We start from the raw sequence: 113,339 nt of genomic DNA on the forward strand, positions 1-113,339 counted from the left end.
TGCGGGGTCGTTGCTGCCGTCCTCGACGTATCCGGGCCAGGCGAGGATCGAGACCGATCCCTCCATCTCGCCGAGCTCGTCGGCCGCGTCCCCGCCGCCGGAGTCGCCGCCCGAACTGGTGCCGCAGGCGGTCAGCGCGACGAGTGCGCCGATCGCCAGCACGGCAACGCCTGCGGAGCGTGCTCCGCGTGTGATGTGCCTCATTGTTCTTCCTCTCGTGCCGTGTACCGGGGCATTCGCCCGCGGCTGTTGTTCCCGGGTCAGGTTCCCGGGGGTATGAGGGCGACGACGTCCTCGTCGTGCCAGCTCACGTGTACGCGGTCCCCGCGATCCTGGTCCGCCGCGCGGGAACGGTCGTTGCGTTCGACCACGGTCACGCGCACGCCTGCGTCGAGATCGACGACCCGGCGGATCGCGCTGCCCACGTAGATGGATTCGACGACCGTGCCGGGAGCGGAGCGCACGCCCTCGCCCGAGCCGGGCTCGACCGACAGGGTGAGCTTCTCGGGGCGGATCGTGTGCTCGCCCTCGCGTCCGATCAGCTGGTTCGAGCGATCGGGATCGAACAGATTGGACGTGCCGACGAAGTCGGCGACGAATCGGGATGCCGGCTGCTCGTAGAGTTCGCGCGGTGTGCCGAGCTGCTCGATCCGTCCGGCGTTGAACACGGCGATCCGGTCGGACAGCGTCAGCGCCTCCTCCTGGTCGTGCGTGACGAAGATGAACGTGATGCCGAGATCGCGCTGGATCTGCTTGAGTTCGACCTGCATCTGCTCGCGGAGCTTGAGGTCCAGCGCGCCCAGCGGCTCGTCCAGCAGCAGCACTTTCGGCTCGACCACGGTGGCGCGCGCCAGGGCCACCCGCTGGCGCTGCCCGCCGGAGAGCTGCGAAGGCTTGCGATCGGCGAGATTCTCGAGGCGGACCGCGGCGAGCGCCTTCCCGGCCCGATCTCGGCGCTCCTTGCGCCCCATTCCGCGAACCCTCAGGCCGTAGGCGACGTTGTCGAGCACGCTCATGTGCGGGAACAGCGCGTAGTCCTGGAAGACCGTGTTCACGTCCCGGTCGAAGGGGGCCCGGGAGGTGACGTCCTGCCCGAAGAGCTCGATCGTGCCGCCGGTGGGGCGTTCGAAGCCCGCGATCAGCCGCAGCACCGTCGTCTTGCCCGACCCCGACGGACCCAGCATGGAGAAGAACTCGCCGGCCGCGATCTCGAGGTCGACGTGGTCGACAGCGGTCACGGTGCCGAACTCCTTGGTGAGTCCGGACAGTCGGATGGCTGGCTGCTCAGTCATGACGATCCCCTTCGACGTCGGTGCTACTAAATCATATGGAACCATATGTCTAACAGTGGGTCTGCGTGTTACGGTCTTGTCACGGATACGCAGGCCACCGGTAGACGCGAGGGAGCGCCGACACATGCCGAACGCGACGGGCCACCAGGATGCCGCCCGTTCCGTGGTGTTCGCACCCCTCGACGGCACGGGTCGAGCCGAGCTCGTCGAGCAGCGGCTGACTGACGCGATCGTGAGCGGCGTGCTGCGCGACGGCGAGCGCCTGCCCAGCGAATCCGAGCTCTCGCGCAGCCTCGGCGTGGCACTCGTGACGGCGCGCGAGGCGCTGGAGGGCATGCGCGACCGCGGGCTCGTTCGCACGCGACGCGGGCGGGACGGCGGCAGCTTCGTCACGTACGACCGCGACTCCGCCGCCCGGCTGCTCGAGTCGCGGGTGCGCGGGCACTCGCGGATCGAGCTGCGGGATCTCGCCCTGCACGTCTCGGCGATCGCCGGCACCGCCGCCGAGATCGCCGCCGACCGGGCGAGCCACGACGACCTGGAGACGCTGCTCGCGATCCACGAGAGCGCCGACCTGTCGACCGCCGGTGGGGCACGCCGCGCGCTGGGCCGCTTCCAGCTCGAGGTCGCCGCGATCAGCCAGTCGCCGCGGCTCGTCCGCGAGGAGGTCAGGCTGCAGAGCGAGGCGGGACCCCTGCTCTGGCTGTGCCTGCGGGAACAGGAGTACCGTGACCACAGCGCCGCATCCCGAACCCGTGTGATCGACGCGATCCGCGACGTCGACCCCGTCGCGGCGCGCGCCGCGACGATCGCGCAGGCGACGGCCGCACTGGACTGGCTGGTGGACGAGAAGCTGCGGCTCGAGGCATCGGCCGAGCTGACCGGGCAAGGAGTGCGATGAACCCCACGGCAACGCTCTCGCCGCCCGAGGTCGCCGAGCGGGTGGCGACGACGATCGACGGCCTGTTCGCGACGATCGACGGGTGGCGCGACCGCCTTCAGGCGCATCTCGAATCGGATGCCGCTCCCACGGCTGCCAGCCTCGACCCGGTCGTGGAGGCCAGCGCCGTGCCCGCGCTCGCCGCCGACGGGCTCATCACGGGCAGCGGGTTCGTCGCGTCCCCCGGGCTGCTGTCGGACGCGCACTGGCACCTCGCATGGTGGCTGGGCGGAGCCGCCGGCATCCGTCGCCTGGCCACGATCGACGATCCGTCGAACGACCAGTTCCGCGACTACACGACCCTCGAGTGGTGGCGGTTCCCGGCCCGGACGGGCGCGCGCCATCTCACCGGCCCGTACGTCGACTACGTGTGCACCGACGACTACACCGTGACGATCACCACTCCCGTGCTGGTGAGAGGAGCGCTGCTCGGCGTGGTGGGCATGGATGTGCTCGTGGATCGGCTCGAGCGCGAACTGCTGCCCCTGTTGCGGGCGAGCGGCGTGCCCATCGCGGTCGTCAACGCCTCGGGGCGCATCGTCACGGCCACGGACTCCCGACGCGAACCGGGCTCGATGCTCCGCCTCGACGGGCTCGCCGAGGCGCTCGCGCCGCTGCGCGAAGCGGAGCCCCCGCGCGTCGAGGCGCGGCTGCCGGGCGGCGCCGAGGTGCTCGCCTGCGGCGACACGTCGCTCGCGCTCGTCGTCGGGCTCTAGAGCGCCTCAGGTCAGCGCACGAAGTCGACGCGGATGCCGGTGACCGCGTCCTGCCCGGCACGGCGCACCGCGAGCGTGAGGAGCGTTCGGCCCACCCACCCGTACTTGCGACCCATCGCCTCCTGCACGCGCAGGGTGCCGGACGTGTCGAGGATCTTCGCGATCGCGTCGACGGCCGCACCGGTCGGTCGTCCCCGCATCGTGCACGGCGCCACCGTCACCCGCCCGGAGCGGCGGATGCGCTTCACCTTCCCGGTGTCCCGCGGCGTCCAGATCAGCAGGCCGGCCTCGTCGCCGACCGCCCAGACCGGCGTGGCGACCGCCGACCCGTCGCGCTTGAACGTCGTGAGCAGCACGTAGCTCGCGCGGATGACCGCGGCGACGGCGTCGTCGGTCATGTGATCGGCGTCACGCCGTCAGCGGCCTTCGGCACCGGCATCCGTCGTGCCCACGTCGGTGCGGTGGAAGTTCTGGAACGACCGGGATGCCGTCGGTCCGCGTTGACCCTGGTACCGGTTGCCGTACGGTCCCGAGCCGTACGGGTTCTCGGTCGGCGACGACAGCCGGAAGAAGCAGAGCTGACCGATCTTCATACCCGGCCACAGCTTGATCGGGAGTGTCGCGACGTTCGAGAGCTCGAGGGTTACGTGGCCAGAGAACCCCGGGTCGATGAAGCCGGCGGTCGAGTGGGTCAGCAGCCCGAGTCGTCCGAGCGAGGACTTGCCCTCGAGGCGCGCGGCGATGTCATCGGGCAGGGTGATGAGCTCGAACGTGCTGCCGAGGACGAACTCCCCCGGATGCAGGATGAAGGGCTCGTTCGGGGCTGTCTCGATCAGGTGGGTCAGCTCGGGCTGATCCTCAGCGGGATCGATGAACGGGTACTTGTGGTTGTCGAACAGGCGGAAGTAGCGATCGAGGCGCACGTCGACGCTCGAGGGCTGCACCATCTCGGGTTCCCACGGTTCGAGGCCGATGCGGCGGGCGTCGAGTTCGGCCTTGATGTCGCGATCGGAGAGCAGCACGCGGCAAGCCTAGCGAGCGCGGTCGTCGCGACGCCGTTTGTTATGCTGGGCGGACGCCGCAAGGCCACCGGGGATGTAGTTCAATGGCAGAACTTCAGCTTCCCAAGCTGATAGCGCGGGTTCGATTCCCGTCATCCCCTCCAATGCCCAGACGTGCCGCCTCCGGCGGTGCGGCTGGGCATTCGTGGTGATGCCGTCCGAACCGATCCCGCTTGCGGGCGGGCCCCCCGCCCCGAGGCTCCGCACGCCGCGCAGCGGCGAGCGGAGGGGGCGAGGGACGATTCCCGTCATCCCCTCTCCAAGAAACTGATCGGCTCGATGAGGAAGGCTCATCGCCGAGCACTCCAACGGGCGGTCACGGCTTTGCGGCAGTGAGCTCCGCACGAACGATGTCTGCGCCCGCGCTGAGTGCGCTCAGCTTTCCGAGTGCAGCGTCGCGGGACAGCGGTGCCATGCCGCAGTTCGTGCTCGGGATGAGCTTGTCCGCGTCGACGAAGGCGAGCGCCTTCCGGAGGGTGTCGGCGACTTCATCGGGCGCCTCGATCGTCTCGCTCGCCACGTCGATGGCCCCGAGCATGACCTTCTTGCCGCGGATGAGCTCGATGAGCTCCATCGGGACATGGGAGTGCTGGCACTCCAGCGAGACGATGTCGATGGCGGATTGCTGAAGGAGCGGAAACGTCTGCTCGTACTGCCGCCACTCCGGTCCGAGCGTCGCCTTCCAGTCGGTGTTCGCCTTGATCCCGTAGCCGTAGCAGATGTGCACGGCCGTCTCCGCGCGCAGCCCTTCGGCCGCGCGCTCCAGCGCCGCGATCCCCCAGTCCTGAACCTCATCGAAGAAGACATTGAATGCGGGTTCGTCGAACTGGATGATGTCGACCCCTGCCGACTCCAGTTCTCTCGCTTCCTGATTGAGGATCGTCGCGAACTCCCAGGCCAGCTTCTCGCGGCTCTTGTAGAGGCGGTCGGAGAGGGTGTCGATCATCGTCATCGGGCCGGGGAGTGCCCATTTGATCGGCTGGTCGGTCTGCCGGCGGAGGAATTTCGCATCTTCGACGAACACTGGCTTCTCGCGGCTCACGGCACCGACGACGGTCGGCACGCTCGCGTCATACCGATCGCGGATGCGCACCGTCTCTCGCTGCTCGAAGTCGACGCCGCTGAGGTGCTCGATGAAGGTCGTGACGAAGTGCTGGCGGGTCTGCTCCCCGTCGCTGATGATGTCGATGCCGCGCTGGCGCTGCTCCTGGACTGCGCTGCGCAGCGCATCCTGTTTGCCCTCGACCAACACGTCGCCCTCGAGCTTCCACGGAGACCAGAGGGTTTCCGGTTCGGCGAGCCAGGAAGGCTTCGGCAGGCTGCCGACGACGGAGGTGGGCAACAGCGTGTGCACGGTTGACGATTCTCCGCGAGTCATCCGACGAGGGCGGGGTAGTTGGTTGCCCACTGCTCCAGTACTTCGCCGTGCGGCTTCACGAAATGCTCCTCCGTGTACTTCCCCTGCTTCGCCGCGAGCTGATTGCGCTCGACACGGTCGTAGGCGATCTGGGTCCGTGAGAAGTCCTGCTGCTCAAGGCTCGGTCGGTAGATGCTGGCGGCGGTCGAATTCGCGTTGTAGATCTCGGGGCGATAGATCTTCTGGAACGTCTCCATCGTGCTGATCGTGCCGATGAGCTGCAGGTTGGTGTAGTCACTGAGCAGATCGCCGCGGAAGTAGAAGGCGAACGGCGCGACGCTGCGGGGCGGCATGAAGTATCTGACCTGCAGCCCCATCTTCCCGAAGTACTCGTCGGTCAGGGAGTAGTCGTCCTGCTGGTACTCGACGCCGAGGATCGGGTGGTGGTTCGCCGTGCGACGGTACTCCTTGCTCGTCGACACGCTGATGCAGATCACGGGTGACGTCGTGAATCGCTCCCGGTACGCGGCGGAGTCGAGGAAGTGCTGGAACAGCTTGCCGTGCAGACTGCCGAAATCATCGGGCACGGTGAACTTCCCGGCGGCCTCGGTGGCTGCCGGCAGCAGCACGCTGAAGTCGAAATCGCGGACATAGGACGAGAAGTTGTTCCCCACGATCCCCTGGTGACGCTGCTCGGTGCGTCGGTCGACGATCTGGATGTCGAGGACCTCGAGCAGCGGGAATTCCTGATCCTCGCCTCCCGCAGCGAACTGCAGCTCGACGGTGACGATCTCGAGCTCGACGGTGTAGCGGTCGCGGTTCGGGTTGTCCCAGTGGGCGAGGTCGTTGAAGCGCCGATCGATCATCGTCAGGGCGTTACGCAGATTCTGCTGGCGGTGCTCGCCTCGAGCCAGATTTGCGAAGTTCGTCGTGATCCGCGAACTGTCCGACGGCGAGTAGTCCTCGTCGAAGCGGGTGGTGGTGATGCTGAACGTGAACTCGTTCGCCATGAGAGGCCAATCCGGGCTGATCGGCCGGGCTCGGCCTTGCGGAAGTCAGTACAGCCATCGTGCAGGGAAATCACGCCCATCAACAAACTCGTCGTGGCTATGCATCCTTATAGTCTTTACCTATGGTTCGCGCGTCAGGCAGTTTCACGCTTCAGCAGCTCCACTACTTCATCGAGGTCGCGGCGGAGGGGTCGATCAGTGCCGCAGCCGACCTGCTCTATGTCTCCCAGCCGACCATGTCTGCGGCGATGAAGGAACTCGAGGCGCGGGTGGGCCGCGCCCTCCTCGTCCGCTCCGCCCGCGGGGTGACACTGACCGCCGATGGCGCGGAGTTCCTCGGGTATGCCAGACAGGTCATCGAGCAGGTCGGCCTCCTCGAGCAGCGCTACCTCGGTCGACCGCCGTCGCGGCGCCTCCTGGGGGTGTCGGCGCAGCACTACTCGTTCGTGGTCGACGCGTTCGTCCGGATGGTGAAGGCCAGCGACGCGCCCGAATACGAGTTCTCCCTGCGTGAGACTCGCACCTGGGACATCATCGAGGACGTCCGGACGCTCCGCAGCGAGATCGGCATCCTCTACCGCAACGACTTCAACCGGAACGTCATCGACAAACTGCTCCGGGACTCCGGGCTCGCGTTCCATCCGCTCTTCCTCGCCGAGCCGCACATCTTCATCTCCCGGAAGAACCCCCTCGCCTCTCGAGATCGCGTCACACTCTCCGATCTCGCCGACTCGCCGCGGCTCACCTTCGACCAGGGGGCGAACAACTCGTTCTACTTCGCCGAGGAGATCCTCTCCACCTTGTCGAGCAAGCAGGAGATCCGTGTCTCCGACCGCGCCACCATCTTCAACCTCATGATCGGTCTCGACGGCTACACGATCTCCACGGGTATCATCAGCGACGACCTCGACCCGGAGATCGTCGCCATCCCACTCGACGTCGACGAACGCATCGAGATCGGCTGGATCGGCCACTCGGCGATCCCGCTCACGCAGCAGGCGCAGCGCTACCTCGCTGAACTGCGGATGGTCGTAGCAGGCTTCGGCATCGCGCTGCTCGGCTAGCCTCGAACGCGTGAAGTGATCCATAGGCGGAGACTATAGGAACCGATAGCCAGCGCTAGTTTGTCGATGGACACTTTGTCCTGGACGATGACTGTATCGAGTTCCGCAAGCCGAGTCCGGCCGATCGGCCGATCATGGCGACCAAATCGACGTTCAGAATCCCGAAGGCATGACAAGAACTGCAACTGCAACCAGATCGGCCGGCGCGAGACCCGGCTTCGACTCCTCGTTGTCGCCGGAAGAGTTCAAGGCCGCCTTCCGCGGGCACCCCTCCGGGGTGGCAATCATCACCGCTGACGCGGACGGACGGCCGGTCGCGCTGACCGCGACTTCGGTGTCCTCCGTAAGCGCCGACCCGCCATTGCTCATCTTCTCGATTTCCGCCCAGTCGTCTACCGCTGCCGTGTTCGCCCGCGCGGAGACTGTGGTGGTTCATCTTCTCGACGCCGACGACCTCGAGGTCGCGAAACTCTGCGCCACCAGCGGGGTCGACCGCTTCGCCGAAACGGACCGCTACTCTCGTCTGGTCACCGGCGAGCCGGTGTACAACGGCGTGCGTGCGTGGCTCCGTTGCGCGGTCATCGGCCGCATGGATGCCGGCGGCTCCACGGTTATCGCGGCGCACGCACTGCAATCGCAGATCGACCGCGACCTCGGCGTCGGACAGCACGGGGACGCCCTCGTGTACCACAACCGGTCTTGGCACAGGCTCGGCGAACACTCTCATCTCGCTTGAACGGAGGGACGATTCCCGTCATCCCCTCCGATGCCCAGACCCGGCGTCAGCCGACGGACCCCCGGGCCAGCACCCCTCGCACCCACTCCTCATGCTCGTCGAGGTCGAACTGGGCAAGCGTCAGGCTGTCGTCGATCCACTCCTCCGAGACGGTCGCGGTCTTCTCCTGCGAGGCCGTGAGGTCGGGCTGGCTCACGGTCGTGACCCCCAGCCACACGGGCAGCGCCTGCGTGTCCAGGATGATGCTGAGCAGCTTGAGCTCGACGTCGAGCGCCTTGCGAGCATCGGATGGCAGCTCGTCCCATTTCAGCCCGCCCGCGGCGGCGGCGACGAACGGCGGCGACTCCGCATACCGGGCGTGGATGGTCCGACCGATCAGTTCGGCTCGCTGGACGACGGCCTGCTGGGCCTCGTTCCATCGCTCGGCCCGGGGCAGCGCATCCTGCATGTCCTCGAGCGCCTGCTGCGCGGCATCCAGCTTCTCCGCCTCTGCCTCGGCTTCCTTGCGGAGCTTGCGGCCCTTCCAGACGAGGACGCCCCCGACGGCCAGGAGCGCGGGAAGCGCGACGATGCCGGTCAGGGCGGCTGCGCCGGCGACTCCCATGCGGCCGGCGACGAGCGACCCGCCTCCCAGCCAGGCGAGGGTTGAGCTGGACGCGGCCGCGCCGGATTGGGAGGCGATCGCAGACCCCGTCGACACGGACCCCGCGACCGAGACGGCGACGAAGATCCCGGCCGCGGTGCCGGGACTCATCCCGGTCCCGCCGATCGCGCCGCTCTCGGACACCGTTCTCAGGACGCTGATCCCGGTCTGTCCGCGCAGCCCTCGGATGCCGCCTTCGAGGGATCCCGGTCCGGCGTCGCCCGCCGAGACCTCTTGGGCCTCCAGCAGTGGTCGCCAGTCGACTTTCGCGGCGGTCTCGAGGAACGGCATCACGAAGTCGATCCGCGCGCGCTCGATCGTCCGCTCCGAGTTGCGGATCTGGAACGTGACCCGCTCGGTGAGCAGGTTCGAGGCGGCGATGATCTGCGCTCGCCTGGCATCGTTCTCGAGGTGCACCTGCCCGACCATCGCACGGGCGAACACACCGGGGCGCGACTGCGCGGCGAGCGCCCGATCCGTCTCCTCCTCGAGCTCCGCCTCCGTGTGGCCGAGCGCGTCCAGGAGACGCTGCCGGTATCGTCCGGTCGGGTCGGTCTTGCCCGACTCGATCCGCGAGATCGCCACGGCTGCGCTCTTCGGGCTCGTGTCGCTGCCGTACCCGGCGACTCGGCCGAGATCCTGCTGACCCTTGCCGTTGGCACGCCGCCACTCATGACCCCAGGCCTTCAGAACTGAGGCCTGCGCCGCCAGACGCGGGTTCGGGACAGCGCGCTCAGTGGCCATGGTTGACAAACATCCTCACGTCATGCCTATACTCGGGCTAACACGGGGCTAACTTAGCCTCCGTGACCCCACTCTATAGGGAGAAATCATGAGCATGAGCGCATTGCCGACATGGTCGGCCAGGCCCGAACAGGAAACGCCGTCATTCGAGACCGCCCCGGGCGATGCCCAGCGCGACCGAGCGAACACCGCCAGCCCATGGCTCATGCTGCTCCCCCTCGGGGCCGCGGCGATCTCGGCGGCCGTGCTGCTGCGCAAGCCCGCCGTTCGCAAGGCGGCCACCGAGGTCGTACGGGACCCCGAAGTGCGGGAGGTGTGCAAGGACGCCGGCGAGCGCGCGTACCGTGTGATCGGCGCATCCTGGCGTCGGCACGGCGGTCCTGCGGGCCTGGCCGAGACGTTCCTGCGCTGACCCCGGGCGCATCGGCTCCGGCTCACTCGGCGCTGATCGGCGACTTCAGTTCTTCTGCAGCTCCTCGGCGAGCATCACGAGGATGCCGCTGGGTCCCCGTAGATACGTGAGCTTGTACTGGTCCTGGTAGGTCGCCACTGCGCGAAGCGGTCGGCACCCGTGCCTCGCTGCGATCTCCAGGGCCGCGTCGATGTCGTCGACGGAGAAGGCGACGCGGTGCATGCCGATCTCGTTGGGACGTGTGGGCTCCGTCTCGATCGCATCGGGGTGGATGTACTCGAAGAGCTCGAGGCGGCCGTGGCCGTCCGGCGTCTGCAGCATCGCGATGCGGGCGTGGTTGCCGTCGAGGCCGACGGCGGTGTCGGTCCACTCACCGCTGACCGTGTCACGGCCGATGACCGTGAGACCGAGGTCCGTGAAGAAGGAGATCGCTTCTTCGAGGTCGCGCACCGCGATGCCGACGTTCTCCAGCTTGATCGCCATGCCCTGCACGCTACCGCGCGATCCAGTCCGACGGAGTGAGAGCTTTCGTCGCGCCCGGTGCGATCGTCGCAGCGGTCAGGTGGATGCACGCGAGAGACGGAGGGTGGATGCCGCGGCCTCGGCCGTGACCATCGATCGGGCCGCCATCGCTCCGTATTTGGTTTGGTAGGCGGCGTCGACCGCGTCGGCACCCCCGTCTCCCACGAACGCGACGGTCACATCGACGGAGCGTCCCGCCACACGGATCCACGCGCGCTCCGCGTGGAGCGACCTGCCGTACCAGCCGGTGTCGCGCCGCCGCCAGGTGCGGACGAAGACGTCGTCGTCAACGACGACGACCCAGATCGGCGTCCACCGCCCTCGTCCACAGTCATCCCGCGGCGCGGCGATCTCGAGCTCGAGCGCCCCATCGAGGTGGCGGAGGTCCTCCGGCGTCCAGTGTTCGACGGATGCGTGCTCAGTCATGCTGTGCGCCCCACCGAAGCGACTCGACTGCGATCAGAATCGTCACGAGCGCGAGGACACCGGCGAGGGCCCACAGGCCCGGGAGCGCGGACCACAGCGGAATCGCAGCCGCGATCACGACGGCGCTGATGAATCGCACCGCGAGGATGCGACGCGACATCCGCAGCCAGAACGCGGCGGTCGCGGCGAGGAACAGCGCGACACCTGCACCCAGCGCTGCAGCCCCGAACCAGTCGAGGTGATCCTCGCCCAGGTGTCCCATCACCTCCTCGATGCCCAAGGCGGTCAGGATCACGCCGAGGATGATCGGCAGATGCAGGTAGGTGTACCCGTCGGACGCGAGCTTCGCGCGTGCGACGCCGTCGGCACGCTCGAGCAGATGCTCGGCATCCTCGGCGATCCGCTGGAAATACGCCCACCACAGTGCCACCGACAGGCCGATGGCCAGGAGCGAGCCGATCACGATGGAAGCCGTGATGGCATCGAGGGAGACGCCGACGCCGATCGCGACGATCGACTCTCCCAGTGCGAGGATCACGACCAGGCGGTGGCGTTCGGTGAAGTGCGCGACGGACTGGACGCGCCACGAGCCGCCGATGCTCGAGGTCACGTAGATGGCGAGCAGATCGACGACGATCGCAGCGGTCCAAACGATGAGCCGCCACTGCTCATCCAGCAGAGCGCCGACGATCAGCAGAACGATCGACGGCACCGCCGAGGCGCTGAGGCTCAGCAGCACCTGCCGCCGCAGGGCGGCATCCTTTCCCGCTGCGATGAGATACGTCGAGAGGTGCACCAGCCTGATCACCGCGTAGCAGCACGCGAACACGAGTGGCGCGTAGAGTCCGCCCTCGAGATCGTGGAAGGCCTCGGGGATGGTCAACGACAGGACGAAGACGGCGGCCGCGATGATCAGCGCCGTGCGCACCAGGCCCTCGTTCGCGTGCGCTTGATTGCCGAGCCACGCGAAGGACGACCACGACCACCACAGCAGGCCGAGCACCACGACCCCCTGCGCAACCGACGCGGGCGGCTCGCCATGGGCCATCAGGAACGTCACCTGGGTGAACGCGAAGACGAAGACCAGATCGAAGAACAGCTCGAGCGTGGTGACCGAGTCACCCTCGCTCGCCGTGCGAACGCCGAGCACGCGCGAGAGGCGCCCTCGCCCGTCACCCTGCCCCGACATGGCTAGAACATTAGCGCCAGCTCCACCGGTGGGGACTCGGTCGTCTGAGCGGCAGAAGGGGTCGGCACAGCGTCCGCCGTGCCGTTGCTGACCAGCAGCGCGAGCGCGGCGCCGAGGATCACCGGTACGACGATCGCGCCGATCGTGATCCATAGCCAGGCGCGCTTCCTCCTCCGTGGCGGGGGCAGTGCCGGATCACCTGCGGGTTCGGAATCGTCGACGATCGGTTCAGACACGGTCGGTCCCTTCGATGAGCCCGGGGCGTTACCGAACGGCGGCGCGGACTCCCCCAGAGTCCGCGCCGCCAGGCTGAGTCGGCTGGAAACCGTGATTCCGGCCACACCCCAGTTGTGTGAGGCATCCGATGCCTCGATCCGCCGAGCCACGACACTGTGGCTCGTTGGAGAGAAGTCCACCCCACACTCCCCCGCAGGGAGTACGTAGTCCGCTACCTGTTTCCGTGGCTTCGTGTGCGCGACCTACTGCGGCATCGGCGACGTGCGCGCTGACGCGGTGTCCAGCGCAACGTTGGCGAGCGCCCCTCGATTGGGAAGACCGGACTTCGCGAGGGCGCGCAGAATGTGACCCTCGACTGTGCGGACCGAGATGCCGAGCAGGTCTGCGATCGCGCGATTCGACAGGCCGTCCGCGGCGAGGCGTGCGATCTCGTACTCGCGTTTGGACAGCGACGGCGCGTGCTCCAGTCGCCGCAGCGCGAAGGTCCGCGCACCCTGCGCGCGGGCGGCCAGCGTCGATGCCCGATGGTTCGCGCGGAGCGCCTCCCGCGTGCGTGCCGCAGCGTGCAGCTGGAACGCGCCCTGCGCGGCGGCATCCGCAGCGGCGACGAGGTCTCCCATCTCCTCGTACGCGCTGCTGACATGCTCGAGCGCCGAGGCGTCGGAGCGCTGCAGCGCTTCGGCATGCCGGAGCGCGATCCGCACCCGCGGGCCATGGACCCGCTCGGAGAGCTCACGCAATCGGCGCACACCGGCGTGGTCGCCGAGTTGGGCGCCGAAAGCGAGCGCGAGCGACTCGTACCCCTCCGCGCCGGAGTTGCGCGCGCGCTCCGCCGAGGCGCGCGCAGCGGCGACCGCAGCGTCGATCCGCCCCTCTGCGGCGAGCACCAGGGACTCGGCGATGTCGACCTCGGGGAACAGGTAGGCGTATCCCGGATGCATGTCCTCGAGGGCCGCCTCGAATGCCGCCCGGGCCGGACCCGCATGTCCGCGCAGCGCGTGGGCTTGGGCAAGATCCAGGTGGGAGCTGAACAGCAGCCCGTTCGGCGCGAGCGGGGCCAGATCGTCGCGGAGATCGTCGAAGATGTCCACTGCATCCTGGAGACGCGATTCGATGAGCGCCGCTCGTCCGCGCAGGCGTCGCTCGAGCGTGGCGCCGATTCCATCGCTCCACGAAGCCTCGGCGACGAAGCGACGCGTGATGTCGACGGCGCTGAAGGACCGGCCGTCGATCCGGACGCCGGTGAGATGCATCTCCGCGACGCCGAACCGGAGATTCGCGGGCACGCGGCCGCCACCCTCGTAGCCGGTCACCGCGGCGCCTGCCGCATCCTCGCTCCGGCCCTGCACGGCGAACGCGGTCGTCCGCGTCCAGGCCAGCACCATCGTCCCGAAGGCGTCGGCCTCGGCCCCGATCGTGGAGGCGATCCGCAGGCCGCGCGCCGCGTCGCCGAGCAGGACGGCGAAGAGTGCGCGCATCGCGCGCAGACTCGCGATGGCGACCGAATCGGCGGCTGAGTCCGCGGCGGATTCGACGAAGGCGACGGCGTCCTCAGGTCGGCGGAGCGGCCAGAAGAGGGTGCCGCCGTGAACCATCGCGACGTCGTGATCGCCGGCCGCCGCGATCTGCGCGTAGCGCTCGAGCACCGTCTTCGCCTCGGCACCGCGTGCCTGTCCGGTCAGCGCCATCCCCAGGGCGAGCAGGGCCTCTGGATGCTCGGCACCGGCCAGCGCGGCACGCGACAACCGCTCCGCCAGCTCGAGGTCGGTGACACTCAAGGCGAGCGTGGCCTCGGCGGCGAGACGATCCGGTGGCGCCACGAGTTCGGAGTCCAGACGAAGCCGCGCCGCTCTCAGGACGTCGTGAACGGAGGCTGTCCGCCCTTCCGCGATGTCGGCCGCCACCCACTCCGTCGCGAGTCGCCCGCTGAGCCGCATCCGTCGGTGAACGCCCATGCGCATCCGGGCCGTCTCCACATAGAGCGGATGCGATGCCTCCAGTTCGACGCCGCCCTGCGACCGGGAGCTGCGGATGAGCCCTTCGAGCTCGGCATGCTCGATGACGGTGGAGCCGACGACACGCTCGTACACCGAGCTCCTGAGGGGCGACGCGACGGCGAGCAGGTCGACGAGGTCCCTGAGCCCGGGGTCGAGCGAGTCGAGCAGGCTCCCGATCACATCGGTCAGGCCCTCGGGAAGGGCGGTGTCTCGGTGCCAGGTCCATTCGTCGCCATCGCTCGTGAAACGGGACGCGTCGATCTCACCTCGCACCAGTTCACGCAGATACAGGAAGTTCCCCCGGGTGAGTGCGTGGATCTGGTCTATGCTGCTCGGGCGGATCCTCCGCGCGAGGACTGCCGTGAGCACGTCGGCGACGCCGGCGCGGTCGAGTTCCTCCACGCGGATGACGACGGTCGGTTCGCTTTCGATGAGGATCCGGATCGCCTCGGGCACTCTCATCCCGTCGCGAACCGTCAGCACGATGGACGCGCTCGCGCTCTGGGCGACCTCCGCAACCACTGCGGCCGAGCGGTCGTCCAGGTGCTGGGCATCGTCGCAGATGAGCACCGGCATCAGCTGCTCATGAGGCCGGCGACCGACTCGCTCGCTGAGGCCGCGAAGGATCGTGACCGGCTCCGCCGTCGAGTCGCCGATGCCGACGAATGCACCCCACGGGATGGTCTGCAGCGAGCCGTTGGCACCGATCCATGTCACGCGACGCCCCCGACGGCGGTGCCACGCCGCAGCCTCGCGGGCGATCCGGGTCTTGCCGGCACCCGCGGTGCCTCGCAGCACGATCGTCATCGGTCCGTGCGAGACGAGGGGTTCCCGCAGGTGCGCGAAGATCTCGTCGCGCACCCGGAACGGCCAGTCCGTCCGTCTCGGTGCGGCATCACCCGTCATGAGCGCACCGCCGCACGGGTCCTGTCACTCGCGCCGAGGTCGGCAGGGTCGGGCGCGCGCTGAGCATGCCTGGCCTGCCTTCCTGGGGGGTGCTGCTCGAATGAGCCGGATGGTTCGCTGCGTCAGCGGTGAGGTGATGCCGACGGGAAGCTGGTCTGATTCTATTTGCGCTGTATGGGAACTCTATGTGAGCGCTATAGCGCCACCATTTGAGGCTACTGATACCGTCGGGGCATGCCGCGACCGTATGGAGATCCCGTCGAGATCGTCACCGCCCCGATCCCGGCGCAGTCTCCGTTCATCCCGCTCGATGCGAAGATCGTGGTCGGGGCGGTCGCTCCGGCCTCGCCCGATCCGATCCCGATCGTCCTGCTCCCAGGCTTCGAGTACCGGATGCGGGAATGGCGCCATCCCACGACCCATGAGATCCACTGGCGGCTCGAGCGGCGGAAGTCGTCTCAGCCCGGGGAGCCCGACGAGTAGGTCAGAAGGATGCCGCGCCTCGTGTCAGCAGGCCACTGTCGGCACGAGCTGATCAAGCCTGCGGATCGACCTCTCGCGGCGGGTTGTGCATGAACTCGATGCGGATGCCGTTGTCGTCCTCGACGAACGACGCGTAGTACCTGTCGTTGAACCGCGGGTACAGCTTCGGCTCGCGAACGACGGACCATCCGGCACCGACGGCGACGCTGTGGAGCCGATCGACATCGGCGCGCGAATCGACCGCGAAGGCGAGATGCTGCCATCCCACGCGTCCATGCCGGTGCGGACCCGTGCCCGGCTCGCGGGCGGGGAGGAGGATCAGCTCCGTCTCCCCTTCCGCGTGCCACGAGACGCCGTTGTCGGCGTCGTAGCGGGTCAGCCCGAGCGCGGTCATCACGGGGTCGAACTGGCCGATCGCGGACGGAAGGTCGTCGACGCTGACGCCGATGTGGTCGAAGACGGGCACCCAGGCAGTATTCCGCACTTCGAGGCGCTCCGGCGAGCGCGGGCGAAGGCCGGAGGATGATGGATCCATGCCTGCCGCTCATCGTCCTGGACTGAGGATCGACTCGGGGATCACGATCCCCGAGTCCGAGCTGTCCTGGCGATTCTCGCGCTCGTCCGGACCAGGCGGCCAGGGCGTGAACACCGCGGACTCGCGGGCGGAGCTCGTGTGGGATGCGGCCGGCTCCGCTGTTCTCTCACCGCTTCAGCGCGAGCGCCTCCTCTCCCGCCTGAGCGGGCGGCTTGTCGGCGGCGTGCTGACGATCACGGCGTCCGAGCATCGCGCGCAACTGCGGAACAGGGATGCCGCGCGCGCTCGACTCGCGGCGGTGGTGGCCGACGCCCTGCGGCCACCGGCGCCCCCGCGCAGACCGACCGCTCCGAGCCGAGGGTCGAAGGAGCGGCGACTCGCGGCGAAACAGCGGCGCACCGACATCAAGCGGCTGCGTCGGCCGCCCATCGACTGACCTCTCACGCTCCCGAGCGATGGACAGCGATCGTGCGGGGCCCGACAATGGCACCATGGCGGGTCGATGCGACGGCATCCTGGTGACGCCGACGAGTTCGCCGTGATGGCACGCGCCGGCGGCTCGGCGATCCGCACCCCTGACCAGCGACTCCGGATCTTCGTCAGCTCGACCCTGAAGGAACTCGGGCCCGAGCGTCAAGCTGCACGCGCGGCGATCGAGCGACTGAGGCTCGCCCCGGTCATGTTCGAGCTCGGAGCGAGGCCGCATCCGCCGCGACAGCTCTATCGCGCGTACCTCGAGCAGAGCGACGTGTTCGTCGGGGTGTACTGGCAGGAGTACGGATGGATCGCACCGGGCGAGGAGATCTCCGGACTCGAGGACGAGTACCGCCTCGCGCCGACGGAGATGCCGAAGCTGATCTATGTGAAGCAGCCGGCCGACCGCGACCCGCGCCTCGAGGAGCTCATGGCGAGGGTGCGCGCTGACGACACCGCCTCGTACACGCCGTTCTCGACCGCTGACGAGCTCGCCGAGCTCATCGCCGCCGACCTGGCGACGCTGCTCGCCGAACGGTTCGACGCATCGCGCGCGCCCTCGGGATCCTCAGTCGAGGCGAGTTCGGCGGGTCGCGTCCCCGCCCCATTCTCGGCCGCACTGGGTCGCGAGCGCGACCTCGCGACCCTCCTCGCGTGGTTGCGTGAGGACTCCCGACGGCTCGTCACCCTGGTCGGCCCGGGCGGGATCGGCAAGAGCCGCCTCGCGATCGAGGTCGCGCGCAACACGGGCGACCACTTCGACCGTGTGACGTTCGTGTCCCTGGAGCAGGTGCGCGACCCCGGCGACGTGCTGCCTGCGATCGCGCGTGAGCTCGGTGTGCGCGACACCGGCGCTGCCCCGCTCAGCGAACAGTTGGGGGTCGCGCGGGCGGGCCGTCGAGACCTCATCGTGCTCGACAACTTCGAGCAGGTCGTCGAGGCCGCCGCGGACATCGTCTCGCTTCTGACCGACGTGCCCGGCGCGACCTTCCTGGTGACCAGCCGTACCCGGCTCCGGGTGCGAGCCGAGCACGTCTACGACGTCGAGCCGCTCGGGTTGCCGCCGGAGCCCTTCCAGGCGTCGATGCAGGCGATCCTGGATGCCCCGGCGGTGCAGCTGTTCCGCGACCGCGCGCGGTCGGCGGACCCCCGGTTCGACATCACCGAGGAGAACGCCGAGGACGTCGCCGGCATCTGCCGGGCGCTCGAAGGCGTCCCGCTCGCGATCGAGCTCGCCGCCGCACGCATCCGCGCGCTCTCCCCCGCGTCCATCCTCGCTCGACTCGATCGGATGCTGCCCCTGCTCGTCACCGCCGCGAGGGATGTTCCGGAGCGGCAGCGGACGATCCAGGCGACGGTCGAGTGGAGCATCGATCTGCTCGGCGCCGACGCGCGCGCGCTGTTCGGGCGGCTCGGGGTGTTCGCCGGCGCATTCAGTCTCGACGCGGTCGAGGCGGTCACCTCGGGAGAGCCGTGGGCCGCCGATCTGCTCGACACCCTCCTCGAACTCGTCGACGCCAGCCTTGTGCGGCAGCGTGAGGAACAGGCCCTGTCGCTCTTCTCGATGCTGGTCCCGGTGCGCGAGATCGCGACGGAACGCTTCGAGGCCGACCCGGATGCGGCGGCGGTGCGCCGCGCGCATGCGGACCACTACGTCGGTCTCGCGACCGGGACCGCACTGCTGCTGAGAGGGGCGACGCAGTCCGCCGCCCTCGACCGGCTCGAGGCCGAGCGCGACGACCTGCGCGCAGGCTGCCGCCATCTGATCGCGATCGGGGAGATCGACGTCGTGGCCGACGTGGTCTGGCGCCTGTTCCTCTACTGGTGGATCCGCAACCTGCTGCCGGAGGTGAAGTCCTGGATGGATGCCGTTCTCGAATCCGGCCCTCGGCTCTCGCCCCGCGCCCGCGCGATCGCGCTCGCCTTCTCGTCGTGGGTCGCGCTGTGGCAGCCCGCCTCCGAGATCAGCACCGAGCGGATGGAGGAGGCGGTCGCGCTGTTCCGCGCGGTCGACGACGAGTTCAGCGTCGCGCTGGCCCTCACGATCGCATCGCTGTCGTACATGTCGGCGACGCCCCCCGACCTCGGCCTCGCCGAGGACCGGCAGCGCGCGGCGCTCGCATCGGATGCCGCGCGTGCGGACCCGACGTTCCATTCGCTGTTCGAGAGCGTGCTCGGGCGGATCCTGCACTTCCGTGGAGACGACGCCGGAGCCGTACGGTGCTTCGAGCGCGCACGGGAGCTGGCCGAGCACGCCGGCGACGAGTATGCCGAACGCATCGCGCTGAACCAGATCGGATGGTCGCGCATCGCGGTCGGCGAGCCGCAGCCCGAACTGTTCACGCGCGCGCTGGAGCTCTCGCTTCGGCTGCGGAATGAGGACGGCGATGCCTATGCGCTCGAAGGGCTCGCCGGATCGGCCGCGGTGGTCGGCGACGTCGAGCGGGCCGGCATCCTGCTGGGCGCCGCCGAGACGCTGCGCGCGCGCACCGGGCTCCACGAGCAGCGCCAGTACGTGACCTACCAGGCCATCGTCGATGCCGTCCTGGCCACCGATCGCGCGGCCGAATTCGAGGCGGCGCGAGAGATCGGTCGCCGGATGCCGCGACGAGCCATGCTGGAGTACGCGCTCGACTCTGAGACGGACCCGGGCTCGGAGGATCAGCCGCTCAGGGCGCCTCCAGGAGTGCGGTGAGGTCGGCCAGGTACCGCGTAGAGTTCGCGCGGACGGCCTTCCCCATGAACGGCGCGACGAATCTCAGCAGACCGCGGGCTCGCACCCAGACGCCGAAGGTGATCTCGGCTCCAGCCGGGGTGTCACGGATCCGATAGCGCCCGCCGAACGCGACCGGGCTGCGATCCACGGTGGAGAACGCCGCGACGCGAGCCGATCGATCCAGGTCATCGAGCGCGATCAGGTACGGATCGTCACGGCCGGGAGTCGTGCCCTTCTGCCGATAGACGGACTTCGGCTCTCCCGCGACTCCGCTGACCAGTTCGCTGACCGCCAGATCATGTCGCCATCTCACGTCGTTGGAGAGATCGGCGACGAACGCCAGCAGCTCATCCGGGTCGACCGCGATCACGGCGGCGACGGTGTGCTCTTTCATCAGAGCTCCCTTCTGACGAAGCGGTCCGCGGGCGGGCTCAGGGAGCGTCCCCTGGGTTCGGGCCGGCGGTCTCGGCCGGGGGGCCGTAGATCTGCTCGATGAGGTCCTTCGCGATCGTCGCTGCGGGGGGCGCGCCGTTCGCGGCCGTCGAGAGGTTCGTCCAGACGACGACCGTCACCTCGTTGAGCGGGTCATATCCGGAGTAGGTGTTGTAGCCGTTGATCAGCCCCCCGTGCTCGTAGAAGCCGGAGGGAGCGCGGATGATGCCCCAGCCGTAGGCGCTCGGGGAGCCGGGCTCGGGAGGGACGACGTTCTGGAGGCGCTGCTCCTGCAGGTCCGAGTCCAGCAGACCGCCGCCGACGATGGCCTCGATCAGGACGGCGAGGTCGCCGATGGTCGAGATCCCCGCGCCCGCGGCCCACGCCCAGGAAGGATTCGCATCCGTCTGGTCGTTGGGCAGGAGCGTGCCCGCCTCGGCTTGGGCGAGCAGGTCGGCCGGGAGCCTGAAGGTCGTGATCGTCCGCACGTTGTCCGTATACATGTAGCCGCTCGCATACGGCGTGGGAAGGGAGGCGTCGTCGATTGCAGGAAACGACGTTTCCGTCAGGCCGAGCGGAGCGATGAGCCTTTCCTGGAAGATCTCCCGCAGCGGCTTTCGCTCGAGCTGCTCCGCGATGAGACCGAGCAGCACGTAGTTCGTGTTCGAGTAGTGGAAGCCGGCGCCCGGCTCGAAGTACGGCGGCAGCCCTGCTCCGAGCGCCAGCAGCTGTTCCGGGTCCCAGACCGATTGCGGATCGACATCCATGTCATGCAGCAGCTGGTACGTCTCGGTGTAGCTGAACAGTCCGCTGCGCATGTTCAGCAGCTGCTCGATGGTGATGTCGTCGCCGTTCGGGACATCGGGCCGGTACTTCGACACCGGATCGTCGAGGGCGATCCTGCCCTCCTGGACAAGCTGCAGAATGACGGTCGCCGTCCACGTCTTCGTGGTCGATCCGACGCGGATGTGGTCTTCGAGCGACACCGGAACGGAACCGCCGAGCGCGGTCGTGCCGTAGGCGGCGGAGATATCGCCGTCGGGCGTGCGGATCAGCATCGCCGCTCCGGGGACCATCATGGTCTTCGCGAGTCGGTCGAACGACGCGATCAAGGCGGCACCGTCGAGCGGAAGCCGGGGCGCCCGGCTGCCGGCGGTCGGCGACTCGATCGGGCCTGGCTCGGCACCCGCGGTGCACGCCGTCATGGTGATCGCGAGCGCCAATGCCGCGGCCGCGAAGATGCGCGGTTTCAGAGTTTCACGCAACGGTGGTCGCACACCCATGTCAGCTATCTCGCAAATCCTCAGCGCGTCAGGGCACGAACGGCGCGACGTGCTCGCATCGCCGCCCCTCGGCGGTACGAACGTACACCCGGGGCTTGCAACGGACGGCGGTCCACCGTGCGCGACCAGCGCGGTCAGCCGCCGGCGGCGAACCCGACGATCCGGATCGAGTCGGTCGAACGGATCCAGTCGCCGAGGCCGTTGCCGGTGTGCAGCTTCGCAGGTGCCGCGCCGGGCGTGACGATCATCCGATAGACGGTGACCTCACCGATCCTGCCCTCGAGCGAGCGAACCTCCGCATCCATGCCCCGGTACGTCGACGCGCCGGTGACCGCGCCCGGCGGCAGCGTCTCGATCATTTCGTCGACGAGCGCCTCCAACCGGTCAGCGGTCGTCGCCAGCGTGATGGTCGCGGCAGGTGGCTGGTCATCCCAGAGCGCCATCGTGCCGACCTCGGTGATCTCGATCCAGCCGGCTTCCGGTCCGTCCACGGCCCCAGTCTGTCGTGTCTTCCCCGAGCGTCACATGACCTCCCGTGTTTTTGAGCCCGGTACAGGAATGGGCGATACTCATGAGGCAGTCGCACGCCCCGATCGCGCGCTGCGCACCTATGACCTCCATGCCGCAGTCTCCGCATCGCGCTGTCGCGACCGCCGCCGTCGTCGGCCGCGGTCGTCTCGGGCGCCCGCTCGCCCGAGCGCTTCGCTCTGCCGGATTCGAGGTGCACGGTCCCATCGGCCGCGGCGAAACCGTGCCGCCGGCCGATGTCGTCCTGCTCTGCGTGCCGGATGCCGAGATCGGCCGGGTCGCCGCGTCGCTGCACGGATCGGCGGGCCTGGTCGGCCACACATCCGGTGCGACACCGATCAGCGAGGTCGACTTCGGCATCCACCCGCTCCAGACCTTCGTCGGGGACGAGGGCGCCGAGGCGTTCCACGGCATCGGGTGCGCGGTCGGCGGCCGATCCGCCGAGGGGCTCGCCGCGGCATACGAGGTCGCGGCGCGCCTCGGTGCCCGCCCGTTCCCCATCGAGGACGCGCAGCGCGCCGGGTACCACGCCGCGGCATCCGTCGCATCGAACTTCGTCGTCGCACTGCTCGCCGCGGCCGAGCAGCTCGCGACCGCGTCGGGCGTCGCGGCCGCCGATGCGCGCTCGCTGCTGGCGCCGCTCGTGCGAACATCGGTCGAGAACTGGGCCGCTCTCGGTCCGCAGGCCGCGCTCACCGGCCCCGTCGCGCGGGGCGATGCGCGGACGGTGCAGCGTCAGCGAGAGGCGATCGCGAGGGACGCACCCGATCTGCTCGAGCTCTTCGACGCACTGTGCGAGACCACGCGTACGCTGGCTGCGAAAGGCATCGCATGAGGATTCTCCGCACGAAGGCCGAGGTCCGCGCGGCCGTCCACGAGGCGCGGTCCGGCGGTGAGGCGACCGGCCTCGTGCCCACGATGGGCGCCCTGCACGAAGGGCATCTCTCGCTGATCCGTCGAGCACGAGCCGACAATGACCTCGTCGTTGTGTCGCTGTTCGTGAACCCCACGCAGTTCGGCGCGAACGAGGACCTCGGCGCGTACCCGCGCGACGAGCACCGCGACGCCGCGTTGGCTGAGGCGGCGGGCGCCGACATCCTCTTCGCCCCGCCCGTCGCCGAGATCTACCCCGACGGCTTCGCGACCAGCATCCACGTCTCGGGCATCACCGAGGTGCTCTGCGGCGCCCATCGCGGGCCCGCGCACTTCGACGGCGTGGCGACGGTCGTCGCCAAGCTGTTCCAGATCGTCGCTCCCGATGCCGCCTACTTCGGCCAGAAGGATGCGCAGCAGGTGCTCGTGATCCGCCGGCTCGTGCGCGACCTCGACATTCCGGTGCGAGTCGTGGCATGCCCGATCGTGCGGGAGCCGGACGGGCTCGCGATGAGCTCGCGTAATGCGTACCTGAACCCCGCCGCCCGGCAGCAGGCGACCGCGCTCAATCGCGCGCTGGATGCCGCCGAATCCGCCGTGGCACGCGGCGAGACGCGGGCGGACGCGATCCTCGAGCGCGCGCGCGCCGTGCTGGCCACCGCCGAGATCGACCCCGAGTACCTCGAGCTGCGCGATCCCGAGGATCTCAGGGAGCTCGACGCGGTCGAGACCACAGCCCTGCTCGCCGTCGCCGCACAGGTCGGCAAGGCCCGACTGATCGACAACCGCATCCTGAGCGCGTCACGCTGACGCGACGCGCCGCCGAACCGAGAGGTCACCCGCGAACATGAGCACCCGACCGAACCCCGCAGTCGCACCCCACGGGCGGCCTCGCACGACGTTCGCGAGCCTCGCCGCGCAGAAGGCCAAGGGCGAGCCGATCGCGATGGTCACGGCGTACGACTATCCGAGCGCCCAGATCGCCGAGGCGGCAGGCGTGGACATCGTGCTCGTCGGCGACTCCGCGGCGATGACCGTGCTCGGCTACGACAGCACCGTGCCGGTCACCGTCGATGAGATGCTCATGCTCACCGCAGCGGTCCGCCGAGGGCTCACCGCTCCACTGCTCGTCGCGGACCTGCCGTTCGGGTCGTATGAGCGCTCCGACGAGCAGGCCGTCGACACCGCGCAGCGCTTCATCAAGGCGACCGGAGCCGACGCCGTGAAGATCGAGCGCGGCGGGTCATCGGTCGAGCGGGCCCGAGCCCTCGTTGGGGCCGGCATCCCCGTGATGGGCCACGTCGGGCTCACGCCGCAGACCGCATCGTCGATCGGGGGGTACCGGTCGCAGGGTCGCACCGCCGAGGAGGCCGTGGCCGTCTACGAGAGCGCGCTCGCCCTCCAGGCCGCGGGCTGCTTCGCCCTCGTCTTCGAGGCGATCCCGACCGCCGCGACTGACGCGATGATGCCTCGGCTCGATGTGCCGGTGATCGGCATCGGCGCCGGTCCGAGCACCGACGGACAGGTGCTCGTGTTCCATGACCTGCTCGGCATATACGACGGGGGGGCGGCCAAGTTCGTGAAGCGGTACGCCGAGCTGCGCGAGCCGATGATCGCAGCAGTGGCGGCATACGCCGACGACGTGCGTGCGCACCGCTACCCCGAGGCCCAGCACGGCTACGGCATGCCCGCCGCCGAGGCTGCGCGGCTCGAGAGCCTGCTCGCAGATCATGATCGCCACCAGCGGCGCGGGATCTCGGCATCCGCCGCTCGGCGATCCGGCACGATCGCCCGCCTGCAGAATCCCTGATCAGAGGCGTGAACCCGATCCGTCAGGCCATGAACGGCTGGTGGCGGTAGCCGTCCGGATCGAGGATCACGGCGGTGGCCTCGGGCACCTCGACGAACGTGCCGGGCAGGTCGTTGAGCGGCTCGGAGACCACCACGTGCGCATCGTCGCCGAACAGACTCAGCCGCTCGGCATCGGGGTACAGCTGACGGAGCGTCGGAATGTCGACGGAGTGGAACAGCGTTCGCGATCGCCCCGCGGTCGAATAGCGGAACGCCCAGAGCGTCTCCCCGTCGGACACCGCCATCGTGCCCTGCATCGGGAACCGGATGCCATGCTCGCGCCCGGTCGACTCCACGAGGCGAACGGTCTGGGTCATCGCCTCGATCGGATCATCGCGCAGGCCGAAGGTGAGCGCGAGGTGGAACAGCACCTCCGAGTCGGTCGTGCCCTGCACATGAGGGTAGAGCGACGGATCGATCGCGAACGTCAGATCGCGCTTGACGTCGGTGAAGTCGGCGAGGAATCCGTTGTGCATGAAGAGCCAGTTCTCATAGCGGAACGGGTGGCAGTTCGTCTGCTGGATGGGCGGACCGCCGGCCGCGCGCACATGGCTGAAGAACACGGGGCTTCGCACGGCGCGGGTGATCTCGCGCAGATTCTGGTCGTGCCACGCCGGTTCGATGCTGTGGAACACGGCCGGGATGCCGCCGGCATCGGCATCCGTGGGATACCAGCCGAAGCCGAACCCGTCGCCGTTGACCGTCTCCGCACCCAGCGGGGAGTTCAGGGACTGGGCCACGAGCGAATGCTGGGCGTCGAGGATGAGGATCGACGGCTGAAGGGCTTCTCCCCGGTATGCGAGCCAACGGCACATGCGCATCTCCCTCCGAGAGCGGCGGCCCGAGGAGCCGGGAGCGCCGCTGCTTCCGTGGTTCAGGCTACGACGTGGGCCCGGGCGTTGTCGGAGGGATCGCGAACTGCCACGATCGTCGTGGACCCGAATCCGCTGAAAGGCCACCGTGATCACCGCTGCCGAGTTGACGGCCATTCCGCTGTTCGCCGATCTCACCGACGACCAGCTCGCGTTCGTCGCACGGTCGGTGGAGGACATCCGCCTGCTCCCCGGCGAGTTCGCGGCGCGTGAGGGCGACGAGCGCGCCCTGTTCCTCGTGGTCGAAGGGGTCATGGAGCTCACGAAGGACATCAACGGCGTCGAGCGCAGGGTGGGCAAGCGCCGACCGGGCGAGATGTACGGCGAGGTGCCGATGATGCTGAGCACCAACCTGCCGGCCAGCTACGGCGCGATCGACGCGTCGCGCGTGCTCAAGCTCGATTTCGGCAGCTTCTTCATGCTCGCCGCGATGGCACCGCAGGTCGCGACCACGGTCGGGGCGTCGGCGCAGGGCCGCATCGAGAGCCTCAAGGAGCTCGCGGCAGAGACCGCCACACCCGACATGGTCGTCATCGGCCCGTCGATCGATCCGCGCGTGCACGAGGTGCGCACGTTCCTCAACCGCAACCGCATCTCGTACGACACGATCGACATGAGCGATCCGCAGCAGGCGGAGCAGGCGGCAGGGCACAGCTCGTTCCCTGTCGTCGTGCTCGCCGACGGCACCCGGCTCGTGCAGCCGACGGTGCGTGAGATCGCGCTGGCCGGCAGGCTGCCGGTCGCGCCCGAGCACGACCGGTACGACGTGATCATCATCGGCGGCGGGCCGACCGGCCTGACAGCCGCGGTCAACGGCGCCGCCGAGGGCCTGCGCACGCTCGTGGTCGAGCGGTTCGCCCCCGGCGGTCAGGCGGGCACGTCGACCCGGATCGAGAATTACACCGGGTTTCCGTTCGGCGTCTCCGGCGACGAGCTGGCCGCCAAGGCGATGCGGCAGGCGCGACGGCTCGGCGCCGAGATCATCGTGACGCGCGCGATCGAGCACATCGACCCCGACGCGCACACCGTGACCCTCGACGGCGGCACGGTGCTGCACACCAGGGTGGTGATCCTCACGTCGGGCGTGGAGTGGCGGCACGTCGCGATCCCCGACATCGAGCGCTTCATCGGCAACGGCGTCTACTACGGTGCCGCGCGCAGCGACTCCGGCATCGCCCACGGCAAGGACATCTTCATCATCGGCGCAGGCAACTCTGCGGGCCAGGCGGCGATCTTCTTCTCACGCCGGTCGAAGTCGGTGACCCTGATCGTGCGGGGCGAATCACTCGGTGCGAGCATGTCGCAGTATCTGATCGAGCAGCTCGGGTCGAACCCGAACGTCACGATCCAGACCCGCTCCGAAGTGGTCGCGCTGCACGGCACCGAGAAGCTGGAGTCGATCGACGTGATCGACAAGCGCACGCAGACGGTGACGAACCGCGCCGCCGAGGTACTCTTCGTGATGATCGGGGCGGATGCCGAGACCTCGTGGCTGCCCGATGAGGTGGCACGCGACGGCAACGGCTACGTGCTCACCGGCCCGCATGCGGGGACGGGCGGCGAGTGGACGCTCGAGCGGGATCCGTTCGCGCTGGAGACGACGGCGCCCGGCATCTTCGCGGCAGGCGACGTGCGCTCCGGCTCCGTCAAACGTGTCGCAGCGGGCGTCGGAGAGGGCGGAATGGCGATCGCGTTCGTGCATCAGTACCTGGCGCTCGCACCGGCGGAGCCGGTCGCCTAGCTCAGGCGGGTGACGCCGGCGGAGCCGGTCGCCCGAGCGCGTCAGCGCGTCACGCCACGGGCTCGGCGAACGGCTCGTCCGGCTCGCGCGGTGGCGTGCCGTCGCCTTCGTCGACCGGCGCGGATGCCGCGGCATCCCGCGCCGCCCTCCCGGCCGAGCGGACCGCTCCGATGCTCGCGACGATCACCAGGGCGATGCCGAGGATCTCGAGCCATGCGAGCTCCTGGCCCAGCAGCACCCATCCGGCGATCGCGGCGGTGGCGGGGGCGAGGCTCATCAGGATCGCGAACGCCGCTGCCGGAAGCCTGCGCAGGGCGATGAGCTCGAGGGCATACGGGATGGTCGACGAGAGCACCGCGACCGCGGCGCCGAGCGCGAGCAGGTCTGGTCGCAGCAGCGCGGCACCCGCCGAGATGATCCCGAACGGAAGCGCGATCACGGCGCCGGCGGTCATCGCGAGGGCCAGTCCGTCGAGTTTGGGGAACTCGCGCCCGACCCGCGCCGACGCGAGGATGTAGAACGCCCAGCTCGCTGCCGCGCCGAGGGCGAAGAGCACGCCGAGCGGATCGAGGCGATCCCACCCACCACCGCCCAGGGCGACGACTCCGACGAGGGCGAGGAGCGCCCACAGCCATGCCGACAGGCGCCTGCTCGCCACGATCGACAGCACGAGCGGGCCGAGCACCTCGATCGTCACGGTGACGCCGAGCGGCAGGCGCTCCAGGGCGAGGTAGAACAGGCCGTTCATCACCGCCAGCACGACGCCGAAGCCGAGCACGGCCAGCCATCCTTCGCGGGTGTGGCCGCGCAGCCCAGGCCGCGCGATGAGCAGCAGGATGATGGCGGAGAACACCAGCCGCAGCATGACCATGCCGAGCGGCCCGACCTGAGGGAACAGGAGCACCGCGAGCGACGCGCCCACCTCCTGGCACGCGAGACCGACGATGACCAGGAGGACGGCCGGCGTCGTGCCCGAACGCGAGGTCACCACCGCGACGTCACCGCGCCGCCACCACCGCGCTGCCACGACGCCGCGTCACGCGGGTGGTGCGGTGCAGATCGCCGAGGAGGCGATCAGGTCGTGGTACTGCTGAGCGGTCCACGGCAGGCCCGCCTCGGGCGCCGTCGCGCCTGCGGTCGCCGGCGCCTTGGAGGCGATCGCGGCGAGCTCCCACGCGAGATACTCGGCGAGCGCCGCACCGCCGCCGGAGTTGTTCAGCACGACCGCGACCGTGAGACCGGACTGCGGGTCCGAGAACGCGGCCGTCGAGTATCCGGGAACCGAGCCGTACTGCCCGATCAACGAGCCCGCCTGGATCGCACCGCCGCTCGTCGTGTACCAGGCCGGGGCGCCGGCGTAGACGGCGATCGGCTCATCGAAGCGGTCGACGCCGTCCGGCAGGATCGCGCCAGCCGCCAGCGCCTGCGCGTAGCGACCCAGATCGGTGATGTCCGAGACCACGCCCGAGTCGGTGTACCCGATGCTCGCCGACATCGAAGTGACATCGAGCGGCTCGGTGCAGTTCATCACGCCGGCCGCGTCCCGCAGTGAGTGGTGGCCGTTCAGTACGGGACCCGATTCGGATGCCGCGGCCGGGGCGCCCGACGGCAGCTGGGTGGCGGTCAGGTCGAGCGGGTCGAACACGTAGTCCTCGAGCAGCTGGGCCGCGCTTCGCCCGGTCGCGCGCTCGAGCGCCGTGCCGAGCAGCACGTAGCCGGCGTCGGAGTCGCGGTACGCCGTTCCCGGTTCGCCCTCGCGCGGCTGGCCGAGTCCGTAGCTCGCGAGCTCGCGCGGGTTCCAAACGCGCGCCGGGTTGGACAGGAACAGGCTCGACAGCTGGGCGCTGTAGGACCCGATGCCGGAGGTGCTGTCGCACAGCTCGCCGAGGGTCACGCCGCCGAGGTCGGGGACTCCCGCGACCCACTTCGTCACGGGATCGTTGATCCTCACCGTGCCTTCGGCGGCGACCGCGTACAGCACATCGCACGTCATCGCGCGGGTGACCTGGGCGATGCGGAACTCCATGTCTGCAGTGACGGCCTTGCCGCCGACCGACTCGACGCCGAGCCCCTTGACCAGGGTTCCGCTCCACGGGGCCCACACCCCGACGATCGCTCCGGAGGCACCGGAGGCGGTCATCGCCTGGGTGACGGCATCCTGCAGCTGCTGCGCCGTCGTCTCGGGGAATGGCGTGTCGACCGCAGCGGGAACGTCGATGTCGACGTGCTCGTCCGGCGCGCAGCCGGTGACGATCAGGGATGCCGCGACGACGGAGGCGAGTGCGATCGCAGCACGCCATCGTGTGGGTCGAACCCGCATTTTCACCCCCCGGTGTCTGGAATGAATTCAAACACACTGTGGACCTGGACCGTTCACGGCCGTGCGTAGTGTAGGAAGATGGTCCACCGATTCGACGAACCGGTCGTCACCGCCGTTCTCGCGCACATGAACGGCGATCACGACGACGACAATCGCCTGATCGCACGCGCGTTCGGCCCGGACCGGGACGTGGTCGGCGCCACGATGACCGGCTTCGACGGAGACGGTGGGCAGTGGCGTGCACAGCTCGCCGGCGGCGACGAGATCGATGTGCGGGTGCCCTGGCCGGGCGGACCGATCACCGAGCGCCCGCAGGTGCGCCGCGAGATCGTCGCCCTGTACGACGAGTCGTGCCGGAGGCTCGGAATCGAGCCGCGGGCACACGCGTAGCGATCCCAAGTTAGGGGAGCCTTAGTTCCCCTACACTGTGGACTATGAGCGACCCGATCCCGTTCTCCACCGCCCTCCGCGAGCGTTCCGGCGCCGCCCATTCCGGCAGCGAGAGTGCGGGCTTCATGGCGGACCTGATGAGTGGCGAGGGCACCCGCGAGGACTACATCGCGCTCGTCGTGCAGCACTGGTACATGTACGACGCGCTCGAGCGTGCCGCCGGGCGGATGCGCCGCGACCCGGTCGCGTCGGTCTTCATCTCGGACCGCCTGACCCGGCTGCCGGCGCTGGAGGCCGACCTCGAGTTCCTGATCGGCCCCGACTGGCGCGACCAGATCTCGCCGCTGCCGACGACGAAGCGCTATGTCGATCGCATCGATCTGGTGGGTACGACCTGGGCGGGCGGGTTCGTTGCGCACCACTACACGCGCTACCTCGGCGACCTGTCCGGCGGTCAGTTCATCGGCAGGGTCATGGCCCGCCGCTTCGGCTTCGAGACGAACGGCATCGGGTTCTACGTCTTCGACGACATCGCCGACCCCAAGGCGTTCAAGGAGGTGTACCGCGACCAGCTGGATGCCGCACCGTGGGACGCCGAGGAGCAGGAGCGCGTCATCGCCGAGGTGCTGCTGGCGTACCGGATGAACACCGAGGTGTTCGAAGACCTCGCCGCCGCGAAGGCGCAGTCGCAGGTCGCCTGACCCCCGGCATCCCGGACCATCTTCGGCGAAACCACCTCTTCTCGCCGAGTCCATGCCGGTTCGCGCGACCATTGAGGGTGGTTTCGTCGAGAAGGGGTGGTTTCGCGCGGAAGGAGTGAGGTCGCCGGGGATCAGGATGCCGCGGCGCGGACGCCCGCCATGAACCGCTGCACATCGGGGTCGACCCGGATGTCGCCGGGCCGGAGCGGCCGGGACAGGTACAGACCGTCGAGCGACGTGAGCCGGCTCAGCGCGACATAGGTCTGGCCCGGAGCGAACGCGCCGGAGCCGAGATCGATGACCGCGCGCTCGTACGTCTTGCCCTGGCTCTTGTGGATCGTCACCGCCCAGGCGAGCCGCAGCGGGAACTGCGTGAACTCGGCGACGATCTCGCGGGTGAGCGACTTCGATCCGGCGTCGTAGGCGTAGCGGAACCTCTCCCACACGGCGGGCTCGACCTCGAACTCCTGGCCCTCCACCTCGACCCGGACGGTGCCGCCCGCGATCCGGGTCACGGTGCCGATCGTGCCGTTCACCCAGCGCGGCGGCTCGCCGTACGATCCGGTGTCGTTGCGGAGGAACATGACCTGCGCACCGACTTTGAGCTTCAGGTCCACATCGGCCGGGTACGAGGCCTCCCCGCGCCCGAAGTCTCCGGTGATCTCCGCGGTCGCGGTCTGCTCGCGACCGATGAGCTCGGTGAGGTGCCGGCGGTTGATGCTGTTGACGATGTCGTTGCGCGTCGCGAGCGTGATGATCGGATGCTCGCCGTCGGCAGGATCCGGCGGTGTGCGCGCGCCGGTGTCGTTGAGCACTTCCGCGATGTCTGCGGTGACGTGCCCGTGGCGCACCGCGTTCAGCATCGCCTTGAACGCGGGGTCGGCCTGCCGGTGGATGTCGACGAGTTCGCGGATGTGGAGGTCGGCACCGTATGCGCCGATGTCCATGATCCCGTCACCGCCGACGCTGCCGACCCACACCTTGGCGTCGAAGAACCAGAACGAGCGGTAGTGATCGCGGATGTAGTGCGCCTCGTCTCCGCGGGGCGGCACGGGTGCCAGCTGGTACGGATCCCCGAACATGACGACCTGCACGCCGCCGAACGGCTCGGCGCGTCGGCCCCGCGCCTGGCGCAGCGACCGGTCGATCGCGTCCATCAGGTCGGCGTTGACCATTGAGATCTCGTCGATCACGAGCGTGTCGATCGCGTTGAGGATCTTGCGCGTGGCGTCGGACTGGTCGATCTGGCTGCCGGCGATCAGCCCGATCGGCAGGCGGAACAGCGAATGGATCGTCTGGCCCTCGACGTTCAGTGCGGCCACGCCGGTCGGTGCGCACACCGCGATCTGCTTGGACGTGTTCCACGCCAGGTGCTGCAGGAGCGTCGACTTCCCGGTGCCCGCCCGGCCGGTGACGAACACGTGCTCGCGTGTGTCCTCGATCAGACGGAACAGCGCCTCCTGCTCGGGCGAGAGCGGAGGTGTGGTCACCGATTCATGGTAACCAGCCCTGCGTTGCCGCGACGGTCGCCTGTGCACGACGAATTCGCCCACGACGGCGGATGACGACACCCGGATTCTCACAGGCGCATGTTCCTACACTGGATGCAGAGCCCGAGGGGGATCGACGGGGCGATGGACATGTCTGGCATGGACACGGTTGCGAAGGACGCGGGGGCGGAGCGCACGAATGCGACTCCGCACGCGACAGCGCCTGAAACCCAGCCCGCGGCATCCCCCCGTCGTCGCCGGCTGGCCCTCGACCTCACCCTCCTCGCGATCGTCGGCCTGGTGCTGATCGCAGCCGTCGGCGCCGGCACGGCCGCGATCTTCCGCGAGTTCTACAGTCCGAGCGCATTCGTGGAGCGCTATCTCGGGATGCTCGCACAGGGCCGCGCCGCCGATGCGCTCGCCGTCGCCGGGGTGGCGGTGGACTCCGCCGAGCTCGAAGCGGCGGGACTGCCCGCCACCGCCTCGGACGCGCTCCTGCGCCACGACGCCCTGGCGACGCTGACCGACATCGAGATCGTCTCAGAAGAGGAGACCGCTCAGGGCACCACGCTCGTGACCGCGCGGTACCACGCGGGCGCCTTCCCCGGCACGACCACCTTCGAGGTGGAGCGCGCCGGCTGGGTGGGCCTCGCGCCGACGTGGCAGTTCGCAACGAGTCCCCTGGCGGTCATGGACCTCGCGGTGAAGGGTTCGATGTCGTTCGACGTGAACGGATTCGTGGTCGACAAGCGCCAGGTCTCGCCGGACGGCGTGGATGCCGACCCCACGGCTCCCCTGTCGCTGCTGGTCTTCTCCCCCGGCATCTACTCCGTCTCGGTCGACACCCCGATCTCGTCGACCCGCGGTGCGGCCGTCCTCTCGGACAGCCCGTTCGTGAACGTTCCGGTGGACATCCAGGCCTTCGCGACCCCGCAGTTCGTCGAGGTCGTCCAGGAGCGGGTGGAGCAGTTCCTTACGGAGTGCGCGACGCAGGAAGTGCTCCAGCCGACGGCGTGCCCGTTCGGCTTCGTCGTGCAGGATCGCATCGTGTCACCGCCGACGTGGTCGATCGCGGCCCAGCCCACCGTCTCGGTGGTTCCCGAGGGCGCGGGCTGGCGCATCCCGCCGGCGGACGCGGTCGCCCATATCGAGGTCGCGATCCGCTCGCTCTTCGACGGCTCGGTGCGCGACGTGGCCGATGACGTGCCGTTCATCGTGACGGGAACGATCGCGATCCTGCCGGACGGCACCGCCTCGATCAGTGTGAGCGGACCCGACCCGCAGTGACGGATGCCGCGGCGGTGATGCTCCGCCGCCGCTGAGCGGCGGACCCCTCTCCACGCGGCACCCTGGATCCGCGATGATGTGGAGCGAGGAGGCGCGATGAGGCGCAAAGGGATCGGCCGCTGGCTGCCCGGCGCCGCCACGCTGCGGGACTACCGCCGTGCCTGGCTGTGGCCGGATGTGCGCGCGGGCATCGTCGTGACGGCGCTGCTGATTCCTGCCGGAATGGGGTATGCGGTCGCCGCTGGACTTCCACCCGAGACCGGCCTGTACGCCACGATCGTGCCGCTGCTCGCGTACGCCGTGTTCGGACCGTCGCGAATCCTCGTCCTCGGGCCGGACTCGGCGCTCGCGCCGATCATCGCCGCATCCATCCTCCCGCTGGCGCTCGGGGATGAGCGCCGCGCGGTGGCGCTGGCCGGCCTGCTCGCGATCATGGTCGGGGTCCTGCTGCTTCTGGGCGGAATCCTGCGCCTCGGATTCGTCACGGATCTGCTGTCCAAACCGATCAGGGTCGGCTACCTGAACGCCGTCGCGCTGCTGGTGATCCTCTCGCAGATTCCGAAGCTGCTCGGCTTCTCGATCGAAGCGATCGCCCCGCTCCCCGACATCGTGGCGATCTTCGAAGGCATCATCGGCGGCGAAGTGCAGCTGGACGCAGCGGCATTCGGCCTCGGCTCGCTCGCCATCATCTTCATCCTGCGGTGGCTGCGCTCCCCCGTGCCGGGCGTGCTCGTCGTGGTCGTCCTCGCGACCGTCATCACCGCGGTCTTCGCCCTGTCGAGTTCGCTGCCGGTTGTCGGGGCACTGCCCTTCGGCCTGCCGGCCCCCGCTCTCGGCGGCCTCCAGTGGGCCGATGTCTGGTCGCTCGCCCTGCCCGCCGCAGGCATCGCGCTGGTCGCGTTCACCGACAGCGCCGTCCTGTCCCGGTCCCTCGCTGCGCGGCGCGGTGAGAGCGTCTCCGGCAGCCAGGAGATGTCGGGCATCGGCATCGCGAACATCGCCGGCGGGCTGCTCGGCGGCTTCCCGGTGTCGGCATCCTCGTCCCGCACACCGGTCGCCGAGCAGGCAGGCTCGCGCACCCAGCTCACCGGCGTCGTCGGCGCGGCGCTGCTCATCGCGTTCATCCTGATCGCACCGGGCGTCACCGCCTACCTCCCCTCGGCGACCCTCGCTGCCGTGGTCATCGGCGCGGCCGTCAGCCTGATCGACGTGCGGGGCGTCCTTCGCCTCATCCGCATGGACAAGGTCGATGCCGCGCTTTCGCTTGCCGCCTTCGTCGGAGTGATCGTCTTCGGCGTGCTCGCCGGCATCCTCGTGACGATCGGCCTGTCGCTGCTCGCATTCGTCCAGCAGTCGTGGCGGCCGTACAAGGCCGAGCTGGGTCGTGTCACGGGACTGCGGGGCTACCACGATCTGTCCAGATACCCCGAGGGTGAGCGGATTCCGGGCGTGGTCATCGTGCGGTTCGATGCCCCCTTGTTCTTCGCGAACGGCGCGATGTTCGACGACTGGGTCCGCTCGCGCGTCGACGCCGTCGACGACGTGAAGACGGTCATCCTGGCGGCCGAACCGATCACCGATATCGACACCACCGCGATGGACGAACTGGTCGAGCTGGACGACTACCTCGCCTCGCAGGGGATCCGGCTTGTGCTGGCGGAGATGAAGGACCCGGTCATCGACGTACTGCGCCGCTACGGCCTGACCGAGCGCTTCACGCCCGACCGATTCGCGGCGACCGTCGGCGCAGCTGTCGACGAGCTGACCGGCGGGCTTCGCCGCGACCTCGAGGGCACCAAGTGGGAGGGAGAGTCCGACGAGCCGCCGACGCGGTGAGGAGCACGGTCAGCCGTTCCGGGCGTCGCGCTCGGCGAGCGCCGCGAGCTTGGCGTTGTAGGCCTCCAGCTCGGCATCCCCGGTGCGGTCGGCGTGACGATCCGCGCGCTTCTGGGCGCGCTCGTCGCTGCGGCTCCACTGGATCGCCACGATGATCGCAAGGATCAGGGTCGGCAGCTCGCCGATCGACCAGGCGACTCCGCCGCCGATGTACTGGTCTTCGAGTGGGGTGGCCCCCCACGTGCGGCCCATGCCGCCGAACCATTCCGACACCATGAGGCCCGACTGCATCATGATCGCGATGCCGAAGAAGGCGTGGATGGCCATCACGGCGATGAGCATGACGAGCCGCCCGGCGTACGGGAGCCGGTACGCCACCGGGTCGATGCCGATCAGGGTCAGCACGAAGAGGTACCCGGTGATCAGGAAGTGGGCGATCATCCACTCGTGCCCGAGATGGTCGTACAGCGACCAGCGGAAGAGATCCGTGAAGTAGAAGACCCACAGCGACCCGACGAACAGCCCGGCCGCGACGAACGGATTCGTGAGCACACGCGCGACAGGCGAGTGCACCGCCCAGAGGATCCACTCCCTGCCGCCGCGGGTGCCGTCGTCGCGCTTTCGGATCGCCCGCGCCGCGAGGGTGACCGGAGCGCCGACCACGAGCAGCAGCGGGATCGCCATCGTCAGCAGCATGTGGCCCACCATGTGCACGCTGAAGAGGTAATCCTGGTACGCGTTGACCGGCCCGGACGTCACCCAGAACAGCAGGGCGAGACCCGCGATCCACAGCACCGTGCGGTACAGCGGCCAGCGGTCGCCGCGGCGGCGCAGGCGGAGCACTCCGGCGACGTACAGGAAGATCCCGAAGCCTGCGGCGAATGCCCACAGCAGGTCGAGGTTCCAGGAGGTGAACCAGCGGTCGATCGTGAGCTCGGGCGGGAGGGCGGCGCCGGTGAGGTACTCGGCGGGGGATCGCACGGGCGGCAGATCGGCCGTCGTCGGCGGTGCGGTCCGCGCGAGCGCGACCGCCGCTCCACTGGCGAGGCCCATGAACGCGAGTTCGAGCACCACCAGGCCCCAGAAACGGCGTGAGGACGCATCCTCGCCCAGACGGCCGATCAGCGTTCTGCGGTAGAGCGCGCCGAGCACGCCGAGCGCGATGAGCGCTGCGACCTTCACCAGCAGGATCGCGCCGTACGGGGATGCGAGGTTCTCCCAGGCACCCACTCCGATCGAGGCCCGCACCGTGCCCGAGACGGCGACGACCACGAACGCGGCCAGCGCCATGCTGGAGTACCGCCCCATCGCCGTCGCCAGCGCCGGACGTGAAAGCAGCGGGCGCACCGCGACCATCAGCAGCAGGCCGCCGAGCCAGATCGCCGCGGAGATGATGTGCAGGATCAGCGCCATCACCGCTTCGTGGTGGTACGCCTCCTCGCCGGAGTGCCCCTGGGTCCCCATCGGCACCAGCGCCGCGATCGCCAGGATCGCGACCAACAGCGTGGGAGTCCACGAGCGCACCGCGAACGCGAGCACGGTGATCGCCGCGCCGGCGACCGCGGTGATGAGCCACGTGCGCCCGCCCTCGGTCTCGACCAGGAAGCGACCGAGCTGCGAGCCGAACTCCGGGCCGAGCCCGACGGCGGGGTTGAAGCTGTTGACGAACGTGAAGAAGCCCGTGACCGCTGCGGCGACGGTGAAGATCGCTGCCGAGATCGATGCCATATCGAGCGCTGCGTCGAACTCGCGCTCGCCCGCCTTCAACGTGAACAGGGCCGTCACGAGTGCGCCGACCATGCCCGCGGCCGCGAGGTTGACGACGAGCGTGGCAGTCGGCAGCCCCCACCGCACCAGGGGCCCCGGGTCGCCGATCGCGAACGGCGCTGCACCGCCGCCGACGATGAGCCCCCAGATCAGTGTCGCGACGGCGACGACGACGAGGATCCCGGGCCCGGCGGCACGGAGGGCACGCGCCGACGTCACGCCTCCCGACGCTTCACGCGGCGCATCGGCGCCAGGCGGAGCGGAGGTCGGGATCACGGTCCAACCCTACGTGCGCCCGGCTGTGCGCCCTCTGCGGGCGGAGCCGAGCAGAAGGGGGATGCCGCGGGTGCGGCATCCCCCTTCTGTGAGGTTCTTGGTCGTTTCAGGTCTCGATGCGCCGCCTTCGGCGGTGCAGACCTGGAGCAGCGGCCGGCTCTACTTGACGGCGGCCTTCAGCTTCGAGCCCGCGGTGACCTTGACCCGCTGGCCGGCCGGGATCTTGATCTCGGCACCGGTCTGCGGGTTGCGGCCCGTGCGAGCCGACGTCTGGACACGCTCGAACGAGATCCAGCCCGGGATCGAGACCTTGCTGCCCTTGGCGACGGCCTCGGACACGGTGGAGAAGAGGGAGTCGAGCACACCAGAGACGGCGGCCTGGCTCTGGCCCGTGGCGCTCGCGATGCTCGCGACGAGTTCGGTCTTGGTGATGGACTTGTCAGCCATTGTGGTTGTCCTCCAAGGCGGCGCGGAGGCCGCCTTTCATTGCTCGGACCGGACGGCAGCGCCCCCCGGCTGGTCGGATCGACCGCCCCCGAATATACCTACTTTCCCCGGATTTCCGCGGATTTCCGGGGCCCTTGACGGAATCCGTCGGCGTGTCGTTGGTGCCGAAGTGGCCCCTGTGGCTCATGTGGCGGACGCGGTGACCCAAGATGCTTTTGCGCCGGCGGCATGCGCTGCCGGCCGGCGCCCCGACATCGACTCAGAAGGCGTGCAGGCCGCGAAGAGCGGACACCACATCGGAGTGCCAGCGACGGGCCGCGGGCAGCACGCCGGTGAAGATCGCGGTGTCGTGGGTCACGCCCAGGTACTGCACGGCGCTGGCGTCGACTCCGGCCCTTCGCAGAGCGGCGACGTAGGCGACCCCGTCTCCGCGGAGCGGGTCGTACTCGGCCGTCATGATCACGGCGGGTGGAAGGCGTTCGTGCGAATCCGCGCGCAACGGGGACGCGTACGGCTCTCGAGCGAGCCGCCGGTCCGGGAGGTAGGTGCGCGCGACCGATCGCAGCTCGCGCACGGCGATGAACGTCGGGATCCGCATCGCACGGGTGGCGCGCAGATCGAGCCGGCGACCGGTCAGGTCGGTCACCGGAACCTCGAGCAGCTGGAGTCGGACTGGAAGCCGCGTGCGGTCGCGGTTCACGAGCGCCAGGGCGGCGCAGATGCATGCGCCCGCGGAGGTGCCTCCGATGCCGATCCGCCCGGGGTCGATCCCCAGGCGTTTGGCGGTCTCGAACAGCCACACGAGTGCGGCATGCGCCTGCTCGACCTGGGTGGGGTAGCGATGCTCCGGCGCCAGCGCGTAGTCGACGGCGACCATCGCCACGCCGGCGTCGACTGCGCGGCGCCGGTTCGCAGCATCCGTCGTCGGATAGTCGATTCCGCCGATGCGGAACGCGCCGCCGAAGAAGGTCAGGCAGGCCGGCACAAGCGCGTCAGGGTTTTCTGCCGGGTAGTAGATCCGCACGCGCACGTCGGGGTGGCCGGGGACCGGGACCGTGTGCTCCGTCGTGCGCACTTCGGGACCGGCCGTGCCGACCGTCTCCAGCTCGGTGCGATCCCACGCGAGTGCGGCGCGCCGGTGCTTCGCGCGGAGCCGAGCGGGCGAGGGCCTGGCGGGCGCGCCCGATGCTGATGCCGCAGTGCCGGGTGCGCGAGGCCGCCGCGCGGCCGAGGTGGGTGCTTCATGCTCGAACGGCCAGAGCGCGATCAGTCGGGCGCGCGCAGACTTCACCGCACGCCCCAGAAGGTACCGGCGGTGCACTCGGAGCCGCTCGGCGAAGAACGGGTCGAGCGGCACGCTCACCCCCGCCCGGGGCTGTGGGCGGCGATGACTCCACGGGCAGTGCGCGCGAATGCCGGAGCCACCCGATCCTCGCCGTCGAGATAGCCGCCGACGAGGGCCGCGTCACGCAGCAGCACGAGCGAGGCGGCGACATCGTCCGGATCCGTCAGGCACGCCGCATCCGCCAATTGCCGCAGCGTCGAGCGGAACCACTCGCGGTGATCGGCGATGAGGTCGCGGACCGGACCCTCGTCCGGGTACTCCGCCGCCGCGTTGATGAACGGGCAGCCGCGCGTGTGGCGATTGCGGATGTCCTCCTCGATGCCGGCGATCGTCAGGTCCAGCAGGACGAGCGGGTCGGAGGACACCCCTGCCGCCTGGGTGAACAGATCGCGCAGCTGCCTGTCCTCCCCCGCCAGGTACGCCAGCACGAGGCCTTCCTTGCCGTCGAACTGCTTGTACATCGTCGCGCGGGTGACACCCGCGGCCTCGATGATGCGGTCGACGCCGACCGAATGGATGCCCTCACCGTAGAAGAGCTCGCCGGCGGCATCGAGCAGCCGCTGACGCGCCGCTGACGTGCGCACGGCCGGGCGGGATGCCGCATCCGAGGCGATCGAGGTAATGCTCATGGTCTTTCCCCCTGCGCTCCATCGTGCCACCGGACCGAAATCGATGGGGCGGTGGACTGATTTCAGCATTTCTCGGAATACTCTTGTATAGATAGAACGTTCGGTCTACTATCAAGCTACACCAGCCGGGTGGATCCGGCTCCAGAAACCGAGAATCACCCATCGCGTCACCCCGAGGAGAACGAAATGAACACCACACCCAAGGCCCCCATCGTCCTGATCCACGGTCTGTGGATGACCCCGACCAGCTGGAACACCTGGGCCGAGCGCTTCCGCGCACTGGGCCACGAGGTCATCGTCCCGGGCTGGCCCGGAATCGACGACCGCAGCGTCGCCGACATCCGCCGTAACCCGGAGCCGCTGAAGGGGATCGGCCTCAAGCAGATCGCTGACCAATACGAGGGCATCATCCGCGCGCTGCCGCAGAAGCCGATCATCATGGGCCACTCGTTCGGCGGCGTCATCACCCAGATGCTGGCCGACCGCGGACTGGGCGTCGCCTACGTGGGCGTCACGCCGGGCCAGACCGCCGGCGTCACGACGCTCCCGCTGTCGACCCTGTGGACGGGCACGCCGATCCTCTCCAACCCGTTCGGCCGCAACGGCGCCAAGCCGCTGTCCAAGCGCCACTTCCACTTCACGTTCGGCAACGACCTGACCCGCGCCGAGTCCGACAAGCTCTGGGAGGAGTTCGCCGTCAACTCGTACAACCGGGTGTTCTTCGAGGGCGTCGCGTCGGCCTTCAACGAGAAGAACGGCGTCACCCACGTCGACTACGACCGCGCCGACCGCGCCCCGCTGCTGGTGATCACAGGCGAGATCGACCATGTCGTGCCGCCCGCGATCGGCAGGGCCGTCGTGAAGAAGTACACCTCGACCGGCAGCCCCGCGATCGTCGACTACAAGGAGTTCGCCGGGCGCACCCACCGGATCGTGAGCCAGAACGGCTGGGAAGAGGTCGCCGACTACGCCCTCGAGTGGGCGACCTCGCACGCCGCCGTCACGGCGTAGCCGCGCCGCCCCTTGACCGCGAGAGCTCTCGCCGGGAGAGAGAGCGGATGCAGAAGGCCCGGAGTTCCGAGGAACTCCGGGCCTTCGCTGTACTGGTGACTACCAGGACGACTTGGTCACACCGGGCAGCTCGCCGCGGTGGGCCATGTCGCGGAAGCGCACACGGGAGATGCCGAACTTCGTCAGCACACCGCGCGGGCGGCCGTCGATGACGTCGCGCGAGCGCACGCGCACGGGCGAAGCGTTCTTGGGCAGCTTCTGGAGGCCGATGCGAGCGGCTTCGCGCTGCTCGTCGGTGCTCGTCGGGTCGACGAGGGCCTTCTTCAGTTCGGCGCGCTTCGCGGCGTAGCGGTCGACGACCACCTTGCGCTGCTCGTTGCGCGCGATCTTGCTCTTCTTGGCCATGGGATCAGCGCTCCTCTCGGAAGTCGACGTGCTTGCGGATGACCGGGTCGTACTTCTTCAGCACGATGCGGTCGGGGTTGTTGCGGCGGTTCTTGCGCGTCACGTAGGTGTACCCCGTGCCTGCGGTCGAACGCAGCTTGATGATCGGACGGACGTCCTGAGCCTTCTTGGCCATCAGAGCTTCACACCCCTTGCCTGGATGTCACGGACGACGGCCTCGATGCCACGGGCATCGATCACCTTGATGCCCTTGGCCGACACGTTGAGCTTGATGTTGCGGCCCAGCGACGGCACGTAATAGGTCTTCTTCTGCACGTTCGGGTCGAAGCGGCGCTTCGTCCGGCGGTGCGAGTGCGAGATGCTGTGACCGAAGCCGGGAACCGCTCCGGTCACCTGGCACACTGCTGCCATGGTTTACTCCTCCTGAATACCGTGGAACCGGACGGTTCCACCCAAGATCCCTTGTCTGCACCCACCGCGGAACAAGCCGTTTCCGGCCGGAATCCGCAGGGAGGGTACGAACTGCGTGCTGGAGTGCGCGCAGACAAAGAGTCAGTTTAGCACGGTGGATGCTGCGACTCGAACCGCCGCCGGGGCCGCCGGGCACGGCATCCACAGGTGTGCGCAACTCGCCACGGTCCACATCTCGCGCGAATATGCCTCCCCGCGCATCCTGATGGTGGGACGATGTTCTCCTCGCACCCGCAGGGGGAAACTATGGCAGATTCACCTGACTAGGGCGGGGCGTGGCCTTCCTCGCCCGAAGCCCTCGCCGACGTCCATGTGTGCCCTGGGTGCTTCACCCAGATCACGCTTCCGGAATGTCCGGTCTGCGGGTTCGTCCTGACCGACCCGCGAGCCCTCGAGGTGCTTCAGCTCGGCCGCGCGATCGTGGTCGCCGAAGCCGACCGGCAGCGCCTCATCGAAGCAGTGCGGCTCGACTACCGGCGCGCTCCGGCGCCGTCGTTCGCTCCCGTGCCCGAGCCCGTGCCGTCGCCTGCCGCCGAAGCTCCGCCGAGTCCGGTTCCCACGACGGTGGGGTTCGCGGAGCCGATTCCGCCCGGGCCGCTGCTCTGGCAGCTGCCGACGGCGGTGGGCGCTGCGAGCACGACGCATGTCGCCGAGCCGCTGCCCGCCGCAGAGCCTGCGCTGGTCGGCGCCACAGCGCTCGCGGCGCCGCCGCTTGCCTCGTCCGTGCCGGCACAGTCGCCGCCACCCGTCGGGCCGGCGCAGCCGCCGGCATCCGTCGCGCCTCCGCAGCCCGCGCCTGAGCCGCGCGCTCCGCGTCGACGCCTCAGCGTGCCGGTGCTCCTGCTGATCGTCGGAGTGTCGCTGGTCGGCGTCGCCGCCGTGTTCTTCCTGGTCTACGCGTGGTTCACGTGGGGCATCGGCGTGCGTGCGCTGATCATCGGTGCGATCACCGTCGCGACCATCGGCATCGCCTCGCTCCTGCGTCGCCGCTCGCTCACCGCGACCGCGGAGGGCATCGCGGTGCTCGGCGTGCTCCTGCTCGCGCTCGACGCGTGGGCCGTTCGCGCGAACGACTTCTTCGGAACCGCAGCGATCGAGCCGGCGCTGTACTACGGCGTCAGCGTCATCGTGGTGGGGCTGCTCTGCCGGGTGTGGGCGAAGCTGTCCGCGCTGCGAAGCCCGGACCTGGCCGCCGTCCTCGCCCTCCCGGTGGGCCTCGGACTCGTCATCGGCGGCGCGACGTCGCTCCCGACGGGCGAGGCCATCGTGGCGGGTCTCCTCGGCGCAGCGGCCGGCGGGCTCGCCCACAGACTGCCCGCGCCATGGTCTTCGGCTCGCGCGCGTACGGATTCGGTCCCCGAGCAGGTCACGCTCGCCGTCATCGGCGTGGCGGCACTCGTCGCCGCAGCGGTCCTTGCGGCATTCGTGTCTCCCGACAGCGTCGCCTTCGCGCTCTGGAGCGGTGCTGCGATCGTCGCCCTCGGGGCGCTGCACGCCGTGCTGCTGCGCCCGCATGGAGGCGCTGAGCCGCTCCCGGCCGCGCCGCTCATCGCCGGTGTCGCCTCCTCCGTCGCGGCTGCGGTCGCCGCGATCCTGGGGTGGCAGCTCGCCTATCGCGCCGACTTCCCCGCATACTCGCTGCTGGTCGGTCCGCTGATCGCCGTGGCCGTGCCAGTGGTGCTCGATCGATTCCACCGACGTCTCGGCGACGTCCGGCCGGCCCGGGTGACGGCGGCGGTGCTCGGTGGTCTCAGCCTCGTGGCCACGCTCGGCTGGTGGGCCGTTCTCGCGGGCCTGAGCATCTCCCTGGACTGGGTGACGTGGCGGACGGATGCCGTCGCAGCACCCCTCCACCAGGCGGAGGGCGCCTGGTTCGCGGCCATCGCCGGTGTGCTGATCGCGGTCCTGCTGTTCGCCGCTCCCACGCTGAGCCGACCGGGCCTGCGCAACCTCAGGATCGTGATCGCGGCCGTCGTCCTGCTGATGGGAGTCGCCGTGGCGGCCATCCCCGCGCTGATCGTCGGCGCGGCGGTGCTCGTCGCCGCCGGTGCGATCCTCGCGCTGACACGACCGCCCCTCCGGATAGGCGGAGCAATCGCCGCCGCCATCGCCGCAGGGACGGCGTTCCTGGTCGGCACCACGGCGCCGTGGCTGTGGCTCATCGCCGTCCTCTTCGCAGTGGCCGTCCCGATCGCCGCCCAGCTCGTGGTCCGTCCGGCAGGTCCCGCCGCAGCATGGCTGACCTTCGCTCCCGTCGGTGTCGCGACGGTTGCAGCCTTCCTCGCGCCGTCGGCGCTGGCCGAGGTCACCGGCGCGACCACCGACACGATGACGGCCTTCGTCCTGGTGCAGTGGATCGCGCTCGCGGCGCTCCTGTGCGCCGTGGTCATCCGTCTGGGTCAGGAAGGTCGATCCACGCTCGCCGTATCCGCCTACGCACTGTTCGGCCTGTCGCTGCTTCCCTACGGCATCGCTGCCACCGGTGGCCTGGGGGCCTTCAAATCCGCCGATGCCGCATCGGGCTCGGGTGGCGCGCTCGGCGAGCCCGCGCTGGCGGTTGCGCGGTCGATCGCACTGCTCGCGCTGCTCGCACTGGTGGCGCTCCGGCGCACCCGCGTCGCCGCGGCACCCGCACTGGGAGGCGCGGCACTCGTGCCTGCCGGGGCGGCGTACGCGACGTTCGCGGTGCTGCAGACATTCGGCCTCGAGGAGCACGGCGCCCGCGCGATCGCCACGGTGGGCGCAGCCGTCACCGTGGTGTGCCTGGCGGCCGTCTGGTCGATGCTGCGTCCGTCGGTGGCATCAGTGACCGTGACGCCGGGGGGACCGTCCGAAGCGGTCGAGCCGACAACCGCGGCCGGCGCGGCCGGCGCGACGACGCGCGCGATGGTCGATCTCGGTGCACTTGCGGTGGTCACAGCACTCGCCTGGGATGTGCCGGAGGATCTCCGGTGGGCAATGCTCGCCGTGGTCTCCCTCGGCTTCATCGGCGCCTCTCTTTCGCGGGGCTGGGCCGCGCCGGCAAGCGCGAGCACCGCTGGCATCCCCTCGACCCGCGCATCCGGGGTGCTCACCGGCGCCGCGCCACGACGGCTGCTCGCGTGGCCTGCGTTCGCTCTGGCGACCGCAGCGCTCTGGGCGGGTCTGTGGTCCTCGCCCGGCGCGTCGTCGTTGACGGTGGAGGCCTTCGTCCTCGCACCCGCGATCGCACTTCTCGCCTTCAGCGCCCTCCTCGTGTGGCTGCGACGTCTTCCCGAATCCGCCGTCGCCGTGACCGCCTCGCTCCTGCTGGGGCTCGCGGTGCCAGCGCTCGCCGGCTGGACTGGATCGCTGGTGCGCGGCACGGTCGTCGCGCTCGTGTCGGCCGCGATCGCGCTGCTGCTGACCTGCGCGCCCGCCCTGCGGGCGCGCATCCCCGCGCTCTCAGGTGCGACGACGGCGCTGTTCGCCCTCGCGCTCGTCACTGTGCAGCGCGCCGTCGACGGCGCGTTCGATGACATCGCCGTCCAGTCCGCATGGCTGCTTCTGCTGGTCGTCATCGCCTATGCGGCGGCGCTGGGCGCTGCGCGACCGCTCCGCGGAACCGGGCGTCAGGGATCGTACTCCGCGATCGTTCCGCCGCTGACGCTGGCCGTGGCGACCGTTGCCGGCCTCCTCGCAGCGGATGACGTCGCAGTGCTCATCGTCGCGCTGGTCGCCCTCGCGGCTCTGCATGTTGCCGCATCCGCCGTCGGTCGCAATCCGCTCGGCGCGCCGACGCGATGGACCGCTCTCGCATCGGCCGCGGCCTTCGCCGTCACGGGATTCATGGCCGGTGCCTTCACGATCGACGCGACGCCGATCATCGAGCTCGCGAGCCTTCCGGTCGCGCTGACGGTGCTGGCCGGATCGGCGTCCGCCCAGTGGCGGCGGCGGCAGGAGGCTCCCGGTGCGACCGATGGCGAGCGCATCGTCTGGCTCGCGGGCCTGACGCTCGCCGTCGCGCCGAGCATCATCGCTCCGATCGAGCCACTCCGCGTCTGGCTCGTCGTCATCGTGCCGCTCGCCGCCGCGCTGGTGGCCGTCCTCCTGCCGATCGGCGCGGTGTTCGGCCTGCGGATCTGGTCGGCTCTCGTGCTGACCGCCGGATCCGTGCTCATGGGTGGCCGCACACTGGCGATCGCCGGCTTCGAGTCCGCCGAATCCGCGGTGCTCGTCTCCGGCGCCGGCGCGATCCTGGTGGCGGCTGCCCTCACGTTCGCGGCCGGCCGGCGATCCGATTCGGAGCGCACCGCGGCAGGGCTCGCCGTCGCGATCGCCCTCGCGGGGGCTGCGCTGCTGCTCGCCGCTGTCGTCGTGCTGAGCGACGGTCAGCTCGCACGCACCACCGTGACCGCGACGGTCGCCGCAGTGGTCGCGGTCGGGGGTGCCGCGCTGCTCGGAAGCGAGCGCTGGCGGAGTCTCGGTGCGGTGCTCGCAGTGGGCGGCTTCGTCGCCTCCCTCGTCGCGATCGGTGCGCGCCTCATCATCGTCTTCGACACCGCCGGTGCGACGGTCGAGCCGGACCTGTGGGCCGTGATCGCGCTCGGCATCACCGCCGCCATCGGGATCATGGCGCTGCGGTCCACGGCGGCGACGCTGCTCGCCGCGCGCGTCGCCGCCGTCGTGGGTGTCGGGTTCGCGATCGCGCTCGCGTTCTTCGCGGCCGCCGAAGGGGTGCTCCTCGGGGCCACGGCGGGCGACGAACTGCGAACGCTGTTCACCATGACCGCGCTGACGGTCGCCGGGTTCGGCGGGGTGCTGCTGCGAGATCGTCTGGGTCTCGCGCTGCCGATCGTGGCCGCGGCGGCTGCGGGCGTGTTCGGCCTGGTCGCCCTGACCGTCTTCTCGGTCAGCCCGGTCGAACTGGTCACGGTGGTGCCCGCCCTCGGACTCCTCGCCCTCGGTGCACGCGCGCTGCGGCGCAAGCCGCAGGCGCGCACGTGGCCGACCCTCGGCCCCGGCCTCGCGCTGCTGACCCTGCCTCCGCTCCTGTACGACTTCTTCGGAGAGACTGAGCTGTGGCGCGCGGTGGGTCTGGGCGTGGTGGCGATCGCACTCGTCGTCGTCGGTGCCGTGTGGAGACTGCAGGCTCCCCTCGTGCTCGGTTCGGTCGTGCTGCTCACGCATGGGATCGCACAGCTGTGGCCGTGGATCTCATCGGCCTATGTGTATGTGCCGTGGTGGCTGTGGCTCGGCGTGGGCGGTGCATTGCTGATCTATCTCGCAGCGCGCTACGAGAAGAACATGCGGGCGCTGCGCACGTCGTTCACCGCGGTGGCGTCACTGCGCTGAGCGTCCGGACTCCCTCGGCTGTCTCATTCCACGTCGGGAATGTGCCGCGGTCCGGCCCCTCGACCCCAGCGGAACGCTGAGACCGTCGGGTCGCCGTCGATCCAGAACCGCCAGGGGAATGCATCCGTCCCGGCGAGACCCGCGACTCCGACTCGTGGACCGCTGGCGACGCGCTGAAGAGGTTCAGAGCGCAGCTCCAGCCGTGCGGTCGCGCCGGCGAGCTCGACGCCGGCGATCGCATCGATGCCGTCGTGGATCGGATGCCGCAGCCCCACCGCATCGCCGAAGCGTCCGGGCCCGCGCGCGAGGTCGCGGTCCGAGCGGACGACACCCCGGCGCGCCAGCCGGCGCCGCGCAGCGGCATCCCGACCCGCGACGACTTCCCCCGCGCGCAGCAGGATCCCGCCCGCGAGCCCCTCGGGTCCGCTGACCACATTCACGCACGAATGGATGCCGTGGCTGAGGTAGACGTAGAGGTGACCCGGTTCACCCCACATCGTGGCGTTGCGCCGAGTTCGGCCCATCCGGGCGTGCGATCCCGGATCGGCGACCTCGCCGGTGCCGGCGCCGTGGTACGCCTCGACCTCGGTCAGGCGCACCGTCACCGTCTCACTGTTTACCATCGTGGTCAGCAGCCCGCCGAGCAGACGCGGGGCGACCTCGACGGGAAGCCCGCTCAGGTCCGCGCGGGTGGCGGGGCGCACGCTCGTCATCGCGGCGGCACCTGGCACCAGGAGAGGTCGAATCCGTGCAGTGAGACGACCTCCGTGCCGGTGGCGATCTCGACCACGCGCGACTCGACCTGCCCCGGAAGCGGCAGCTGGTACCCGTCGTATGGATTGGCGACGGCATCCGGCGCGACCAGCACCGCCACGTAGCGGCCGCTGGGTGAGACGCAGGTCTGCAGCGCGACGTCCGAAGCCGGCAACTCCATCAGGACGTCGGTGCCTCCGTCGTCGGCGACGGCGGCCACGGTCGTGCCGACCGGGATTCCGGACTCGTCCGTCGGGGCCCCGATCCGCACCGTTCCGCTGCCCGGCATCGGGGTGATGTCGCCCTGGAGGCCGAGGTCGACATCCGGCGTGACGAGCGGCGACTCGCTCGCGTCCGCGAGATCGATGACCGACATTCCGTCCACCCGCTTGACGATCGCCTGCGAGGAACCGCGGGCGATCCCCTCGATCGCGACGGCCGAGCCGAGGGCGGTCGCGTCCTGCCCGGACGAACCGGTCAGCAGCAGCGAGCCATCGAACGCGAGCAGCAGGATGCTGTCGGTGTCGGGGACGAAGCGCCACTCCGCGACCCTCGGCTCGGCGCCGGTCACCGCGACCTGGGTCGGCTCCGCATCCGCTTCACTCTCCTTCAGGGACGCCGTGAACAGGACGCTCTCGAGTCCGCCGGTCTCGTCGAGGTCGGCATCCGAGAAGGTGTATCCGATCAGCTCGCCCCGATCCGCGCTCTGCAGGTTCGTCACATACCCGTCGCCGGGGAGCACGAGTTCGCGCTGCCCGCGGCCGTCCAGGTCGGTGACGGTGAGCTTCGCCTGGTCGTCCGCGCGCACCGACACCACGAGGTGACTCGAGGTCGCACGGAAGTCCTCGATGTGCTCGTCGCTGAACACCGGCACCGCCTCGGCGCCGGTGAGGTCGGTGCGGTAGATCGTGTCGCCGCTCGTCGTGCGCTGCAGGATGAAGAGCTCGGCCGCCGGTGTGCGGAAGGTCTCGGTGAACGTCGACGACGGTCCGCCCCCGACACCCTGCACGTCTGCGAACGTGACCGAGTACTCCGTGTCGTCGAAGAGCGGCAGCGTGAAGCGCACGCCGACATTGCGCCCTGACGTGTCGACCGTGAACGGCGCGGCGGGCGACACCGTGACCTGGCTCGGATCCACCTCGGCGAGTGCCTGCGAGGTGGTGACGATGACCCGGGACCCGGATGCCGAAGCCGCCGCGTCAGGGTCGACCTGCACCGCCGTCACCCGCGGCCCCTGAGCCACGCCGGCCGCGGCCCCCGCCAGGCCGACGACCGCAAGCGCGGCGACGACGACGGCGAACGCCCCGAGGAAGGCCCGGCCGCGCCGCTTGCGCGAGCGACTCGCGCGCGTGGGCTGGTCAGTACTCATACGGGTCCTCGGGCTCGTCGATCGGCTCGACCGAGGTCGCGTCGATCTCGAGTCGGCCGTCGGCCGTGGAGCTGACCGTGCCGGTGATCGTGACCCATTGCCCGGTGTCGAACGATCCAGCGGATGCCGATATCGGAATACTAGCCGGCTGCGCGTCGATCACGCAGTGCGTGATCACGAGCCGGGTGAGATCGAAGCCGCCGCTCCCGTCGGACGGAGTCACGAAGCCGGTGAGCTCGATGGCGTCTCCGTCGAACGCGTCGGGGTTCGTGGCGGTCGCGAAGACAGTCGCCCACTCGCCGACCCCGAAGCTGGCCGTGTCGCCGGTGGCTGCCAGCGTCACGGCATCCGACCCCGCGAACAGGGGCGGTGCGCCGACATCGCGCGACATCGCGAGCTCGGCCGACAGCGATGCCGGGGGGAGCACCAGGGTGAGCAGGACGATTCCGGATGCAGCGATCCCGCCGACGACGGTCGCGGTGAGCGCCACGGGGTGGGCAACCGGTCCGTGAGCGTGATCGTCGTGATCGTCACCGTCGTGTTCGTCGTGGTCGCCGTGGTCGTGCCCGTGGTCCGCCTCGGCGCCGAGCGGGAGCGTGAAGCTGAGGGCCGCGCCGATGAGCAGGACCACCGACATCCCGACGGCGAACCACGACGACTCCGGATTGATGTACAGCCCGAGCCTGCCGGTGAACGCCAGGCCGAGCGTGACGACGGCGAGCACGGAGGCGAGCCCGACGCCGAGCCATCGGGTCGCGATCCATCGGGCGGTCATCCGGCCGGTCGGGGTGGTGTCCGCGCTAGGCAAGGAGATTCACCACCGTCCCGATCGCGAAGGCCGACAGGATCACGACCACCACGATCCCCGCCAGGGTGCGGGTCGTGAAGGTGGTGCGCATGAGGGCGAGCATCTTGATGTCCACGAGCGGGCCGACCAGGAGGAACGCCACGATCGAGCCGGGCGTGAAGGTCGACGCGAACGACAGGGCGAAGAAGGCATCCACGTTCGAGCAGATCGAGACCACCATCGCGAGCGCGACCATCGCCACGATCGAGAGCGCGGGATTCGACCCGATCGCCAGGAGCGCGTCGCGTGGGATGAGCACCTGTACGGCTCCGGCCAGCGCCGAACCGATCACGAGGGCGGGCATCACCGCGCGCAGCTCGACCACGAACTGGGCGATGCTCCGTCGTCCACGATTCCCCGGCTCGTGGACGACGAGGTCGCAGGTCTCGCGGAACCGGTCGGTAAGCAGCGCGTCGGGGTCGGGATGCCGGCTGTACAGCCAGCCGATGAGATTCGCGATCGCGTAGCCGCCGAGCAGGCGGGCGATCAGGATGCCGTCGCTGAAGCCGAACGCCTGATGCGTGGTGATGATCACGATCGGATTGACGATCGGCGCAGCGATCAGGAATGTGAGCGTCTCGGGCACCGTGAAGCCGCGCATCAGCAGACCGCGGGCGAACGGAACGTTGCCGCATTCGCAGACGGGAACGACCATCCCGAGAAGCGACAGCACCATGCGCCGAGCCCATGCCCGGCGCGGCATCCATCGTTCTATCACGCCGGGAGGCACCCACACCTGCACGGCGATCGAGAGCACGACTCCGAGCACGACGAACGGGAGCGACTCGATCAGGACGCTGATCGCGAGTGTCAGGCCGTCCTGTGCGCGCGTGGAGAGCGAGGCAGGGAAGACCGTCGGCGCGAAGGCGTCGATCAGGAACAGCGCAGCGATGACTGCGACGCCGATGCCCACCGCGACTGCTGCCGCAGCTCCCGAGACTCCCCGCCCGCCGGCAGCCGACCGGCCACCACGGGGACGTGAGTCGACGGGCGCCCTACTCGACGACACGCTCGCTCGCTCGGGCCCGCGCACAATCCGCACAGAGCCCGAAGATGTCGACGACGTGCTCGGCCTCGCTGAACCCGTGCTGTGCGGCGGTCTTGCGAGCCCACTGCTCGACATCCGTCGCTTCGATCTCCACGGTCAGCCCGCAGGAGCGGCAGATCAGGTGATGATGGTGGCCGGGAGACGTGCACGCGCGGTACAGGCTCTCGCCCTCGGGACTCTGCAGCGAGTCGGCCTCGCCCTGGGCGGCGAGACCGGCGAGCGCGCGGTACACGGTGGCCAGGCCGATGCCGGTGTTCTCCTCGCGCAGGGTGGCGTGCAGGCTCTGGGCGCTGACGAAGCCCGTCGCGTCGCCGAGGGCCTCGCGCACCCGATCGCGCTGCCACGTGTTGCGCTGGACCATGTGCCGGATTCTACCGATCGCCTCTGAGCGGGAGCCGGGTGAGGTCGCTCACGCCGACGCCGCGACCCGGTCGCGTCGGGCACCGATCACGCGGCACGCGACGTAGATGGCGAAGGAGATCGTCGTGATGAACGGGCTCACCGGGAGCGTCCCCATCACCGCGAGCAGGATGCCGCCCACCGCCGACACGAAGCCGAACGCGGCCGCGAGCATCGGCACGGCGATCGGTCCCGTCGCGATCCGCATCGCCGCGGCGGCGGGTGTCACCAGGAGGGCCATGACCAGAAGCGCTCCGATGATGTGGACGCTGACCGCGACGATCAACCCGAGGAGCAGCATGAACGTCAGCGATATCGCGGTCGTCGGCACGCCGCGAGCGGCCGCGGACTGCGGATCGAGGGAGTCGAAGCGCAGCGGTCGCCAAATCAGCAGCATCCCCAGCAGGACGAACGCGCTGATCGCGATCAGCCACCCGAGCTGGCCGGTCTGCACCGAAACGATCTGCCCGGTCAGAAGGCTGAACCGGTTGGCGCTGCGGCCGTCGTACAGAGACAGGAACAGGATGCCGAGACCCAGTCCGAACGGCATCAGCACGCCGATGATCGAGTTGCGATCGCGTGCCTTCGCCCCCAGCACCCCGATGATCGCGGCGGCGATCAGGGAGCCGACGATGGAGCCGGTCACGACGTCGAACCCCACCAGCAGCGCGAACGCGGCGCCGGCGAACGACAGCTCGCTGATGCCGTGCACCGCGAAGGCCATGTCCCGCTGCATGACGAAGACGCCGACGAGCCCGCCGACCAGTCCGAGGACTGCACCGGCGATGATCGAGTTCGACACGAGCAGCACGATCTCGCCGTAGTCGGCGATCCCGCCGAACATCGCGTCCCAGATGTCCGCCCAGTTCACTCGTGGCCCTCATGGTGATGGTGGTGGGATTCCTCGGCATCCGGGGCGCCGACCACGACGAGGCGGTCGCCGGCCCGCAGGACGAAGACGTGCGCCCCGTACAGATCGGTGAGCACATCCGAGCGGAGCACGTCGCCGGGCTTCCCGAGCGTGAAGCGGCCGTTCGCGATGTACAGGATGCGGTCGACCTTACCCAGCAGCGGGTTGATGTCGTGGGTCACCAGCAGCACCGCCGCGCCGTTCTTGCGGCGGTGCCCGTCGATCAGCCCGACGACCGCCTGCTGATTGGCGAGGTCGAGGCTCGTCAGCGGCTCGTCGCACAGGAGGAGGCGGGGATCGTCGGCGAGCGCCTGTCCGATGCGGAGGCGCTGCTGCTCGCCGCCGGAGAGCCTGCCCACCGGATCATCGGCGAACTCGCGCGCGCCGACTGCGTCGATCAGCCGATCGACGCGGGCGCGGTCGGCGCGGCGGGGGAACGGCAGCCCGAAGCGATGACCGTCGACGCCGAGGGTGACCAGGTCACGGCCGCGCAGGGCGGTGTCGCGGGGGAGCGGGCGCTGCTGCGGGATGTAGCCGATCCGCCGGTTGCCGCGGCCGCGCACCTCTTCGCCGAGCGCTTCGATGCGACCTGAGCTCAGTCGGTCGAGTCCGAGGATCGCTCGCAGCAGCGTGGTCTTGCCCGAACCGCTGGGACCGAGCACGGCGATCAACTCACCCGGCTGGACGGTCAGATCGAGCCCGCTCCACAGCTCCCGGTCGCCGCGGCGCAGCGCAGCACCGCGGATCTCGAGCGGAGGAGTCTCATCGACGTTCACTGGTCGAGCGCCCCTGCGAGAGCCGCGATGTTCGCCTGCATCCACGAGAGGTACGTCTGCTCGCCGGGAAGGGTCTCGGAGAACTCGACGACCGGGATCTGCTGGGTGTCCGCCTCGGAGACGACCTCGGCAGTCTCGGCACCGCCGGTCTGGGAGTTGACGATCACGACTCGCACGTCGCCGGACCTCAACAGCTTGAGCGATTCCAGGAGGGTCGAGGGGGCGACATCCTGCCCCTCCTCGACCGCCTCGCTGAAGGCGTCGGGCGTCACGTTCACCAAGCCCGCGGCATCGACGAGGTAGAGCGGAACCGGCTCGGTGACGAACACCTCGTCGCCCGCGTGCGCGGCCTTCAGATCGGCGAGCGAGTCCTGCAGCCCGGTGATGCCCTCGAGGAACGTGGCGAGGTTCGTGTCGATCGCCTCCGCATCGGCGGGACTCAGCTCCGAGAGCTCGGCCGCGATCTCCTCCGCCACTGCCCCCATCGTGCTCGGGTCGTACCAGACGTGCTCGTTGAAGCCCTCCATGTGTCCGTGATCATGGTCGTCGGTGGCGTGGTCGGCGCTCTCCCCGGACCACGCAGGCGAGAGCTCGGCCGCGGTGATGACCGGCGCTGTCGAGCCGCTGGCATCGATCAGGGCGTCGACGAACGCGTCGTATCCGCCGCCGTTCTCGATGATGAGCGCGGCTCGATCGACCGTGAGCTGATCCCGCACGCTCGGTTCGAACGAGTGCGGGTCCTGCGCGGCTGATGAGACGATCGCGGTCACATCGACGAGGTCGCCGCCGATCTCCTCGGCGATCTGCGCGTACACGTCTGTCGAGGCCCCCACGGCGATCCGATCGGATGCCGCAGCATCCGCCCCCGTCGACGCGCAGCCTGCGAGTGTCAGCGAGCCGACGAGAGCGAGCAGGCCGAGGGCGAGTGCAGAGCGGGGCATGACCCCACCCTAACGCTATTGATAATCGTTCTCAAACTGACGAGGTCAGTCGAGCAGCAGAGCGGGCTCCTCGAGCACCGAAGCGATGTCGGCGATGAACCGGGACACACCGTCGCCGTCCACGACCCGATGATCGAATGAGCCCGACACGGTGGTCACCCAGCGGGGCCGCACTTCGCCGTCGACCACCCAGGGCTTCTGCCGGATGGCGCCGAGCGCGACGATCCCGGCCTCACCCGGGTTGATGATCGGGGTTCCGGCATCGACGCCGAAGACGCCGATGTTCGTGATCGTGATCGTTCCCCCCTGCTGGTCGGCCGGTGTCGTCTTGCCCTCCCGCGCGGTGAGCGTCAGCCGCTCCAGTGCGCGTGCGAGTTCGCGGGTGTTGAGATCCTGCGCGTCCTTGATGTTCGGCACGAGCAGCCCGCGGGGCGTGGCGGCGGCGATACCGAGGTTCACGTAGTGACGCACGCGGATCTGCGCGCCCTCGTGGGTGTCGACCCAGGCGGCGTTGACCATCGGTGTGCGGCGAACCGCCCAGATCACGGCACGGGCCATGATCAGCAGCGGCGAGACCTTCACGTCGGCGAAGTCCGTCGAGGTCTTCAGCCGCTTGACGAGCTCCATGGTGCGCGATGCATCGACATCGACCCACACCGAGACGTGCGGGGCGGTGTACGCGCTGCTGGTCATCGCGCTGGCCGTCGCCTTGCGCACGCCGCGCACCGGGATGGATTCCTCGCGTCCCTCGACCACCTCTGGCACCGCGCGGGGGGGCGAGGCGGGAGCGGATGCGGCGGCATCCGGCGCGACGGGGAACGTCTCCTCGCGCACGGCGCCCCACTCCGGCGTCTCGATGTTGCGGAAGACGCTCGCCTGCGATGCCCGGCTCATGACGTCTTCGCGGGTCACCTCGCCGTCCGCGCCGCTGGGCACGACGTCGGTCAGGTCCACCCCGAGATCTCGGGCGAGCTTGCGGATCGGCGGCTTCGCGATCACACCGACGGATGCGGCCACCGGCCGCTCGGCCGGCTTGCGGCGCCGCGACTGCACATGACCCGCGCTGCCGTAGCCGACCAGGACGGAGCCACCGGCATCCGCTTCGGGCTCGTGCGGCTCCCCGTGCTCGCTCTGGCCCGCCGTCGCGGGGGGTGCCGACGCGTCGGCGCTCGCGATCGTGATGATCGCCGCACCCACGTTGACGGTGTCGCCTTCCGCGGCGAGCAGGTCGCCGACCACGCCGGCGAACGGCGACGGCAGCTCGACCAGCGACTTGGCGGTCTCGATCTCGACGAGCACGTCATTCACGGCGACCGCGTCGCCGGGTGCAACCCGCCACGACACGATCTCAGCCTCGGTGAGTCCCTCACCGACGTCTGGGAGGAGGAACGTCTGAGTGCTCATCCGGTGTCCTTTCTGGCGGCCTTCCGACCGCGAGACCGCACTGGAGCCCCGAGACAGCGGGGTGCACCCGAAGTCTCGACCACCTGTTGCAGTCTCGCGAAACGGAGGCGGCGGGTCATCAGTACGCCATCGTGCGGTCGACCGCCTCGAGGATGCGGTCGGCGTCGGGGAGGAAGGCTCCCTCGAGCTTGGCGGGCGGGAACGGCGCGTCGAAGCCCGACACGCGCAGCACCGGCGCCTCGAGCGCGTAGAACGCCTTCTCCATGACCGTCGCCGCGATCTCGGAGCCGAGGCTCGAGAACCCCGGGGCCTCCTGCGCGTAGACCATCCGCCCGGTCCGGCGGACCGAGTCGAGGATCGGCCCGTAGTCGACGGGGGAGAGGGATCGCAGATCGACGACCTCGCACGATGTCCCCTCCGACTCGGCGAGCGCGGCCGCCTGCAGCAGCGTCGCGACCATCGCACCGTGGCCGACCAGGGTGACATCGGTGCCGCGGCGCACGAGCCGGCTCGTATGCAGCGGAAGCGCTCGGGCGGACGAGTCCACCTCGCCCTTCTGCCAGTAGCGGCTCTTCGGCTCGAGGAAGATGACCGGGTCGGCCGACGCGATCGCGTCCTGGATCATCCAGTACGCGTCGTTCGGCGTCGAGGGGCTGACCACGCGCAGCCCCGGGGTATGCGTGAAGTACACCTCCGGGCTCTCCTGGTGGTGCTCCACGGCACCGATGTGTCCGCCGTAGGGAATGCGGATCACGACCGGCATGCTGATCGCGCCCTCGTGCCGGTTCGTGATCTTCGCGAGCTGGGAGGTGATCTGATCGAACGCCGGGAACACGAATCCGTCGAACTGGATCTCGCACACCGGCCGGAAGCCGCCCATCGCGAGCCCGATCGCGGTTCCCACGATCCCCGATTCGGCGAGCGGGGTGTCGAGCACGCGCTGCTCGCCGAACTCGGCCTGCAGGCCCTCGGTGACGCGGAAGACGCCGCCGAGCCGGCCGATGTCCTCACCCATGAGGAGCACTCGATCGTTCTCCGTCATCGCCCGCCGCAGCCCGGCGTTGAGCGCGCGACTGAACGGCATCGTCTCGATCGGCGAGGCTGCCTCCGTGGGAATGCCCGCAGTGGCCGTCTCCTCGGCCGGCTGGGGCGCGCCCGCGGTCGCCGAGCTCGTCGAAGCGTCGCCCGCTGCAATGCTCACGATGCGTCCTCCTCGAACGATGCCTCGTATGCGGCGAGCCACGCTCGCTGCCCGTCGATGAGCGGATGCGGCTCGCTGTACACATGGTCGAACATGAGGTCGGTGGGGATCGTGCCCAGCTCGACGGTGCGCACGCGGGCGTCGTCGGCCACGGCTGCGCCTTCGGCCGCGACCTCGGAGAAGAACGCATCGGACGCGCCCCGCGCCCGCAGGTACGCGGCCATCCGCGCGATCGGGTCGCGGCGCGCCCACGACTCCTCCTCCGCGGAGGTGCGGTACTTCGTCGGATCGTCGCTCGTGGTGTGCGCACCCATCCGGTAGGTCATCGCCTCGATCGCGCGGGGGCCTGCGCCGGATCGCGCCTCATCGAGCGCGACCCGCGTGACGGCGTAGCTGGCCAGGACATCGTTGCCGTCGATGGGGACGCTCGGGATGCCGTAGCCGGCCCCTCGGCGATGCAGCGGCGACCGCGACTGGGTGGCGACCGGCACAGAGATCGCCCACTGGTTGTTCTGCAGGAAGAAGACCTCGGGCGTGCGGTAGCTGGCCGCGAAGACCATCGCCTCGTGGACATCGCCCTGGCTCGAGGCACCGTCGCCGTAGTAGACGATCACGGCCTCATCCCGCTCGGGGTCTCCGGAGCCGGATCGCCCGTCGAAGACGAGACCCATCGCGAGGCCGGTCGCATGCAGCGTCTGCGAGCCGAGTACGAGCGTGTAGATATGGGTGTTGCCGTTCTTCGGGTCGTAGGGGTTCCACCCGCCGTGCGTGAGTCCGCGCATCACGCGGATGATGTCGACCGGATCGACGCCGCGGATCGTGCACACGACGTGCTCGCGGTAGGAGGGGAAGAGGTGGTCCTGCACGCGGGCGGCGCGCGCCGACCCGACCTGTGCAGCCTCCTGGCCGAAGCTCGGCGGCCAGAGCGCCAGCTGTCCCTGCCGCTGCAGGTTGGTGGCCTGCTGGTCGAACGCGCGGATCACGAACATGTCGCGATAGAAGCCCTCGAGGTCGGCATCCGTCAGCGAGTCGATGATCTCCAGATAGGGCTCGGCGGCGACGGTGGGCGCGAGCGTCCCGTCGGCCGCGAGCACGCGGACGAGTTCGGGCGCATCGCCCTGCACGACGTCTTCAGGCGTGGTCACCGTTCTACGCTAGCCCGCGCCCCGAATGGCCCTCTGGGAGGTCCTTCACAACGGATGCCGCGATCCGTAGGACCTTCTCGACAGAGTCCTCCTCGCCCACGCTGATCCGCAGACCGTCACCGGCGAAGGGCCGGACGATGAGTCCCGCCGCGTCGAACGCCTCCGCGAGGTCGAGCGTCTCGCGGCCCCCGGGCAGCCATACGAAGTTGCCCTGGGCGGCAGGCACGCGCCATCCGCTGCCGCGCAGCGCCGCGGCGAGTCGGTCTCTCCGGTCGGCGATCGTGCGCACACGCTCGAGGAGCGCGTCTTCGGCGTCGAGGCTCGCGAGCGCGGCCTCCTCCGCATGCGCCGTGACGGACAGCGGGATGCTGGTGCTCCGCGCCGCGTCCAGGATGCGCGGATGACCGATCGCGTAGCCGATGCGCAGACCAGCCAGACCGAACGCCTTCGAGAAGGTGCGGAGGACGACCACGTTCGCGCGGCCGTCCGCGCCCAGGACGCGCAACCCGTCGACCGACTCCGGGTCGGTGACGAACTCGGCATATGCCTCGTCGAGAATGATCAGCACGTTCGCGGGTACGGCATCGGCGAACGCGTCGAACTCGGCCTGGGTGACGATGGGTCCGGTGGGGTTGTTCGGGCTGCACACGATGATCGCGCGCGTGCGATCAGTGACGGCGGCCGCCATGGCCGGCAGGTCGTGGCGCGCGTCATCGGTCAGCGGAACCTGGACCGGAGTCGCCCCGGCGACGACGGCGAGCCAGGGATAGGCCTCGAACGAGCGCCACGCGAAGATGACCTCGTCGCCGGGACCCGACGTCGCCAGCACGAGCTGCGCGAGGATCGACACGCTTCCTGCTGCGATGTGCACGGAGCCGTCGTCGACACCGAACCGCTCCGCAAGGCGCGCCCGCAGTCGCCCGGCCGTCGCGTCAGGGTACCGGTTCAAAGAAGTCGCGGCCTGGACGGCCTCCAGCACGCCGGGCAGCGGATCGAACGGGTTCTCGTTGCTCGACAGCTTGAAGGCATCAGCACCCGCCTGCTTGCCCTGCTTGTACGGCGGGAGGGCGGCGATCTCGGGGCGGACGCGCACGGGGATCTCGGGGGCGTCGGTCACCCTGCGAGTCTAGGCACCGCGGCGCATCGCGGCATCCCGAGCCTGCGGACGAGTCGATCGTATGCACTGGCAGGGGCGCGTGGCAGACTGACGGACTATGGGTTTCCTCATCCGCGTCGTCGTCAATGCTTTCGCGATCTGGGTCGTCACACTGATCCCCGCACTGCAGGTGACGATCATCGCGTTCCCGCCGGGCGAGACGCTCCAGCTCGTGATCACCCTGCTGGTCGTGGCCGCGATCTTCGCCCTCGTGAACACGATCATCGGCACCGTGATCAAGATCCTGGCGTTCCCGATCTACATCCTCACGCTCGGCCTGATCGGGCTGATCATCAACGCGTTCCTGCTGTGGCTGACCGCGTGGATCACGAGCTTCTGGAGTTGGGGCCTGCGCGTCGAGGACTTCTGGTGGGGTGTCGTCGCGGCGATCATCATCTCGCTGATCAACTGGGTCTTCGGCATCATCCTCCGCCCGAAGTCGAAGGACTGATCGGACTCGACGGCGCTACCGCGGGTCGCGGCAGCGGCTCCGGTGCGACCCGCATCGCGCTGTACTCCGTGACGTCCACGGATGCAGCCCCGCGCAGTTCGTCGAAGACAGACTCGACCGCGGTCATGCGTGCGTCGCCGGATGCGTCAAGGACCTCCGCCGTCCGGGTGTAGCCCTCGATGCCGTGGACGGCCAGCGCGAGGTCGTGCAGACCCGGGCGTGGATCGGCCGTTCGCTCCGCCACGAAGCTGCCGGGCGCACCCACCGCACCCGCGTGCCCGCCTCCCGCCAGCGCCGCGACCGGGTCGTCGCTGTGTCTCAGCGCGATGCTCAGGGTTCCCGGACCCACATCGGCTTCCACCGGCGACCCGAACGTGACGAGCGTCCTGGTGTCGAAGCCGCCCTCGAGGGCGACGTGAGAGAGCACCATCCCACCCTGCGAGTGGCCGAAGGCGTGGACGACATCGCCCGTCTGTGCTCCCGCCTGCTCGAGTGCGGCAACCGTCGCGTCGTACGAAGCGGACCGTTCACCCGTGTAGAGCTGCACGTTGGAGCCCATGTCGAACGGCTCCCTGGTCTGGGGAAGGAGGGTCTCTGTGCCCGTGACGTAGACCGCGAACTGGTGCGAGCCGTCCTGCATCGTGTACCGCTCGACGCGGATGCGCGACTCGCCCCCGGTCGGGATGCGCGCCGCCGCCTCGGCGAGCGAAGTCGGCGCCGTCGTCGCGCCCCGCGCTGCGACGGGCGAGACGATCACCGCCGTCGTGCTGCCCCGCAGCCGGGACGTCGAGGCGACGGTGCCCGCCCCGGCCCCGCCGATAGCCCGCTGGATGGACCACGCAAGGGGAATGGCGAACGCATGCATCCCCGGAGCAAGCCACCAGAGCACGCCCGGCGCCTGTGCAGCGAGCCCGTTCGGCCACGACAGCCAGTGTGCGAGTGCTCCGACCGTGGCCTGCCCGTCCGCCTCCGGAAACTCTCGCCCGAGTGCGCCGAGTCGTGCGTCGATGCGCGCGACTGCGGCGCTGTCACCCGCCGAAGCGGCGGCGGCGCGCTCGGTTCGCAGTTCGACGATCTCGTAGACGGCCGCCGCCGAGCGCAGGGCTGCTGAGATGTCGACTGCCCCTTCGGCGACGGCGAGGATCCGCCGCCGCACCAGTTCGATCGCCGACGACACCTCGTACGCGGCGTCCGTCGCGGCGAACAGACGCAGACCCGCCGAGCCGACGAGCCCCGCGACGTCGGTCAGGTCCGACGCGAGCCCCGTGAACCCGTCGGCCGCGCGGCGCAGGGTCGCCGTGTCGACCGCGACCGCGCCTCCTCCGCGGATGTCGAGATCGTCGCTCACACGCCGTACCTCCAGACGTGCGCTTCGATGCGGGATCGCAGCCGGCCCACCTCGTCCCGAGCATCGTCCACGGCTCCGGAGAGCGTCGCGACGTCTCGTCGCCAGGCATCGGCATCTGCGTGGAACAGCTGTGCGGCATCCGTCCTCCAGTCCGTCGCGTCGGCGACGCACACCGCGCGCGTCGACAGGTCGGCGAGGCAGCCGACGGCTTCGCCGAGCTGTCGCTGCGCCGACTCGATTGCTTCGAGGGCCTGGCTGGCGATGTTCATTGACGCGATCGGCATGCGGGATACTCTCGACGACGCGGAGCCGGGTGCGAGCTGTCCGTCGCGGCACTGGGGAGAACCGTCATTCGAAGTGTGCTGTGCAGGAACTGCCCGACGGTCGCAGAATGGACGCATGACTGACAGCGCCGTGGAGCCTTTCCACGTCGTGTTCGTGTGCACCGGCAACATCTGCCGGTCGCCGATGGCTGATGTCGTGTTCCGCTGGTTCGCGGATGCCGCGGGCCTGGGTGATCGAGTCGCCTCGACGAGCGCCGGCACGGGTGACTGGCATGTCGGCGAGCGCGCCGACCAGCGCACCATCGACGCGCTCGACCGTCATGGCTATGACGGCAACCGACATCGCGCCCGGCAGTTCACCCACGGCGACTTCGCGCGCAACGATCTCGTGGTCGCGCTGGACCGCAGCCACGAGCGCATCCTGCGCGGGTGGGCAAGGAACGAGGCCGACGCCGACAAGATCGCGCTGCTCATGTCGTTCGATCAGCACGCGCGGACACTCGATGTTCCGGATCCGTACTACGCCGGTCCCGGAATGTTCGACGAGGTGCTCGTCATGATCGAGAGCGGCAGCCGCGCGCTGTTCCGCCAGCTCGAGCCGGCGATCCGCCCCGCGGTGGCACCGCGGGGCGGATCGAGGCGGGTCTGACTATCTGCCCACCCGCACCACGGTCGAGGCCGTCGCGGTGTTGCCTGCGGCGTCGGTCGCCCTGTACATGATCGTGTACACCGCGCCGGCCGCAGCGGTCACCGAGAACGTCGTATCGCTCAGGCGGGTGATCGATGCCTTCTTGTTCCCGGCCGCTGTGGCCGAGACGAGTTCCACGGTCACGTCACCGGACTCATCCGCGGCGTCGATCGTGACCGTCACGGTGCGGGCCTTGCCGTTGGGCGGGAAGATCGACGCCGGGTCGGCGGTCGCCGTGATCGTCGGCGGCGTCGTGTCGGGCAGGGTGAGGTCGAGCCCGATCACCACCGGGTCGTGATCGCTGGAGCGGTACGGGTCCGGGGCGAACAGCTCGGTGACCTGATCCGCCGACTTGAACTCGGTGTTGTAGTCCAGCAGCGGCGGCTCGTCGGCGTTGATCTTCCACGCCGACGCTCCGGTCACGTCTTCGAGGAGGTCGGTGCCCGCCAGGGCGTAGTCCAGGTATCCGAGGGCTCCGTCGAACACATATGAGTACGCGTTCTCGCCTTGGAACTTGAACTCCAGGTCGGTGTAGCCGGCCCCGGTCAGCACATCGATCGGGTCCTCCTTGTCGTAGGAGTTGAGGTCTCCGATGATGAGCTCGCGACCCGCGCCCTGACCGGTCGGATCACCGGCCAGCCACTCGACCATGGCTGTGGCCGCCTGCGTGCGCGTCACGTTGCAGTTGCCCGCGCCGTCACCCAGATCGGGGTCGCCCAGGGCGTTGCAGTCCGAGCCCTTCGACTTGAGGTGGTTGACGACGACGGTGACCGGCTCGCTGCCGCCGACCTCGGTGAAGGTCTGCGCGAGCGCCGGCCGATTGATGTCGAGGAAGCGCGGGTCGACGGCCGACGTGAGTGTCGCGAACGCTCCTTCGGGCTGCACCCTCGCGGGCTTGTAGATCAGCGCGGTCGTGATCGCGTCCGCCCCGATCACGCCGGTCTGGATGTGCGTGTAGGTGCCGGCGCCCATCTTCTCGTTCAGCGCCTCGACCAGTGCGGCGACCGCGGTGCCGTTGTTCTCGATCTCGATCAGTCCGACGACGTCGGCGTCGATCTGCGCGATCGCGTTGACGATCTTCGCTTCCTGGCGGTCGAACTCGGCCTGCGTGTTCGCTCCGCGGTCGTTCAGCGTCGTGAAGTAGTTCAGCACATTGAAGCTGGCGACGGTGACCGTGCCTCCGACCTCGGGTACCGCCGGCCGCGGGTTCGTGGACGTGTATTCGGCGGCGGCGGTGGGCTGCACGCTCCACCCGCCGAAGTGGTAGTCCATCACGCCGGTGATGCCCGTCAGCAGGTCGCCGCCGCGGAACGTGTTCGTCAGAGCGAACTCGGCGCCGTCCGGGTGGATCAGCGGATCAGGGTTCTGAACGCCGCGACCGTCGTCGAGCGTGATCCGCTCGATGGCGTTCTGAGCGAAAAGCGCCGTCGCCTCGGCCGAGCCGGGCTCGAAGACGGCCGTGGGCTGCATCTGGCGCGCGAGTCCGACCTCGACGCTTCCGAACCGTCCGAACTCGAAGTACTCGAGGATCGAGAGCGGCTGGGGGAACGTCACGGACGTGCTCTCGAGCGACTCGCGGGTCGCTTCGGTGGCGGGCAGCGTCACGGCGATGGGGGTCGGCAGAGCCGCCCCGGTCGCGCAGACCTCGACTCCGCCGACCGTGATCTCGGTGAGCGATCCGCCGGCCGAGGCGAACTCGCTCACCGTCCCGGCGACGTTCACCACGTCCCCGACAGAGACGTCGGTCGCCGCGCCGGGTGCGTAGACGAAGACGCCGTCGGACGTCGCGGGGTCCGCGTCACCGGCATCCTGCAGGTAGTAGCCGCTGAGTCCGCCGGCCGACTGGAAGTCGCCGACGACGACACCCTCGACCCGCACGACCTGCCCCGCGACGGGAGATGCGGCGCCGGAGCCCTGGACGGACGCGATCGAGACGACCTCCGCGTCGCAGTCCGCGTCACCCGGCTGCGGACCCGGGTCGATCCAGGGCGTGTTCACCGCACCGGGCGTGTTGAGCGCTTCACCCTGGACGAGCGTCCCCGTGAAGTTCGGGATGCCGGCGAGGTCGAAGTCGTTGCGCACCCAGTCGCCGGTGGTGTCGGTGTCGGTGCCGTCGGGGATGCGCGACGCGCCCCCGGGGGCGAACGGCTGCCCGTCGTAGGAGACGCCGAGGCTCACCCCGCCATACGTCAGATCCCCAGCCGTGCCGTCGGTCACGGCGACCGCATCGACGATCGTGAGCCCGGCGGAGGCGTCGATGACGCCGTCGGTGTCCGCATCGAGGTCGGCGTTCAGCGCCGGGACGGTTCCCGTGACCAGCAGCAGGCTGAGGGTTCCGTTCTCCAGCGCATTGGCGGCGAGGCTCACGAGTGAGCGTCCCGAAGCGTCGGGCGCCGGGAACGCGATGACCTCGTCGACCACGCCGGCGGGCGACCGGTCGCCGGTCGCCGTCGCATCGCCTTCGATCTCGAGCACTCGATATGCCGACAGATCGGTCCCCGGGGGCGCCAGCAGCTCGACGTACTCCACGTCGGTGCCGGCGGTGCTCGCCGAGAACTCGTTGATGACGACCCCGCCCGGCGCGGCGAGCGCGGGTGCGGTCACTCCGGTCAGGGCGAGGGCGGCGATGGCGGTGGATGCCGAGACGACACTGAGACGGCGCACGAAAGACTCCGATCGAGGGGGGGACATCGGACTGCACCACCAACCTATGCGCGGGGCCGGACAGCCGGAACCCCCTTGTGGTGAAGCGGTGGTTACGGGTATCTGTCGGGGCCGCTGGAGTGCCCCTCAGTAAGATGAAGTCCCGTGACCTCCCTTCCTCCCCAGCCTCTGAGCCCCCTCGATGGCCGCTACTTCGCCGTCGTCGGTCCACTCGCCGACTACCTCTCCGAGGCTGGCCTGAACCGTGCCCGGGTGGAGGTCGAGGTGGAGTGGCTCGTCGCGCTCACCGACCGGTCGCTGTTCGGGTCGTCGCCGCTCGCCGAGGCTCACAAGGAGAGCCTGCGCGGGCTGTATCGCGATTTCGGCCAGGCCGAGATCGACTGGCTGGCAGCGAAGGAGGCCGTCACCCGGCACGACGTCAAGGCAGTCGAGTATCTCGTGCGCGACCGGCTGTCCGAGCTCGGTCTGGATCCGGTCGCCGAGCTCACGCATTTCGCCTGCACGAGCGAGGACATCAACTCCGCGGCATACGCCCTCACCGTCCAGCGCGCGATCTCGACGGTCTGGCTGCCGAAGCTCCGCGGCGTCATCGGGTCCCTGCGCGAGCTGGCCGACCAGCACCGGGACGCCGCGATGCTCTCGCGGACGCACGGCCAGCCCGCGACGCCGACGACGATGGGCAAGGAGCTCGCCGTGTTCGTCTGGCGCCTGGAGCGTGTCGCTGCTCAGATCGAGTCCTCCGACTACCTTGCGAAGTTCTCCGGCGCGACCGGCACATGGTCCGCTCATCTCGCTGCTGAACCCGACGTCGACTGGCCGGCGCTTTCGCGGTCGTTCATCGAGGGACTCGGCATCGGGTTCAACGTCTTGACCACGCAGATCGAATCGCACGACTGGCAGGTCGAGCTCTACGACCGGGTGCGTCACGCCGGCGGCATCCTGCACAATCTCGCGACCGACGTGTGGACGTACATCTCCCTCGGGTACTTCGCCCAGATCCCCGTCGCAGGCGCGACCGGCTCGTCGACGATGCCGCACAAGATCAACCCGATCCGCTTCGAGAACGCCGAAGCCAACCTCGAGATCTCGGGTGGACTGCTCACGACGCTGGCCTCGACCCTGGTGACCTCACGTCTGCAGCGAGACCTCACCGACTCCACGACCCAGCGCAACATCGGCGTCGCGCTCGGGCACTCGCTGCTCGCGCTCGACAACCTCCAGCGCGGGCTCGGCGAGATCTCCCTCGCCCAGGCGGTGCTGGATGCCGACCTCGACGCGAACTGGGAGGTGCTCGCCGAGGCGATCCAGACCGTCGTGCGCGCGGAGATCGCCGCCGGACGATCGCAGATCACCGATCCGTACGCACTTCTGAAGGACCTCACCCGCGGCAGGCGGGTCGGCGGTGCCCAGCTCGCGGAGTTCGTCGAGGGACTCGACATCGGGGATGCCGCGAAGCAGCGACTGCTCGCCCTCACCCCTGCGACCTACACCGGCCTCGCGTCGCGGCTCGTCGACGAGCTCTAGCCCTCTCCCCGGTCGTTGAGCGAGGGAGCGTAGCGACCGAGACGAAACACCCCAGCCCGAGCCGCAATCAGGCCTTCGGCTCGCCGGATGCCGATGCATCCGGCGCCGTGCCGTCGGCGTTCTCGTCGGGCAGCAGGACCGGCCGGTCGATCTGCTTTTTGACCTGTGCCGGGTCGACCGCCAGCAGCAGGAGCGCGACGACGACGAGCACGACGATGAAGGTGACGCCTGCGATGATCAGCGCGAGCGTGAGCGCCGCCGGAGCCTGCTCGGGACTGCGCTGCTGGAAGAAGCCCACCGACACGAGGGTGACGACACCCGCGAAGAGCGCGGCTCCGAACGCGAGCCCGAGCAGCTGAATCGGCTTCATCAGGTCGCGGCGGGTCGGCTTGTCGTCGGTCATGCCTTGCCCCTCTCGTCGTTCGCGGCTTGGCGTGGTCCGTCGCCCGGGTGCTCCGCGGCAGCTTGGTCGCCGGATGCATCGGCTGTGGCCGGGAGGCGCTTGCGCGGCGAGAATCCCGCGATCCCGAGATACACCGCGATGATCGCCGCGTACGCGCCGAAGACGCCGACGCCGATGATGATGCCGGTGAGCGTGAAGGTCGCGTTCGCGTCCTCGATCGTGTACTGCAGTGCGTACCGGGTCGGCACCAGGAGCAGGCCCAGACCCAGCGCGATCGTCAGGATGCCGACCGTCAGGGCATCGCGCGACGCGGAGCGCGCGGCATCCGTCTTGGGCAGCCCGCGCGTCGCCCGCAGTCCGCGGGCACCGGTGATCGTCTCGACGAGCCCGGCCAGCAGGGCCCAGCCGATCACGATGACGAAGAACATCGGGACGGTGCGCAGCTGCGCCACGCCGGCCAGCAGTCCGGCGATCACGAAGAGCGAGCCGAGGCCGACGGTGGACCAGCGGGTGTCGACGGTGTACACGAGCCATCCGGCCGCGAGCAGGACGAAGCCGGTCGCCAGAGCGAACCCGCTGAAGATCGAGAGTCCGATCGCCGCCGAGTGATCGGGTGAGAACGTCACCATCACGGCCGCGATCGCCGCGAACGCCGCACGTGCGATCTGCACATGACGCAGTTCGAAGCTGCGGGTGGCGGGGGCTTTTGTCACGACGATTCCTGGCGCGGTGCGGTCCTGGGATTCACAGGCGGGACCTCCAGTCTAGTTGCCGGCGCCGGGTCGCCTCGCGGGTCACCCGGCCGTCGAGACGGTGCCGTCGACGGTGATGTCGGCGCGAGATCTCGTCCCGTCGTGCGCGAAGAATTCCGTCTCCTCGAGCATCCATCGCTCCCACAGCGGCCGATGCCTCTCGCCGTCCCGCTCGATGCCGCGGCGCAGCCGTTCGTGCGCGGGCGCGTCGACCCAGACGCGGACGGCGAGGCGATCGGCGATCTCCCGGCGCGTGCAGGTGACTCCTTCGAGGACGACGAACGGATGCGGCGCCACCCGCTTCCAGCCTGCGAGCGCGTCGCCGAACTCGTCGCCCTCCCAGTCGCGCACCTGGTAACGGGCCGTCCGGCCGGTGAGCAGCGGCGTGAGGACCTGCGTCTCGAACCTCGGCCACCATCCGGCGAAGTCGACCCACGAGACGAAGTCGTCGATCTCGATGAGGGGCGCTTCGAGCGCCTCGGCCACCGGCCGGGCGATCGTCGACTTGCCGGACCCGGACGGTCCGTCGATCCCGATCAGGCGCACACCTTCGATCCGACTCGCGCGCGCGGCATCCGCGATCGCTGCGACGACGTCAGGCTGGTCCACCGTCTCATCGTGCCAGGCCGGCCGCCCCTCCTCGCCGATCCACGCTCTGCGCGCCCCGACCCGGCCGGGGCTATCATCACGCCGTGGCATTCACCGGATTCGATCCCGACGCACTCGCCTTCTACGCGGAGCTGCGGGAGAGCAACTCCAAGGAGTGGTGGACGGCGAATCGCGCGCGCTACGACCAGCACGTCACGGGTCCCTTCGAAGATCTCGCGGGCGAGCTGACCGGCGAGTTCGGTGAGATGAAGGTGTTCCGTCCGTACCGCGACGTGCGGTTCAGTGCGGACAAGTCACCGTACAAACTCCACATCGGCATGGTCACCCGTGCGCGGCCGGCGCACTACATCCAGCTCTCCGACGAGGGTCTCGTGACCGGCGGCGGGGCGTACGACGTGCCGACGGCCGCTCTGGCGAGGTTCCGCGAGATCGTCGACGACCCCACCTCCGGAGCCCGGCTCGAGCGCCTGCTCGCGGACCTCGATCGCCGGGGCTTCGCTCCGATGACCGGCGATGCGCTCCGGACCGCACCGCGCGGCTACCGCCCAGATCATCCCCGCATCGAGCTGCTGCGTCTGCGACGCCTGGCAGTGGGCCGGGATGACGAGCCCGCGCCGTGGATGTGGAGTCCCGACGCCCTCGAGATGATCCGCGAGCGCTGGCGGGCGGTGTCCCTGTGGTGCGACTGGCTGACCGACGCCGTGGGCGGGGAGCTGTCCGAAGCGACCCGCTAAAGCCCGACTGCCATGTCGGTGAAGCGCGAGAAGTGACCCTGGAACGCGACGGTGATCGTGTCGGTCGGCCCGTTGCGATGCTTCGCGACGATGAGGTCGGCCTCGCCGGCACGCGGACTGTCCTTCTCATAGGCGGACTCACGGTGCAGCAGCACCACCATGTCGGCATCCTGCTCGATCGAGCCCGACTCGCGCAGGTCGGAGAGCGCCGGCTTCTTGTCGGCGCGCTGCTCGGGGCCGCGGTTCAGCTGCGACAGCGCGATGACCGGCACCTGCAGCTCCTTCGCGAGCAGCTTGAGCGCGCGGGAGAACTCGCTCACCTCCTGCTGTCGCGACTCGACGCGCTTGCCGCTGGTCATGAGCTGCAGGTAGTCGATGATGACCATCTTCAGGCCCTGGCGCTGCTTGAGGCGACGGCACTTCGCCCGGATCTCGACGAGCGTCATGTTCGGGCTGTCGTCGATGAACAGCGGGGCATCGTTGATGCGGCCGCGGGTGGAGGCGATCGTGGTCCAGTCGCGGGAGTCGAGCGTTCCCTTTCGCATGTTCTGCAGCGGCACCGCGCCCTCGGCGCTCATCAGCCGCATCGCGATCTCGCTTCGCCCCATCTCGAGGGAGAACAGGATGGTCGGGAAGTCGTGCTTGATCGCCGCCGAGCGTGCGAAGTCCAGCGCCAGTGTCGATTTACCCATCGCGGGGCGGGCGGCGATGATGATCATCTGCCCGGGGTGCAGCCCGTTGGTGAGCTGGTCGAGACCCGAGAAGCCGGTCGGGATGCCGGTCATCTGACCGTCGCGGCCTCGCGCAGCCTCGATCTCATCGACCGCTGCGCTGACGGCGACCTCGAGGGGCACGTAGTCTTCGGCGGCGTCCGCACCGGTGACGCCGTAGATCTCCGCCTGCGCGTTGTTGACCAGGTCGAGCGCTTCGCCCTGACCGGAGTAGCCCATCTGCACGATGCGCGTTCCGGCGTCGACGAGTCGGCGCAGCAGCGCTCGCTCCGAGACGATCGATGCGTAGTACCCGGCGTTGGCCGCGGTCGGCACGATCGAGGTGAGCGTGTGCAGATAGTCGGCGCCGCCGGCGCGCTGCAGCTCTCCGGACTTGATGAGCTCGTCGGTCACCGCGACGACGTCGGTCGGCTCGCCGTGCGAGTAGAGGGTCAGGATCGCTTCGAAGATCAGCTCGTGCTTCGGGACGTAGAAGTCGACGCCACGGAGCGTCTCGATCACATCGGCCACTGCATCCTTCGACAGCAGCATGCCGCCCAGCGCGCTCTGCTCCGCGAGAAGGTCGTGCGGGGGCGTTCGCTCGTGCTCCCGACGCTGCCCCCCAAGGCGTTCGTCCGAGATGTCGGCGATCGACATATGCACTTCCTTCACATCATCCGGCCACGACAAAGCAGGGTTCACCCGGGACCGCGGCGCGCGCGAACGCACTCCAGCAGGACGAGACCGGATGCCGCAGCATCCCCTCGTCCCGCTTTCAGCAGAACACGAACCCCCGACAACGTCTGCGTCGACGTGCCGTGCGCCAATCCCCCGTGGGCCGAACCCCACGCTAGAGACGGGTTCAGCGACTTGCAACAACGGTTGTGGATAAGTCTGTGGACAAGCTGCGCGAAACGCCGAGAAGCCTGTGCACAACGTCTGTGGAAAAGTCCGGAGAGCGATTGGATGTGGTTCGATTTCTCGCTTCTGATCTGGCATTCTTCAAGACGCTGATTGTGAGTTGAGATGTGCTTGAAGTCCCGCTTGAAGGTTGCCTCTGATAGGCGTCGCCCTGTGCACAAACTCAGGTGACGATGAGGCGATCTGCGCAACAGGGACTGGACACGGTGAACAGTGTGGGCTAGCGTCGTGGCTCCAGGCACCCCTTACGATCTGTTTTCACTCGAAGACGGATTGACGTCAGTCGTCAACAGGAGGTGAAACGTGGACACCGCAGACTCGCAGCACTTGTCGAGGATCTCCAAGATGCTGCTCGCAGGCGCCGGTGTGGCGTTCGCCTGGATGATCCTTTCGCTCAGCCTGGGTCTCAGCGGCTCATCCGCGAGCGCGGCGGATGGCAACGGGCTGCTCGACACCGTCGGCTCGACCGTCGAAGGAACCGCCTCTGCCGCCACCGGCGTCGTCGCGGATACCGCGGCCGCGGTCGGCGAGACGGCGGCCCCGGTCGTCGAGAGCGTCGCCCCCGCCATCGCACCCGCCACGGATTCACAGCCCGTCGCGCCAGTCGTCGACGTCGTGCAGTCGACCGTCGCGAGCGTCACCGAGCTGCCGGCGGACGGCGTCGTCGCGCCGATCGCAGACGTTGCGCTGGGCGTCGTCGCCGAAGTTCCCGTCGTCGGGGATGCGGTCTCCGCGCTCGGTGGCGACACCGCGGTCTCGGCCGTCGGCACGAGCGTCGACGGCCTGCTGACCGGCACCGCGACCGCAGTGGGCGGCACGGTCTCCGACGTGATCGGCGCCGCCGAGGGAATCGTCTCCGATCCCGCTGTGCCGCCGCTCCCGGGCCTCGACGGCGTCGCGGGCGTTCCTGCCGCGATCCCCGGTTCCGGCGCCGCAGCCGACGCGCTGGGCGTCCTGGTGCGTGCCGCCTATCTCTCAGGCGTGGTCGCCTGGGAGGCTTTCTCTTCGGAATCGTCCACCCTCCTGTCCTTCTCCGACGGCTCCTTCGTCAGCGGATCCGCAGTCGGTGGAATCCTTGCTCTTCTCCGCTCTGTCATGCAGGCGGACTCCGTTCTGATGGGACCCGGTGGTGCGGGTCCCGGCGCGTGGGTGCTGGTCGCCCTCGGGTTCGTCGTCGCATACCGTGCCTGGATGCGCCGCAGCGGACTCGAGAACGACGTGGCGCCGCCCGCGCCCGTGCTTGCCACCGACGTCTCTCCCGACTGACCGAGACCCTGCCGTCCTTCGTCGACGGCTGAGCGTCCACGCGCATTCGCGCATCCATCAGTCAGCACATCTCAAGGAGAGATCATGCACACCATCATCAAGCGCGCCCTCGTGGGCACGCTCCTCGCCGGCGGCATAACGCTGTTCGGCGCGACGGTCGCGAACGCGGCCGAGACAACGGGCGAGGACGGGCTGCTGTCCGGCAACCAAGCCCTCGTCGATGTGACCGCCCCGGTCAGCATCGTCGGCAACGCGGTATCGGTCATCGGTGACAGCACAGTCGTCGACAGCGGACAGGCGGCGAGCCCAGCATCCGCGCCGGCCGAATCGGCCCCGCCGGCCGAGTCGCCCATCACCAGCGGGGAGTACGGCATCGCGTCCGGCAACCAGGCTCTGGTGAGCGTCGCCGTGCCCGTCACGGTGACCGACAATGCGGTCTCCGTGATCGGGGACAGCACTGTCGTGAACACCGCGCCCGCGGCAGCGCCAGTCGCCACCACCACGACGGCCGAGCCCACCGAGGGACCCGTCACGAGCGGGGAGGACGGGATCCTCAGCGGAAACCAGCTGATCGCCTCCGTCACCGCTCCGATCACGGTCTCGGGCAACGCGGTCTCCGTCATCGGCGACAGCACCGTCATCGGCGGCAGCCACGGCACCACCACCGGCAACGGCGGCGGAACCTGGGTCGCACCGACCACCTCAGGTGAAGACGGGATCCTCAGCGGAAACCAGCTCATCCCGGTGATCAACGCCCCCGTGAACGTCACGGGCAACGCGGTCTCCGTCATCGGCGACAGCACCGTCATCGGCGGCAGCCACGGCACCACCACCGGCAACGGCGGCGGAACCTGGGTCGCACCGACCACCTCAGGTGAAGACGGGATCCTCAGCGGAAACCAGCTCATCCCCGTGATCAACGCCCCGATCACGATCGGCGGCAACGCCGTGTCCGTGATCGGCGACAGCACGGTCGTGACGCCGGGTGCTCCCGGAACACCGGGTACGCCGGGCACCCCGGGAACCCCCGGAACCCCCGGAACCCCCGGAACCCCCGGAACCCCGGGAACGACCGGAACCACCGGTGAGACCGCCGACGCGATCGGCTCGATCGCATCGGCCGGCTCGACTCAGCTCGCCGCAACAGGGGGGACAAGCGGACTCGCCGCGCTTCTGATGGGTCTCGTGCTCATCGTCGCCGGCGGTGCCGCGGTCGTGCGGCGGCGGGTCGCGTAGCGCGGCGGCGGGTCGAGCGCCTGGCTCGATCCGCCCCGCGGCGCGAACCGCAAAAGGCGGATGCCGCAGACCTGACCCTCTGAGAGGGCCGGGCTGCGGCATCCGTGCGCCGTCGGAGACCTGCGGCAGATCCTTCGACGAGGTCGGGGATCGAGCGCCGCGGTGACCGAACTGCGGCTACTTGGCGGCGACCACCACGATCGTGATCACGGCGGTGAGGTCGTCGCGCAGGCGGATCGTCGCCTCGTGCTCGCCCACGGCCTTGATCGGCGACGTGATGTGGATCTTGCGCTTGTCGAGATCGCCCAGGCCTGCGGCCTTGACGGCGTCAGCGACATCGCCGGTCTTGACCGAGCCGAACAGGCGCCCTTCGGCGCCCGCCTTGACGGTGAGCTTGACCTTGTTGGACTCGAGGGCGTCCTTGAGCGCGACGGCCTCTTCGTGGTCGTGGATCACGCGGGCTTCGCGGCCGGCGCGGATCGACGCGACCTGCTTCTCGCCACCGCGGCTCCACGCCACTGCGTATCCCTGGGGGATCAGGTAGTTGCGGGCGTACCCGTTCTTGACCTCGACCACGTCGCCGGCGCTTCCGAGCCCGGCGACCTCGTTCGTGAGAATGAGCTTCGACATATCCCGTCCCTACCTGCCGGCGCCGGCGTAGGGCAGGAGTGCCATCTCGCGCGCGTTCTTGATGGCGCGGGCGATGAGGCGCTGCTCCTGCACGGAGACACCGGTGATACGACGGGCGCGGATCTTCCCGCGCTCCGAGATGAACTTGCGCAGCGTGGCGACGTCCTTGTAGTCGATCACGCCGACGCGGGTCGGCTTCGCGGGAGCGGCGTTCTTCGCGCCCTTCCGCGGCTTGCGGCGGTCGCCGCTTGACTTTCCAGCCATGGTTGTTCCTTTACTTGAAGATTGATGAACGGATGCCTCGCGCTGAGGCGTCTGCGATCGTCTGGGTCTCGATGCGGCGCGCGGACGCGCCTACTCGACCACCGGGTGCCTAGAACGGCGTGTCGTCGCCGTAGGCGCCGGGGGCGGCCCACGAGTCGCCGCTGCCGCTGCTCGAACCGCCGGCCGCCGGAGCGGACTGCGTGCCGGGCGTCGACCACGGCTCGTCCGAGACCTGGCCGCGGGACTGCCCGCCGCCGGCCGCGCGCGTCACCTGTGCGGTGGCGTAGCGGAGCGAGGGGCCGATCTCGTCGACCTCGAGCTCGATCGCGGTGCGCTTCTCGCCCTCACGGGTCTCGTAGGAGCGCTGCTTGAGACGACCGGTCGCGATGACGCGGGAGCCCTTGGTCAGCGACCCTGCGACGTGCTCGGCGAACTCGCGCCACACGCTCGCGCGGAGGAACAGCGCTTCGCCGTCCTTCCACTCGTTGGCCTGACGGTCGAAGTTGCGCGGCGTCGACGCGATCGTGAAGTTCGCGACGGGGAGTCCGTTCTGCGTGTAGCGCAGTTCGGGATCAGCCGTGAGGTTTCCCACGACGGTGATGATCGTCTCGCCGGCCATCGTCGCTACGCGTCCTGCTTGACGGGCTTGGCGGGGCGGGCTGCCTTGCGGGCTGCCTTCTCCTCGGCGCGCACGCGCTCGGACTCGATCAGGGCGATCGCTTCCTCGGCGCGCAGGACCTTGGTGCGCATGACGGTCTCGCTGAGCTTCAGCTGACGGTCGAGCTCCTGAGTCGCTGCGCTGGTCGCGGTGAAGGCGACGACGGCGTAGATGCCCTCGTTCTTCTTCTGGATCTCGTACGCAAGACGGCGCTTGCCCCAGATGTCGACCTTGTCGATCGAGCCACCGTCGTTCGTGATGACCTTCAAGAACTTGTCGAGGTTCGGAGCGACCTGTCGCTCATCGATCTCGGGGCTCAGAATGACCATGAGTTCGTACTGGTGCGTCACTAACCCACCTCCTTCGGACTAGAACGGCCGCCGAGCATCTCTCGACAGCAGGAGGGTGTGTGCACGTCGCCCGGCGTGCGCACGCAGGGGTGCGGTCCGGACAACCCTCCTATGCTACCGGATGCCGCGCCTGAGCCCGAATCCGGGCCGGATGGGCTTCATGAGAGGAAGGCGTCCAGCCATGCCCGGTCGGCATCCCGGGCGGGCGGGGCGAGGGGGTACGCCGCAGGCGTGGCCGAGAACGAGATCGGATGCCGCACCCCCGGCATCCGCTCACCATCGGCGCCCGCCGACACGACCGGATCGAGCCCGAGCTCGTCGGCCCACGCGAATGCCTCGCCGACGTCGAGGATCGGCGCGCACGGGACACCGGCCGCGGTGAGCAGGTCGTACCAGTCGCGGGCTGAGCGGGCGGCCAGTGCGGCTTCGAGCGCGGGTCGCAGTTCCTCGCGGTTCGCGGCGCGCGCACGCGAGGTCGCGTAGCGGTGGTCGGCTGCCAGGGCGGGCGCGGCGAGCGCGTTGCACAGCCGTGCGAACTGCCCGTCGTTGCCGACCGCGATCACGAGCTCGCCCTCCCCGGTGCGAAACGGTCCGTACGGGAAGATGCTGGGGTGATCGTTGCCCAGTCGCTGCGGGACGACGCCGGCGAGCGCATACGCTCCGGACTGGTTGACGAGGGCCGACAGCGCGGAGGACAGGAGATTGACCTCGATCCGCTGGCCCTCGCCGGTCGCCTCGCGGTGGCGCAGTGCGGCCAGGATGCCGACCGCGGCGTGCAGTCCCGTCACGACGTCGACGATCGCGACTCCGGCCTTGGTGGGCTCGCCGTCGCGCGGACCGGTGACGCTCATGAGCCCGGAGAGCGCCTGGGCGAGCACGTCGTAGCCGGGCAGGTCCGAGCCCGGCCCCCACCCGCTGATCGAGGCGTAGACCACACCCGGGTTGTGCGCCTTCACGCTCGCGTAGTCGAGTCCGAAGTGCGCGGTCCCGCCCGGCTTGAAGTTCTCGATCATCACGTCTGCCCGGCCGGCGAGCCGCTGAGCGGTCGCCCGGCCCGCGGCGTCGTGCAGATCGAGGGTCACCGCGCGCTTGTTGCGGTTCACCGACAGGTAGTAGGTCGCCTCGTCGCCATGCGCTCCGGCGCGGGTGGGCGGCATCCAATGGCGGGTCTCGTCGCCGGCGGGTCCTTCGACTTTGACGACCGTCGCGCCGAGGTCGCCGAGCAGCATGGTGCAGTACGGCCCGGCGAGCACGCGCGAGAAGTCCGCGACGATCAGCCCGGCGAGCGGGCCTGCGGCCGCGGCATTCGTCACCGGAATGCCCCGATGCCGGTGAGGTGCTCTCCGAGGATCAGGGTGTGCACCTCGTCGGTGCCCTCGTAGGTGCGCACGGACTCCAGGTTCGCGGCATGGCGGATGGGGGAGTGCTCGATCAGCACGCCGTTGCCGCCGAGGATCGTGCGGGCCTCTCGGGCGATCGCGATCGCCTCCCGCACGTTGTTCAGCTTGCCGAGCGAGATCTGCACCGGGGTGAGCCGGCCGGCGTCCTTCAGGCGGCCGAGGTGCAGGGCCAGCAGTGCGCCCTTCTGCAGCTCCACGACCATGTCGACGAGCTTCTGCTGCGTCAGCTGGAATCCGGCGATCGGTCGGCCGAACTGCTCCCGCTCGAGGGCGTATCGCAGTGCGGCCTCGTAGCTGTCGCGCCCGGCGCCCAGCGCTCCCCACACGATGCCGTAGCGGGCTTCGTTCAGCGCCGAGAACGGCCCGCGCAGACCGCGTGCGCCGGGAAGCAGAGCGGATTCGGGCAGCCTGACGTCGTCGAAGTGCAGCTCCGCCTGGATCGACGCGCGCATCGACAGCTTGGGCTCGAGCACGGAGACATGGAAGCCGGGCGCGTCGGTCGGCACGATGAACCCGCGGACCCCGTCGTCGGTCTGCGCCCACACCACGGCGAGCGCCGCGATCGATGCGAGGCCGATCCAGCGCTTGGATCCGGTCAGCACCCAATCCGACCCGTCCCGCCGCGCGAAGGTCTTCATGCTCGACGGGTCGGAGCCTGCGGTCGGCTCGGTCAACCCGAAGCTGCCGATCGCCTCGCCGCACGCCATGCGCGGCAGCCATTCCTGCTTCTGCTCTTCGCTGCCCCAGCGGTGGATCGAACCCATCGCGAGCGACCCCTGCACCGACACGAAGGTGCGCAGCCCTGAGTCGCCGGCCTCCAGTTCGAGCGCCGCCAGCCCGTATTCGACGGCGCTGCGACCGGGGCATCCGTACCCCTCGAGGTTCATGCCCAGCACGCCCAGCTCGCCGAATGCGGGCGCGAGCTCGGCGGGGAAGTGCGCGCGGTCGAACCAGTCGGCGATGTTCGGGCGGATCTCGGCGTCGACGAACGAGCGCACCCGGTCGCGGACGGCCAGTTCGCCGGCGCTCAGCAGCGCATCGATCGCGAGGACGTCGGATGCCGTCCGCAGCGCCCCGATCTCACGTCGGTCGTTCGTCATGACGCCTCCTCCTCGAGCCCCTCCTATCGTGCCGTCTCCGGCCGCGGCGCGGGGAATCCGCTGGGAGATTGCGACGGTTCGGGCGGTCGCGCCGCGATGTCAGGGCGATCCGTGCCGGATCCTCGACGCCTTCGCGCACGTCCTGCCGGACCGGCCCGGAGTACCGTGTGAGCATGCGGTCGGGACTCGGCGGACTCACGTGAGCGCGGTCCCGTTCGATCCTCGTCCGCTCGTCGAGCCGGTGGACCGCAACGCGGTGCGCGAGTACACCCGCCGGCTGCGTCAGAGCGGGGCGGTCGGCTCCGTCTTCAGCTCGGGAGCCCGCACCGTGGCGATCATCATGGGCGCCGCGTTCTTCATCGTGTTCGGCTCCGTGTTCATCACGGTGGCCGCGTCCATCCTGAGCGCCCTGGCATCGATCGGGTCGGGCGACATCGGCGGCCCGCTGATCATCAGCGCGATCGGAGCCGTCCTGCCGATCCTGGTGGTCGGCGGTGCGATGGCGGCCATCGTGATCGCGGTGGTGCGCGGTGGCCTCGGCGGCCAGGAGCGCTGGTATCGGCTGAGCAGATTCGCGGCGGCGAACGGCATGACCTTCCTCCCATCGCTGCCCGCGCCCGCACTGCCGGGCATGATCTTCAACGTCGGCGGCGCGCGGTCCTCGAGCGACCTCGTCCGCGGGGAGGAGCCGCGATTCGTCGAGTTCGCGAACTACCAGTACACGACCGGCTCGGGCAAGAATCGCACGACTCACCGCTGGGGATATGTCGCGATCAAGCTCGACGTGCCGCTGCCGAACATCGTGCTCGACGCGACGAGCAACAACAGTCTCTTCGGCTCGAACCTGCCGGCCACGTTCGACCGGGACCAGAAGCTCAGTCTCGAGGGCGATTTCGACCAGCACTTCTCGCTGTACTGCCCGGAAGGCTACGAGCAGGACGCCCTGTACCTGTTCACACCCGACATCATGGCCCGCTTCATCGACCATGCCGCGGCCCTGGATGTGGAGATCGTGGACGACTGGCTCTTCCTCTACGGCAAGCGCGAGTTCTCCAGCCTCGACCCGGCGACGTGGGCCTGGCTGTTCTCGGTCGTCGCGGCGCTTCTTGACAAGTTCGCGCAGTGGGCGCGCTGGCGCGACGAGAAGCTGCAGACGGATGCCGCGGCGTTCGGTGCCGCCACGCCGGGTGCAGGCGTCGCCGGTGTGGCGGCGGTCGCCGGCGATCCGGCATCCGCAACCGCGACCGCGCTGCCGTTCGCCGCCCCGACGCAGGCGCTCGGACCTCCACCCGGCGTGGCACTGTCCGGCCGCCGCCTCAAGCGCGGCGTGCCGTGGGGTGCGATCGTCGTGCTCGGGGTGTTCGCGGCGTTCTGGCTCGCAGGCCAGTTCGGCCTGTTCGAGGTGTTCTTCGGGATGCTGAGTCCCTGACGGCTCGGCGGCGGGTCAGCTCTCCCGCGTGGCGTCCCAGACGGCACGGCGTGCGGCCTGCTCCACGGGGTCGGGGACCGGCAGCGAGGCGATGAGGCGCTTCGTGTAGGCGTCCTGGGGGTTGCCGAGCACTTGCGCGGTCGGACCCTCCTCGGCGATCTCGCCGTTGTGCAGCACGACGATGCTGTGCGCCAGCAGGTCGACCACTGCGAGGTCGTGCGTGATGAACAGCGTGGCGAAGCCGAAGCGCTCCTGCAGCTCGCGGAAGAGCTCCAGCACCCGGGCCTGCACCGACACGTCCAGTGCGCTCGTCGGCTCGTCAGCGATCAGCAGCTTCGGGTCGAGGGCGAGCGCCCGCGCGAGCGAGGCCCGCTGGCGCTGCCCGCCGGAGAGTTCATGCGGATAGCGCTCCGCGAAGGCCTTCGGCAGCTGAACGGCCTCCAGGAGCTCATCGACCTTGGAGCGCGCGGCATCCGCGTCCTTCATGTCGGTGTGCACGATGAGCGGCTCGGCGACGTTCTGGGCGATCGTCAGCAGCGGGTTGAAGCTCGTGGCGGGGTCTTGGAAGACGAACCCCAGCTCCTTGCGCTGACGCTTGAAATCCCGCTCCTTGACGCCGAGCATCTCGGTGCCGAGGACGCGCAGAGACCCGCCGGCGACAGGCGTGAGGCCGGCGATGGCGCGGCCGATCGTGGTCTTGCCCGAGCCGCTCTCGCCGACAAGCCCGAGCACCTCGCCGGGGCCGATCTTGAAGCTGACGCGGTCGACTGCCCGGAACGCGGCGCGCCGGAATCGGCCGGCGTACTCGATCACGAGATCCTGCGCGACGACGATCGGCTCGGCCGTGGTCGATCCTTCCGGCAGCTGCCGGTCGCTGATCTCGAGCCGCGGTACGGCGGCGAGCAGCTTCTTGGTGTACTCGTGGGTCGGGGCGGCGAAGAGCTCGGTCGCGGTGGCGGTCTCGACGATCTCGCCGTCGAGCATGACGGCGACCCGGTCGGCGAGGTCGGCGACGACGCCCATGTTGTGGGTGATCAGCACGATCGCGGTGCCGTCCTCGTCGCGAAGGCGGCGAAGCAGCTCGAGGATCTCCGCCTGCACGGTCACATCGAGTGCCGTGGTGGGCTCGTCGGCGATGATCACGGTCGGGTCGAGCGCGAGCGCCGTCGCGATCACGATGCGCTGCTTCTGTCCGCCCGAGAACTGGTGCGGATAGTCGTCCACGCGGTGCTCGGCATCGGGGATGCCGACGCGTCGCAGCATCTCGATGGCGTGCGCGCGCGCTTCGGATTTCGTGTACTTGCCGTGGGCACGCAGGCCCTCGGCGAGCTGCCAGCCCACGGTGAAGACCGGGTTCAGTGCGGTCGAAGGCTCCTGGAAGATCATCGCGGCCTTCGTGCCGCGCACGTCGCGCAGCTCCTTCTTGCCGAGCCCGACCACGTCGGTGCCGTCGAGGATGACCGCGCCGCCCATCCGGGCCGTCTCAGGCAGGAGCCCGAGGATCGTCCGCGCGGTGACGGTCTTGCCGCTGCCGGACTCGCCGACGATCGCGAGCACCTCGCCCCGACGCACGTCGAGGGTCACGCCGCGGACGGCGTGCACATCGCCGCCGTCGGTCGCGAACGACACGTCGAGTTCGCGGATGTCGACCGCGAGGGCCTGGGATGCTGCCGGCACGGCGGCCATCACTCCACCTCTCCCATGAACTCGCGCGTGATCGGCTGCGAGGCGGCCACCGCGTCCGCCGGTGTCTGCTTGCCGGCCCGGCGACGGGCGCGCAGGCGCGGATCGGCGAGGTCGTTCAGGCTCTCGCCGATGAGCGTGATCCCGAGGATGGCGAGCAGGATCGCGACGCCCGGGGGTATGGCCGTCCACCAGATGCCGGCCGAGACGTCTCCGATCGACTCCTTCAGGTCGTAGCCCCACTCGGCGGCGGCCGTCGGCTCGATGCCGAACCCGAGGAAGCCGAGCGCAGCGAGCGTGGAGATGGCCTCCGAGGCGTTCAGCGTCACGATCAGCGGAAGCGAGCGGGTCGCGTTGCGCAGCACGTGCACGAACATGATGCGCGAGGTCGACGCGCCGATCACCTTCGCCGACTCGACGAACGCCTCCGCCTTGACGCGCACGACCTCGGAGCGGACGACGCGGAAGTACTGCGGGATGAACACGACCGTGATCGAGACTGCGGCGGCGAAGATTCCCGGCCACAGCCCGGACTGGCCGCCGCTGATCGCGATCGCCGCGACGATCGCGAGCAGGAGGGTCGGGAACGCGTAGATCGCATCGGCGATGACCACGAGCACGCGGTCCAGCCAGCCGCCCAGGTACCCGGAGACCAGCCCGAGGAAGATGCCGATGAAGACCGAGAGCACGAGCGCCACGATGATCACCAGCAGCGCCGTCTGCGCACCCCAGATCGTGCGGGAGAGCACGTCGTAGCCGCCGACGGTCGTGCCGAGCAGATGCTCCGGACTCGGTGGCTGCTGCGCGCCGAACAGGCCGTCCGGGCCGCGCAGCTGGGCGTAGCCATAGGGCGCCAGCCACGGCGCGAGGACTGCCAGGAGCAGGAAGATCGCAGTGAGCACGAGGCCGGCGACGAGCATGCCGCGCTGGAGGCCGACGCTCTGTCGCAGCTGGTGCACGACGGGCAGGCGATCGCGTAGGCGGGGCTTGGCCATGTCAGTACCTCACCCTCGGGTCGAGGAACGCCGCGATCACGTCGACGATGAAGTTGGTGAGCGCGACGAGGATCGCGATGAGCGCCACGATCCCCTGGACGGCGACGAAGTCGCGCGCGGCGAGATACTTGGTCAGCTGGAATCCGAGGCCCTGCCACTCGAATGTGGTCTCGGTCAGCACCGCGCCGCCGAGCAGCAGGGCGATCTGCAGGCCGATGACCGTGATGATCGGGATGAGGGCGGGCTTATACGCGTGCTTCCGCACGAGCCGGTACTCGCTGATGCCGCGCGACCGGGCCGCATCGATGTAGGGCATGTTGAAGGTGCCGATGACGTTCGTCCGCACCAGGCGGAGGAAGATGCCGGCGGTGACCAGGCCGAGCACCATCGCGGGCAGCACGGCGTGCGAGATCACATCCTGCACGTACGCGGGATTCCCCGAGGCGATCGCATCGATCAGGTAGAAGCCCGTCCCGCCCTGCCGATTCAGGGCGATCTCGGTGCGCACGTCGGCGCGCCCGCTCACCGGGAACCAGCCGAGCCAGACCGAGAAGACGAGCTTGGCGAGCAGGCCGGCGAAGAACACCGGCGTCGCGTAGAAGAGGATCGCGCTGACGCGGAGGCCGGCATCCGGTGCGTGGTCGCGCTTGGCGGCGGCGATCATCCCCAGCGGAATGCCGACGATGAAGGCGATCAGCAGCGCGTAGACGACGAGCTCGAGCGTGGCCGTGCCGTACGTGATCAGCACGTCGGTGACCAGCCGGTTGTCGGTGAGGGTCGTGCCGAAGTTGCCGGTGAACACCTGGCCGAGGTACTCGATGTACTGCACGATGATCGGCCGGTCGTAGCCGGCTTCGTGGATGCGGTCGGCCAGCTGATCCGCGGGCAGGCGCCCGCCGAGCGCGGCCGTGATCGGATCGCCGGTGAGGCGGATCAGGAAGAAGACGAGGGTGACCAGGATGAACACGGTCGGGATGATCAGCAGGGCGCGTACCAGGAGGTACCGGCCGAGGGTTCCGCCCGATTTCGGTCTGCGCCGCGCGAGGAAGGCCGGTGGCTCCTCGACCGATGCGACGTCACTCGTCGTCATGGATGAAGCCTATCTGTGGGGGCGGGAAGCCTGAGGGTGAGCATGCGATGGGGCGGCCCGGAATGCGAGCCGCCCCATCGTTCGAGCGATGACTACTTGGTGAGCGGAGCGAAGCGGAACTTGAACGACGCGTCGAGGATGACCCCGTCGACGTCGGTTCCGGCCACGGCCACCTGTGCACCCTGGAGCAGCGGGACGGTCGAGAGCAGCTCGCCGACGCGCGCCTGGATGTCCTCGATCTCCTGCGTACGCGCCGCCGGGTCGGGCTCGACGGCCTGCTGGAGGATGAGGTCCTCCGTCTGCTGGTCGCTGAAGTGGTTGCCCAGGAAGTTGTCCGTCAGGAAGAACGGCGTCAGGTAGTTGTCCGCGTCCGAGTAGTCCGGGAACCAGCCGAGCTGGTAGGCCGGGTACACGTCCGACGTGCGGTCCTTGGAGTACTGGACCCACTCGGTCGACTTGAGGTCGACGGTGAACAGGCCGCTCTCCTCGAGCTGCGACTTCACCAGCGCGTACTCGTCACCCGACGACGGGCCGTAGTGGTCGGGGCTGTACTGCAGGCTCAGTGCGACCGGGGTGGTCACGCCGGCAGCCTCGAGGGTCGCCTTCGCCTTCTCGACATCCGGGCCGCCGTTTCCGTCGCCGTACAGGTCCTTCAGCACCTGGGTGGCGCCGTTGAAGCCGTCCGGAACGTACGAGTACAGCGGGGTGTAGGTGCCCTTGTAGACCTGCTCCGAGATCGCGTCGCGGTCGACCAGGTTCGCGACGGCCTGGCGCACGGCCAGTGCCTTCGCCGAGTCGGCCTCGGGCGTGGTGGCGCCGTAGGGCTGCGTGTCGAAGTTGAACACGATGTAGCGGATCTCGCCACCGGGGCCGTCGATGACCTGGACGGCGTCGTTGGTCGCCAGGTCGGCCACGTCGGTCGAGGACAGGCTGCGGTACGCCACGTCGATGTCGCCCTCCTGAACGGCGAGCTTCAGGTTCGAAGACTCGGCGAAGTAGCTCAGGATGACGGCGCTGTTGACCGGTGCGTCCAGCAGGCCCTTGTAGTTCTCGTTGGGCGTGAACTCGACGGTCTTGTTGAAGTCGTACGAGGTGATCGCGTACGGGCCGCCGAAGGCGTTGGCGTCGACGATGTCCTGGTCGGGCGTGATCGCATCGGCCGAGAACACCTCGTCGTCGACGATCGCACCGGGGAAGCTCGTCAGGATCGACGGGAAGACCTGGTCGTTCGCCGTCTTCAGCTTGAAGACGACGGTGGTCTCGTCGGGGGTCTCGACGCTGTCGAGGTTGTAGAGCAGGCTCGATGCGCCGTTCGGGTCGGCGATGGCGATGTTGCGGTCGAACGAGAACTTGACGTCGGCCGAGGTGAGGTCGTTGCCGTTGGCCCACTTGAGACCCTCGGGAAGCGTGACCGTGTACTCGGTCGGCGAGGTGAACTCGGCCGTCTCAGCGAGGTCGGGGACGACCTCGGTGGTGTTGTAGTCGGTGTTGACGAGGTACGGGAACACCTGCGTCTGGACCGCGAGCGAGCCGTTGTCGTACGAGCCCGCCGGGTCGAGGGTCGTGACCTTGTCGGTGGTGCCGACGATGATCGGCTCACCCGAAGCGGCATCGTCCGTGGCGGTGCCTCCGCCGCCACCGGCGCAGCCGGCGAGGAGAAGTGCCGAGGCGCCGAAGGCGCCGAGGGCGAGGCCGAGACGGCCGCGCCCGCTGTGGTGCAGTGTCATAGTGCTACCTCTGCTGTGAAGGAGTCGGCCACTCCGGGAAGGGTGGCCCTCTCGCTATCTAAGACCGCGAGGTGGCGATCGGCAATCGAGTGAACGTTTCGTAACGGAACTGAGACTCTCCCGAAACGACACCGGATGCCGGGTCCTACGGCGTCGGCTTCAGCCCGAAGTGCTCGAGCTCGGAGTCATCCAGCATCCGCGAGCGGATCAGGAACCGCATCCCGGTCGGGCCTTCGACGCTGAATCCGGCGCCCCGGCCCGGTACCAGATCGATCGTGAGGTGCGTGTACTTCCAGTATTCGAACTGCGACTCCGACATGTAGACCTCGACCGGGTCGTCCAGCCCGACCTCGATCGCGCCGAGGCGCACGTCGCTCTGGCCGGTGACGAACATCCCGATCGGGTAGCACATCGGCGAGCTGCCGTCGCAGCATCCGCCCGACTGGTGGAACATGAGCGGGCCGTGCTGCTTCGTGAGGTCGCGGACGAGGGATGCCGCTGCATCCGTCACCGCGACCCGCTCGTGGGTCTGCGTCTGGGCCATGATCGCTCCTTCGGCTCGTGCTTCGGCTCGTGCTCGTCTCATGCTTCGGACCGCGAGACTGCAGCCGAGCGCCGAGACTGCGGGTGTGAGCCGCGGTCTCGGCGTCAGGGTGCGGTTTCGGCTCCGGGGACGTGGGGAGGAGGGCGGCGGGCCCCCGGGGGAAGGCGCCCGCGGCCTCCGGATCAGAAGAAGCCCATCGGCCCTTCCGCGTACGAGACCAGGAGGTTCTTGGTCTGCTGGTAGTGATCGAGCATCCGCAGGTGGTTCTCGCGGCCGATGCCCGACTGCTTGTAGCCGCCGAACGCCGCGTGCGCGGGGTACTGGTGGTACGTGTTCGTCCAGACGCGCCCGGCCTCGATCGCGCGCCCGGCGCGATACGCCGTGCTCATGTCTCGGCTCCAGACTCCGGCGCCGAGGCCGTAGAGGGTGTCGTTGGCGATCGAGATCGCATCGTCGAAGTCGTCGAACGACGTGACCGACAGCACGGGGCCGAAGATCTCCTCCTGGAAGATCCGCATGTCGTTCGTGCCCTCGAAGATCGTGGGCTGGACGTAGTACCCCTCGGTGAGGTCGCCGCCGAGATCCGCGCGCTCGCCGCCGAGGAGCAGCTTCGCGCCGCCCTGCTTGCCGATGTCGATGTAGCTCAGGATCTTCTCGAGCTGGTCGTTCGAGGCCTGCGCGCCGATCATCGTGTCGGGGTCGAGCGGGTTGCCCTGCTTGACGGCCTTCACGCGCTCGATGCCGTCGCCGAGCAGCTGGTCGTAGATCGATCGCTGGATGAGCGCGCGCGACGGGCAGGTGCACACCTCTCCGTTGTTGAGGGCGAAGAACGAGAAGCCCTCGAGCGCCTTGTCGTAGAAGGAGTCGCGCGAGCGTGCCACATCTTCGAAGAAGACGTTCGGGCTCTTACCACCGAGCTCGAGGGTCACCGGGATGAGGTTCTGCGACGCGTACTGCATGATCAGGCGTCCGGTGGTGGTCTCGCCGGTGAAGGCGATCTTGCGGATCCGCTTGTGCGAGGCGAGCGGCGCACCGGCTTCGATGCCGAAGCCGTTGACGATGTTCAGCACGCCGGCCGGGATCAGGTCGCCGATGATGTCGATCAGGAAGAGGATGGACGCCGGCGTCTGCTCGGCGGGCTTGAGCACGACGCAGTTGCCGGCGGCCAGTGCCGGGGCGAGCTTCCACGTGGCCATCAGGATCGGGAAGTTCCACGGGATGATCTGGCCGACGACGCCGAGCGGCTCCTGGAAGTGGTACGCCACGGTGTCGTGGTCGAGCTGAGAGATCCCGCCCTCCTGGGCACGCAGCACTCCGGCGAAGTAGCGGAAGTGGTCGATCGCGAGGGGGATGTCGGCGGCGAGGGTCTCGCGGACCGGCTTGCCGTTCTCCCACGTCTCGGCGACCGCGATCGCCTCGAGGTTCTCCTCCATGCGGTCGGCGATCTTCAGGAGGATGTTGCTGCGCTCGGTCGGGCTCGTCCGGCCCCACGCGGCGAAGGCCTTCCACGCCGCATCCACCGCCCGGTCGATGTCTTCGACGGTGCCGCGGCCGACCTCGGTGAAGGGCTTGCCGTTCACGGGCGAGATGTTCTCGAACCACTGCCCCTTGACCGGGTCGACCCACTCGCCGCCGATGTAGTGGCCGTAACGCGGGCGGTAGTCGGCGACCGCGCCCCGGGTGTTGGGAGCGGCGTAGATGCTCGAGACGCCCTCTTCGACGATGGTCATGATCTCTCCTCGGTCTTCTTCGACGGAACGGATACGCGACGGCGTGGTCGCGGCGTTGCGACGACGGTAGGCGCCGGCAGGTTGCACGATGTTGCGAGGGTCGGATGCGGGAGTGTTTCGTCTCCTCGCTGCGCTCCGCGCTCAACGGACGGATGCTCCGCGCGTCGCTCAGCGAGACGACACGCAGCGACTACTCGGACGCTTCGAGGCGTTCGATCCGCGCGACCAGGGCGGCACGCTTCGGCGAGCGCGCCGGCAGCAGCTTGAGGCACAGGCGCAGAAGCTCGTCGTCTTCCGATCCGGCGGCGGTCTCGGCGTAGGCGAGCAGCACGTCGACGCTCGCCTCGGCCAGCAGGGCCTCGCGGAGCGCCGTGCGAACGGTGTCGCGCAGCTCCTCCACCCCCGGCGACGAGGATGACGGAAGCACATCGCCGCGATAGGCCGCGAGCGCAACGCGATGGGCGCCGCGATCCAGCAGAGACAGAACCTGCTGGGCATCGGTTTCGAGATCGGTCGTGAGGCGGTACGGGCGGGACTCGGGCACGAGAGCCGGTGTCGCCTTCTCGAGCACCTTGCGCAGGCGCACCATCTCGGCGCGCAGGGTGACGGAGGCTCCGGCATCCGCATCGCCGTAGACGAGCTCGCCGAGTCGTTCCGCCGACACCCCCTGCCGGTGCGTCGCGAGCATGAGCAGCAGCTCGGCGTGGCGCTGCCCGAGTTCGGACACCGTCTCCGAGCCGCTGCGGGCGACTTCGAGCAGAGCGCGGTCGCGACCAAGCACCCGGAGGGTCACCCGGTCGGTCTCGGTCTTCGCCCCGGCGGGTGCATGTCGGCTCGATCCGCGGCTCGGGGCGGGCCGCTCGGCGCGGGCCCGCAGCCGCGCGACCAGGAGTTCGCCTTCGATCGCGCGGGCGGTCGCATCCACCAGCAGCTGAGCCTGCGGCGTCACCACCTCGTCGCCGCCGGTCACGTCGATCACGCCCAGGATGCGGCGCGATTCGGGATCGTGCACCGGCACTGCCGTGCACGACCAGGGCTGGACCAGTCGGTTGAAGTGCTCGGCGCCCCGGATCTGCACCGAGCGGTCCAGCGCGAGCGAAGTCCCGGGTGCCGATGTGCCGACACTCGCCTCCGACCAGTTCGCCCCCTCCACGAAGCCCATGTCGCCCGTCAGGGTGCGGATGCTGTGATCGCCCTCGACCCAGAGCAGACGGCCGGCCGCATCTCCGACGGCGACCACGACTCCCGACTCGGCGGCTTCGCCGGGCAGCAGCAGAGCGCGAACCATGTCCATCACGCTCGCCAGCGGATGCGTCCGCCGGTATTCCTCGAGCTCCTCCACCGCCAGGTCGAGCGGCGGGAGCCCTTCGGCGCCGACGAGGCTCGCGAGCGAGCGGCGCCACGACTCCTGTACCAGTGGCCGCACATCCCGCATGCGGCGATCGGCCGGATTGCCGGCCACGAGCTCCTCATGCGCGCGTTCGATCAGCAGGCGGGAGGTCTGCGGCGAGACCTCGCGTCGGGGCGACCACGGCGATGACATGGGGCTCCGTTCGGCGTCGGGGAGCGAGTCGATTCTAACGGCGCGCGATCACCCGGCGGCCGTTCACCCCTGCTCGGCCCACCATGCGCGCAGGCGCGCTTCGGCCACGTCCTCTTCGAGCAGACCCTCGTCCAGGCGCAGGTCGAGCAGGAAGCGATACGCCCTGCCGACCTCGGGTCCCGGACGGATGCCGAGCACCTGCTGGATCCGGTTGCCGTCGAGGGCAGGCCGCATCGCGCCCAGCTCCTCGGCCACGGCCAGCTCGTCGATGCGCCGCTCGATGTCGTCGTACGCTCCCGCGAGCCGTGCGGCCTTTCGCTTGTTGCGAGTGGTCACATCGGCACGGGTGAGGATGTGCAGGCGGGCGAGCTCGGCGCCGGCGTCGCGCACGTACCGGCGGACGGCGGAATCCGTCCACGCCCCCTCGGCGTAGCCGAAGAAGCGCAGGTGCAGCTCGATCAGCTGGGTCACCGACTCGGTCGTCGCGGAGTCGAACTTGAGCGCCTGCAGGCGCTTGCGCGCCAGCCGCGCCCCCTTCACGTCGTGGTGGTGGAAGGTCACGCCACCGCCCGGCTCGAGGCGGCGGGTCGCGGGCTTGCCGATGTCGTGCAGCAGGGCCGCAAGCCGGAGCGGGACGTCGGGGGCGGCATCCGGGAATCGCCTGCGCTCCAGATCGATCGCCTGGCGCAGGACGGTCAGCGAATGCTCGTACACGTCCTTGTGGTGATGGTGCTCGTCGACCTCCAGACGCAGGGCGGGCACCTCGGGCAGGAACAGGTCCATGAGGCCGGTGTCGACCAGCAGACGGATGCCGCGCACCGGGTCATCGGACTGCAGGAGTCGCACGAGCTCACCCTGGATGCGCTCCGGACTCACGATCGAGAGGGTCTCGCGGAGCGCGGCCATCGCCTCGACGGTCGTCGGATCCACCTCGAAGCCGAGCTGCGCGCTGAAACGGGCGGCGCGCAGCATCCGCAACGGGTCGTCTCCGAAGCTGATGCGCGGGTCGGCGGGGGTGCGCAGTCGCCTGGCGACGAGGTCTTCGACGCCCCCGGTCGGATCGACCAGGGTCTGGCCGGGCACCCGCAGCGCCATCGCGTTCACCGTGAAGTCGCGGCGAGCGAGATCGCCCTCGAGCGTGTCCCCGAACTCGACGGTCGGCTTGCGGGTGACGCCGTCGTAGCTGTCCGCGCGGTAGGTCGTGATCTCGACGGTCTCGATCGTGCCGGTGCGCGCGTCGCGGATGCGCGCGCCGATCGTGCCGAACTCGCGCCCGACATCCCACTGCGCGGTGCTGATGGGCGTGAGGATCCGCAGGATCTCATCTGCGCGGGCGTCGGTCGTGAAGTCCAGGTCGTTCGTGGTCCGGCCGAGCAGCGCGTCGCGCACAGGACCCCCGACGATCGCCAGCTCGTGACCCGCGCCGGCGAACGCCGCGCCCAGCGACGCCACGATGGGCGACTCGGCGAGCGCGCCCAGGCGCGCCACACCGTCGGCCATGTTGAGCATTGGACGAGCCTATCGAGCGGGCCCACGAGCAGAGCGGCCGCTCAGTCGCCGAAGCGCAGGAATCCGGTGAAGAGCAGCTCGCGCACCGCAGGAATCAGCTCGGCCCGCAGCTCTCCCGCCTCGACATCGAGCAGGGAGGCGATCGCATCGATGAGGGGCCCCACCGGCAGGTCTCCGTCGCATGCGCCGACCAGTGCCGCGAGTCCGGGATCGGCCGGCACGGTGCGGGCGAACCTGCCGCCCTGCCGCAGTTCGATCACGCTGGGCGCTTCGACGCCCGGCAGGTGGTGGCGCGCTTCGGTGACGTCGGCCGCGACGACGAGCGTGGACGCCGCGAGGTCGTCATCGCCCAGACCGGCGAGCCTGTCGTGGGCGGCGAGCGCGTCGGCGCAGTGGGATCCGAGCGCGGTGCGCGGATCGAGAGCCTGTGGCACCCGCTCGTAGCGCGACAGCGTCGGAGCTCCCTCGCTCGGCCGTCGCAGGAGCAGGTACCCGAACCCGATCTCGGTGACGCCTCGCGCGGAGAAGTCATCGAGCCACGCGTCGACCAGCGAGGCGTACTCCGGCGTGCCGGGCAGCGTGCCGCCGTCGCGGATCCACAGTTCGGCGTACGACAGCGGGTCGAGGGACTCCCGCTCGATCACCCACGCATCCAGTGCGACCGATGAGCCCTCCACCCAGTCGCGTGCCCGATCGAGACCGGACCGCCCGTCGCGGCTCTCCCAGTTGCCCAGCAGCTGGGCGACGCCGCCCGCGGTCAGATGCGCGCCGACGCCTCCGACGAACGCTGCGACGAGGTCGTCGCCCTGCATCCCCCCGTCGCGGTATTCGTAGGAGGGAACCCCGGCTGCCCTCGGCGTGATCACGAACGGCGGGTTCGAGACCACCCGGTCGAACTGCTCGCCGGTCACGGGCTCGAACAGCGACCCCCTTCGCGTCTCGATGCCCGGCACACCGTTGAGCAGCGCGTTCAAGCGCGTGAACCGCAGCGCGCGCTCCGACACGTCGGTCGCGACGACCTCGCCCACGACGCGTCGGGAGCGCAGGGACTGGATGCCGCACCCCGCACCGATGTCGAGGCCGCGGCGCACCGGGGTCGGCAGCTGGAGACCGGCGAGAGTGAGTGAGGCGCCCCCGACCCCGAGCACGTGGTCCTCGGGGAGGGCTCCTCCGAGCGCGGCTTCATCGAGGTCGCTCGCGATCCACCACTGACCCGACCCCCGGTCATCCGCGAACGACTGCGGCCGGATGATCGCCGTCGGGGTCACCTCCGTGCCGTCGATCGCCGCGAGCCCGAGCCGGGTGAGACCCTCGGCACGGGTCCTCGGGAGGGCGGCGGTCACCGCTTCGCTCGGCTGCGGCATCCCGAGCGCGAGGAGGCGGGCCAGGACGGCCAGCGGATCCGTGCGGGAGCCCAGCGCACGAGCTGCCGGGCCGCGCAGCCCGCGAGCGATCGCGGTGTCAGCGGTCTCGCCCCACGCGGAGCGCAGCGGCTCGGATGCGAATCCCGCCTGCGCCAGGTCTTCGGCCAGCGCGCGGCACAGCGCGGAATCGGGTTCGGGGAGCACGGGTCCATTCAACCCCCTCGTCCCGCGCGTCCGCCGGGCGGCCGGGCACTCGCGTGGGCGCGGCACGGGTTGCTCGGAGGGTCGGACCGTAGAATCGCACCAGATCGTGCGGTCATGAATCGCACAGGAGCGAAACCCCACATGACCGTCACCTCCCAGCCATCGGGAAAGACCCTGCCGCGACCGACCGTCGTTCGCCGCCGCCTTCGCGCACGCCTGCGCGCGGCCATCGCGGCCGCTGCGCTGCTCGTGATCGCCGCCCCCCTGGCGAGCACCCCCGCGTTCGCGGTCGAGCAGCCCGCTCCGCTCTCGGCGACGCCCACACCGACACCCGACGTGCCGCCCGGTGAAACCGTCTTCACACTCTCACCCGTCGCCAACGGCACCGTGCGCCCCGGCGAGGGGCTGGCGGTCTCCGTCACCCTCCAGAACGGGACCGATGCCGTCACGGCTGCGGCCACCGTCACGCTGTCGCTGGGTGGGGCGCCGCTGGGCGACCGCGCTGCACTCGGGGCGTGGCTGGCGGGCGACGGCTCCGGCGAGACCATGAGCCCGGTTGGCTCCACGAGCCTCGCTCCGATCCTCCCCGGCGGCGAGCAGGTGAACGGCATCGTGATCGAGCCTGGCGACCCGGCGCTCGCGGGCCGCGCACCAGGTGTCTACCCGCTGTCGGCGACCTACGATTCACCCGCCGGTCCGGTCACCTCGACCAGCGTCATGATCGTGCCGGCGGAGGGCGGGGCCGAGGTCGGCATCGGCGTCGTGGTCCCCATCACAGCCGGACCATCCTCGGCCGGACTGCTCACCTCGGCGGAGCTGACCGTCCTCACCTCCCCGGCGGGCTCGCTCACGAACCAGTTGGATGCCGTCGAGGGCACGCCGGCGATCCTCGCCGTCGATCCCGCGATTCCCGCGGCGATCCGCGTCCTGGGCTCGTCCGCACCGGCGAGTGCGACCGAGTGGTTGGCCCGGCTGGAGGCGCTGGCGAACTCCCGATTCGCACTCCAGTTCGGCGACGCCGACGTCGCGGCCCAGCTCGAGGCGGGGCTTCCGCGGCCGCTGCGGCCGCTGTCGCTGAAGGCGTACATCGACCCGATCAACCTCGTGACGGCCGCGACCGCGACCCCGGAACCCAGCGCGAGTCCGGAGCCCGAGGGTCCGGTCTACCCCTCCGTCGACGAGCTCACCGCCATCGGCGGCGCGCGTGCCGGCGTGTTCTGGCCGGGCACCGGCACCGCCACTCCTGCGGTCGTTGCCTCGCTCGGGGATGTCGTGGTCGACGATCGCGACTCCCTGACGCTGGTCCCCTCGACTTCCACGCGTGCCGGCGCCGGAGGACAGACCGTCCCGGGTCGTGCCGTTGCAGGCGATGCCGATCTCCTGGTCTACGACGCCGACGTGTCGCGCGAACTGCATGCCGCATCCGTCACCGAGGAGACCGCGCTCCGCGGCGCTCCCCTGACCGCGGCCGCCGCGTTCCTCGCCTTCGCCGTCGCCGAGACGGGCGGCGACCCGGTGGTGGTCACGATCGACCGCGACCAGGACCGATCCCGCGTCGCGATGCGCACCGCGATCACATCCGCGTCACAAGCCCCGGGTGTCACCCCGGTGACACTGGGCGGCGTTGCGGCTCGACTGCCCGCGAGCGTGGAGATCGCCGACGCCGCCGACGAGGAAGTTCGGGCGGGGGCTGCATCCGTCCTGGTCGCCGAGGAGGAGCAGCTCGCGCGGTTCGCGACGATCCTCGATGACACCGTGCTGCTGACCGGACCTGAGCGCGCCGAGATCCTGCAGCTGCTCGGCCTGGCATGGCTGCCCGATCCGGTCGGGTGGCAGACCGCGGTCGACCTGCATCGAGCCGGCACCGTGACGACCCTCGACAGTGTCGGCATCCTCCCGCCGAGTCCGATCAACCTGTTCAGCGCGGGAGCGCCCATCCCGATCTGGGTGCGCAACGACCTCCCCTACCCCGTCAACGTCGTCCTCTACGCCACACCCGATGATCTGCGGCTCGATGTCGCGAAGGCGACGGATGTCACCGCCGGCGCGGCGAGCAACACACGGGTGCAGGTCCCGGTGCAGGCGCGGGTCGGCAACGGCGAGGTGTCCGTCCAGCTCCAGCTGCGCAGCCGCACGCTCGAGCCGATCGGGGCGCCGCAGGTCGTCGACGTGAACGTCCGCGCCGATTGGGAGGGCGTCGGCATCGTCGTCCTGTCGGTGCTCGTGGCCGGCTTCCTGCTGCTCGGCCTGGTGCGCACCGTGCTCCGGCTGCGTGCGCGGCGGTCGCGGCGCGCCCAGACGACGGACTCCGAAGCCGATGGGGAGGCTGCGGGCGACGGCGAGCGCGGCGGCGAGGAGCGTGCCCCGGCGGACCGGGCCGACGCCGGCCCGACCGAGCCGGATGCCGGACCGACCCATGCGCCGGCGGTATCGGACGACGCCGGCGAGGACGCCCGATGAGCGGCATCGGCCGCGCCAGTGTGCTGATCGGCGCGGGAACGATCGTCTCCCGGCTGACCGGATTCCTCCGCGCCGTCGTGCTCGTCTCGGCCGTGGGTGCGACCACGGGCGCCGGCAACGCGTTCGCGATCGCGAATCAGCTGCCCAACAACATCTACGCGATCATCTCCACCGGCCTGCTCACCGCCGTGATCGTGCCCCAGATCGTGAAGGCGGCGAGCCACGACGACGGCGGCCGTGCCTTCGTCTCGAAGCTGTTCACGATGGGCACGGTGGTGCTGCTCGCCGTGACCGTGCTCGCCACGATCGCCGCGCCGTGGCTCGTCCGGCTCTACGCCCCCGGATTCCCCCCTGAGCAGCAGGCCCTCGCGACCGCGTTCGCATACTGGTGCCTCCCGCAGATCCTCTTCTACGGCCTCTACGCCCTCGTCGGCGAGGCGCTGAACGCGCGTCGCGTGTTCGGCCCGTTCACGTGGGCTCCGATCGTGAACAACGTCGTCTCGATCGCCGGCTTCATCGTGTTCATCGTGCTCTTCGGCTCGGATGTCGCCGTCGACGCCTGGACGCCGGCGATGATCGCGCTGCTGGCCGGCACCGCCACGCTCGGGATCGTCGTGCAGGCCGTGATCCTGCTCAGCTTCTGGCGGCGCACCGGTCTGCACGTGCGGCCGGATTTCCGCTGGCGTGGTGTGGGACTGAACCAGCTCGGGCGGCTGGCCGGCTGGACGTTCCTCATGGTCGTCGCCGGTCAGCTCGCGGGGCTGGTCCAATCACGCGTGCTCTCGGATGCCGCCGAGGACTACCCCGGGGTCCTGGTGTCGCAGAACGCGTGGCTGCTGTTCATGCTCCCCTACTCGATCATCGTGCTCTCGATCGGCACCCCCTACTTCACCCAGCTCAGCGAGCATGCCGCAGCGGGCCGCGACGATGACGTGCGGGCCGACGTCGGGCGCAGCATCCGCACCCTCGGCGTGTTCATCGTGATCGCGACGGCCGCCCTCGCGGCGGCATCCGTGCCCGCCTCGCGCATCTTCACCGACAGCCGCACCGAGGCGGTCGCCGCGGCCGGCGTGCTGCTCTGCTTCCTCCTGAGCCTCATTCCCCTCGCGGTGCTCTTCGTGATCCAGCGGACGTTCTACGCCTACAACGACACGCGCACGCCGTTCTTCTTCACGGTCCTGCAGTGCGCGCTCGTGATCGCCACGGCGCTGCTGGCGTCGATGCTTCCGGTGCAGTACATCGCCGCCGGGATCGCGCTCGGACAGTCGTTCGCGAGCATCGTGCAGGTCATCATCGCCACCTGGCTGCTCCAGCGACGACTCGGCGGGCTGCGGATCGGATCGTGGATGCTGGCGCTCGGGCGCTTCGCGCTCGCGGCGGTCCCCGCCGCTGCCGCGGGCTGGCTGACGTTCCTGCTGCTGGGAGGAGTCGACGGCTGGACGGTCTCGGACAAGTTGCTCGGCGCGGTGGGCGCAGCCATCATCGGCGTCGTCTCGCTGCTGGTCTACGGTGGCTTCCTCGCGCTGCTGCGAGCACCTGAGCTCGGCCCGGCCATGGCGCTCGCCCGCCGCATCCTGCCCGGCGGTCGCTGACACACTCAGGCTCCGGCCACCTGGGCGGAATGCCTCGCGGTTACCATGTGTTGAAGCATCCGGAGATACGGAAGAGGGGGCGCACGTGCGTCAGGTCATCATCATCGGGTCGGGTCCGGCGGGCTTCACGGCTGCGATCTACGCGGCCCGAGCGAATCTCGAGCCGCTCGTCGTGGCGAGTTCGGTCGAGGTCGGCGGCGAGCTCATGAACACGACCGATGTCGAGAACTTCCCCGGCTTCCCCGACGGCATCCAGGGCCCCGAGCTCATGGAGAAGATGCAGAAGCAGGCCGAGCGCTTCGGTGCCGAGATCCTGTACGACGACGTGGTCGAGCTCGACCTGTCGGGATCCGTGAAGACCGTGAAGCTCGGAAGCGGCGCCGTGCACGAGGCGTCTTCGGTGATCTTCGCCACCGGCTCCGCCTACCGGAAGCTCGACATCCCGGGCGAGGAGCGTCTTTCGGGTCGCGGCGTCTCGTGGTGCGCGACGTGCGACGGATTCTTCTTCCGCGAGCGCACGATCGCCGTGGTCGGCGGCGGCGACTCCGCGATGGAGGAAGCGACGTTCCTGACGCGATTCGCCACCAAGGTCTACGTGATCCACCGCAAGGACTCGCTGCGTGCGTCCAAGATCATGCAGGAGCGCGCGTTCGCGAACGAGAAGATCGAGTTCGTGTGGAACACCGAGGTCCTGGACATCCTCGGTGAGGACGCCGTCAACGGCGTGCTGCTGCGCTCGACGGTGGACGGCACGACCCGTGAGCTCCCTCTCGACGGGCTGTTCGTCGCGATCGGCAACGACCCGCGCACCCACCTCGTGCACGGCAAGCTCGAGCTGACTCCGGAGGGAACCATCTGGGTCCACGGCCGCTCGTCGCGCACGTCGGAGCCCGGCGTGTTCGCGGCCGGCGACGTGATCGACCCGACCTACCGGCAGGCCGTCACCGCCGCCGGTAGCGGAACTGTCGCCGCTCTGGATGCCGAGCACTTCCTGGCCGCTCTCGAGCAGTCCGGCGACGCGCAGATCGCAGAAGACATCGAAGTCGCCACCGAGACTCCGAGCCGCGAGACCGACGAAGCCGAATCCGGCGTCGCGGCAGCCTGAGAGTCCCCCGTGCGCTGGAACAATCCGGACGCATGAGCCGTTGTCCACTCAGTACAGACTTCCAACCAAGGAGAAATGAACAATGACCGCCAAGGCGACGACATCCGCAACCTGGGAGCAGGACGTCCTGCAGGCCGAGGGTCCCGTGCTCGTGGACTTCTGGGCCGCGTGGTGCGGCCCGTGTCGCATGGTCGCGCCGGTTCTCGACGAGATCCAGGCGGACAACCCCGACAAGATCACGGTGCTCAAGCTCAACGTCGATGAGAACCCGGATCTGGCCATGAAGTACCAGATCACCTCGATCCCGGCGATGAAGGTGTTCAACAAGGGCCAGGTCGAGACCACGATCATCGGTGCCAAGCCGAAGTACGCGATCGAGCAGGACCTCGCGGCATACCTCGCCTGAGTCCCTTCTTCGAAGGTCCCCGGTCCCCCTTATTGAGGTCGGACCGGGGATTTTCTGGTATATGCAAATTTCGGCATCATCGACTTGCCGAGAAACTTCGCGCAGACTGTCGATCTGGCCCGCTTTCGTTCGACGCACAGGGTGAGGCAGGCGAGAGAGCCCCTCCGAGCAGTGGCTCGCACATCGAGAAGGAGCACGAAGATGCGTTACATGATGATCATGCAGGTCGAGCCCGAGGCGGCTGCTCGCGCGGCGCAGGACCTGGACATGGAGCAGGTGGTCGCCACGATGGGCGCCTACAACGAAGAGCTTCAGAAGGCGGGGGTGTTCCTCACCGCCGAGGGCCTGAGCGATGCGAGCGAGGGATTCCGCGTCGACTTCTCATCCACGCCCCCAGTCGTCACGGACGGGCCCTACGCGGAAGCGCGTGAGGTTTTCACCGGCTTCTGGATCCTCGAGGTGGCCAGTCGTGAGGAAGCCGAGCACTGGGCCAGGAAGTGCCCGCTGGGCCCCGGCGTCGGCCTCGAGGTGCGTCGGGTCAACGAGTTCTCCGACATCGAGCTGCCGGAGGACAACGAGTGGCTCCAGAAGGCCCAGGAGTTTCGCGCTGCGCAGTCCTGAGCTCAGGACGCGTCCGCCCGCACCGCCGCATCCCAGCGACGGTGCGGGCTCTCGTCACCGATGAGCCGCCACACCGCCTTCGTCAACGGCGGGTATTCGAGCGCGATCTGGCGCAGCACCCGGTAGTGACGGGCCGCATTCGGCCGGGAGCCGCCGTCGGCCGCGATGTTCTCGGCGCGGAGGATGAACACGACGAGTTCATCGACCGTGGGGAGGTCTTCCATGAACTCCCACGGATCCTCACCCGCACGCAGTCGCTCATGCACCAGAACCGACAATTCGTCGGAGGCCTCGGCCCGGAGAAGCTCGAGGCTGGCTCGTCGCCGCAGGGTCTCGTCGTGCGTCGCCATTCATCCAGGGTACGGTGCGCGAAGCGCACCAGGGGCGCGGGGCGGAGCCCCGCAGAGAACCACGCGAAGCGCACCAGGGGGCGCGGGGCGGAGCCCCGTGTCCCGTCCCGCGCCTACGCTGGCGGGATGAGCGACGAGCGAGTCCACCGCGCGATCGAGGCCATCTGGCGAGGCGAATCCGCTCGGATCGTCGGCGCGCTGACACGTCACACCGGCGATTTCGGCTGGGCGGAGGATCTCGCACAGGACGCGCTGCTGGAGGCCGTCGCCAAGTGGCCGGGCACCGGCATTCCGGACAATCCCGGGGCCTGGCTGCTCTCCGTCGCCAAGCGTCGCGCGATCGACGGCTGGCGCCGCCGTGAGCGGCTCACCGAGCGGGAGACGCTCATGGCCGGCGATCTGCGGACGTTCGAGGAGTGGGATGCCGTTCCAGAGCTCGGCGACCCCGATCGGATCGACGATGACGTGCTGAGGCTCGTGTTCGTCGCGTGCCATCCGGTGCTGACACCGCAGGCCAGGCTCGCTCTGACGCTGCGAACCGTCGCGGGCCTCACGACCGAGCAGATCGCGCGCGTGCTGCTCATGACCGTCCCAGCCGTGCAGCAGCGCATCGTCCGGGCCAAGCGGTCACTGGCCGACGCGGACGTGCCGTTCGAGGTTCCCGATCGCGCAGACCGGCCTGCGCGCCTCGCCAGTGTGCTGCAGGTGATCTACCTGCTCTTCACCGAGGGGTACGCGGCCGGCGACGGGCGGCATCCGATCCGTCCCGATGTCGCACGCGAGGCGGTGCGGCTCGCCCGCCAGCTCAGCGCGCTGATGCCCGGCGAGCCCGAGGTGTACGCGCTCATCGCGCTCATGGAGTTCCAGTCGTCGCGCTTCGCCGCCCGGGTTGACTCGGAGGGCCTGCCCATCACACTGGCCGAGCAGAATCGCGCGCGCTGGGACCGTTCCGCAATCCGCCGCGGCAGTGAGGCGCTCGCGACGGCGCAGTCTTACGGGCGCGGACTCGGCTACTACGGCCTGCAGGCGTCGGTCGCCGAATGCCACGCGATCGCACCGACGCCCGCCGACACGGACTGGCGACGCATCGTGCGCCTGTACGACGCGCTCGACACGCTGTCTCCGTCGCCCGTCGTGCGACTCAACCGAGCTGTGGCCGTCTCGATGGTCGATGGACCGGCCGCGGGGCTCGCCCAGGTGGACCAGCTCGCCGATGAGCTGGTCGACTTCCGTCCGCTGCTGGCCGTACGTGCAGAGCTGCTGGAGCAGATCGGCGATCCGGATGCCGCAGCCTCGGCGTTCCTCGCCGCAGCTGAGCTGCCCGGCAACGAGGCCGAGGCGAAGGTGCTGCGGCGGCGCGCCGATGCGCTCCAGCGGACCCGGGCTCAGAGCGAGCTGTAGCCCGACTCGCCGATTTCATCGAGGATCCGATTGAGATCCTGGATGCTGGCGAAATCAATGCTGATCTGGCCTTTTCTGGACCCCAGCGATATCTTGACGCGCGTGCTCAGGCGATCGCCCAGCCGCTCGGCAACTTCGTCCAGGTGGGCACGACGTGCTCCGGCCTGGGGCTTCGCAGTCCGCGGGCGGCCGGCATCCGGAGCCTGCGCGGCCGCCTCAGCGGCGCGCACGGAAAGATCCTCGTTCACGATCTTGTCGGCCAGGCGCTGCATCGCCTCGGGGTCCTCGAGCGACAGGATCGCGCGCGCATGCCCGGCGGTCAGCACGCCCGCGGCGACCCGCTGCTGCACCGGGAGGGGCAGCTTGAGCAGGCGGATCGTGTTGCTGATCTGCGGCCGGGACCGGCCGATGCGGCTCGCGAGCTCTTCCTGGGTGATCCCGAAGTCGGAGAGCAGCTGCTGGTATGCCGACGCCTCCTCGAGCGGGTTCAGCTCCGAACGATGCAGGTTCTCGAGCAGGGCGTCGCGCAGCAGATGCTCGTCGGCCGTGTCGCGGATGACGGCCGGAATCGACGTGAGGCCTGCCTCGCGAGCCGCCCGCGTGCGGCGTTCGCCCATGATGAGCTCGAAGGTGCCGTCACCGACATCGCGGACGACGACGGGCTGCAGCACACCGAATTCGCGCACACTGTGGACGAGCTCAGCCAGATCATCGGCGTCGAAGTGCGTGCGAGGCTGCCGAGGGTTCGGGACGATCGTGTGCGGGTCGATCTGAGCGAGGCGTGCGCCGGGAACCTCGACGAGATCCTCGGTCTGCTCGATCGGAGCGCCGGGGAAGAACACGTCCACCGGGCGTGCTTCCGAGGAGGTCTCGCTCGTCGGGATCAGCGCGCCGATCCCTCGCCCCAGGCCGGTTCGTTTGGCCATCAGGAGCCCCCTTCGTTCGCGGGCGCGTCGGCATGCCCGTGGTCGTTCGCACCGGCATCGGGTCTGTCGCGGCGAATGATCTCCACCGCCGCTTCGCGGTATGCGATCGCGCCGGCAGAATGCCCATCGTAGGCGATCACCGTCTGTCCGAAGCTCGGGGCCTCGGAGACGCGCACTGACCGCGGAATGACCGTGGCCAGCACCTCTTCGGGGAAGTGCGTGCGCACCTCTTCGGCGACCTGCTGCGCGAGCCGAGTGCGTCCGTCGTACATCGTCAGCAGGATGGTGGAGAGCTTCAGTCGAGGGTTGAGGTGCTTCTGGATCATCCGGACCGTGCCGAGAAGCTGGCTCAGGCCCTCGAGCGCGTAGTACTCGCACTGGATCGGGATGAGCAGCTCATGCGCGGCCGCGAAGGCGTTGATCGTGAGCAGACCCAAGGACGGCGGGCAGTCGATCAGCACGAAGTCGAGGCGCTCCTGCAGGTTCGCGAGGTAGTCGTCGAGGGCCGTGCGCAGCCGATGCTCACGTGCGACCTGGGAGACGAGTTCGATCTCCGCGCCGGCGAGATGGATCGTGCTCGGTGCACACAGGAGATCCGGCGACTCCGGGCTGGTCTGGACGATGTCCGCGATGGGGAAGTCGTCGATCAGCACGTCGTAGATGCTCGGAATGTCGGCTGTGTGCGGCACGCCGAGGGCGGTGGAGGCGTTCCCCTGCGGATCGAGGTCGATCACGAGCACGCGCGCTCCCACGGCCACCAGTGACGCGGCGATGTTGACGGTCGTCGTCGTCTTGCCGACGCCGCCCTTCTGGTTCGACACCGTGATCACGCGGGTGCGGCCGCTCAGCCGGACCGAGACATCCTCGAGCACGCGGCGGCGTGCGGTCAGATCCGCGAGCTCACGTGCGATGGGGCTGTCGTCGAACGAGAAGGATGCCGGAGATTCGGCGTTCTCGGGATGTTTCACGTGAAACAGCCTCCCTTTCGCGCACCGACGGACATCGTCTTCCACTCTAGTCGCGCCCCCGCCACGCCCCCTGCCGGCGCTCGCCTATCAGTGCCACTTCCGGTGGTCGAACACGCGGCAACGCCGCCGTATCGGTGGTCGTGTAGGGGGCAAAGCCAAAGCCCGGTGGTCGAGTAGGCGGCGCAGCCAGCGTATCGAGACCAGACCCGAGGCGGATCTCGATACGCGCGCTCCGCGGCCTACTCGATCGCCGACCTGGCGTTCCGGTGCGTCCACTCCGCAAACGCCCGGTGGTCGAGTAGGCGGCGCAGCCGCCGTATCGAGACCAAACCCGAGGCGGATCTCGATACCCCCGCTCCGCGGCCTACTTGATCACCGACTCAGCTTCCGGTGGGTCGAAGTCCGATGTTTCACGTGAAACATCCGCGGAACGACCCCGCATCGAGACCAGACACGGGTCGGTGGTCGAGTAGGCGGCAAAGCCGCCGTATCGAGACCCCCACCCGGCACATGATCTCGATACCCCCGCTCCGCGGGCTACTCGATCACCGACCCGGGGCTGCTGTGCGTCAAGTCCGATGTTTCACGTGAAACATGAGTCGGCCACCCAGCGACCAACGGGTCGCTCACTCGTCTCTTGGGCGCCTCGGCTTGCGACTCAGTCCATTCAGCTTCTCCAGTTGCCCCTTCACGAGGGCGAGTCGCTTCGCACGACCCCAGCGCTGAACCTGCTTCTCGCGCAGGAAGGCATTCTCGATTCTCGAGTAGTACTCCGAGTGGAGAAGCCGCACCGGCAGTCGATTTCGGGTGTACACGGGCGCCTCGCCCTCCTGATGCTGCGCCAGGCGACGATCGAGGTCCCAGGTCCTGCCGACGTAGAGCGAGCGGTCACTGCACTCGAGGATGTACATGAAGGGCATGTGGATGAGTGTCGGTGATGAACAATGGCCCGGATACAGCGCGGAGGCGGGTTGTAGACGCGAAGCGCTCGCTCACCGGTTGTGGAGGAGCAGCCGATCTCGATACGCCCGCTCCGCGGCCTACTCGATCACCGGGCGCTCCGCGGCCTACTCGATCACCGGAAGGCGTGTGCGGGGTCCTCGATCGCCGATCAGCGCACGGTCGCGCGAACCACCCGCGTGGGCTCGTCGAGGAGCCCTTCGCCCAGCACCTCGAGCCGCACGTTGCTCAGGCGATACTTGCGGATCTGCTTGTCGGCGGTCTCGATCTCGTTCGAGGCATTGGCGCCCTTGAGCAGGATCAGCTCCCCGCCGTCGCGCACCAGCGGTGCGGTCAGCGGCACCAGAGTGCGCAACGCGCTCACGGCGCGCGCGGTCGCGGCATCCAGAACCGGGCCGTGTCTCCAGTCCTCGGCGCGCGCACGAACCACCTCGACGTTGTCGAGACCGAGGTCCGACGCCTGCTCCGTCAGCCAGGCCACTCGGCGCTCCATCGGCTCGATCAGTATCCACTCGACGTCTGGGCGTGCGATCGCCAACACGAGCCCCGGTAGGCCGGCGCCCGATCCGACGTCGCCGACTCGCCCCGAGAAGAGCGGAGCGGCGACCGCACTGTTCAGAATGTGCCGAGTCCACAGGCGCGGGGGCTCGAGTGGGCCGATCAGGCCCCGTTCTTCGCCGTGCTCGGCCAGCGCCTGCGTGAACTGCCGCGCCAGATCGATGCGATCACCGAAGATCTCTGCGGCGACCGCGGGTTCGGGTTCGACGTCGCTCATCGACCGCTCCGGCGCCGCGAGCCTGACTCAGCGCGCCGTTTCACGTGAAACGTCAGCCTCGGCTGATGACGGTGTGGCGGTCCGCGCCCTCGCCGTACGACTCCGAAACGAAGCCGCGCTCGGTCACGATGTCGTGCACCAGTTTCCGCTCGTAGCTCGACATCGCCGGCAGGGATGCCTGGGTGGCGCCCTCTTCGAGTCGCGCGATCGCGCGGTCCACCAGGGCTTCGAGCTCACGCTGGCGCGTGTCGCGCGAGCCGCCGATGTCGAGGATCAGCCGTGAGAAGCGCCCCGTGCGGTTCTGCACCGCGATGCGTGTCAGTTCCTGCAGCGCCTGCACCGTATCGGGATCCGACAGCAGCGCCAGCGAGCCCGGCTGATCGGACTCCAGCGAGACATACGCGCGCCCGGACTTCACATCCAGCGCAAGATCGCCGTCGATGTCGGCGATGTCCATGAGCTCCTCGAGGAAGTCGGCGGCGATGTCGCCTTCTTGCTCGAGCTGCTCGACGGTCGCAGCCGCGCGCTCGACCGGAGCGTCTTCGACGGGGGAGAGGTCAGGAGTGGTCATCGGTTCCTCGAAAGTGATCGGGGTGGAAGTCAGGGATTCAGGATGCCGCGCCGGCGGCGCCGGCCGCGGGGTCGGCGGAGCCACCGGGCTTCGAGCCGGCATCGCCCGGCTGCTTCTGCGCCTGCTTCTTCGCCCGCTGCTTTCCGACCGGCTGCTGGCGCTTGGGGGCGGCGGCCTTGGCGCGCTCAGCCTCTTCGTACAGACGCTGCTGCTCGGCCTGGTACTTCTCGATCGGGATGATCTTCCCCGACGAGTCGATGGCCTTGCCCTTGCGTGAGAGGCGCTCTTCGCGCATCTTCGCGGCCTCGGAGCCCGGAGTGGGCATGTTCCGGATGACGACGAACTGTTGGACCATCGTCCAGACGTTGCTCGTGAACCAGTAGATGACGACGCCGAGCGGGAAGAAGACGCCGGAGAACACGAAGGCGAACGGCAGCACCCAGAGCATGATCTTCTGCATCTGGTAGGCCTGGCCGGTCTTCGCCTCGGGCGACAGGTTCTTCGAGATGATCTGCAGCTGCGTGAAGAACTGGGACACGATCATGAGGATCACGAGGACCAGCAGGATGCCGACGGTGACCTGCCAGCCGGGGGCCTGGGCCTCCCATGCGCCGACGAGCGTGTCGTGCAGCGACGCGACGCCGAACAGCTTCGCGTTGTAGAACTCCGTCATGAGCTCGTTGTTCAGCAGGCCGACTCCGGTGTGCGTCGGATCGGTCTTGATGGTCTGCACGCCGTTGAGCACGCTGAACAGCGCGAAGAACACCGGCATCTGAACCAGCAGGGGGAGGCATCCCGAGACAGGGCTCGTGCCGTGCTTCTTGTACAGGGCCATCGTCTCGCGGCTCATCGCCTCGCGGGAGAGCTGATCCTTCTTGCCCTTGTACTTCTCCTGAACTTTTCGCAGTTCAGGGGCTATTTCCATCATCTTCCGCTGGCTCTTGATCTGCTTCACGAAGAGCGGGATGAGCGCGGACCGGACCACCAGCACCAGACCGACGATCGCGAGCACCCAGGTGATGCCGGCGGCCGCCGGCAGACCCATGGCGGTGAACAGCCAATGCCACGAGACGAGCACGAGCTCCACCAGCCACTTCAGTGGCCAGAGGATGATTCCGATCAGATCCGGCACGGATCAGTCCTTTCTGAGGGAGACAGGTACGACGAACCCGCGCGGGGTCAATTCGTACCGGAAGTCCTTGTGCATGGGGACGTCGTCGACGCCGCCCTTCGCCCAGGGGTGGCAGCGAGCGATACGGGCCGCCGCCATCGCAGAGCCTTTGAGTGCGCCGTGCTGCTGCACCGCGCCGACCGCATAGGCCGAGCACGACGGGTAGTACTTGCAGACATCGCCATACGCATGGGAGATCGTCGCACGGTAACCATGGAGCAAGCTCAACACGGTGTTGCGTGGCAGGAGCGGAATCGAGCGCGTCGCCGATGACGATTCGAAGTGGCCCTGTCCGACCGAGGCCATGGGCAGCGTTGCAGAACTCATGCGGCGCTCCGGGCCAGACAGCGGACGACCTCGGCACGCAGATCTCCGAACGGGACGGTCCCGGCGTTCGGCAGAGCGCGGATCACGACGTCCGATCCTGCGTTCACCGTCGGCAGGGCCTCGGCGCAGACGGCCTTCAGGCGGCGGCGGACCGTGTTGCGCACCACGGCGGGACCGACCTGACGACTGACGATGAATCCGAAGCGCGCCGAACGGTCCTGTCCAGTCGCCGTCACGTAGGTGACGGTGTTCGGGCCCGCGCAACGGCGACCCCTGCGGACGACGGCCTTGTAATCCGCTCCGCGGGTGAGTCGGTTCGGCCTCGCAAGCACCGCTGGGGGGTCAGGCCGAAAGCTCGGTGCGCCCCTTGGAGCGACGAGCGGAGAGGATGCTGCGGCCGGCGCGGGTGCGCATGCGGGCGCGGAAACCGTGCTTCTTGGCGCGGCGGCGGTTGTTGGGCTGGTACGTGCGCTTGGTCATGAGATCACTTCCGGATCAGTGTGTCGCCGGAACGCTCAGACCGGGGACGTGGGAACGGGACTGCCGTCAAGGCATAAGTCAACCGATTAAGGTTACGTTCCCAGCGCCGAGAACTCAAACTGAGCGGAATCGGCCCGCCATTATCCCCAATACATTCCCAGACTCCTGGCAATGACACGCGGTGCGGTCCTACAGTGGAGTTTGCTCCCGTGGCGCCCGCTGACTAGCGTGGCTCGGGCAGTTATCCACAGGTTCGACGTGACGATCTCCGTCGGAAAACCTGTGATGCGTCAATTCTCCCGGGGGGGCCATGTCATCGCACGAAGTTCCAGATGTTCCCGTCTGGTCAGCCGTGCTCGACGAGCTCGCCGGAGATGACCGCGTCACTCCTCAGCTGCAGGGATTCCTGAGCCTCGCCGTTCCCCAGGGCGTCATGGGCGGCACGCTCTACCTCGACGTCCCCAACGACCTGACGGCCGCGCAGATCAACAAGCGCATGCGGACGCCGATCATGGAGGCGCTGACCCGCGTCGACCAGGATCAGCAGCACGACCCGTCCGCGACCGCCTTCCGCGTCGTCGTGAACCCCGAGCTCGCCGACGCAAGGATGACGGCCCCGATCCCGGTGCAGCCGAACTCGCCTTCCACACCGACGCGGCAGCCGATTCAGGAGACGATCGACGCGACGTCCGCTGCGTCGCGCAGCGACACCAGGCTGAACCCCAAGTACACGTTCGACAACTTCGTCATCGGACAGTCGAACCGCTTCGCCCACGCCGCTGCCGTGGCCGTCGCGGAGGCACCCGCCAAGGCGTACAACCCGCTCTTCATCTACGGAGACTCGGGGCTCGGCAAGACCCACCTCCTGCACGCGATCGGCGACTACGCGCTCAGCCTCTATGCCGGCATCCGCGTCAGATATGTCTCGAGTGAGGAGTTCACGAACGATTTCATCAATTCGATCGCGAACAACAGAGGCTCCGCCTTCCAGGCCAGGTACCGGGACGTCGACATCCTCCTGATCGACGACATCCAGTTCCTGCAGGGTCGTGCCGAGACCCAGGAGGCGTTCTTCCACACCTTCAACACCCTGCACGACCACGACAAACAGGTCGTCATCACCAGCGATGTTCCGCCGAAGCACCTGACCGGGTTCGAGGATCGCATGCGCAGCCGGTTCGAGTGGGGCCTCATCACCGATGTGCAGGCACCCGACCTCGAGACCCGCATCGCGATCCTCCGCAAGAAGGCCCAGAGCGAACGCCTGCACATCCCCGACGAGGTGCTCGAATACATCGCCACTGTGGTGTCGTCGAACATCCGCGAGCTCGAGGGCGCGCTCATCCGTGTCTCCGCCTTCGCGAGCCTGAACCGTTCCACCCTCGACATGTCGCTGGCGCAGACTGTTCTGCGGGACATCGTCGACCAGGACGACGCGAACGTGATCTCGCCGACCGACATCATCACGGCGACGGCGGCGTACTTCAAGCTCACGGTCGACGACCTCTACGGCTCGAGCCGATCGCAGGCTGTCGCGACGGCGCGGCAGATCGCGATGTACCTGTGTCGTGAGCGGACCAGCCTTTCGCTGCCCAAGATCGGTCAGCTGTTCGGCAATCGGGACCACACCACGGTGATGTACGCCTACAAGAAGATCAGCGACCTGATGAAAGAGCGCCGTTCGATCTACAACCAGGTCTCCGAGATCACCGCGCAGCTCGGCCGCACGTCGCGCTGAGCCGACTCAGCCGCCGTCGATCGAGCTGGCGGCACTGCGCCACCCTATTCCGCGGTCGATTCGTCATATGCCGCAAGAAGTCCTTGACAGGTCGCGTCCGACGGGGGGATCATGCCCGTTCTTCACAGTGTGGAAAACCTGTGGATAACTCCGTTTCCCTGCGGAAACTCTGTGGGCGAGGGAGTGCAGCCTGTGGATGACGGATGCCGACGCCCGGCTGCCGGCACACCTGTGGATGACGCGATCCGCAGCCGATCCACATCTCACACGGTTGTAGTTCCCCTGTCTCGACACGCATCGGCCGAGTTATCCACAGTTCCCACAGGCGTTAAGAAGAAGACAGATCTCTCTCTATAGGAAACCTGTTCGATCACCTTGAGGGTGGCCAAGCGGTCTTACGGTGCGGAGAACACAGGGCACTAGCATGGGAGAGCCCAACAGGATGTCGAGGGAGCACCAGTGAAGTTCCACGTCAATCGCGATGTGTTCAGCGAAGCCGTGTCATTCGTCGTGAAGCTCCTGCCGCAGCGCAACCCCCAGCCGATTCTGGCCGGCGTGCTGATCGAGGCATCCGAGGCCGGCCTGTCTCTCGCCGCCTTCGACTACGAGGCTTCGGCGCGTACGACGATCGAAGCCACCGTCGACGAGCCGGGCACGATCCTGGTCCATGGCCGGCTGCTCTCCGAGATCGCCAGCCGGCTGCCCAACGCTCCGATCCAGGTCGAGGTCGACGACGACGGTGGGATCGTCCTCACGTGCGGATCCGCACGCTTCACCCTCGCCTCGATGCCTGTGCAGGAGTATCCGGCCATCCCCGAGGTATCGGGCGACACCGGTCTCGTGCCCGCCGAGGACTTCGCGACCGCGATCGCGCAGGTCGCCTTCGCCGCCTCGCGCGACGATGTCACCCCGGTTCTCACCGGCGTGCAGCTCGAGGTGTCGGGCACGCAGCTGAGCCTGGTCGCGACCGACCGCTACCGTGTCGCGCTCCGAGAGATTCCCTGGGACGGCGGCACGGCATCCGATGAGCCGACCACGGCGCTGGTGCCGGCCCGTACGCTCACCGAGGTCGGAAAGACCTTCGCGCACGGCGGTGACATCTCGATCGCATTCTCCGGTTCCGGGGATCGGGAGATCATCGCGTTCACCGCGGGCAACAAGACCGTGACGTCGCTCCTGATCAAGGGAAACTTCCCGCCGGTCAGGCGACTGTTCCCCGAGCAGACCGAACACCACGCGGTGCTGAACACGGCCGAGCTGGCCGAAGCCGTCCGCCGCGTCTCGCTCGTGCTCGACCGGTCGGCGCCGCTGCGCTTCACCTTCACCACGGACAGCGTCTCGATGGACGCATCGGGCACCGAGCAGGCACGCGCATCCGAGACCGTCGACTCCAATCTCGTCGGCGATGACGTCACCCTGGGACTGAACCCCCAGTACCTGCTCGAGTCGCTCGGTGCGGTCAAGAGCGAGTTCGTGCGGATCACCTTCACATCGAGCGACAACGCGAACAAGCTCAGCCCTGTACTGATCACGCCGCAGACTTCGGTCGACAAGGGCGGCGCAGAGTCCTTCAAGTACCTGCTCCAGCCGAACCTGCTCCTGCGCTGACCGCCGGGGTGGTGGACACCCCGGCGACCGTGCCACCAGACTGTGAGCCATGCAAGGGGTTGCTGCCGGTGGCATCCGGACGCCGGACCAGCGCCTGCGCGTCTTCGTGAGCTCCACGCTGAAAGAGCTCGCCCCTGAGCGCCGCGCCGCTCGCGCCGCAATCGAGCGGCTCGCCCTCGCCCCCGTGATGTTCGAGCTCGGTGCGCGCCCGCACCCGCCGCGCGATCTCTATCGCGCCTACCTCGAGCAGAGCGACATCTTCGTGGGCCTGTACTGGGAGCAGTACGGCTGGATCGCTCCGGGCGAGCAGGTCTCCGGCCTCGAGGACGAGTGGAATCTCGCGCCGGCGATGCCCAAGCTGATCTATCTCAAGCGCAGCGAGCACCGGCAGGACCGGCTGGATGAGCTCCTGTCGCGGATCCGCGCGGACGACGATGCCTCCTATGTCGCCTTCACCGACCCCGCAGAACTCGCCGATCTCGTCACTGCCGATCTCGCGACACTGCTCGCCGAGCGGTTCGACGCCGCCGCGGGCCGGCACACGCCGTTCGACGAACCCGCCGTCGAGGTCTTCTCCACCGAACCGGTGCGGCCGCCCTCGCCGCTGACCAGGCTCGTCGGTCGTGACGACGAGCTCGCGCTCGTGACGAAGATGCTGACCGATGACGGCCAGCGACTCGTGACCATCACCGGCTCGGGCGGGATCGGCAAGAGCCGACTCGCCCTGGCCGCAGCACGGCAGGTCGAAGCGGCGTTCCCGGACGGCGTCGTGTTCGTCGACCTCGCGCCGGTGCTTGAGCCTCGTCTCGTGGTCACGGCGATCGCCAACGCGATCGGCATGCGCGACACCGGCGAGCGGCCGCTCAGTGAGAAGCTCGCCGGGGCACTGGGACGACGAAGACTCCTCCTCGTCCTCGACAACGTCGAGCAGGTGGTCGAGTCCGCGCCGGAGATCGGCGCGTTGATCGCCGGGTCGTCCTCGTCGGTGCTCGCCACGAGCCGGATCCTGCTCAGGGTGCGGGGTGAGCAGAACGTGCCACTCGGCCCTCTTCCCTCGGCGGAAGCCGCCGAGCTGTTCGCCGAGCGTGCGCGTGCGGTCAAGCCGGACTTCGAACTCACCGATGAGAACGTGGCGCAGGTCGTGGCGATCTGCGGGGCCCTGGACAACGTCCCGCTCGCGATCGAACTCGCAGCCGCCCGGCTGCGGGTCCTGGGGCCCGCGGACCTCGTCGAGCGGCTCGATCATGCCCTGCCCCTGCTGGTCGGCGGCGCACGTGACCTCCCGGAACGTCAGCGCACGCTTCGGGCGACCATCGAGTGGAGCGCGCAACTGCTGTCCGCGCCGGAGCGCCAGCTGCTGCTGCGGCTCGGGGTCTTCCGCGCGGGATTCGGGCTGGACGCGGTCGAGTGGATGGCCGACGACGGCACGGATGCCGTGGATGCGCTCGGAGCCCTCGTGGACGGAAGTCTCGTGCGTGAGCAGGACCGTGGATCGCGACCCTGGTTCACGATGCTCGCGACAGTGCGCGAGTACAGCCGCGATCGGCTCGCCGAGCAGGGACTTCTCGCGGAATCACTCGATCGGCACGCCGACTTCTACGTCCGGCTCGCCGTCGCCGCGGGCGCGTCTCCTACCTGGCAGAGCCAGGTCGAGCGCGTGACGCGCCTGCTCGATGAGCAGGATGAACTCCGGGCGGCCGTCGATCAACTCCTCGCGAACGCACGGTTCGACGACGTGGCTGAGATCGCGTGGCCGCTCTATTCGTTCTGGTGGGGTGGCGGTCGTGCCGGCGACATTCGGATCTGGATGAGCCGCCTGCTCGAACCGGGGCGCGTGCTCAGTGAGCGATCCCGGGTCATCGCCGAGTACTGTCTCAATGCCATCCGCTACTGGCGGACAGCCGACGACTCGGTGGTCCCGGCGATAACCCGTTGCCTCGAGTACTTCGCTCGGGTTGGCGACCGGCGCGGCGAGGCGCTGGCTCGGGCGTCGCTGGCACTGGCGGAATTCGCGCAGGAACCACCCGCCCTCGAAGCAGCGGAGCAGAATGCCGCACTGGCGATCGAGCTGTCCGAGGAGTTCGACCCCGACTTCGGCGGTGCGGTGGTGGGAGTGATGCTCGGCCGCCTCTGGCTCGCGCAGGGTCGGGTCCAGGATGCAGTCGCCCAGTTCGAGCGGACGCTGTCGGTGGCGCGCCGCATCCGTGACACGCTGGGGCAGGCGATCGCCCTCAGCCATCTCGGCTGGGCCCGCATCGTCGGCGGCGATTCGAGCCGCGCTCGGGAATGCTTCGGTGAGCAGCTGCTCCTCGCATCCACGATCGGGCACGAGGAAGGAATCGCCGACGCGCTCGAGGGGATGTTCGCCGTGGCATCGACCTGGGGTGACATCGGCCGGGCCGGGCGCATGCTGGGCGCCGCCGAGAACATCCGCGAGCGCAAGGGCCTGCCGACTCGCTCACCCCTCTCGTTCTTCGAACCCTTCATCGAGGGCATCCTCGCAGGACCCGACGCGGCACCTTTTGAGACGGCACGCCAGCAGGGGCGGGACGCCGAGCTGGCCGATATCGTGGAGGCCGCGCTGCTGTGACGGCCGGATTCGGCCTCCACGGTCTCTGCAGAGCCCGGGGTCCAGGTCAGAGCGGCGAACTAGGGTTGCACAGTGATCGTTGAGCACCTCAGCCTCGTGGACTTCCGCAATTACGCGGCAGCCGACGTCGCGCTCGGTGCGGGGCCGAATGTCTTCGTGGGCCGCAACGGCCAGGGCAAGACCAACCTCGCCGAGGCTGTGGCGTACCTCGCGACGCTGGGCTCGCATCGTGTGGCCAATGACGCGCCGATGGTGCGGGACGGTGCGGATGCCGCGATCATCCGCGCGCGCCTGGCCCACGGCGAGCGGCACGTGCTGCTGGAAGCGCAGCTGAACCGGCAGGGCGCCAACAAGGCCCGGGTCAACGGCGCTCCGGTGAAGAGCTCAGAGCTCCCGCGCTATGCGCAGGTCGTGCTGTTCGCCCCGGAGGACCTGCAGATCGTGCGCGGTGACCCCTCTTCCCGCCGCCGCTTCATGGATCAGCTGCTCGTGCAGCGCTCACCGCGCTTCTCCGGCGTGCTGGCCGACTACGACCGCGTGCTCAAGCAGCGCACGGCGCTGCTCAAATCCGCCAGGGCCCGCGGCATCCGCGGCGACCAGCTGTCGACACTCGATGTCTGGGACGACAAGCTGGTCTCGCTCGGCACAGAGCTCATCGAGGCTCGCCTCGCGCTCGCCGCGGACCTCAGCGGTCCACTCGCCGCCGCGTACACCGCGATCGCCGGGGCCGATCACGAGCCGCGGCTGGAGTGGGCGCTGTCGGTGCGCGGCGCGGATCCCGAAGAGGGTGCGGGTGGGGGCCGGGACGTCGGCGCTCCCGCGGGCGACGGCGGCTCCGCGTCCGATGCCTCGCCCAGTCCGATCGCCGACCAGTTCCGCCTCGCCCTCGCAGCCCGCCGTGCGGCCGAGCTGGATCGCGGACTGACGCTCGTGGGACCGCATCGGGACGATCTGCTGCTGCGCGTCCGCGGACTCCCGGTGAAGGGGTACGCCTCGCACGGCGAATCGTGGTCCGTCGCGCTCGGGCTGCGGCTCGCGTCGGCCGAGCTGCTGCGGGCCGACTCGCGCCTGGGCGACCCCGTGCTGATCCTCGACGACGTCTTCGCCGAGCTCGACACCGATCGCAGGGCACGCCTCGCCGAGCTCACCGCGACATACGAGCAGGTCATCGTGACGGCCGCGGTGGAGGAGGACGTCCCGCTGGGACTGCGTGCGCACGTGGTGCGGGTCGAGTGTGGACGCATCCTGGATGGCTCGGATGCCTGAACCCGAGATCCCGGACGGCGACGAGCCCGTCCCGGAGACCGTCGCCACCTATCTGCGCCTGCGCGGACTGGAGCCGTCCGCCCGCACATATCGCAAGCGCAGACGCCGTGGACCCGACGACGAGAACGCGCCGTTCACTCCGGGGCGCGACCCCAAGGGCGTCGCCGATGTGCTCTCCGACCTCACTCGCAGCGCCGGCTGGGACTCGCAGCTCGCCCGTGAAGACGTGGTGCGCACGTGGGCCGAAGTCGCCGGTGAGGACACCGCGCGCCACACCAATCCGGTGGCGTTCACCGAGGGGACGCTGACCGTCCAGGCCGACTCGACCGCGTGGGCCAAGCAGCTGCAGCTCATGCGCTCGCAGATACTCTCCGAGATCGTCCGGCGATTCCCCGAAGCGGGGGTCGACGGCATCCGCTTCATCGGCCCTGACGTCCCCTCCTGGAAATGGGGTCCCAGAACGACTCCAGGGCGTGGTCCGCGCGATACCTACGGGTAAGACACCTCCAGTCCTATCCGAACGGAATTCAGGGCGCCACAGGGGCGCACATGGCGCGGGTGAGAGCGGTTCCTTGGTAGACTGGAGCGGCCCCGAAATACGATGTGGAGCGCGCCGAGAATATGACGTCCGAGACCCCCGACAGCCTGCCCGAAGCACCCGAACTGCCTTCCACGGAACCAGAGCAAGCCGAACGGACTCACGTCGAGTACGGAGCTGACGAGATCCAGGTCCTCGAGGGTCTCGAGGCGGTCCGCAAGCGCCCGGGTATGTACATCGGCTCGACTGGACCCCGTGGCCTCCACCACCTCGTCTCCGAGATCGTCGACAACTCGGTCGACGAGGCTCTCGCCGGCTACTGCGACACGATCGTCGTGACGATCCTCCCCGACGGCGCGATCAGGGTCGTCGACAACGGTCGCGGCATCCCGGTGGACATGCACAAGACCGAGGGCAAGTCGACCGTGGAGGTCGTGCTCACGGTGCTCCACGCCGGAGGCAAGTTCGGTGGGGGCGGTTATGCCGTTTCCGGCGGACTCCACGGCGTGGGTTCGTCCGTCGTGAACGCGCTCTCGAGCCGGCTCGAGGTGGAGGTGTACCGCCAGGGCTATGTCTGGCGGCAGTCCTACCGCGACGGCGGCGTGCCGCAGGCGCCCCTGGAGCGCGCCGAGCCCAGCACCCACACCGGGACGACGATCACGTTCTGGCCGGATGACTCGATCTTCGAGACCGTCGAGTTCGAGTACGAGACCCTGCGCACCCGGTTCCAGCAGATGGCGTTCCTGAACAAGGGCCTGCGCATCGACCTGGTCGACGAACGCGCCGCGTCGGCGTACGAGGAGGAGACCGAGCCGGGAACCGTCGTGCTGCAGCAGCGCAACGACAGCTTCCTCTACGAACGCGGACTCGTCGACTACGTCGAGTACCTCAACCGCGTCCGCAAGGCCGACCACGTCAACGACGAGGTCATCGACTTCGAATCCGAAGACACCGAGCGCAAGATCGCGCTCGAAGTCGCGATGCAGTGGACCACGAGCT

The 113,339-nt window shown here is 69.2% G+C and carries 108 protein-coding genes and 1 tRNA gene (2 of these 109 running past the window's edge); 38 read left to right on the forward strand and 71 right to left on the reverse strand.

Annotation, left to right across the window (positions count from 1 at the left end; genetic code table 11):
- Both BM349_RS00545 and BM349_RS00550 read right to left on the reverse strand, forming a co-directional pair.
- Window positions 1-204: the beginning of an ABC transporter substrate-binding protein gene (locus tag BM349_RS00545; RefSeq protein ID WP_091701013.1), read on the reverse strand. 978 nt of this gene lie to the left of the window's left edge; the window shows 204 of its 1,182 coding nt (coding positions 1-204); it begins with the start codon at window positions 202-204; its stop codon lies off the left edge, out of view.
- A 56-nt stretch (window positions 205-260) separates the two neighbouring features.
- Window positions 261-1,292 carry an ABC transporter ATP-binding protein gene (locus BM349_RS00550; RefSeq protein ID WP_217645629.1) on the reverse strand — a complete coding sequence of 344 codons (1,032 nt, stop codon included), beginning with the start codon at window positions 1,290-1,292 and terminating at the stop codon, window positions 261-263.
- Window positions 1,293-1,416: 124 nt separating this feature from the next.
- On the opposite strand from BM349_RS00550, the gene BM349_RS18490 reads away from it, so the two are divergent.
- Complete coding sequence (locus BM349_RS18490; RefSeq protein ID WP_175525140.1) at window positions 1,417-2,193, forward strand: FadR/GntR family transcriptional regulator; 777 nt, start codon at window positions 1,417-1,419, stop codon at window positions 2,191-2,193.
- The gene (locus BM349_RS00560; protein WP_091701021.1) at window positions 2,190-2,948 is read left to right on the forward strand and encodes a PDC sensor domain-containing protein; all 759 of its coding nucleotides are present in this window, start codon (window positions 2,190-2,192) and stop codon (window positions 2,946-2,948) included. Before BM349_RS18490 ends, BM349_RS00560 begins: the two co-directional genes overlap by 4 nt.
- A gap of 11 nt (window positions 2,949-2,959) precedes the next feature.
- Here BM349_RS00560 and BM349_RS00565 read toward each other — a convergent pair whose 3' ends face one another.
- Entirely contained in the window at window positions 2,960-3,346 is a 387-nt protein-coding gene (locus BM349_RS00565) for a PPOX class F420-dependent oxidoreductase (protein ID WP_091701025.1), read from the reverse strand.
- Window positions 3,347-3,364: 18 nt separating this feature from the next.
- Window positions 3,365-3,970 (reverse strand): dCTP deaminase, encoded by a 606-nt coding sequence (gene dcd / locus BM349_RS00570; RefSeq protein WP_091701029.1) that lies wholly within the window; start codon window positions 3,968-3,970, stop codon window positions 3,365-3,367.
- Between the two features lie 69 nt (window positions 3,971-4,039).
- Between dcd and BM349_RS00575 the strand changes: the two genes are divergently transcribed.
- Window positions 4,040-4,113 (forward strand) — tRNA-Gly (locus BM349_RS00575).
- Between the two features lie 212 nt (window positions 4,114-4,325).
- Here BM349_RS00575 and BM349_RS00580 read toward each other — a convergent pair.
- Together BM349_RS00580 and BM349_RS00585 are read right to left on the reverse strand one after the other, a co-directional pair.
- Complete coding sequence (locus BM349_RS00580; RefSeq protein ID WP_091704588.1) at window positions 4,326-5,363, reverse strand: methionine synthase; 1,038 nt, start codon at window positions 5,361-5,363, stop codon at window positions 4,326-4,328.
- A gap of 20 nt (window positions 5,364-5,383) precedes the next feature.
- Entirely contained in the window at window positions 5,384-6,376 is a 993-nt protein-coding gene (locus BM349_RS00585; protein ID WP_091701033.1) for a DUF1852 domain-containing protein, read from the reverse strand.
- Window positions 6,377-6,498: 122 nt separating this feature from the next.
- On the opposite strand from BM349_RS00585, the gene BM349_RS00590 reads away from it, so the two are divergent.
- Window positions 6,499-7,440, forward strand: coding sequence for a LysR family transcriptional regulator (locus tag BM349_RS00590; RefSeq protein WP_091701036.1), 942 nt, complete (start codon window positions 6,499-6,501; stop codon window positions 7,438-7,440).
- A gap of 169 nt (window positions 7,441-7,609) precedes the next feature.
- Entirely contained in the window at window positions 7,610-8,176 is a 567-nt protein-coding gene (locus BM349_RS00595) for a flavin reductase family protein (RefSeq protein WP_091701039.1), read from the forward strand.
- A 46-nt stretch (window positions 8,177-8,222) separates the two neighbouring features.
- Here BM349_RS00595 and BM349_RS00600 read toward each other — a convergent pair whose 3' ends face one another.
- Window positions 8,223-9,563 carry a helix-turn-helix domain-containing protein gene (locus BM349_RS00600; RefSeq protein WP_091701042.1) on the reverse strand — a complete coding sequence of 447 codons (1,341 nt, stop codon included), beginning with the start codon at window positions 9,561-9,563 and terminating at the stop codon, window positions 8,223-8,225.
- A gap of 88 nt (window positions 9,564-9,651) precedes the next feature.
- Here BM349_RS00600 and BM349_RS00605 point away from each other — a divergent pair, with 88 nt between their 5' ends.
- The gene (locus BM349_RS00605) at window positions 9,652-9,975 is read left to right on the forward strand and encodes a hypothetical protein (protein ID WP_091701046.1); all 324 of its coding nucleotides are present in this window, start codon (window positions 9,652-9,654) and stop codon (window positions 9,973-9,975) included.
- Window positions 9,976-10,020: 45 nt separating this feature from the next.
- Here the strand turns inward: BM349_RS00605 and BM349_RS00610 are convergent, their stop codons facing one another.
- The 5 genes from BM349_RS00610 to BM349_RS00625 form a co-directional block, all read right to left on the reverse strand.
- The gene (locus tag BM349_RS00610) at window positions 10,021-10,458 is read right to left on the reverse strand and encodes a VOC family protein (RefSeq protein ID WP_091701050.1); all 438 of its coding nucleotides are present in this window, start codon (window positions 10,456-10,458) and stop codon (window positions 10,021-10,023) included.
- 75 nt (window positions 10,459-10,533) lie between these two features.
- A complete protein-coding gene (locus tag BM349_RS00615; protein WP_091701053.1) occupies window positions 10,534-10,923 on the reverse strand; it encodes a DUF2255 family protein in 390 nt (129 codons plus the stop codon).
- Window positions 10,916-12,112 (reverse strand): low temperature requirement protein A, encoded by a 1,197-nt coding sequence (locus BM349_RS00620; RefSeq protein ID WP_175525141.1) that lies wholly within the window; start codon window positions 12,110-12,112, stop codon window positions 10,916-10,918. Before BM349_RS00620 ends, BM349_RS00615 begins: the two co-directional genes overlap by 8 nt.
- 2 nt (window positions 12,113-12,114) lie before the next feature.
- Complete coding sequence (locus tag BM349_RS18675; protein ID WP_175525142.1) at window positions 12,115-12,348, reverse strand: hypothetical protein; 234 nt, start codon at window positions 12,346-12,348, stop codon at window positions 12,115-12,117.
- A gap of 243 nt (window positions 12,349-12,591) precedes the next feature.
- Entirely contained in the window at window positions 12,592-15,252 is a 2,661-nt protein-coding gene (locus tag BM349_RS00625) for a LuxR C-terminal-related transcriptional regulator (protein WP_091701059.1), read from the reverse strand.
- Between the two features lie 234 nt (window positions 15,253-15,486).
- On the opposite strand from BM349_RS00625, the gene BM349_RS00630 reads away from it, so the two are divergent.
- Window positions 15,487-15,735, forward strand: coding sequence for a hypothetical protein (locus BM349_RS00630; RefSeq protein ID WP_091701062.1), 249 nt, complete (start codon window positions 15,487-15,489; stop codon window positions 15,733-15,735).
- Window positions 15,736-15,787: 52 nt separating this feature from the next.
- Here BM349_RS00630 and BM349_RS00635 read toward each other — a convergent pair whose 3' ends face one another.
- Complete coding sequence (locus BM349_RS00635) at window positions 15,788-16,201, reverse strand: VOC family protein (RefSeq protein WP_091704605.1); 414 nt, start codon at window positions 16,199-16,201, stop codon at window positions 15,788-15,790.
- 67 nt (window positions 16,202-16,268) lie between these two features.
- Here BM349_RS00635 and arfB point away from each other — a divergent pair, with 67 nt between their 5' ends.
- Window positions 16,269-16,706, forward strand: coding sequence for an alternative ribosome rescue aminoacyl-tRNA hydrolase ArfB (arfB, locus tag BM349_RS00640; RefSeq protein WP_091701066.1), 438 nt, complete (start codon window positions 16,269-16,271; stop codon window positions 16,704-16,706).
- A gap of 66 nt (window positions 16,707-16,772) precedes the next feature.
- Window positions 16,773-19,439 carry an ATP-binding protein gene (locus tag BM349_RS00645; protein WP_091701070.1) on the forward strand — a complete coding sequence of 889 codons (2,667 nt, stop codon included), beginning with the start codon at window positions 16,773-16,775 and terminating at the stop codon, window positions 19,437-19,439.
- On the opposite strand, the gene BM349_RS00650 is transcribed toward BM349_RS00645, so the two are convergent.
- The 3 genes from BM349_RS00650 to BM349_RS00660 all read right to left on the reverse strand — a co-directional run bounded on the left by BM349_RS00650 (window position 19,414) and on the right by BM349_RS00660 (window position 21,666).
- Window positions 19,414-19,854: an SRPBCC family protein gene (locus BM349_RS00650; RefSeq protein ID WP_091701073.1), complete on the reverse strand. Its 441-nt coding sequence runs from the start codon at window positions 19,852-19,854 to the stop codon at window positions 19,414-19,416. The two genes, BM349_RS00645 and BM349_RS00650, sit on opposite strands and share 26 nt — an antisense overlap.
- A 37-nt stretch (window positions 19,855-19,891) precedes the next feature.
- Window positions 19,892-21,157: a serine hydrolase domain-containing protein gene (locus BM349_RS00655; RefSeq protein ID WP_254773669.1), complete on the reverse strand. Its 1,266-nt coding sequence runs from the start codon at window positions 21,155-21,157 to the stop codon at window positions 19,892-19,894.
- A gap of 152 nt (window positions 21,158-21,309) precedes the next feature.
- On the reverse strand, window positions 21,310-21,666 hold the full coding sequence (locus BM349_RS00660) for a hypothetical protein (RefSeq protein ID WP_091701076.1): 357 nt from the start codon (window positions 21,664-21,666) through the stop codon (window positions 21,310-21,312).
- Between the two features lie 128 nt (window positions 21,667-21,794).
- Between BM349_RS00660 and BM349_RS00665 the strand changes: the two genes are divergently transcribed.
- Genes BM349_RS00665 through panB form a run of 3 tightly spaced genes read left to right on the forward strand, consistent with a single transcriptional unit; the run spans window position 21,795 to window position 24,386 of the window.
- A complete protein-coding gene (locus BM349_RS00665; protein WP_091704613.1) occupies window positions 21,795-22,538 on the forward strand; it encodes a DUF2520 domain-containing protein in 744 nt (247 codons plus the stop codon).
- A complete protein-coding gene (panC, locus tag BM349_RS00670) occupies window positions 22,535-23,386 on the forward strand; it encodes a pantoate--beta-alanine ligase (protein WP_091701081.1) in 852 nt (283 codons plus the stop codon). The genes BM349_RS00665 and panC overlap by 4 nt, the downstream gene beginning before the upstream one ends.
- Before the next feature lie 37 nt (window positions 23,387-23,423).
- On the forward strand, window positions 23,424-24,386 hold the full coding sequence (gene panB, locus BM349_RS00675) for a 3-methyl-2-oxobutanoate hydroxymethyltransferase (protein ID WP_091701085.1): 963 nt from the start codon (window positions 23,424-23,426) through the stop codon (window positions 24,384-24,386).
- A 22-nt stretch (window positions 24,387-24,408) separates the two neighbouring features.
- On the opposite strand, the gene BM349_RS00680 is transcribed toward panB, so the two are convergent.
- Complete coding sequence (locus BM349_RS00680) at window positions 24,409-25,242, reverse strand: class II glutamine amidotransferase (protein ID WP_091704616.1); 834 nt, start codon at window positions 25,240-25,242, stop codon at window positions 24,409-24,411.
- Window positions 25,243-25,387: 145 nt separating this feature from the next.
- Here BM349_RS00680 and BM349_RS00685 point away from each other — a divergent pair, with 145 nt between their 5' ends.
- Window positions 25,388-27,040 carry an FAD-dependent oxidoreductase gene (locus BM349_RS00685; protein WP_091701090.1) on the forward strand — a complete coding sequence of 551 codons (1,653 nt, stop codon included), beginning with the start codon at window positions 25,388-25,390 and terminating at the stop codon, window positions 27,038-27,040.
- A gap of 49 nt (window positions 27,041-27,089) precedes the next feature.
- On the opposite strand, the gene BM349_RS00690 is transcribed toward BM349_RS00685, so the two are convergent.
- Together BM349_RS00690 and BM349_RS00695 are read right to left on the reverse strand one after the other, a co-directional pair.
- Complete coding sequence (locus tag BM349_RS00690; RefSeq protein ID WP_091704618.1) at window positions 27,090-28,028, reverse strand: EamA family transporter; 939 nt, start codon at window positions 28,026-28,028, stop codon at window positions 27,090-27,092.
- A gap of 48 nt (window positions 28,029-28,076) precedes the next feature.
- Complete coding sequence (locus tag BM349_RS00695; protein WP_091701095.1) at window positions 28,077-29,360, reverse strand: serine hydrolase domain-containing protein; 1,284 nt, start codon at window positions 29,358-29,360, stop codon at window positions 28,077-28,079.
- 78 nt (window positions 29,361-29,438) lie between these two features.
- Between BM349_RS00695 and BM349_RS00700 the strand changes: the two genes are divergently transcribed.
- On the forward strand, window positions 29,439-29,750 hold the full coding sequence (locus BM349_RS00700; protein ID WP_091701098.1) for a DUF2470 domain-containing protein: 312 nt from the start codon (window positions 29,439-29,441) through the stop codon (window positions 29,748-29,750).
- A 44-nt stretch (window positions 29,751-29,794) separates the two neighbouring features.
- Window positions 29,795-30,451, forward strand: a complete 657-nt coding sequence (locus BM349_RS00705; RefSeq protein ID WP_091701101.1) for a biliverdin-producing heme oxygenase — start codon at window positions 29,795-29,797, stop codon at window positions 30,449-30,451.
- A 131-nt stretch (window positions 30,452-30,582) separates the two neighbouring features.
- On the opposite strand, the gene BM349_RS00710 is transcribed toward BM349_RS00705, so the two are convergent.
- Complete coding sequence (locus BM349_RS00710; protein ID WP_091701106.1) at window positions 30,583-31,941, reverse strand: ATP-dependent DNA helicase; 1,359 nt, start codon at window positions 31,939-31,941, stop codon at window positions 30,583-30,585.
- A gap of 150 nt (window positions 31,942-32,091) precedes the next feature.
- Here BM349_RS00710 and BM349_RS00715 point away from each other — a divergent pair, with 150 nt between their 5' ends.
- Together BM349_RS00715 and BM349_RS00720 are read left to right on the forward strand one after the other, a co-directional pair.
- Window positions 32,092-33,228 carry a hypothetical protein gene (locus BM349_RS00715; RefSeq protein WP_254773670.1) on the forward strand — a complete coding sequence of 379 codons (1,137 nt, stop codon included), beginning with the start codon at window positions 32,092-32,094 and terminating at the stop codon, window positions 33,226-33,228.
- Window positions 33,229-33,324: 96 nt separating this feature from the next.
- On the forward strand, window positions 33,325-35,064 hold the full coding sequence (locus tag BM349_RS00720) for a SulP family inorganic anion transporter (RefSeq protein ID WP_091701110.1): 1,740 nt from the start codon (window positions 33,325-33,327) through the stop codon (window positions 35,062-35,064).
- A 9-nt stretch (window positions 35,065-35,073) separates the two neighbouring features.
- On the opposite strand, the gene BM349_RS00725 is transcribed toward BM349_RS00720, so the two are convergent.
- From BM349_RS00725 to BM349_RS00740, 4 genes are all read right to left on the reverse strand, one after another.
- Complete coding sequence (locus BM349_RS00725) at window positions 35,074-37,050, reverse strand: bifunctional copper resistance protein CopD/cytochrome c oxidase assembly protein (protein WP_091701115.1); 1,977 nt, start codon at window positions 37,048-37,050, stop codon at window positions 35,074-35,076.
- Window positions 37,051-37,266: 216 nt separating this feature from the next.
- Complete coding sequence (locus BM349_RS00730; protein WP_091701119.1) at window positions 37,267-37,554, reverse strand: HU family DNA-binding protein; 288 nt, start codon at window positions 37,552-37,554, stop codon at window positions 37,267-37,269.
- 259 nt (window positions 37,555-37,813) lie between these two features.
- Complete coding sequence (locus tag BM349_RS00735) at window positions 37,814-38,911, reverse strand: alpha/beta hydrolase (protein ID WP_091704625.1); 1,098 nt, start codon at window positions 38,909-38,911, stop codon at window positions 37,814-37,816.
- A 2-nt stretch (window positions 38,912-38,913) separates the two neighbouring features.
- On the reverse strand, window positions 38,914-39,528 hold the full coding sequence (locus BM349_RS00740) for a TetR/AcrR family transcriptional regulator (protein ID WP_091701124.1): 615 nt from the start codon (window positions 39,526-39,528) through the stop codon (window positions 38,914-38,916).
- 186 nt (window positions 39,529-39,714) lie between these two features.
- On the opposite strand from BM349_RS00740, the gene BM349_RS00745 reads away from it, so the two are divergent.
- Window positions 39,715-40,539 (forward strand): alpha/beta hydrolase, encoded by an 825-nt coding sequence (locus BM349_RS00745; RefSeq protein WP_091701129.1) that lies wholly within the window; start codon window positions 39,715-39,717, stop codon window positions 40,537-40,539.
- Window positions 40,540-40,638: 99 nt separating this feature from the next.
- On the opposite strand, the gene rpsN is transcribed toward BM349_RS00745, so the two are convergent.
- From rpsN to rpmB, 3 genes are read right to left on the reverse strand one after another with little or no spacing between them, the layout of a single operon-like run.
- Complete coding sequence (rpsN, locus tag BM349_RS00750; RefSeq protein WP_091701133.1) at window positions 40,639-40,944, reverse strand: 30S ribosomal protein S14; 306 nt, start codon at window positions 40,942-40,944, stop codon at window positions 40,639-40,641.
- A 4-nt stretch (window positions 40,945-40,948) separates the two neighbouring features.
- Window positions 40,949-41,119: a 50S ribosomal protein L33 gene (gene rpmG, locus BM349_RS00755; RefSeq protein ID WP_018173550.1), complete on the reverse strand. Its 171-nt coding sequence runs from the start codon at window positions 41,117-41,119 to the stop codon at window positions 40,949-40,951.
- Window positions 41,119-41,355 carry a 50S ribosomal protein L28 gene (gene rpmB, locus BM349_RS00760; RefSeq protein WP_091701138.1) on the reverse strand — a complete coding sequence of 79 codons (237 nt, stop codon included), beginning with the start codon at window positions 41,353-41,355 and terminating at the stop codon, window positions 41,119-41,121. The genes rpmG and rpmB overlap by 1 nt, the downstream gene beginning before the upstream one ends.
- A 456-nt stretch (window positions 41,356-41,811) precedes the next feature.
- On the opposite strand from rpmB, the gene BM349_RS00765 reads away from it, so the two are divergent.
- Window positions 41,812-46,728, forward strand: a complete 4,917-nt coding sequence (locus BM349_RS00765; RefSeq protein WP_139230859.1) for an SCO7613 C-terminal domain-containing membrane protein — start codon at window positions 41,812-41,814, stop codon at window positions 46,726-46,728.
- A 23-nt stretch (window positions 46,729-46,751) separates the two neighbouring features.
- Here the strand turns inward: BM349_RS00765 and BM349_RS00770 are convergent, their stop codons facing one another.
- The 12 genes from BM349_RS00770 to BM349_RS00825 form a co-directional block, all read right to left on the reverse strand.
- The gene (locus tag BM349_RS00770; protein WP_091704628.1) at window positions 46,752-47,441 is read right to left on the reverse strand and encodes a DNA-3-methyladenine glycosylase; all 690 of its coding nucleotides are present in this window, start codon (window positions 47,439-47,441) and stop codon (window positions 46,752-46,754) included.
- The gene (locus BM349_RS00775) at window positions 47,438-48,850 is read right to left on the reverse strand and encodes a hypothetical protein (protein WP_091701146.1); all 1,413 of its coding nucleotides are present in this window, start codon (window positions 48,848-48,850) and stop codon (window positions 47,438-47,440) included. Before BM349_RS00775 ends, BM349_RS00770 begins: the two co-directional genes overlap by 4 nt.
- Entirely contained in the window at window positions 48,840-49,625 is a 786-nt protein-coding gene (locus BM349_RS00780) for a TIGR03943 family putative permease subunit (protein WP_091701150.1), read from the reverse strand. Before BM349_RS00780 ends, BM349_RS00775 begins: the two co-directional genes overlap by 11 nt.
- A 25-nt stretch (window positions 49,626-49,650) precedes the next feature.
- Window positions 49,651-50,610, reverse strand: coding sequence for a permease (locus tag BM349_RS00785; RefSeq protein ID WP_175525143.1), 960 nt, complete (start codon window positions 50,608-50,610; stop codon window positions 49,651-49,653).
- A gap of 82 nt (window positions 50,611-50,692) precedes the next feature.
- Window positions 50,693-51,106: a Fur family transcriptional regulator gene (locus tag BM349_RS00790; RefSeq protein ID WP_091701154.1), complete on the reverse strand. Its 414-nt coding sequence runs from the start codon at window positions 51,104-51,106 to the stop codon at window positions 50,693-50,695.
- Window positions 51,107-51,154: 48 nt separating this feature from the next.
- On the reverse strand, window positions 51,155-52,015 hold the full coding sequence (locus tag BM349_RS00795; protein ID WP_091701158.1) for a metal ABC transporter permease: 861 nt from the start codon (window positions 52,013-52,015) through the stop codon (window positions 51,155-51,157).
- Complete coding sequence (locus BM349_RS00800) at window positions 52,012-52,830, reverse strand: metal ABC transporter ATP-binding protein (protein ID WP_091701163.1); 819 nt, start codon at window positions 52,828-52,830, stop codon at window positions 52,012-52,014. The genes BM349_RS00795 and BM349_RS00800 overlap by 4 nt, the downstream gene beginning before the upstream one ends.
- Window positions 52,827-53,771 carry a metal ABC transporter solute-binding protein, Zn/Mn family gene (locus BM349_RS00805; RefSeq protein WP_091701167.1) on the reverse strand — a complete coding sequence of 315 codons (945 nt, stop codon included), beginning with the start codon at window positions 53,769-53,771 and terminating at the stop codon, window positions 52,827-52,829. The genes BM349_RS00800 and BM349_RS00805 overlap by 4 nt, the downstream gene beginning before the upstream one ends.
- A gap of 45 nt (window positions 53,772-53,816) precedes the next feature.
- Window positions 53,817-55,175, reverse strand: coding sequence for a dihydrolipoamide acetyltransferase family protein (locus BM349_RS00810; protein ID WP_091701170.1), 1,359 nt, complete (start codon window positions 55,173-55,175; stop codon window positions 53,817-53,819).
- A 118-nt stretch (window positions 55,176-55,293) separates the two neighbouring features.
- Window positions 55,294-56,259 carry an alpha-ketoacid dehydrogenase subunit beta gene (locus BM349_RS00815; RefSeq protein ID WP_091704634.1) on the reverse strand — a complete coding sequence of 322 codons (966 nt, stop codon included), beginning with the start codon at window positions 56,257-56,259 and terminating at the stop codon, window positions 55,294-55,296.
- Between the two features lie 113 nt (window positions 56,260-56,372).
- Window positions 56,373-57,521, reverse strand: a complete 1,149-nt coding sequence (locus BM349_RS00820; protein WP_254773671.1) for a thiamine pyrophosphate-dependent enzyme — start codon at window positions 57,519-57,521, stop codon at window positions 56,373-56,375.
- A gap of 4 nt (window positions 57,522-57,525) precedes the next feature.
- Window positions 57,526-58,638 carry a histidinol-phosphate transaminase gene (locus tag BM349_RS00825; protein ID WP_091701173.1) on the reverse strand — a complete coding sequence of 371 codons (1,113 nt, stop codon included), beginning with the start codon at window positions 58,636-58,638 and terminating at the stop codon, window positions 57,526-57,528.
- Window positions 58,639-58,735: 97 nt separating this feature from the next.
- Between BM349_RS00825 and BM349_RS00830 the strand changes: the two genes are divergently transcribed.
- The gene (locus tag BM349_RS00830) at window positions 58,736-59,128 is read left to right on the forward strand and encodes a phage holin family protein (protein ID WP_091701177.1); all 393 of its coding nucleotides are present in this window, start codon (window positions 58,736-58,738) and stop codon (window positions 59,126-59,128) included.
- On the opposite strand, the gene BM349_RS00835 is transcribed toward BM349_RS00830, so the two are convergent.
- Together BM349_RS00835 and BM349_RS00840 are read right to left on the reverse strand one after the other, a co-directional pair.
- Window positions 59,100-60,476 (reverse strand): hypothetical protein, encoded by a 1,377-nt coding sequence (locus tag BM349_RS00835; RefSeq protein ID WP_091701181.1) that lies wholly within the window; start codon window positions 60,474-60,476, stop codon window positions 59,100-59,102. The two genes, BM349_RS00830 and BM349_RS00835, sit on opposite strands and share 29 nt — an antisense overlap.
- A complete protein-coding gene (locus tag BM349_RS00840; RefSeq protein WP_091701185.1) occupies window positions 60,473-60,760 on the reverse strand; it encodes a hypothetical protein in 288 nt (95 codons plus the stop codon). The genes BM349_RS00835 and BM349_RS00840 overlap by 4 nt, the downstream gene beginning before the upstream one ends.
- Before the next feature lie 115 nt (window positions 60,761-60,875).
- On the opposite strand from BM349_RS00840, the gene BM349_RS00845 reads away from it, so the two are divergent.
- A complete protein-coding gene (locus tag BM349_RS00845; RefSeq protein WP_091701188.1) occupies window positions 60,876-61,409 on the forward strand; it encodes a low molecular weight protein-tyrosine-phosphatase in 534 nt (177 codons plus the stop codon).
- Here the strand turns inward: BM349_RS00845 and BM349_RS00850 are convergent, their stop codons facing one another.
- Window positions 61,410-64,112, reverse strand: coding sequence for an ExeM/NucH family extracellular endonuclease (locus BM349_RS00850; RefSeq protein WP_254773672.1), 2,703 nt, complete (start codon window positions 64,110-64,112; stop codon window positions 61,410-61,412).
- 144 nt (window positions 64,113-64,256) lie between these two features.
- On the opposite strand from BM349_RS00850, the gene purB reads away from it, so the two are divergent.
- Window positions 64,257-65,636, forward strand: coding sequence for an adenylosuccinate lyase (purB, locus tag BM349_RS00855; protein WP_091701198.1), 1,380 nt, complete (start codon window positions 64,257-64,259; stop codon window positions 65,634-65,636).
- A 67-nt stretch (window positions 65,637-65,703) separates the two neighbouring features.
- Here the strand turns inward: purB and BM349_RS00860 are convergent, their stop codons facing one another.
- From BM349_RS00860 to BM349_RS00870, 3 genes are all read right to left on the reverse strand, one after another.
- Window positions 65,704-66,039, reverse strand: coding sequence for an amino acid transporter (locus tag BM349_RS00860; RefSeq protein WP_091701202.1), 336 nt, complete (start codon window positions 66,037-66,039; stop codon window positions 65,704-65,706).
- Complete coding sequence (locus BM349_RS00865) at window positions 66,036-66,752, reverse strand: acyl-CoA synthetase (protein ID WP_091701206.1); 717 nt, start codon at window positions 66,750-66,752, stop codon at window positions 66,036-66,038. The genes BM349_RS00860 and BM349_RS00865 overlap by 4 nt, the downstream gene beginning before the upstream one ends.
- Window positions 66,753-66,833: 81 nt before the next feature.
- On the reverse strand, window positions 66,834-67,400 hold the full coding sequence (locus BM349_RS00870; RefSeq protein WP_217645630.1) for a uridine kinase family protein: 567 nt from the start codon (window positions 67,398-67,400) through the stop codon (window positions 66,834-66,836).
- Between the two features lie 83 nt (window positions 67,401-67,483).
- Here BM349_RS00870 and BM349_RS00875 point away from each other — a divergent pair, with 83 nt between their 5' ends.
- Complete coding sequence (locus BM349_RS00875) at window positions 67,484-68,134, forward strand: DUF2461 domain-containing protein (RefSeq protein WP_175525144.1); 651 nt, start codon at window positions 67,484-67,486, stop codon at window positions 68,132-68,134.
- On the opposite strand, the gene dnaB is transcribed toward BM349_RS00875, so the two are convergent.
- Window positions 68,131-69,501: a replicative DNA helicase gene (dnaB, locus tag BM349_RS00880; RefSeq protein ID WP_091701215.1), complete on the reverse strand. Its 1,371-nt coding sequence runs from the start codon at window positions 69,499-69,501 to the stop codon at window positions 68,131-68,133. The two genes, BM349_RS00875 and dnaB, sit on opposite strands and share 4 nt — an antisense overlap.
- A 567-nt stretch (window positions 69,502-70,068) precedes the next feature.
- On the opposite strand from dnaB, the gene BM349_RS00885 reads away from it, so the two are divergent.
- Complete coding sequence (locus BM349_RS00885; RefSeq protein WP_091701219.1) at window positions 70,069-71,031, forward strand: hypothetical protein; 963 nt, start codon at window positions 70,069-70,071, stop codon at window positions 71,029-71,031.
- Between the two features lie 84 nt (window positions 71,032-71,115).
- Entirely contained in the window at window positions 71,116-72,267 is a 1,152-nt protein-coding gene (locus tag BM349_RS00890; protein ID WP_091701223.1) for a chaplin family protein, read from the forward strand.
- A gap of 177 nt (window positions 72,268-72,444) precedes the next feature.
- Here the strand turns inward: BM349_RS00890 and rplI are convergent, their stop codons facing one another.
- The 6 genes from rplI to BM349_RS00920 form a co-directional block, all read right to left on the reverse strand.
- Window positions 72,445-72,897: a 50S ribosomal protein L9 gene (gene rplI / locus BM349_RS00895; protein WP_091701228.1), complete on the reverse strand. Its 453-nt coding sequence runs from the start codon at window positions 72,895-72,897 to the stop codon at window positions 72,445-72,447.
- A 9-nt stretch (window positions 72,898-72,906) separates the two neighbouring features.
- A complete protein-coding gene (gene rpsR, locus BM349_RS00900; protein ID WP_091701232.1) occupies window positions 72,907-73,161 on the reverse strand; it encodes a 30S ribosomal protein S18 in 255 nt (84 codons plus the stop codon).
- 109 nt (window positions 73,162-73,270) lie between these two features.
- A complete protein-coding gene (locus BM349_RS00905; RefSeq protein WP_091701235.1) occupies window positions 73,271-73,780 on the reverse strand; it encodes a single-stranded DNA-binding protein in 510 nt (169 codons plus the stop codon).
- Window positions 73,781-73,785: 5 nt separating this feature from the next.
- On the reverse strand, window positions 73,786-74,169 hold the full coding sequence (gene rpsF / locus BM349_RS00910) for a 30S ribosomal protein S6 (RefSeq protein ID WP_091701237.1): 384 nt from the start codon (window positions 74,167-74,169) through the stop codon (window positions 73,786-73,788).
- Between the two features lie 158 nt (window positions 74,170-74,327).
- On the reverse strand, window positions 74,328-75,482 hold the full coding sequence (locus BM349_RS00915; RefSeq protein WP_254773673.1) for a CaiB/BaiF CoA transferase family protein: 1,155 nt from the start codon (window positions 75,480-75,482) through the stop codon (window positions 74,328-74,330).
- Window positions 75,479-76,669 (reverse strand): acyl-CoA dehydrogenase family protein, encoded by a 1,191-nt coding sequence (locus BM349_RS00920; RefSeq protein ID WP_091701239.1) that lies wholly within the window; start codon window positions 76,667-76,669, stop codon window positions 75,479-75,481. The genes BM349_RS00915 and BM349_RS00920 overlap by 4 nt, the downstream gene beginning before the upstream one ends.
- Window positions 76,670-76,868: 199 nt before the next feature.
- Here BM349_RS00920 and BM349_RS00925 point away from each other — a divergent pair, with 199 nt between their 5' ends.
- Window positions 76,869-78,098 (forward strand): hypothetical protein, encoded by a 1,230-nt coding sequence (locus tag BM349_RS00925; protein ID WP_091701242.1) that lies wholly within the window; start codon window positions 76,869-76,871, stop codon window positions 78,096-78,098.
- A gap of 15 nt (window positions 78,099-78,113) precedes the next feature.
- Here the strand turns inward: BM349_RS00925 and BM349_RS00930 are convergent, their stop codons facing one another.
- The 9 genes from BM349_RS00930 to BM349_RS00970 all read right to left on the reverse strand — a co-directional run bounded on the left by BM349_RS00930 (window position 78,114) and on the right by BM349_RS00970 (window position 90,487).
- The gene (locus BM349_RS00930) at window positions 78,114-79,784 is read right to left on the reverse strand and encodes an ABC transporter ATP-binding protein (protein ID WP_091701245.1); all 1,671 of its coding nucleotides are present in this window, start codon (window positions 79,782-79,784) and stop codon (window positions 78,114-78,116) included.
- Window positions 79,784-80,776 (reverse strand): ABC transporter permease, encoded by a 993-nt coding sequence (locus BM349_RS00935; RefSeq protein ID WP_091701248.1) that lies wholly within the window; start codon window positions 80,774-80,776, stop codon window positions 79,784-79,786. Before BM349_RS00935 ends, BM349_RS00930 begins: the two co-directional genes overlap by 1 nt.
- 1 nt (window position 80,777) lies before the next feature.
- On the reverse strand, window positions 80,778-81,866 hold the full coding sequence (locus BM349_RS00940; protein WP_091701249.1) for an ABC transporter permease: 1,089 nt from the start codon (window positions 81,864-81,866) through the stop codon (window positions 80,778-80,780).
- 92 nt (window positions 81,867-81,958) lie between these two features.
- Window positions 81,959-83,593 (reverse strand): ABC transporter substrate-binding protein, encoded by a 1,635-nt coding sequence (locus BM349_RS00945; RefSeq protein WP_091701252.1) that lies wholly within the window; start codon window positions 83,591-83,593, stop codon window positions 81,959-81,961.
- A 145-nt stretch (window positions 83,594-83,738) separates the two neighbouring features.
- Complete coding sequence (locus BM349_RS00950) at window positions 83,739-84,137, reverse strand: DUF779 domain-containing protein (RefSeq protein WP_091701256.1); 399 nt, start codon at window positions 84,135-84,137, stop codon at window positions 83,739-83,741.
- 182 nt (window positions 84,138-84,319) lie between these two features.
- Window positions 84,320-85,867: an acetaldehyde dehydrogenase ExaC gene (locus BM349_RS00955; protein ID WP_091701258.1), complete on the reverse strand. Its 1,548-nt coding sequence runs from the start codon at window positions 85,865-85,867 to the stop codon at window positions 84,320-84,322.
- A gap of 190 nt (window positions 85,868-86,057) precedes the next feature.
- Window positions 86,058-87,410, reverse strand: a complete 1,353-nt coding sequence (locus BM349_RS00960) for a GAF domain-containing protein (protein ID WP_091701261.1) — start codon at window positions 87,408-87,410, stop codon at window positions 86,058-86,060.
- 63 nt (window positions 87,411-87,473) lie between these two features.
- The gene (locus BM349_RS00965; RefSeq protein ID WP_091701264.1) at window positions 87,474-88,919 is read right to left on the reverse strand and encodes a CCA tRNA nucleotidyltransferase; all 1,446 of its coding nucleotides are present in this window, start codon (window positions 88,917-88,919) and stop codon (window positions 87,474-87,476) included.
- A gap of 41 nt (window positions 88,920-88,960) precedes the next feature.
- On the reverse strand, window positions 88,961-90,487 hold the full coding sequence (locus tag BM349_RS00970; RefSeq protein WP_091701266.1) for a DUF7059 domain-containing protein: 1,527 nt from the start codon (window positions 90,485-90,487) through the stop codon (window positions 88,961-88,963).
- A 141-nt stretch (window positions 90,488-90,628) separates the two neighbouring features.
- Here BM349_RS00970 and BM349_RS00975 point away from each other — a divergent pair, with 141 nt between their 5' ends.
- The 5 genes from BM349_RS00975 to BM349_RS00995 all read left to right on the forward strand — a co-directional run bounded on the left by BM349_RS00975 (window position 90,629) and on the right by BM349_RS00995 (window position 96,671).
- The gene (locus BM349_RS00975) at window positions 90,629-92,947 is read left to right on the forward strand and encodes a DUF6049 family protein (protein WP_091701269.1); all 2,319 of its coding nucleotides are present in this window, start codon (window positions 90,629-90,631) and stop codon (window positions 92,945-92,947) included.
- Window positions 92,944-94,539 carry a murein biosynthesis integral membrane protein MurJ gene (gene murJ, locus BM349_RS00980; protein WP_091701273.1) on the forward strand — a complete coding sequence of 532 codons (1,596 nt, stop codon included), beginning with the start codon at window positions 92,944-92,946 and terminating at the stop codon, window positions 94,537-94,539. The genes BM349_RS00975 and murJ overlap by 4 nt, the downstream gene beginning before the upstream one ends.
- Before the next feature lie 85 nt (window positions 94,540-94,624).
- The gene (gene trxB / locus BM349_RS00985; RefSeq protein ID WP_091701276.1) at window positions 94,625-95,644 is read left to right on the forward strand and encodes a thioredoxin-disulfide reductase; all 1,020 of its coding nucleotides are present in this window, start codon (window positions 94,625-94,627) and stop codon (window positions 95,642-95,644) included.
- Window positions 95,645-95,726: 82 nt separating this feature from the next.
- Window positions 95,727-96,050, forward strand: a complete 324-nt coding sequence (trxA, locus tag BM349_RS00990; RefSeq protein WP_091701280.1) for a thioredoxin — start codon at window positions 95,727-95,729, stop codon at window positions 96,048-96,050.
- Between the two features lie 201 nt (window positions 96,051-96,251).
- Window positions 96,252-96,671, forward strand: a complete 420-nt coding sequence (locus BM349_RS00995) for a YciI family protein (RefSeq protein ID WP_091701285.1) — start codon at window positions 96,252-96,254, stop codon at window positions 96,669-96,671.
- Window positions 96,672-96,673: 2 nt separating this feature from the next.
- On the opposite strand, the gene BM349_RS01000 is transcribed toward BM349_RS00995, so the two are convergent.
- A complete protein-coding gene (locus BM349_RS01000; protein ID WP_091701288.1) occupies window positions 96,674-97,021 on the reverse strand; it encodes a tryptophan synthase subunit alpha in 348 nt (115 codons plus the stop codon).
- A 126-nt stretch (window positions 97,022-97,147) separates the two neighbouring features.
- Between BM349_RS01000 and BM349_RS01005 the strand changes: the two genes are divergently transcribed.
- Window positions 97,148-98,422 (forward strand): RNA polymerase sigma factor, encoded by a 1,275-nt coding sequence (locus tag BM349_RS01005; protein WP_091701292.1) that lies wholly within the window; start codon window positions 97,148-97,150, stop codon window positions 98,420-98,422.
- Here BM349_RS01005 and BM349_RS01010 read toward each other — a convergent pair.
- From BM349_RS01010 to rpmH, 9 genes are all read right to left on the reverse strand, one after another.
- Entirely contained in the window at window positions 98,407-99,348 is a 942-nt protein-coding gene (locus BM349_RS01010) for a ParB/RepB/Spo0J family partition protein (RefSeq protein WP_091701295.1), read from the reverse strand. The two genes, BM349_RS01005 and BM349_RS01010, sit on opposite strands and share 16 nt — an antisense overlap.
- On the reverse strand, window positions 99,348-100,316 hold the full coding sequence (locus tag BM349_RS01015; RefSeq protein ID WP_091701299.1) for a ParA family protein: 969 nt from the start codon (window positions 100,314-100,316) through the stop codon (window positions 99,348-99,350). The genes BM349_RS01010 and BM349_RS01015 overlap by 1 nt, the downstream gene beginning before the upstream one ends.
- A 626-nt stretch (window positions 100,317-100,942) precedes the next feature.
- On the reverse strand, window positions 100,943-101,236 hold the full coding sequence (locus BM349_RS01020) for a GIY-YIG nuclease family protein (protein WP_091701304.1): 294 nt from the start codon (window positions 101,234-101,236) through the stop codon (window positions 100,943-100,945).
- A 191-nt stretch (window positions 101,237-101,427) separates the two neighbouring features.
- On the reverse strand, window positions 101,428-102,051 hold the full coding sequence (rsmG, locus tag BM349_RS01025; RefSeq protein WP_091701308.1) for a 16S rRNA (guanine(527)-N(7))-methyltransferase RsmG: 624 nt from the start codon (window positions 102,049-102,051) through the stop codon (window positions 101,428-101,430).
- A 52-nt stretch (window positions 102,052-102,103) separates the two neighbouring features.
- Window positions 102,104-102,622 (reverse strand): Jag family protein, encoded by a 519-nt coding sequence (locus BM349_RS01030; protein WP_091704650.1) that lies wholly within the window; start codon window positions 102,620-102,622, stop codon window positions 102,104-102,106.
- 37 nt (window positions 102,623-102,659) lie between these two features.
- Window positions 102,660-103,754 (reverse strand): membrane protein insertase YidC, encoded by a 1,095-nt coding sequence (gene yidC, locus BM349_RS01035; protein WP_091701312.1) that lies wholly within the window; start codon window positions 103,752-103,754, stop codon window positions 102,660-102,662.
- 3 nt (window positions 103,755-103,757) lie between these two features.
- Window positions 103,758-104,099 carry a membrane protein insertion efficiency factor YidD gene (gene yidD, locus BM349_RS01040; protein ID WP_091701317.1) on the reverse strand — a complete coding sequence of 114 codons (342 nt, stop codon included), beginning with the start codon at window positions 104,097-104,099 and terminating at the stop codon, window positions 103,758-103,760.
- A 17-nt stretch (window positions 104,100-104,116) separates the two neighbouring features.
- On the reverse strand, window positions 104,117-104,452 hold the full coding sequence (gene rnpA / locus BM349_RS01045; protein WP_091701322.1) for a ribonuclease P protein component: 336 nt from the start codon (window positions 104,450-104,452) through the stop codon (window positions 104,117-104,119).
- 10 nt (window positions 104,453-104,462) lie between these two features.
- Window positions 104,463-104,600 carry a 50S ribosomal protein L34 gene (gene rpmH / locus BM349_RS01050; protein ID WP_091701326.1) on the reverse strand — a complete coding sequence of 46 codons (138 nt, stop codon included), beginning with the start codon at window positions 104,598-104,600 and terminating at the stop codon, window positions 104,463-104,465.
- 310 nt (window positions 104,601-104,910) lie between these two features.
- Between rpmH and dnaA the strand changes: the two genes are divergently transcribed.
- The 6 genes from dnaA to gyrB all read left to right on the forward strand — a co-directional run.
- Complete coding sequence (gene dnaA / locus BM349_RS01055; RefSeq protein ID WP_091701329.1) at window positions 104,911-106,338, forward strand: chromosomal replication initiator protein DnaA; 1,428 nt, start codon at window positions 104,911-104,913, stop codon at window positions 106,336-106,338.
- Between the two features lie 459 nt (window positions 106,339-106,797).
- Window positions 106,798-107,946, forward strand: a complete 1,149-nt coding sequence (gene dnaN / locus BM349_RS01060) for a DNA polymerase III subunit beta (RefSeq protein WP_091701333.1) — start codon at window positions 106,798-106,800, stop codon at window positions 107,944-107,946.
- Between the two features lie 49 nt (window positions 107,947-107,995).
- The gene (locus tag BM349_RS01065; protein WP_091701336.1) at window positions 107,996-110,536 is read left to right on the forward strand and encodes a DUF4062 domain-containing protein; all 2,541 of its coding nucleotides are present in this window, start codon (window positions 107,996-107,998) and stop codon (window positions 110,534-110,536) included.
- A 72-nt stretch (window positions 110,537-110,608) separates the two neighbouring features.
- Window positions 110,609-111,802, forward strand: coding sequence for a DNA replication/repair protein RecF (recF, locus tag BM349_RS01070; RefSeq protein ID WP_091701339.1), 1,194 nt, complete (start codon window positions 110,609-110,611; stop codon window positions 111,800-111,802).
- A complete protein-coding gene (locus BM349_RS01075; RefSeq protein WP_091701342.1) occupies window positions 111,795-112,301 on the forward strand; it encodes a DciA family protein in 507 nt (168 codons plus the stop codon). The genes recF and BM349_RS01075 overlap by 8 nt, the downstream gene beginning before the upstream one ends.
- A gap of 122 nt (window positions 112,302-112,423) precedes the next feature.
- Window positions 112,424-113,339, forward strand: the 5' end (the start) of a protein-coding gene (gyrB, locus tag BM349_RS01080; protein WP_091701345.1) for a DNA topoisomerase (ATP-hydrolyzing) subunit B. The gene runs 1,139 nt beyond the window's last position; the window shows 916 of its 2,055 coding nt (coding positions 1-916); its start codon is at window positions 112,424-112,426; the stop codon falls past the right edge of the window.

Origin of the sequence: Microbacterium sp. cf046, from assembly GCF_900114345.1 — a bacterium.
GTDB lineage: Bacteria > Actinomycetota > Actinomycetes > Actinomycetales > Microbacteriaceae > Microbacterium.

What these genes read in the sequence shown, in the direction of transcription:
- dnaB (WP_091701215.1), bottom strand. Translation starts at nt 69,501, where the DNA reads ATGTCGATCGCCGACATCTCGGACGAACGCCTTGGGGGGCAGCGTCGG.
- BM349_RS00975 (WP_091701269.1), top strand. Translation starts at nt 90,629, where the DNA reads ATGACCGTCACCTCCCAGCCATCGGGAAAGACCCTGCCGCGACCGACC.
- BM349_RS00700 (WP_091701098.1), top strand. Translation starts at nt 29,439, where the DNA reads ATGGTCCACCGATTCGACGAACCGGTCGTCACCGCCGTTCTCGCGCAC.
- BM349_RS00705 (WP_091701101.1), top strand. Translation starts at nt 29,795, where the DNA reads ATGAGCGACCCGATCCCGTTCTCCACCGCCCTCCGCGAGCGTTCCGGC.
- murJ (WP_091701273.1), top strand. Translation starts at nt 92,944, where the DNA reads ATGAGCGGCATCGGCCGCGCCAGTGTGCTGATCGGCGCGGGAACGATC.
- BM349_RS00950 (WP_091701256.1), bottom strand. Translation starts at nt 84,137, where the DNA reads ATGGCCCAGACGCAGACCCACGAGCGGGTCGCGGTGACGGATGCAGCG.
- rplI (WP_091701228.1), bottom strand. Translation starts at nt 72,897, where the DNA reads ATGTCGAAGCTCATTCTCACGAACGAGGTCGCCGGGCTCGGAAGCGCC.
- BM349_RS01030 (WP_091704650.1), bottom strand. Translation starts at nt 102,622, where the DNA reads ATGACCACTCCTGACCTCTCCCCCGTCGAAGACGCTCCGGTCGAGCGC.
- BM349_RS00595 (WP_091701039.1), top strand. Translation starts at nt 7,610, where the DNA reads ATGACAAGAACTGCAACTGCAACCAGATCGGCCGGCGCGAGACCCGGC.
- rpsN (WP_091701133.1), bottom strand. Translation starts at nt 40,944, where the DNA reads ATGGCCAAGAAGAGCAAGATCGCGCGCAACGAGCAGCGCAAGGTGGTC.
- BM349_RS01065 (WP_091701336.1), top strand. Translation starts at nt 107,996, where the DNA reads ATGCAAGGGGTTGCTGCCGGTGGCATCCGGACGCCGGACCAGCGCCTG.
- trxA (WP_091701280.1), top strand. Translation starts at nt 95,727, where the DNA reads ATGACCGCCAAGGCGACGACATCCGCAACCTGGGAGCAGGACGTCCTG.
- BM349_RS01020 (WP_091701304.1), bottom strand. Translation starts at nt 101,236, where the DNA reads ATGCCCTTCATGTACATCCTCGAGTGCAGTGACCGCTCGCTCTACGTC.
- BM349_RS00550 (WP_217645629.1), bottom strand. Translation starts at nt 1,292, where the DNA reads ATGACTGAGCAGCCAGCCATCCGACTGTCCGGACTCACCAAGGAGTTC.
- BM349_RS00830 (WP_091701177.1), top strand. Translation starts at nt 58,736, where the DNA reads ATGGGTTTCCTCATCCGCGTCGTCGTCAATGCTTTCGCGATCTGGGTC.
- rpsR (WP_091701232.1), bottom strand. Translation starts at nt 73,161, where the DNA reads ATGGCTGGAAAGTCAAGCGGCGACCGCCGCAAGCCGCGGAAGGGCGCG.
- BM349_RS01005 (WP_091701292.1), top strand. Translation starts at nt 97,148, where the DNA reads ATGAGCGACGAGCGAGTCCACCGCGCGATCGAGGCCATCTGGCGAGGC.
- rsmG (WP_091701308.1), bottom strand. Translation starts at nt 102,051, where the DNA reads ATGAGCGACGTCGAACCCGAACCCGCGGTCGCCGCAGAGATCTTCGGT.
- panC (WP_091701081.1), top strand. Translation starts at nt 22,535, where the DNA reads ATGAGGATTCTCCGCACGAAGGCCGAGGTCCGCGCGGCCGTCCACGAG.
- arfB (WP_091701066.1), top strand. Translation starts at nt 16,269, where the DNA reads ATGCCTGCCGCTCATCGTCCTGGACTGAGGATCGACTCGGGGATCACG.
- BM349_RS00790 (WP_091701154.1), bottom strand. Translation starts at nt 51,106, where the DNA reads ATGGTCCAGCGCAACACGTGGCAGCGCGATCGGGTGCGCGAGGCCCTC.
- BM349_RS00840 (WP_091701185.1), bottom strand. Translation starts at nt 60,760, where the DNA reads ATGCCGATCGCGTCAATGAACATCGCCAGCCAGGCCCTCGAAGCAATC.
- rpmH (WP_091701326.1), bottom strand. Translation starts at nt 104,600, where the DNA reads ATGACCAAGCGCACGTACCAGCCCAACAACCGCCGCCGCGCCAAGAAG.
- BM349_RS00715 (WP_254773670.1), top strand. Translation starts at nt 32,092, where the DNA reads ATGTCTGGCATGGACACGGTTGCGAAGGACGCGGGGGCGGAGCGCACG.
- BM349_RS00890 (WP_091701223.1), top strand. Translation starts at nt 71,116, where the DNA reads ATGCACACCATCATCAAGCGCGCCCTCGTGGGCACGCTCCTCGCCGGC.
- BM349_RS00560 (WP_091701021.1), top strand. Translation starts at nt 2,190, where the DNA reads ATGAACCCCACGGCAACGCTCTCGCCGCCCGAGGTCGCCGAGCGGGTG.
- BM349_RS00590 (WP_091701036.1), top strand. Translation starts at nt 6,499, where the DNA reads ATGGTTCGCGCGTCAGGCAGTTTCACGCTTCAGCAGCTCCACTACTTC.
- BM349_RS00930 (WP_091701245.1), bottom strand. Translation starts at nt 79,784, where the DNA reads ATGGCCGCCGTGCCGGCAGCATCCCAGGCCCTCGCGGTCGACATCCGC.
- BM349_RS00945 (WP_091701252.1), bottom strand. Translation starts at nt 83,593, where the DNA reads ATGACACTGCACCACAGCGGGCGCGGCCGTCTCGGCCTCGCCCTCGGC.
- BM349_RS00920 (WP_091701239.1), bottom strand. Translation starts at nt 76,669, where the DNA reads ATGACGAACGACCGACGTGAGATCGGGGCGCTGCGGACGGCATCCGAC.
- BM349_RS00955 (WP_091701258.1), bottom strand. Translation starts at nt 85,867, where the DNA reads ATGACCATCGTCGAAGAGGGCGTCTCGAGCATCTACGCCGCTCCCAAC.
- rpmB (WP_091701138.1), bottom strand. Translation starts at nt 41,355, where the DNA reads ATGGCAGCAGTGTGCCAGGTGACCGGAGCGGTTCCCGGCTTCGGTCAC.
- panB (WP_091701085.1), top strand. Translation starts at nt 23,424, where the DNA reads ATGAGCACCCGACCGAACCCCGCAGTCGCACCCCACGGGCGGCCTCGC.
- BM349_RS01000 (WP_091701288.1), bottom strand. Translation starts at nt 97,021, where the DNA reads ATGGCGACGCACGACGAGACCCTGCGGCGACGAGCCAGCCTCGAGCTT.
- BM349_RS00805 (WP_091701167.1), bottom strand. Translation starts at nt 53,771, where the DNA reads ATGCCCCGCTCTGCACTCGCCCTCGGCCTGCTCGCTCTCGTCGGCTCG.
- BM349_RS00720 (WP_091701110.1), top strand. Translation starts at nt 33,325, where the DNA reads ATGAGGCGCAAAGGGATCGGCCGCTGGCTGCCCGGCGCCGCCACGCTG.
- BM349_RS00965 (WP_091701264.1), bottom strand. Translation starts at nt 88,919, where the DNA reads ATGCTCAACATGGCCGACGGTGTGGCGCGCCTGGGCGCGCTCGCCGAG.
- BM349_RS00630 (WP_091701062.1), top strand. Translation starts at nt 15,487, where the DNA reads ATGCCGCGACCGTATGGAGATCCCGTCGAGATCGTCACCGCCCCGATC.
- BM349_RS00940 (WP_091701249.1), bottom strand. Translation starts at nt 81,866, where the DNA reads ATGACGACGAGTGACGTCGCATCGGTCGAGGAGCCACCGGCCTTCCTC.
- BM349_RS00780 (WP_091701150.1), bottom strand. Translation starts at nt 49,625, where the DNA reads ATGACCGCCCGATGGATCGCGACCCGATGGCTCGGCGTCGGGCTCGCC.
- BM349_RS00815 (WP_091704634.1), bottom strand. Translation starts at nt 56,259, where the DNA reads ATGCCGTTCAGTCGCGCGCTCAACGCCGGGCTGCGGCGGGCGATGACG.
- BM349_RS00605 (WP_091701046.1), top strand. Translation starts at nt 9,652, where the DNA reads ATGAGCATGAGCGCATTGCCGACATGGTCGGCCAGGCCCGAACAGGAA.
- BM349_RS00770 (WP_091704628.1), bottom strand. Translation starts at nt 47,441, where the DNA reads ATGACGAGCGTGCGCCCCGCCACCCGCGCGGACCTGAGCGGGCTTCCC.
- BM349_RS00650 (WP_091701073.1), bottom strand. Translation starts at nt 19,854, where the DNA reads ATGAAAGAGCACACCGTCGCCGCCGTGATCGCGGTCGACCCGGATGAG.
- BM349_RS00860 (WP_091701202.1), bottom strand. Translation starts at nt 66,039, where the DNA reads ATGACCGACGACAAGCCGACCCGCCGCGACCTGATGAAGCCGATTCAG.
- BM349_RS00775 (WP_091701146.1), bottom strand. Translation starts at nt 48,850, where the DNA reads ATGAGTACTGACCAGCCCACGCGCGCGAGTCGCTCGCGCAAGCGGCGC.
- BM349_RS00585 (WP_091701033.1), bottom strand. Translation starts at nt 6,376, where the DNA reads ATGGCGAACGAGTTCACGTTCAGCATCACCACCACCCGCTTCGACGAG.
- BM349_RS00680 (WP_091704616.1), bottom strand. Translation starts at nt 25,242, where the DNA reads ATGTGCCGTTGGCTCGCATACCGGGGAGAAGCCCTTCAGCCGTCGATC.
- BM349_RS00810 (WP_091701170.1), bottom strand. Translation starts at nt 55,175, where the DNA reads ATGAGCACTCAGACGTTCCTCCTCCCAGACGTCGGTGAGGGACTCACC.
- BM349_RS00960 (WP_091701261.1), bottom strand. Translation starts at nt 87,410, where the DNA reads ATGTCATCGCCGTGGTCGCCCCGACGCGAGGTCTCGCCGCAGACCTCC.
- BM349_RS00665 (WP_091704613.1), top strand. Translation starts at nt 21,795, where the DNA reads ATGCCGCAGTCTCCGCATCGCGCTGTCGCGACCGCCGCCGTCGTCGGC.
- rpmG (WP_018173550.1), bottom strand. Translation starts at nt 41,119, where the DNA reads ATGGCCAAGAAGGCTCAGGACGTCCGTCCGATCATCAAGCTGCGTTCG.
- BM349_RS01010 (WP_091701295.1), bottom strand. Translation starts at nt 99,348, where the DNA reads ATGGCCAAACGAACCGGCCTGGGGCGAGGGATCGGCGCGCTGATCCCG.
- BM349_RS00615 (WP_091701053.1), bottom strand. Translation starts at nt 10,923, where the DNA reads ATGACTGAGCACGCATCCGTCGAACACTGGACGCCGGAGGACCTCCGC.
- BM349_RS00845 (WP_091701188.1), top strand. Translation starts at nt 60,876, where the DNA reads ATGACTGACAGCGCCGTGGAGCCTTTCCACGTCGTGTTCGTGTGCACC.
- BM349_RS00600 (WP_091701042.1), bottom strand. Translation starts at nt 9,563, where the DNA reads ATGGCCACTGAGCGCGCTGTCCCGAACCCGCGTCTGGCGGCGCAGGCC.
- BM349_RS00565 (WP_091701025.1), bottom strand. Translation starts at nt 3,346, where the DNA reads ATGACCGACGACGCCGTCGCCGCGGTCATCCGCGCGAGCTACGTGCTG.
- BM349_RS00730 (WP_091701119.1), bottom strand. Translation starts at nt 37,554, where the DNA reads ATGGCTGACAAGTCCATCACCAAGACCGAACTCGTCGCGAGCATCGCG.
- yidD (WP_091701317.1), bottom strand. Translation starts at nt 104,099, where the DNA reads ATGGCCTCGGTCGGACAGGGCCACTTCGAATCGTCATCGGCGACGCGC.
- BM349_RS00995 (WP_091701285.1), top strand. Translation starts at nt 96,252, where the DNA reads ATGCGTTACATGATGATCATGCAGGTCGAGCCCGAGGCGGCTGCTCGC.
- BM349_RS01075 (WP_091701342.1), top strand. Translation starts at nt 111,795, where the DNA reads ATGCCTGAACCCGAGATCCCGGACGGCGACGAGCCCGTCCCGGAGACC.
- BM349_RS00740 (WP_091701124.1), bottom strand. Translation starts at nt 39,528, where the DNA reads ATGAGCATTACCTCGATCGCCTCGGATGCGGCATCCCGCCCGGCCGTG.
- BM349_RS00625 (WP_091701059.1), bottom strand. Translation starts at nt 15,252, where the DNA reads ATGACGGGTGATGCCGCACCGAGACGGACGGACTGGCCGTTCCGGGTG.
- BM349_RS00935 (WP_091701248.1), bottom strand. Translation starts at nt 80,776, where the DNA reads ATGGCCAAGCCCCGCCTACGCGATCGCCTGCCCGTCGTGCACCAGCTG.
- BM349_RS00610 (WP_091701050.1), bottom strand. Translation starts at nt 10,458, where the DNA reads ATGGCGATCAAGCTGGAGAACGTCGGCATCGCGGTGCGCGACCTCGAA.
- BM349_RS18490 (WP_175525140.1), top strand. Translation starts at nt 1,417, where the DNA reads ATGCCGAACGCGACGGGCCACCAGGATGCCGCCCGTTCCGTGGTGTTC.
- BM349_RS00645 (WP_091701070.1), top strand. Translation starts at nt 16,773, where the DNA reads ATGCGACGGCATCCTGGTGACGCCGACGAGTTCGCCGTGATGGCACGC.
- dnaA (WP_091701329.1), top strand. Translation starts at nt 104,911, where the DNA reads ATGTCATCGCACGAAGTTCCAGATGTTCCCGTCTGGTCAGCCGTGCTC.
- BM349_RS00745 (WP_091701129.1), top strand. Translation starts at nt 39,715, where the DNA reads ATGAACACCACACCCAAGGCCCCCATCGTCCTGATCCACGGTCTGTGG.
- BM349_RS00695 (WP_091701095.1), bottom strand. Translation starts at nt 29,360, where the DNA reads ATGCGGGTTCGACCCACACGATGGCGTGCTGCGATCGCACTCGCCTCC.
- BM349_RS00905 (WP_091701235.1), bottom strand. Translation starts at nt 73,780, where the DNA reads ATGGCCGGCGAGACGATCATCACCGTCGTGGGAAACCTCACGGCTGAT.
- BM349_RS00620 (WP_175525141.1), bottom strand. Translation starts at nt 12,112, where the DNA reads ATGTCGGGGCAGGGTGACGGGCGAGGGCGCCTCTCGCGCGTGCTCGGC.